The 97626-nt window shown below is 61.3% G+C and carries 88 protein-coding genes, 1 tRNA gene and 2 pseudogenes (1 of these 91 cut by a window edge); 27 read left to right on the plus strand and 64 right to left on the minus strand.

Annotation, left to right across the window (positions count from 1 at the left end; all coding sequences use genetic code 11):
• From QMZ05_RS02005 to QMZ05_RS02025, 5 genes are all read right to left on the minus strand, one after another.
• Positions 1-758, minus strand: the 5' portion of a protein-coding gene (locus tag QMZ05_RS02005; RefSeq protein WP_353699239.1) for an MFS transporter. 577 nt of this gene lie to the left of the window's left edge; 758 of the gene's 1335 nt are visible here — the first part of the coding sequence; the start codon lies at positions 756-758; its stop codon lies beyond the left edge, outside the window.
• 130 nt (positions 759-888) lie between these two features.
• A complete protein-coding gene (locus QMZ05_RS02010; RefSeq protein ID WP_353699240.1) occupies positions 889-1317 on the minus strand; it encodes a CopG family transcriptional regulator in 429 nt (142 codons plus the stop codon).
• 6 nt (positions 1318-1323) lie between these two features.
• Positions 1324-3309: a conjugal transfer protein TraG gene (locus tag QMZ05_RS02015; RefSeq protein WP_353699241.1), complete on the minus strand. Its 1986-nt coding sequence runs from the start codon at positions 3307-3309 to the stop codon at positions 1324-1326.
• A 36-nt stretch (positions 3310-3345) separates the two neighbouring features.
• Positions 3346-5109 carry a DUF3363 domain-containing protein gene (locus QMZ05_RS02020; RefSeq protein ID WP_353699242.1) on the minus strand — a complete coding sequence of 588 codons (1764 nt, stop codon included), beginning with the start codon at positions 5107-5109 and terminating at the stop codon, positions 3346-3348.
• Positions 5110-5656: 547 nt separating this feature from the next.
• Complete coding sequence (locus tag QMZ05_RS02025; protein WP_353699243.1) at positions 5657-6721, minus strand: IS110 family transposase; 1065 nt, start codon at positions 6719-6721, stop codon at positions 5657-5659.
• A gap of 330 nt (positions 6722-7051) precedes the next feature.
• On the opposite strand from QMZ05_RS02025, the gene QMZ05_RS02030 reads away from it, so the two are divergent.
• Positions 7052-7270, plus strand: coding sequence for a hypothetical protein (locus QMZ05_RS02030; RefSeq protein ID WP_353699244.1), 219 nt, complete (start codon positions 7052-7054; stop codon positions 7268-7270).
• A 172-nt stretch (positions 7271-7442) separates the two neighbouring features.
• On the opposite strand, the gene QMZ05_RS02035 is transcribed toward QMZ05_RS02030, so the two are convergent.
• The 7 genes and pseudogenes from QMZ05_RS02035 to QMZ05_RS02065 all read right to left on the minus strand — a co-directional run bounded on the left by QMZ05_RS02035 (position 7443) and on the right by QMZ05_RS02065 (position 12933).
• Complete coding sequence (locus tag QMZ05_RS02035; protein ID WP_353699245.1) at positions 7443-8336, minus strand: lytic transglycosylase domain-containing protein; 894 nt, start codon at positions 8334-8336, stop codon at positions 7443-7445.
• Positions 8333-8845 carry a S26 family signal peptidase gene (locus QMZ05_RS02040; protein WP_353699246.1) on the minus strand — a complete coding sequence of 171 codons (513 nt, stop codon included), beginning with the start codon at positions 8843-8845 and terminating at the stop codon, positions 8333-8335. The genes QMZ05_RS02035 and QMZ05_RS02040 overlap by 4 nt, the downstream gene beginning before the upstream one ends.
• Positions 8842-9306 carry a DUF2840 domain-containing protein gene (locus tag QMZ05_RS02045; RefSeq protein ID WP_353699247.1) on the minus strand — a complete coding sequence of 155 codons (465 nt, stop codon included), beginning with the start codon at positions 9304-9306 and terminating at the stop codon, positions 8842-8844. The genes QMZ05_RS02040 and QMZ05_RS02045 overlap by 4 nt, the downstream gene beginning before the upstream one ends.
• Positions 9303-10451 carry a replication initiator protein A gene (locus QMZ05_RS02050; RefSeq protein ID WP_353699248.1) on the minus strand — a complete coding sequence of 383 codons (1149 nt, stop codon included), beginning with the start codon at positions 10449-10451 and terminating at the stop codon, positions 9303-9305. Before QMZ05_RS02050 ends, QMZ05_RS02045 begins: the two co-directional genes overlap by 4 nt.
• 22 nt (positions 10452-10473) lie before the next feature.
• A complete protein-coding gene (locus QMZ05_RS02055) occupies positions 10474-10755 on the minus strand; it encodes a helix-turn-helix domain-containing protein (RefSeq protein ID WP_007594540.1) in 282 nt (93 codons plus the stop codon).
• A 180-nt stretch (positions 10756-10935) separates the two neighbouring features.
• A pseudogene (locus tag QMZ05_RS02060) lies at positions 10936-11217 on the minus strand (DUF2285 domain-containing protein); the annotation flags it as partial.
• Between the two features lie 567 nt (positions 11218-11784).
• A complete protein-coding gene (locus tag QMZ05_RS02065; protein ID WP_353699249.1) occupies positions 11785-12933 on the minus strand; it encodes a GSU2403 family nucleotidyltransferase fold protein in 1149 nt (382 codons plus the stop codon).
• 484 nt (positions 12934-13417) lie between these two features.
• Between QMZ05_RS02065 and QMZ05_RS02070 the strand changes: the two genes are divergently transcribed.
• The 4 genes from QMZ05_RS02070 (at position 13418) to QMZ05_RS02085 (ending at position 14983) form a co-directional block, all read left to right on the plus strand.
• A complete protein-coding gene (locus QMZ05_RS02070; protein ID WP_353699250.1) occupies positions 13418-13579 on the plus strand; it encodes a hypothetical protein in 162 nt (53 codons plus the stop codon).
• A 188-nt stretch (positions 13580-13767) separates the two neighbouring features.
• Positions 13768-14025 carry a hypothetical protein gene (locus QMZ05_RS02075; protein ID WP_353699251.1) on the plus strand — a complete coding sequence of 86 codons (258 nt, stop codon included), beginning with the start codon at positions 13768-13770 and terminating at the stop codon, positions 14023-14025.
• A 201-nt stretch (positions 14026-14226) separates the two neighbouring features.
• Complete coding sequence (locus QMZ05_RS02080) at positions 14227-14421, plus strand: hypothetical protein (RefSeq protein WP_353699252.1); 195 nt, start codon at positions 14227-14229, stop codon at positions 14419-14421.
• Positions 14422-14500: 79 nt separating this feature from the next.
• Positions 14501-14983 carry a hypothetical protein gene (locus tag QMZ05_RS02085; protein ID WP_353699253.1) on the plus strand — a complete coding sequence of 161 codons (483 nt, stop codon included), beginning with the start codon at positions 14501-14503 and terminating at the stop codon, positions 14981-14983.
• 466 nt (positions 14984-15449) lie between these two features.
• Here the strand turns inward: QMZ05_RS02085 and QMZ05_RS02090 are convergent, their stop codons facing one another.
• Both QMZ05_RS02090 and QMZ05_RS02095 read right to left on the minus strand, forming a co-directional pair.
• Positions 15450-15674, minus strand: coding sequence for a DUF3363 domain-containing protein (locus tag QMZ05_RS02090; RefSeq protein WP_353699254.1), 225 nt, complete (start codon positions 15672-15674; stop codon positions 15450-15452).
• A 127-nt stretch (positions 15675-15801) separates the two neighbouring features.
• Positions 15802-16122 carry a DUF736 domain-containing protein gene (locus QMZ05_RS02095; RefSeq protein ID WP_018454792.1) on the minus strand — a complete coding sequence of 107 codons (321 nt, stop codon included), beginning with the start codon at positions 16120-16122 and terminating at the stop codon, positions 15802-15804.
• A 400-nt stretch (positions 16123-16522) separates the two neighbouring features.
• On the opposite strand from QMZ05_RS02095, the pseudogene QMZ05_RS02100 reads away from it, so the two are divergent.
• Positions 16523-16643: pseudogene (locus QMZ05_RS02100) on the plus strand (DUF736 family protein); the annotation flags it as partial.
• A gap of 36 nt (positions 16644-16679) precedes the next feature.
• Here the strand turns inward: QMZ05_RS02100 and QMZ05_RS02105 are convergent.
• The 18 genes from QMZ05_RS02105 to QMZ05_RS02190 form a co-directional block, all read right to left on the minus strand.
• Complete coding sequence (locus tag QMZ05_RS02105) at positions 16680-17162, minus strand: hypothetical protein (RefSeq protein ID WP_353699255.1); 483 nt, start codon at positions 17160-17162, stop codon at positions 16680-16682.
• A 142-nt stretch (positions 17163-17304) separates the two neighbouring features.
• Positions 17305-18228 (minus strand): DUF2493 domain-containing protein, encoded by a 924-nt coding sequence (locus QMZ05_RS02110; protein WP_353699256.1) that lies wholly within the window; start codon positions 18226-18228, stop codon positions 17305-17307.
• Between the two features lie 341 nt (positions 18229-18569).
• A complete protein-coding gene (locus QMZ05_RS02115) occupies positions 18570-19631 on the minus strand; it encodes a toprim domain-containing protein (RefSeq protein WP_353699257.1) in 1062 nt (353 codons plus the stop codon).
• Positions 19631-23950 (minus strand): strawberry notch-like NTP hydrolase domain-containing protein, encoded by a 4320-nt coding sequence (locus tag QMZ05_RS02120; RefSeq protein WP_353699258.1) that lies wholly within the window; start codon positions 23948-23950, stop codon positions 19631-19633. Before QMZ05_RS02120 ends, QMZ05_RS02115 begins: the two co-directional genes overlap by 1 nt.
• A 184-nt stretch (positions 23951-24134) precedes the next feature.
• Positions 24135-26252, minus strand: a complete 2118-nt coding sequence (locus tag QMZ05_RS02125; protein WP_353699259.1) for a ParB/RepB/Spo0J family partition protein — start codon at positions 26250-26252, stop codon at positions 24135-24137.
• Positions 26253-26361: 109 nt separating this feature from the next.
• Entirely contained in the window at positions 26362-27318 is a 957-nt protein-coding gene (locus QMZ05_RS02130) for a zincin-like metallopeptidase domain-containing protein (protein WP_353699260.1), read from the minus strand.
• 566 nt (positions 27319-27884) lie between these two features.
• On the minus strand, positions 27885-28067 hold the full coding sequence (locus QMZ05_RS02135) for a hypothetical protein (RefSeq protein ID WP_353699261.1): 183 nt from the start codon (positions 28065-28067) through the stop codon (positions 27885-27887).
• 105 nt (positions 28068-28172) lie between these two features.
• Positions 28173-28694, minus strand: a complete 522-nt coding sequence (locus QMZ05_RS02140) for a thermonuclease family protein (protein ID WP_353699262.1) — start codon at positions 28692-28694, stop codon at positions 28173-28175.
• Positions 28695-29145: 451 nt separating this feature from the next.
• Positions 29146-29916, minus strand: coding sequence for a hypothetical protein (locus QMZ05_RS02145; RefSeq protein ID WP_353699263.1), 771 nt, complete (start codon positions 29914-29916; stop codon positions 29146-29148).
• 50 nt (positions 29917-29966) lie between these two features.
• Positions 29967-31100, minus strand: a complete 1134-nt coding sequence (locus tag QMZ05_RS02150; RefSeq protein ID WP_353699264.1) for a DUF2235 domain-containing protein — start codon at positions 31098-31100, stop codon at positions 29967-29969.
• A gap of 7 nt (positions 31101-31107) precedes the next feature.
• Positions 31108-31755 carry a hypothetical protein gene (locus QMZ05_RS02155; protein WP_353699265.1) on the minus strand — a complete coding sequence of 216 codons (648 nt, stop codon included), beginning with the start codon at positions 31753-31755 and terminating at the stop codon, positions 31108-31110.
• Positions 31756-32352: 597 nt separating this feature from the next.
• Positions 32353-32706: a hypothetical protein gene (locus QMZ05_RS02160; protein WP_353699266.1), complete on the minus strand. Its 354-nt coding sequence runs from the start codon at positions 32704-32706 to the stop codon at positions 32353-32355.
• A 1188-nt stretch (positions 32707-33894) separates the two neighbouring features.
• Positions 33895-34170, minus strand: coding sequence for a hypothetical protein (locus QMZ05_RS02165; RefSeq protein ID WP_353699267.1), 276 nt, complete (start codon positions 34168-34170; stop codon positions 33895-33897).
• Between the two features lie 84 nt (positions 34171-34254).
• The gene (locus QMZ05_RS02170) at positions 34255-35451 is read right to left on the minus strand and encodes a Wadjet anti-phage system protein JetD domain-containing protein (RefSeq protein WP_353699268.1); all 1197 of its coding nucleotides are present in this window, start codon (positions 35449-35451) and stop codon (positions 34255-34257) included.
• Between the two features lies 1 nt (position 35452).
• A complete protein-coding gene (locus QMZ05_RS02175) occupies positions 35453-38890 on the minus strand; it encodes an SbcC/MukB-like Walker B domain-containing protein (protein WP_353699321.1) in 3438 nt (1145 codons plus the stop codon).
• The gene (locus QMZ05_RS02180; RefSeq protein ID WP_353699269.1) at positions 38890-39531 is read right to left on the minus strand and encodes a DUF4194 domain-containing protein; all 642 of its coding nucleotides are present in this window, start codon (positions 39529-39531) and stop codon (positions 38890-38892) included. Before QMZ05_RS02180 ends, QMZ05_RS02175 begins: the two co-directional genes overlap by 1 nt.
• Complete coding sequence (locus QMZ05_RS02185) at positions 39521-41038, minus strand: Wadjet anti-phage system protein JetA family protein (protein WP_353699270.1); 1518 nt, start codon at positions 41036-41038, stop codon at positions 39521-39523. Before QMZ05_RS02185 ends, QMZ05_RS02180 begins: the two co-directional genes overlap by 11 nt.
• A 258-nt stretch (positions 41039-41296) precedes the next feature.
• Positions 41297-41521 carry a hypothetical protein gene (locus QMZ05_RS02190; RefSeq protein WP_353699271.1) on the minus strand — a complete coding sequence of 75 codons (225 nt, stop codon included), beginning with the start codon at positions 41519-41521 and terminating at the stop codon, positions 41297-41299.
• A gap of 770 nt (positions 41522-42291) precedes the next feature.
• Between QMZ05_RS02190 and QMZ05_RS02195 the strand changes: the two genes are divergently transcribed.
• The 3 genes from QMZ05_RS02195 to QMZ05_RS02205 all read left to right on the plus strand — a co-directional run bounded on the left by QMZ05_RS02195 (position 42292) and on the right by QMZ05_RS02205 (position 46584).
• Positions 42292-44247 (plus strand): S8 family peptidase, encoded by a 1956-nt coding sequence (locus QMZ05_RS02195; RefSeq protein ID WP_353699272.1) that lies wholly within the window; start codon positions 42292-42294, stop codon positions 44245-44247.
• A gap of 10 nt (positions 44248-44257) precedes the next feature.
• On the plus strand, positions 44258-45349 hold the full coding sequence (locus QMZ05_RS02200) for a hypothetical protein (RefSeq protein ID WP_353699273.1): 1092 nt from the start codon (positions 44258-44260) through the stop codon (positions 45347-45349).
• A gap of 119 nt (positions 45350-45468) precedes the next feature.
• A complete protein-coding gene (locus QMZ05_RS02205) occupies positions 45469-46584 on the plus strand; it encodes a hypothetical protein (protein ID WP_353699274.1) in 1116 nt (371 codons plus the stop codon).
• An 82-nt stretch (positions 46585-46666) separates the two neighbouring features.
• Here the strand turns inward: QMZ05_RS02205 and queC are convergent, their stop codons facing one another.
• The 12 genes from queC to QMZ05_RS02265 all read right to left on the minus strand — a co-directional run bounded on the left by queC (position 46667) and on the right by QMZ05_RS02265 (position 60952).
• On the minus strand, positions 46667-47383 hold the full coding sequence (gene queC, locus QMZ05_RS02210) for a 7-cyano-7-deazaguanine synthase QueC (protein WP_353699275.1): 717 nt from the start codon (positions 47381-47383) through the stop codon (positions 46667-46669).
• Positions 47368-47817, minus strand: coding sequence for a nucleoside 2-deoxyribosyltransferase (locus QMZ05_RS02215; RefSeq protein ID WP_353699276.1), 450 nt, complete (start codon positions 47815-47817; stop codon positions 47368-47370). Before QMZ05_RS02215 ends, queC begins: the two co-directional genes overlap by 16 nt.
• Positions 47814-49490, minus strand: coding sequence for an SIR2 family protein (locus QMZ05_RS02220; RefSeq protein ID WP_353699277.1), 1677 nt, complete (start codon positions 49488-49490; stop codon positions 47814-47816). Before QMZ05_RS02220 ends, QMZ05_RS02215 begins: the two co-directional genes overlap by 4 nt.
• An 8-nt stretch (positions 49491-49498) precedes the next feature.
• On the minus strand, positions 49499-50710 hold the full coding sequence (locus tag QMZ05_RS02225) for a DUF6884 domain-containing protein (RefSeq protein ID WP_353699278.1): 1212 nt from the start codon (positions 50708-50710) through the stop codon (positions 49499-49501).
• Positions 50711-51087: 377 nt separating this feature from the next.
• Complete coding sequence (locus tag QMZ05_RS02230; RefSeq protein ID WP_353699279.1) at positions 51088-52113, minus strand: thiamine-phosphate kinase; 1026 nt, start codon at positions 52111-52113, stop codon at positions 51088-51090.
• Positions 52110-54107 (minus strand): hypothetical protein, encoded by a 1998-nt coding sequence (locus QMZ05_RS02235; RefSeq protein ID WP_353699280.1) that lies wholly within the window; start codon positions 54105-54107, stop codon positions 52110-52112. The genes QMZ05_RS02230 and QMZ05_RS02235 overlap by 4 nt, the downstream gene beginning before the upstream one ends.
• On the minus strand, positions 54104-54634 hold the full coding sequence (dcd, locus tag QMZ05_RS02240) for a dCTP deaminase (RefSeq protein WP_353699281.1): 531 nt from the start codon (positions 54632-54634) through the stop codon (positions 54104-54106). Before dcd (QMZ05_RS02240) ends, QMZ05_RS02235 begins: the two co-directional genes overlap by 4 nt.
• Before the next feature lie 2 nt (positions 54635-54636).
• Positions 54637-55098 (minus strand): hypothetical protein, encoded by a 462-nt coding sequence (locus QMZ05_RS02245; protein WP_353699282.1) that lies wholly within the window; start codon positions 55096-55098, stop codon positions 54637-54639.
• A 69-nt stretch (positions 55099-55167) separates the two neighbouring features.
• Positions 55168-55725 carry a dCTP deaminase gene (gene dcd, locus QMZ05_RS02250; protein WP_353699283.1) on the minus strand — a complete coding sequence of 186 codons (558 nt, stop codon included), beginning with the start codon at positions 55723-55725 and terminating at the stop codon, positions 55168-55170.
• 142 nt (positions 55726-55867) lie between these two features.
• Entirely contained in the window at positions 55868-56278 is a 411-nt protein-coding gene (locus QMZ05_RS02255; protein WP_353699284.1) for a LysR substrate-binding domain-containing protein, read from the minus strand.
• Positions 56279-56398: 120 nt separating this feature from the next.
• Positions 56399-59872, minus strand: a complete 3474-nt coding sequence (locus QMZ05_RS02260; protein WP_353699285.1) for a DEAD/DEAH box helicase family protein — start codon at positions 59870-59872, stop codon at positions 56399-56401.
• A gap of 285 nt (positions 59873-60157) precedes the next feature.
• Complete coding sequence (locus tag QMZ05_RS02265; RefSeq protein ID WP_353699286.1) at positions 60158-60952, minus strand: hypothetical protein; 795 nt, start codon at positions 60950-60952, stop codon at positions 60158-60160.
• A 197-nt stretch (positions 60953-61149) separates the two neighbouring features.
• On the opposite strand from QMZ05_RS02265, the gene QMZ05_RS02270 reads away from it, so the two are divergent.
• A complete protein-coding gene (locus QMZ05_RS02270) occupies positions 61150-62067 on the plus strand; it encodes an alpha/beta hydrolase (protein ID WP_353699287.1) in 918 nt (305 codons plus the stop codon).
• Positions 62064-62771: a LuxR C-terminal-related transcriptional regulator gene (locus QMZ05_RS02275; RefSeq protein WP_353699288.1), complete on the plus strand. Its 708-nt coding sequence runs from the start codon at positions 62064-62066 to the stop codon at positions 62769-62771. The genes QMZ05_RS02270 and QMZ05_RS02275 overlap by 4 nt, the downstream gene beginning before the upstream one ends.
• A gap of 7 nt (positions 62772-62778) precedes the next feature.
• Here QMZ05_RS02275 and QMZ05_RS02280 read toward each other — a convergent pair whose 3' ends face one another.
• From QMZ05_RS02280 to QMZ05_RS02290, 3 genes are read right to left on the minus strand one after another with little or no spacing between them, the layout of a single operon-like run.
• Positions 62779-64059 (minus strand): diaminobutyrate--2-oxoglutarate transaminase, encoded by a 1281-nt coding sequence (locus QMZ05_RS02280; protein WP_353699289.1) that lies wholly within the window; start codon positions 64057-64059, stop codon positions 62779-62781.
• Entirely contained in the window at positions 64047-64283 is a 237-nt protein-coding gene (locus tag QMZ05_RS02285) for a hypothetical protein (protein ID WP_353699290.1), read from the minus strand. Before QMZ05_RS02285 ends, QMZ05_RS02280 begins: the two co-directional genes overlap by 13 nt.
• Positions 64280-64894 carry an acyl-homoserine-lactone synthase gene (locus tag QMZ05_RS02290; RefSeq protein WP_353699291.1) on the minus strand — a complete coding sequence of 205 codons (615 nt, stop codon included), beginning with the start codon at positions 64892-64894 and terminating at the stop codon, positions 64280-64282. Before QMZ05_RS02290 ends, QMZ05_RS02285 begins: the two co-directional genes overlap by 4 nt.
• A 249-nt stretch (positions 64895-65143) precedes the next feature.
• Between QMZ05_RS02290 and QMZ05_RS02295 the strand changes: the two genes are divergently transcribed.
• The gene (locus QMZ05_RS02295; protein ID WP_353699292.1) at positions 65144-67213 is read left to right on the plus strand and encodes an SIR2 family protein; all 2070 of its coding nucleotides are present in this window, start codon (positions 65144-65146) and stop codon (positions 67211-67213) included.
• Between the two features lie 278 nt (positions 67214-67491).
• Here the strand turns inward: QMZ05_RS02295 and QMZ05_RS02300 are convergent, their stop codons facing one another.
• Complete coding sequence (locus QMZ05_RS02300; protein WP_353699293.1) at positions 67492-68895, minus strand: aspartate ammonia-lyase; 1404 nt, start codon at positions 68893-68895, stop codon at positions 67492-67494.
• Positions 68896-69357: 462 nt separating this feature from the next.
• Positions 69358-70587, minus strand: coding sequence for a Fic/DOC family N-terminal domain-containing protein (locus QMZ05_RS02305; protein ID WP_353699294.1), 1230 nt, complete (start codon positions 70585-70587; stop codon positions 69358-69360).
• Positions 70588-70957: 370 nt separating this feature from the next.
• On the opposite strand from QMZ05_RS02305, the gene QMZ05_RS02310 reads away from it, so the two are divergent.
• Positions 70958-71128 (plus strand): hypothetical protein, encoded by a 171-nt coding sequence (locus tag QMZ05_RS02310; RefSeq protein ID WP_353699295.1) that lies wholly within the window; start codon positions 70958-70960, stop codon positions 71126-71128.
• An 8-nt stretch (positions 71129-71136) separates the two neighbouring features.
• Here the strand turns inward: QMZ05_RS02310 and QMZ05_RS02315 are convergent, their stop codons facing one another.
• Positions 71137-71481 carry a hypothetical protein gene (locus QMZ05_RS02315; protein WP_353699296.1) on the minus strand — a complete coding sequence of 115 codons (345 nt, stop codon included), beginning with the start codon at positions 71479-71481 and terminating at the stop codon, positions 71137-71139.
• A gap of 285 nt (positions 71482-71766) precedes the next feature.
• Between QMZ05_RS02315 and QMZ05_RS02320 the strand changes: the two genes are divergently transcribed.
• The gene (locus tag QMZ05_RS02320) at positions 71767-72066 is read left to right on the plus strand and encodes a hypothetical protein (RefSeq protein ID WP_353699297.1); all 300 of its coding nucleotides are present in this window, start codon (positions 71767-71769) and stop codon (positions 72064-72066) included.
• Positions 72005-73636 carry a recombinase family protein gene (locus QMZ05_RS02325; protein ID WP_353699322.1) on the plus strand — a complete coding sequence of 544 codons (1632 nt, stop codon included), beginning with the start codon at positions 72005-72007 and terminating at the stop codon, positions 73634-73636. The genes QMZ05_RS02320 and QMZ05_RS02325 overlap by 62 nt, the downstream gene beginning before the upstream one ends.
• On the opposite strand, the gene QMZ05_RS02330 is transcribed toward QMZ05_RS02325, so the two are convergent.
• From QMZ05_RS02330 to mnmA, 4 genes are all read right to left on the minus strand, one after another.
• Positions 73593-73669: transfer RNA gene (locus QMZ05_RS02330), tRNA-Met, on the minus strand. The genes QMZ05_RS02325 and QMZ05_RS02330 overlap by 44 nt on opposite strands.
• A gap of 116 nt (positions 73670-73785) precedes the next feature.
• A complete protein-coding gene (locus tag QMZ05_RS02335; protein WP_050426307.1) occupies positions 73786-74166 on the minus strand; it encodes a hypothetical protein in 381 nt (126 codons plus the stop codon).
• Positions 74167-74219: 53 nt separating this feature from the next.
• Positions 74220-74858 carry a methyltransferase domain-containing protein gene (locus tag QMZ05_RS02340; protein ID WP_353699298.1) on the minus strand — a complete coding sequence of 213 codons (639 nt, stop codon included), beginning with the start codon at positions 74856-74858 and terminating at the stop codon, positions 74220-74222.
• A gap of 74 nt (positions 74859-74932) precedes the next feature.
• Positions 74933-76129: a tRNA 2-thiouridine(34) synthase MnmA gene (mnmA, locus tag QMZ05_RS02345; protein ID WP_353699299.1), complete on the minus strand. Its 1197-nt coding sequence runs from the start codon at positions 76127-76129 to the stop codon at positions 74933-74935.
• Between the two features lie 358 nt (positions 76130-76487).
• Between mnmA and QMZ05_RS02350 the strand changes: the two genes are divergently transcribed.
• The 3 genes from QMZ05_RS02350 to QMZ05_RS02360 all read left to right on the plus strand — a co-directional run bounded on the left by QMZ05_RS02350 (position 76488) and on the right by QMZ05_RS02360 (position 79379).
• Positions 76488-78083 (plus strand): flagellar hook-length control protein FliK, encoded by a 1596-nt coding sequence (locus tag QMZ05_RS02350; RefSeq protein WP_353699300.1) that lies wholly within the window; start codon positions 76488-76490, stop codon positions 78081-78083.
• Positions 78084-78093: 10 nt separating this feature from the next.
• Positions 78094-78816 (plus strand): flagellar hook capping FlgD N-terminal domain-containing protein, encoded by a 723-nt coding sequence (locus QMZ05_RS02355; protein WP_279708514.1) that lies wholly within the window; start codon positions 78094-78096, stop codon positions 78814-78816.
• Between the two features lie 380 nt (positions 78817-79196).
• Positions 79197-79379 (plus strand): hypothetical protein, encoded by a 183-nt coding sequence (locus QMZ05_RS02360; protein ID WP_353699301.1) that lies wholly within the window; start codon positions 79197-79199, stop codon positions 79377-79379.
• A 252-nt stretch (positions 79380-79631) separates the two neighbouring features.
• Here the strand turns inward: QMZ05_RS02360 and QMZ05_RS02365 are convergent, their stop codons facing one another.
• Positions 79632-80081, minus strand: coding sequence for a hypothetical protein (locus QMZ05_RS02365; RefSeq protein WP_353699302.1), 450 nt, complete (start codon positions 80079-80081; stop codon positions 79632-79634).
• Positions 80082-80182: 101 nt separating this feature from the next.
• Between QMZ05_RS02365 and QMZ05_RS02370 the strand changes: the two genes are divergently transcribed.
• Complete coding sequence (locus QMZ05_RS02370; RefSeq protein ID WP_353699303.1) at positions 80183-81754, plus strand: hypothetical protein; 1572 nt, start codon at positions 80183-80185, stop codon at positions 81752-81754.
• Between the two features lie 196 nt (positions 81755-81950).
• On the opposite strand, the gene QMZ05_RS02375 is transcribed toward QMZ05_RS02370, so the two are convergent.
• Complete coding sequence (locus QMZ05_RS02375) at positions 81951-82730, minus strand: alpha/beta hydrolase (RefSeq protein WP_353699304.1); 780 nt, start codon at positions 82728-82730, stop codon at positions 81951-81953.
• 530 nt (positions 82731-83260) lie between these two features.
• Here QMZ05_RS02375 and QMZ05_RS02380 point away from each other — a divergent pair.
• From QMZ05_RS02380 to QMZ05_RS02405, 6 genes are all read left to right on the plus strand, one after another.
• Positions 83261-83536, plus strand: a complete 276-nt coding sequence (locus QMZ05_RS02380; RefSeq protein ID WP_002714638.1) for a DUF1153 domain-containing protein — start codon at positions 83261-83263, stop codon at positions 83534-83536.
• 174 nt (positions 83537-83710) lie between these two features.
• Positions 83711-85339 carry a flagellar basal-body MS-ring/collar protein FliF gene (gene fliF / locus QMZ05_RS02385; RefSeq protein WP_353699305.1) on the plus strand — a complete coding sequence of 543 codons (1629 nt, stop codon included), beginning with the start codon at positions 83711-83713 and terminating at the stop codon, positions 85337-85339.
• A 1-nt stretch (position 85340) separates the two neighbouring features.
• Positions 85341-86426 (plus strand): flagellar motor switch protein FliG, encoded by a 1086-nt coding sequence (gene fliG / locus QMZ05_RS02390; RefSeq protein ID WP_021077001.1) that lies wholly within the window; start codon positions 85341-85343, stop codon positions 86424-86426.
• Positions 86426-87049, plus strand: a complete 624-nt coding sequence (locus QMZ05_RS02395) for a FliH/SctL family protein (RefSeq protein WP_353699306.1) — start codon at positions 86426-86428, stop codon at positions 87047-87049. The genes fliG and QMZ05_RS02395 overlap by 1 nt, the downstream gene beginning before the upstream one ends.
• A gap of 20 nt (positions 87050-87069) precedes the next feature.
• The gene (fliN, locus tag QMZ05_RS02400) at positions 87070-87420 is read left to right on the plus strand and encodes a flagellar motor switch protein FliN (RefSeq protein WP_050631817.1); all 351 of its coding nucleotides are present in this window, start codon (positions 87070-87072) and stop codon (positions 87418-87420) included.
• Between the two features lie 55 nt (positions 87421-87475).
• Entirely contained in the window at positions 87476-88861 is a 1386-nt protein-coding gene (locus QMZ05_RS02405) for a sigma-54 dependent transcriptional regulator (RefSeq protein WP_353699307.1), read from the plus strand.
• A 42-nt stretch (positions 88862-88903) separates the two neighbouring features.
• Here the strand turns inward: QMZ05_RS02405 and QMZ05_RS02410 are convergent, their stop codons facing one another.
• Positions 88904-89059: a hypothetical protein gene (locus tag QMZ05_RS02410; protein WP_353699308.1), complete on the minus strand. Its 156-nt coding sequence runs from the start codon at positions 89057-89059 to the stop codon at positions 88904-88906.
• A 169-nt stretch (positions 89060-89228) separates the two neighbouring features.
• Here QMZ05_RS02410 and QMZ05_RS02415 point away from each other — a divergent pair, with 169 nt between their 5' ends.
• Positions 89229-89609: a hypothetical protein gene (locus QMZ05_RS02415; RefSeq protein ID WP_074132080.1), complete on the plus strand. Its 381-nt coding sequence runs from the start codon at positions 89229-89231 to the stop codon at positions 89607-89609.
• A gap of 109 nt (positions 89610-89718) precedes the next feature.
• On the opposite strand, the gene QMZ05_RS02420 is transcribed toward QMZ05_RS02415, so the two are convergent.
• The 7 genes from QMZ05_RS02420 to QMZ05_RS02450 form a co-directional block, all read right to left on the minus strand.
• Positions 89719-90318, minus strand: coding sequence for a flavin reductase family protein (locus tag QMZ05_RS02420; protein ID WP_353699309.1), 600 nt, complete (start codon positions 90316-90318; stop codon positions 89719-89721).
• 7 nt (positions 90319-90325) lie between these two features.
• Positions 90326-91165, minus strand: coding sequence for an ATP-binding cassette domain-containing protein (locus QMZ05_RS02425; RefSeq protein WP_353699310.1), 840 nt, complete (start codon positions 91163-91165; stop codon positions 90326-90328).
• A gap of 8 nt (positions 91166-91173) precedes the next feature.
• Entirely contained in the window at positions 91174-91980 is an 807-nt protein-coding gene (locus QMZ05_RS02430) for an ABC transporter permease subunit (protein ID WP_353699311.1), read from the minus strand.
• The gene (ssuD, locus tag QMZ05_RS02435) at positions 91977-93158 is read right to left on the minus strand and encodes an FMNH2-dependent alkanesulfonate monooxygenase (RefSeq protein ID WP_353699312.1); all 1182 of its coding nucleotides are present in this window, start codon (positions 93156-93158) and stop codon (positions 91977-91979) included. Before ssuD ends, QMZ05_RS02430 begins: the two co-directional genes overlap by 4 nt.
• A complete protein-coding gene (locus QMZ05_RS02440) occupies positions 93140-94093 on the minus strand; it encodes a sulfonate ABC transporter substrate-binding protein (protein WP_353699313.1) in 954 nt (317 codons plus the stop codon). Before QMZ05_RS02440 ends, ssuD begins: the two co-directional genes overlap by 19 nt.
• Positions 94094-94133: 40 nt before the next feature.
• Positions 94134-95084: a sulfonate ABC transporter substrate-binding protein gene (locus QMZ05_RS02445; RefSeq protein WP_353699314.1), complete on the minus strand. Its 951-nt coding sequence runs from the start codon at positions 95082-95084 to the stop codon at positions 94134-94136.
• A gap of 217 nt (positions 95085-95301) precedes the next feature.
• Entirely contained in the window at positions 95302-96507 is a 1206-nt protein-coding gene (locus tag QMZ05_RS02450; protein WP_353699315.1) for an LLM class flavin-dependent oxidoreductase, read from the minus strand.
• 221 nt (positions 96508-96728) lie between these two features.
• Here QMZ05_RS02450 and QMZ05_RS02455 point away from each other — a divergent pair.
• The coding region (locus QMZ05_RS02455; RefSeq protein WP_353699316.1) for a DEAD/DEAH box helicase at positions 96729-97626 on the plus strand (898 nt) is incomplete at its 3' end.

Genomic DNA, 97626 nt, shown 5'->3' on the forward strand with positions numbered 1-97626 from the left:
AGCTGTCTGACGAGATTTGCGCGATCGAGCCCCTCTATGTCCGTCAGCCACGGCGATGCCCACAATCCCTGCAGAGACCAGGCCGATCCAATGCAAGTCGCCGACAACGGAGCAATACGCCAGAAACGCCTATCGGCGAAAACGGAGCTAAGGGTGACCGGAATTGACGCTGTCGATGGGACAATGCCTCGTTCAGGAACCACGAAATAAATGAGGATTGCCGTCGCACCGGTAGCGGCCGCCAGGATCTCAAATAGCTGCCGCCAACCCATCCGAGCGAGTAGGTGTTCGACAGGAGCCGTAGCAGTCACCGCTCCTAGCGATCCCAGCATGATCATGTAGCCGTTAAGCAAGGCAACTCGTTCCCTGGGAAACCAAAGAACGATGGACTTCAGCCCTGCTGCGAGCGACGCCGCCACGCCGAGCCCGATCATTGCACGCGCAATCAAAAGTGACAGGAAACCTGTCGATACCGCGAAAAGTCCGGTCCCCACCGCGGCGAGCAAGAGCAGAGCACTCTGGACGCGACGCGGACCAAAGCGGTCCAACAATATGCCGATGGGGATCTGAGCCGCCGCGAAAACGAGGAAATGGACTGACGTAAGCAACCCGAGGTCAGCAGTCCCAAGCCCGGTATCCGAGCTGAGATGGTCGGCGATCAAAGCGTTGATCGTTCGAAACAGGTACGAAAGATAGTATCCAGCAGCAAAAGGGAGAAAAACGCGCGCAGTTCGACGCCATGCTATTGAGATTTGCATGCTGGCCCCCTTTGCTCTCAGCTCATTCGGGCCGATAGCGCGTCCAGCTTTTTGTCGGCTCGGCTAAATTGCTGCGGTCGCAGGCTGGCGTAGAAAAAGGAGGGGGTGGCGCGATAAGGTACCGAGTGCCTCAGTCAGCCTCGCCGACTGGATCCTGACCGACGATCTCTTCTGGAATCTCACGCAGGAAGCTCTGCCCTTTTTGCAAACGGCGGCCGAGCGCCTCGACGAATCCTTCAAAACGCTCCCTGCCCTTAAGCTGCGCGGCCGCTTGCGCGTCGTTGGGTAACGGTGGCGTGACCGTCAACCAAAAGCGAATGAAGAGGGCCAAAGTCTCGGCCGTCAGACCGACGTCACGCTCCAGCCTCTGCATCTGACGTGACAGCCGGTCCAGACGCCGAGTGAACGCTGCCTCCCGCCGGTCCGCGCCGTCCGGCGACAGAAATGAAGCGACAGCCGCTTCCACGATCGCAGACCGGGAAAGGTTCTTGCGGTCCGCCAGATCCGAGATCTGTTTCAGAAGCTCTGGCGGGAAATATACGTTCATCCGGTCGCGCATATTTCCTCAGAGCTCCATACCGTCATTCGGATCCATGGCGACCTGACGCGTGACACCGCGCATCTGTTGGCGTATGAGCCGGGACTGGCGGACCGCATCCTCGTCGTCGTCAAGAACGACGGAAAATTCTTCTGCCGGCGTCGGTTCGGTTTTCTCCTTGACGATCGCGACGTGATCGGGGAGTTCGGGCTCGCGACGGAGACCGCTATTCGCCGTGTCTTCCTCTCCTTGCCCCCTGTCCTCTGGAAGCGGCGTCGGCTTGAGCCTTTCAAGCGTTGACCATCCGTCCGTTCGCGATGATCGCCCGGATGCCGGCGGGTCGGGTGGCGGCAAGACACGCTCAGTAAACCGCCGATCCTCATAGTAGCGAACCTTCTTCGCCCGGATCGGTGGCGTACCCGCCACCATGACGATCTCGTCCATCGGCGGAAGCTGCATGACCTCGCCAGGCGTCAAGAGCGGCCTCGCCGTCTCCTGCCGCGAGACCATGAGGTGCCCCAGCCAGGGGTTCAACCGATGTCCCGCATAGTTTTTCATCGCGCGCATCTCCGTCGCCGTGCCCAGCGCGTCGGATACCCGCTTGGCGGTCCGCTCGTCGTTGGTCGCGAAGCTGACGCGCACGTGGCAGTTGTCGAGGATCGCGTTATTGGGCCCGTAGGCCTTCTCGATCTGATTGAGCGATTGCGCGATCAAAAAGCTCTTGATGCCATACCCCGCCATGAAGGCGAGTGCAGACTCGAAGAAATCAAGCCGCCCCAGCGCTGGGAACTCGTCAAGCATCATCAGGATGCGATGCCGGCGGTCGCGGGCATGCAGGTCCTCGGTCAGGCGACGGCCAATCTGGTTCAGCACCAGGCGGATCAATGGTTTGGTCCGTGAGATATCGGAGGGCGGCACTACGAGGTAAAGCGTTGTGGGGCTGGCATCCGCAATCAGGTCGGCGATTCGCCAGTCGCAACGGCAGGTCACCTGAGCCACGACGGGATCGCGGTAAAGCCCGAGGAACGACATCGCCGTGGACAGGACCCCTGAGCGTTCGTTCTCGGATTTATTGAGGAGTTCACGCGCAGTCGAGGCGACCACGGGGTGAGACCCCTGCTCACCAAGGTGCGGCGTGGTCATCATCGCCTTCAACGTCGCCTCAATCGGCCGCTTCGGGTCGGACAGAAAGGCGGCCACGCCTGCCAAAGTCTTGTCCGCCTCAGCATAGAGGACGTGGAGGATGGCGCCGACCAGCAGCGAATGGCTGGTCTTCTCCCAATGGTTCCGCTTATCGAGGGATCCTTCGGGGTCGACCAGGACGTCGGCGACGTTCTGCACGTCACGAACCTCCCACTCGCCGCGCCGGACCTCGAGCAGCGGATTGTAGGCCGAGGATTTTGGGTTGGTCGGGTCGAACAAGAGGACGCGGCCATGCCGCGAGCGAAAGCCCGCGGTCAGCTGCCAGTTTTCGCCCTTGATGTCGTGGACGATGGCCGAGCCGGGCCAAGCCAGCAACGAGGGAACAACGAGGCCGACACCTTTACCGGACCGGGTGGGCGCAAAACACAACACGTGTTCTGGTCCGTCATGGCGAACGTAGTCGCGGTCGAGCTTGCCCAGCACCACGCCATCCGGACCGAGAAGTCCGGCCGCTCTCACCTCCCGCGCATCGGCCCAGCGCGCCGAACCATAGGTATCGACGTTCTTGGCTTCGCGCGCTCGCCAAACCGACATGCCGATCGCCACGGCAATCGAAACGAAGGTCCCCGACGCTGCGATGAAGGCACCCTCGACAAAGACCTGTGGTGCATAGGCATCATAGACGAACCACCACCAGAAGAAGATGGGCGGGTAATAGACTTTGAAGCGTGATAGCTCGAACCAGGGCCGCCCAAGTTCTGATTGATATGCAAGCCGCCAAGCCGTCCACTCGGTTGCTCCCCAGATTGCGAGCAAAACGATCAGGCCGACAACGATCACCTGCCCCCAAAGGATTTTGGTTCCGGACATCCCGAACGCCTTTCCGCAACTAAAATGCTGAGATAGCTAGAGGCCGAGGTCGCGCTTCCGACCAAAACCCCATTCGATGCCGCCGCCGTCCTTCACGACGCCGGCGACGTCCTTGCCCAGCCTCTTTTCAAGTTCGCGAGACCAGGGCACGAGCTGAAAGCCAAGTCCGTTATCGACCATAGCGAAGCGACCCGAGGCGAGCGTGATGCGTTGGCGATAGACGCCCGCCACATGCTCTCCGGAGGCAGCCTTCATATGAGGCAGGCCGGTGTCGGCCGAGACTTTTGCTGCCAGCTCGTCCAGTTCGCGTCGGCGGAGCGTGTTCAGCAGGTCGCGCTGCAAGATGATGCGCTGGCCCTGCCGCCGTGCCAGCCCCTCCTGAATCAGATGCTCGGTACGGGCTTCCATGGCGTCGCGGATCTCGCGGCCGAAACCACCCATGGCGAGCGGCATGGGCTCGCGTTCGACCAGGCGGTGGTCAAGCCAGGTCGCGCCTTTCGCGGCGACCTGCTCAGCAAGATCGAGATCGGAACGGGTCGCGAGGACCAAGGTGGGGCGCGGATCGCCGGCAGGACCGAAGCGCCGGACTTCGACGATACCACCGGTCGGTGGTGCATATTCGAAGGCCTCGATTCCACGGAAGCGGACGTGGTGCACACGTCCATCCGTTCCGTCGATCAGGACGAAGGCCTCGCCAGTCAGTTCGTCATGCAATCCCCGATCGACCAGCCGTCCGATGATCTGGGACGTCGGCTGTCCACTTTCGATGACGAAGTCGGCAACACCGCGCGGTTCCCCACGCTCGGTAAAGGCGCGGTGCATGGTCTTGATGATGTCGCCGCGTATGCCGAGGTCGCGCAGACTACGCTCAGCCTCAAGCCCGATCGTCCATTCCCCTGGTGCCGCGGGTGCAGCGAGGCCGGTCTTCTCCAGATGCTGAAGGCGGCCGACCATCAGGCGGCGGATCTCGGGATCGGACCTGCTGGGATTCTCAGGACGCAGATCGATATAGCCGGTTTCGTCGGCTGCCAGCCGGATCTCCTGATCGAGCCGCGTCCATCGCTCTGCCGTGACTTCCCTCTCCAGCGAAATGCGGATTTCATGCTCCGGTTTCGGACCTAGTTCAATGGCGGCAAGTTCCTCGGCGCGTGAGCGCAGACCCCGGCTGATGTAGTCGCGGGAGATCACGAGATCGGCTCCCTCCTCATCTACGCCCCGAACGAGAAGATGGACGTGAGGGTTGTCCGTATTCCAATGATCGACGGCCACCCAATCGAGCCGCGTGCCGAGATCGGTCTCCATCTGCCCGGCAAGATCGCGGGTGAAGTCCTTGAGATCGGTCATATCACCAGCGTCTTCGGGCGAGACAATGAACCGGAAATGGTGGCGGTCGTCCTTGCAACGCTCCGCGAACGCGGCGCCGTCAGCACGGTCGCTGCGGGCATCGAACATCTCGGCCCTCCCGCCGCTTCGAGTCACGCCGTCACGCTTCAGGTATGAGAGATGGGCCGTCAGTGGCGCTGAGCGGAAGGCCCGCCCTTTGTGGCGAACGACGCGCGCTTTCACCACGACGCGCCTTGTCGGGCTGAACAACCGGCAGCGACTAAAGGCGAGCCGGCCGCGGCCGAATGTCGAGCGCCCATAGGCCACAGAACGCCTACCAGCCGCGGCCTGTCCCGAGGTGTGTCCGGCTTTCTTTGCGGCGCGCAACACCTGGTTGATGAAGCTCTTTTGCTTCGGCGCGCGCGTACTGCGGATGCGCCCGGGCCGAACACGCAGATCGCTGTCGCCTGCGGTCATGACCGGACCTCCCAGCAATCAAGAGCGCACGCCGTGCCGAAAAAGCCTTTGATTGCATTCGTCAAAATGCAAGGCGCGGCACGCGCCCCGACCGACCGGCACGCCGAAACCCAAGCCATGCCAATGGCTTGCGGTTCGACCGGCGAGCCCCTTTTATCTCGCCTTCCTAATCGGGCGTTCAAAGTCAACTCATTCCTACGCTTTTCTTCGACTCCTCGCAGAATAAGCATCGCTGCTTCCCTCCATCTACGACGCACAAACGTCACCACACCGCGTTGCAGTGGCATTCACCAGGCGGGGTCCATGCGTTCCTTCGCGTTCAGCACTTCGGCCGTCGCATGCTCTTCACCAGGTTCGTAAACAGGGCTGTCCAAGCAGTTTTGCGCTCTCGTCCCCGAAGGGCGGCAGCAGGCAAGAGATAGCGGACATTCCCCGTTTCGCGGCCCCGCCAGGGGACGCTCACCGCGCGCGCGGATCTCTAGTTTCGTTCCTCCTCAACAATGCTGGGGCGTGTCCCCAGCGCCTTCCTGGCTCGCCGGCGCGGAGGCTATTGCGCAGGCTTTAAGCGCAGCCGTTGCGTGATCTTGGCACCGAATCCGACGTGGAAATCGGTCTCGCTGACCCACATCCGATGCAGAATGCATGCGAGTTTCCGCGCCACCGCGGCAATCGCGCACAGCATGCTCGACCGCCTGGCGATCCGCAGGCCCCATGCCCGCAGTGCCGACCATTTTCTGACCCGGAGCAGCAGGCTGGCAGCCGCCTCACAGAGCGCTTCTCGCACGGAGATATCGCCTTGTTTGCTGATATGGCCGTCAAAATCGATCGATGTTCCAGATTGGTGGCGCTTCGGCGTCAGGCCAAAATGGGCGCCCACCGTGCGTGATCGAGCAAAGCGATGAGGGTCATCAACGCCAACTTTGAAGGACAAGGCGACGACCGGACCGACGCCCGGAACGGTCATCAGACGGCGGCAAACGGGATCATGCTGGACCACCTGCAGCAGCACGCGATGCAGCCGTTCGTAGCCCTCGAGAAGCGCGCGGCGCACGTCCAGCATGACCTCGATGGACATCGCAAAGACCGGGTCGCAGTGCTCGATCAGCTCGCGGATCCGAGCTTCGTAAGACCCCCGGGCGACCGCTCCGACGAGCAATCCATAGGCCCGCAGCGCCCCGCGAACATGGTTCTCGAGGTCGACCAATTTGCGCTTGAGCAGCTTCCGGTTGGTCAACAACGTGCGCATTTTTTGCATGTCGATATTCTTGACATGGACGGCGCGGTACCAGCCCAGCCGCATCATCTGCGCGATGCCGCGCGCATCATTTCGGTCAGTTTTGTTGCGCATCGTCGATAGCGAAACGCGCATATGGCGCGCTTCCACGACAATGATTGGAAGGCCGGCTGCCTGTAGTTCGCGATACAGCCAGATACCTAGCGATGACGCCTCAACCCCCACCCTATCGAGACGATCCGCGTAGCCCTCCAACGCGGAGCGGATCGCCTCTGGCTCGGTGTTGACCTTCACTTCGCGAACCGTGAGACCCTCGCTATCGACGATGCAGACGCTGGTTTCTTCAAGGCCGACGTCCAGTCCAACATAGAGTTTCATCGGAGCTCTCCCTTGTGGCAACGACGCTCCAAGTCGTCGCACCAGGCTCCGGATTCGGCCACGATCGCGTTATCGCCGTGCACCGGTATCTCGACGCCCGATTTGAAGAGCCGTCGACCTGTCGTGCTCGCTCTCCGCCTTTCCAGCGGCCCGTAAGCCGAATTGACGAACTGCTGCCGTGGAATTGAATATGCGCAGAACCTGGGGCGGCAGCCGCCTGAGCAGAGGTTTGCGAAGCACTCGAGATCAGACCCGGCGCAATAGCGACGGTGATCTATTGTAACGAAACTGCCTGACGGTCCACAATCGCGATGTGATGGAGATACGGAGGTGACGCAATCTTCCCGAAACGGAGCGGATGCCAAACTGCTCTCCGAAGCCCTTGCCGCGCTTCGTGAGTTGGTCGCACGAGCGCGGGAAGCTTCCGATGAGTCCTTCGATGACGGCCATTCGGTCGATACGTGGAAGAGCGCAGAGTTCAGTGCCGCGATCGAACGTGCCGAAGCAGTGATCGCGAAAGCTCGCAAAGGTGTTCCCCGTACGGAATAGGAGCTCGTGCGGTAGGCGCATTGCCAGCATATACCCAGTGCGAGAGCATTAGGCTCGTCGAGATCCGACCTCATGTGAAGGCCTCGGATACATACGTCGTGTTTGCGCACTGGTCTTGCCGTTTCGCCGATCGTTCCTTGAAGCTCGCCACCGCTTACCGACCTGCGCCTGATCATCGCGATGCTCCCGAACCTGATCGGGCGACAAACACCCCAGTGGACTTGGGGCCCATCTGCAAAATATCTCGCGACGAGAATGCAGTCGTTGTGTCGCTCGAAGGTACGAACGCTGGCCGATCGCCCCTACGCATGACATCAGATCGTGCAATGAATAACATTGCCGCTGCCGACGGCTGCCGGTCGGCGATCCACGTCGGAGGTAGTTCGATGCGCAAGCGGCTTGCAAGCTTGATCACGTAGGCTCGCGTTTCATCAGGCAGGGAATGGCCCGTGAGAAACTCTTCGTAGCGAGTTGGTCCCGCGTTGTACGCGGCAAAGACGCCAGGCGAGCCATAGCGACTGAGCAATTCACGCAGATATGCCGTGCCTGCCAGAATGTTGTCGCGCGGATCGAACGGATCGTTGCCCAGGTCATAGCGCAGGCGCAGTTCTGCCCAAGTCGCGGGCATGACTTGCATAAGGCCCATCGCACCTCTGGGCGATCTGGCGTGCACTTGCCCAGAACTTTCGCTGTCCAGCACAAACCTGATCCAGTCCACGGGGATTGCAAAGCGTCGTGACGCTTCTTCCATAAAAGCGGCGAACGGGCTTCCCGCTTGATGGACCGCTCGAGCCGCCGGTCCGTTCTCGGCCAAAGCACCACTATGCGACGCGGTCAAAATAAGCAGCAGTGGCACGACAGCCCAAAGACGCACGTCCGACCGAGTTGAGCATGCTGTCGTGCTCACGCCTGTCCAGGGTAAAGCTGCTTCGCGCCGGCCATTCGGCCGCCCCGGACCGCCGCTGCGCGCGCCAGCCTTGCAAACATTGGCTGGTACGGAGGAATGGTCTCGCAATCGATCGAACAGAAGAATGGCGGGGTAGACAACTGGAACACGCACGATCATTCCTCCCATGTCCACACCGGGAGAGCACGACCGATCACGGCCGATGCCGGAAGAAATCCAAAATACCGCCCGTCAAGGGAGTCGTCCGACTGCCAGTTCATGAGAAAGAGCTCGCCGTCGCCGACGACGTGGCAGCCCTGCCATTTCGGCAGTGGCCGGCCGCGTCCGTCGCGATCCCGTGCCTCGCCAACCGCAATTTCATCGACCGAAATCGTGAGCTCACTTCTGCAAACGCTCTGCCCTGGCAGCGCCAGCACGCGCTTGAGCATGGGGATTCCAATGGGCAGATATCCGTTCAGATCGAGGAATGTTGCGAGCGGCTCCGGCGGCCGAACGGCGACCAACTCGGTGATATGGAAGCCCCTCACTGGTCGTAAGCGATAGAGACCGATTGGCACGCTCGTCGATGCATTCCAAACGTAGAGCGGAAGTGGCTTCAGGGTGATTGTCGCGACGAGCGCAGCAGCAGCCCCAAACGTTGTGGTCAGCGTCTTCAAACGGCCTGTCATCGCATCACCCTCTGACGACGCAGCCATGCCTGATGGCGCGCGTTCGTGTAGGAACGCGGGTTTTCGTTGACGGACAGACGATTATGAACGTGATGCCAATGATCAGGAGCAACGTCCGAGGGATTGATGCCGATCGCCTCAATGGCATCGATCATCTGCAACACTCGTTCGACTCTTGGCCAGCCAGAGAGTCGCAACAAAATCTCTCCGCCGGGCTTCACATACGGCACGGTCGAGCAGCGCTGCCCCGGTGCAACTGCGCGCAAGATGTCGATTCGCGAAATGATCGTGCCAAAGTCGTTGGAGGTCCAACGGACAAAGCCAAAGATGCTACCCGGTGCAAATGACAGGACGCGCCGGTGACGATCAATCTTCCGTTCCTCGACGATGCGACCGAACCGAATGCGGTTTTCGATACGCTTCTCGAGCCACAGGACTTCCACCTCGGTAAGGTCGCTCATGCCGCCGCTCCCTGACGCTGGGACTGGGAGCCGTGAGCTTGGAGTTCGAAGAGCGTGTGTGGCTTCTGAGGGTAAGCAGGACCGGCGGCCTGCCGTTGGCAGTCACCTCCAATGCGGCTTGTGATCTGGTCCGTTAGAAGAAATCCGAAGGATTTCTGGTTAGTAAAGTTGCGGTGGCAGGCAAACGCCGAGAAGCAACCGCTTAGGCCCGATTTCGGTCCCCGATAGCACGAGGATCGGGTCCCCGATAGCACGAGCTGATTCACAGATCGTCCTCCGAATGCGGAATGAGACCGCGCCCACGCAGGTGTGCCGTTAAAGGGATCAAGAGGCGTTGGTGCGAAGTTCAGGCGCTCGGTGCCGTTCGGATCGCGCGTGAGCCCCAGCTGATAGCCGGGCAATGTCTGGCGCTGGTCGATTTGCCGTACGTCGTATGCAAAATGCTTGAGCGGCGAGAGGATGCCGGACTTGGCATGAAGGTGCACAAGGTCAAAACTCCAGCCGGAGTGCTGCCGACCGCCATGCGTGGGAACAAGACGATAAAGCCAGCGCTCGACTCCGTCCGTCGGATGGGAATAAGCGCAAAAAATCGTCAGAACGAGTGCGTCATCAATGACGCCGGCATAGAACCAATCAGTCAGGATCAGCTCAAGCCCGAATAGACGCCCCTTTGCATCGGCCATCTCCTTCCACTTGTTCATCCAGGAGAAGCGATGCCACCGTCCCTCTGTCGGTTGGCGGATCGAGGTCTGCACGGTCGTTGACTGCGGTCTGTCGAGACCCGCCTCCAGACGGTCATAGTTCCTCGCGCTGGTGCCGCGGCGGACAAACGTTAGTATCTCGTAAGACGTCGCAGCCAGCCGGCGCGACGTCTTCAATCCAGCTTCACGGGCTTCGACGATCTGGGACGCCGGCCAGATCCGAAGGTTTGCATCCCAGATGGTAGCCATGCCGTATTCCGGCACCGCTTCAACATGTATTGAGATCGCACCGGCACTGAAATCGATTGGCACAATCCGCTTCGTCTTTGCGAACGAAAAGAACGGATGAGCCATCAGATCCTGCGCGTCGCGGGGTGTGAGATCGCCGGGGAACGCTCGAAAGAGGTCAAGCTGGCCGCGCTCGGAATTGTGCTTGCACCGCATTGTTACTGCTCTCATGCGTCGATCAACGACGTTCCTGGCCTGCATAGGGACGCAGGACCGGATGCTTCTTGGCCGGCAGCACAGTGCCCTTGCCGGGATCCGACGTGGACGTCTTGGCGCCGAGGTCGGCCCACGCTTTCAGATCATCTACGGCGTAGACGACACGTCCGCCGATCTTCCGATACGTCGGCCCGGTACCGTACGTCCGGTGCTTCTCAAGCGTGCGACCCGAGAGACCAAGATAACGCGCGGCCTCCGGTGTACGCAGGAAGCGCGGGGGTAGACCAGCCATTGGATCGGGCATTTGAGAACTCCAAGGTGACAGCGCATCACGCATGACGGCGCAGGCGTGTGTGCGGTCATCATGGAGAAGCATGTTCTCGGAGGGGGATGCTGAATATCGAGAAGCCGATTTTCGACACCCCTCAGGGATGCCGCTCCTCGTCTTTACGCTTGGGCCGCAGAAGTTTGTGCCTCCGCGCGCCAACGCGCGGCCGCTTTGTATCAGACGGATGGTTCGGCTGCGAAAATGCGTTTTCCCGGCACGAGCCGGTATACCCTTTTCGCCGAAAAGGGTCTCCGCGATGCTGCGATAGGTCGCTGCGGTGAAATACGCGGCGACCGAGCGAAGGGCCGAGCATAATCGTTCGCGCCGCTGCGTAGACAGACGATGAACGGCAGGTCTGGCGCGTCCACGCGAACCGCCAGATGAGAACGACGAACGCGCTATGCCTTCAATCGAAATAAAAAGTAGCGCTTGCAGCAAGCGCGGGGTTGATCAAGGCCGATCAGACGTGGTGATTGAAGATCGAGGTAGGCCAGCGTCGTCGAGCGCTTCAACTGAGCGTGAGCAGTTGGCGCAAATGGACGCCCCGTTGCGGGGTCGCCACGTAAAGCAGCACAACTGGTCGCTCAACAACCACAGAGCAATCATGCGGGTCGGCATATAAGGAGCGGCCAACGCGCTTTCGCATGACATCGCCTCTTCTACTTGTACTCAGGCCGTGAAGTTAAGACCGGAAATCACCGACCGGTGTCGTGTCTTCGCGCTACTCGCAACCTTCGAAGCGCGATGACGACGTATCGATCTGGCCGATGGTCATGAGTAAAACGTCATGCTGACGCGTTAGTGACCGTAATCGTGGCGACGGCGTCATCGGCATGCCGACGTCGGCATGATCGGCGCCGCCGGCACGGCTGATGCTTGGCACGGTCGTGGCGACACCTTGTGCTGCCGCTGCTACTGCTGGTCATGAGGCTCGCCGACGACACGCTCCCCTGGATCGCTGATACTGGCGCCGGCGGCTCCGGGCATCGGCCCGCAACTCGCCAGTCATTTTGGGCGTGGCTGAGTGGCTTCCGCTTCGGCGAGCTTGTCTGAAAGATCGTAGTCGGCGGGGTCGGAGCCGAGTTCGGTTACCCCCTTAGCTAATTCGGTTCGGAGCGAGCTCTGGAAGTCATCGTCATAGGTCGCGATGCTTGTGCGGATCGCCGCTCTCCACTGGTCGCCGCGATCCCATGGTTCCGTAAAGGCAGAAGCAAGATCAGCATGCTGGCGGTTCGCGATCATCGCTTCGATGATCGATCTGGCTTGCAGCCGATCCTTCGCGCTCTTTGCGGTCGCATCGCGATCCTCCTTCCGGCGGGATCCAACGATGAGCTTGTGGATGGCGTATCGTTCCGGCGACGGGACAAGGACCGCCACGCCAGCCCCATGCAGCAGCACCGCGCGGATGGGCTGATAGATCAGGTAGTCGAGGAAGCGGAGCGGAGACGCCGCCGCCCCGCCCAGCGCCGGCATCGGGACCGGCTTTCCTGCCTGGTCGTCGGACCACTGGTTCGGGGTCAGGAACTCGACGTTGAAGTTGCTCCTCGATACGAATCGGGTGGAGACCCTGCCGTCGGCCTGGCTCGGAACCTCGCGAAACGTCGGGTCGACTTGGCGGAGGACGTCCAGTACGGGTGGCATGGAGTCCTTGATAGCCACCGAGATTTCGTGGAATTGCGCAAAGTCGACGTCGCCGGTCTGCATGGCGGCTGCGTCAAGGCGTCGACCAAGCACTGCGGCATAGCACTGGTACGCAACGGTGCCGACTAGCACTCCCCGCAAGCGGAAAAAGCCAGCCTTCGCTAGCCCTTCCACGACCTGGCCCGTGATCGGCAGAGGGCGCGGCAGATAGGCTTCACGGATCAACGTGGAGACGAGACGGCGACGTCCTTTCAGGTCGGCCTTCAGATCCTTGAACGCCTCGACCCTCTTGGTGATCTCGGGATCATCCACGGGACCGACGTAGCGGCGATCTTGGCCGCTGCCCTCAGGTTTGGGCGTGTCGAAATACCAGTATCTTCTGCCCTTGACCTCGACAGCCACGAACCGTCCGTTCGAAGAGAACTCGGAGGTGAAGCTCTCATCGAGGCTGCGCTGGACCAGTTCGGAATAAAGCGTCTGGTAGGTGACATCGAGGCCGTGGTTCGTGGGCATATCGGAACCTCGTTATACTATTTTTGCGAGAATAGTATAACTCACGGAACTTCGGTGCAAGTCCGCTATACTATTCTCGCTAAAACAGTATAACTAGCTTTAATTTCAGTATCTTACTCAGAGCGTCGTCCGAAAATGACCATGTCCCCGAACTCGGCGCCACTAGCGCCCAATCCCGCGCTTCATGCCGATCGACCAGGATGATGCCCGACGCTACCGATGACCACATTCCGTTTTAGAGCGGGGCGCTTCCTGCGATGGCGCAGGAAACAGCCAAAACCCTGAGCCGCCGTCTCCCTAATCCGATACCACGTCAAGGATTGGTTAATAGACGCCTAATTTAGCGCCGCATATGCGCAAAAAATGTGTATCAAACTTGACGCCGAGATGTCGCATCCGTAACCTCTGACACGGCGATATCGAACAACCCACGATTCGCCAGTACTTGGGTAGTTGGGTTCCTGCGACCATGTTGGAGGATGCAATGCATCTGATCGAACAGAAGCCGGAGGAAAAACAGGAAGTAGCGAATGCCTTTGAGGGGATAAAGGAAGTTCCCCGCTGGCATTGGTGGATGGAAGTCGCCATTCGCGTGGCTGCACTTCTGACCATTGCAGACTTTTTATATCGGCTCCTGCCGATGTGAGAGAGGGCTCTTAGCTATCTTCGTGTTATCCTCCTAGTTAACTTGCCCCCTTAACTGGGGGCATTTTTGTAATATTTATTGTCAAATAATATGTTTACAATGCGTTGCATTCGCGTATTATCCGCGTACTGATTTCGTCCAACAGAGCATCATTGGACTTCCCGACACCGCCATGGAGGGCTTCGTGCATGAGCAACAAAAAACGGCTCAATTTAGTGATTCCAGACCGAGCGCTGGAACGTATGGATTGGCTCCAGAAGAAAACCGACGCCGCGTCCCATACTGAAGTAATTCGGCAGGCTCTTTTCGTCTACGAACAGCTAGTTTCTCGTTTGTCAGAAGGATCGAGCTTGATGGAAAAGACCGCCAAGGGCGATCTGTTTCCTCTACCGATTTCTATCGATGTAAGGGCTAACCCCAAGCCTGAATTGAAGGTTGCAAGTTAGTCCATCCAACAGCAGGGCAACTCCCAAGTACCCCAAAGCCCAGCTTGATTAGCTGGGCTTTTTTCTTTCGCGATTTACGAATTGCCTTCTTCGTTATCCGATGCTGAGGCGGACTTTTCACGACAACATTCACGGCTCGAAAGAAACGCTCCATCGCGTCCGGATGAAACTCAATGTCCGACCGCCTTTTTGGATTCGACCATGCCCAATCCGTTTAGCCGTATTATTCCAGATGCAGAAATCTACTTAGACCCAAATGTCCTCGACGATAAGCCAGAAATGGCCGCCGCGGTTGCCAGGATTTTTGCCGTTTGGGCATCCATTGAACACCGTTTGCGATTCCTCTTAATCGAGGTAGTAGGCAGCGGCGCGCGTTCAGCTATCGCCATCTTATGAAACGCTCACATCTCAACAATTGCAACTCAAGGCCTTGGATAACGCCGCTAAGGCTGTCCTGTCGTTGGAGAGCTACTCGGTGCTCGTCACTGCAATGTCGTTGGCGGAAAGTAGTTCGACGCCGCGCAACCATTTAGCCCATTGGATGTGGGGCGGCTGCAAGCAGAGGCCAGACCTTCTGGCTTTGGCTGATCCCGATTTGATGAAGGAACTCGATCTTAGACTTCACGTTTTCAGCGAAGCGAACGGAATGGTTGATTGCGACGGTTGGGACCCTGAATATCTCGATCCAGATTTTGTACTAGCCTATAGCCTTGGCGATCTAAACCGCGCCCATCGAGACTTAATTGCAGCCAATGAGGCATTGAACCTTGTTGGGTCTTATCTCTTTGCTGATGGGGTCAATCCTCGACGCCAGAAAGACCCGGACGGCAAAATTCACATGCTCGCTCGATTAAACGAATCACCATCGTTTCGCACGGCGAAGGCCCGGACAGACGCGGCTCTGCAAAAACATCCGCCAGACCCTTACGCACCGCTGCGCTCAAGATGGAGTCGGTAACCAAGTATTCCGGTTCTGGCGCGCCAGCCCCAAAAGGGGGGCATGGCTGGAACTGGGATCTGAGGACTGCTTTGTCAAGGTTGTGATCATCATCGTTACTTCCCAACCCCCGGATCATCTGGACGGACTGAGCTTCCGGAAACAATGCCTGTGAATCGGAGCGCAAGAAATCGCCTCTTTGTACCCGGAGTCATCCGGTGCCAGATGACATAATACCTTGGCCCGCTCCATGCACTTTCATTGGAGCCAGGATTTTGCCACGTCCTTCCTGGGGCCGGACCAACGCCGCATCGCATGCATTTCAAGCGAGCGGCGTTGTTGTTTAAGCACGAGCGAAAATGACCAATCCCGACTGTCCTAATTTGGAGAGCAAGTGTCCTAACGAGGGTAGCACCCGAGAGACGTGCGATCTCAACGTAATGCGTCCACCCGTCGACGCCATCGAGCACGACATAACGGCGCTCTCTCAGTTCATCCGAAAACCTTCACCGACGACGCGCCCCACCAGGCGCTGGCCGGCCTGTTCCAGATCGAAGATGGTATCTGCCGAGCCCCGCGATATTCCGGCGATGGCGAGGTCGCGACGCATGGTCTTGATGATGTCGCCGCGCTCGCCCATGCGCTTGAGCTTTGTCTCATGCTCGGCGCTGAGCTGCGAATGGCCGGGACCGGCCTCTTCCGCCAGCCCCATGCACTCGAGCGTTCGTAGCCGTCCCGTTTGGGTGGCCCGCCAAGCCGGGTCCCTTGCCGGCTGCGCATTGAGTTCGAGAGGACCATTACCCCGCCCGATCTTCGGGCGGGGCTTTGGTGGAGCGATCTTACTCGCCGTTCTTGCGGGGCCGTGACCAGAGGAGAGTGTAGCCCTCGCCGCCTTCGTCGTCGAACAGGTTCGCGTAGATCGGTGCGTTGAACGAGGGGTCATCGAGCTTGAGCGAGAGGTAATCACGCCCCTCTTCGGAGCGCTTCGACCAGGCTGCGCCGATCTCGGCCCGGCCCACGTAGATGCGGTGGCTGGGAGCGTTGTCGTTGGAGCGGTTGGTCTCGGCGACGATGCGTACGCCCTTGGCTTGCAGGCTCAGGGTGACAATCTCGCCCTGGAAATCGTTGCCCACCTTCTTGAAAGAACCGATGTTAGCCATGTCACTTCTCCTGTTGTGTTTCGAGCCCGCGACCACCGCGGCCTCGATGGCGATCTAAAGGCCGAGGACGATCGGCGACGCACCCGCTTGCGGGCCGGAGCGCAGCGGAGGACGCCGTTGTGGCGACTTTCTTGCCTCGCGAGGAATGGGCGCAAGCCCAGGGGAAGAAAGTCACCTCAACGGCGTTGCGGCTCAGACGATCGAGGCGAAGCCGGTCTTCGGCCAGATCAAGCCATCAAAGAGGCCACGTGCGTCCGCGTGCTGAACCGCAATCTCGGGAAAAGACTTGGCGAATCTCGGTTGAGCTGCACAAGAGGTCGGAACGATTAGGCGTAGAAACGGAAACAATCTGCCGCAAGGGACGGTATCGTCCGCGAAAGAACGATCGAGGCGGACCGGAGCCCCGCGCCACCGCAGCTATGTGGGCCGAACCGAAATGGGCGCAACTTGGTCGAAGCGCGCCGAAGAGGGCCGCGATTACCTCGTTCAAGCTCGACGCCCCCTCGTTGAACGCACCGATCTAGGAGAGCCTGTTTGACGAGGAAGGCGACGAAGGATCATCCCTCGCGCGTGGCGGTCGTGAGAATGGGTTGAGACGGTTGCTCCATCAGCCTAGCCGGCTCGAACGAGCGGGTCTCCGCAAACACGGTCAAGCGCGCCCACGTCGTGCCGCCAACACAAACCGCGCCCAGGCAAGCGAAGAACTCACGCCAAGCCAGCGACGGCGCCCCGAACTGCGAAAGCGCAAGCACCACATTGTATCCGGCGACGGCGGCTGGAACAGCGAATGCGGCTACGATCGCGATGCGCAAGGCCACGGATCGAGTAACAGCGAGGGCGGTCTGACCAAAGGCAAGTGTCAGTGCGCCGGCGGCAATTCCGATGAGCAGCGCGCCGACGACGCCGGCGCCGCCATGAAACGCCATCATTCCGATGTTCAGTGCGACGAAAAACGGCAAGGCATATACCGCCAGCGCAAAGACCAGCCAGCAGAACAAGCCGATGCCAACGGTGTTGAGGACAAGCCCAAGGGCAAGCATGATGGTGGCTCCATGTGCAAAGGTGTAACGGTCGCGCCTTCCACCACCACCACGGCGCAACAGTTGATATGTTGTCGAAACGAGGCGGAGTTGCGGCGCCTGCAACTCCGTCTCGGTTGCGTTCGAGCGAGCAAGACGGCGCTCACGCGCCGCCGAACTTCCAAACGGGGATACCGAGGCGCTTCGCCTTGTCGGCGAGGTTGTCCTGGATTCCCGTGCCTGGGAAGTGAATGACGCCGATCGGCAGGAGTTCGAGCATGACGTCATTGCGCTTGAATGGCGCCGCCTTGGCGTGCTTGGTCCAGTCCGGCTTGAAGGCAATCTGTGGCACCTTCCGAGTGGTCGCCCATTTGGAGGCGATCAGTTCGGCGCCCTTGGGCGAGCCGCCATGGAGCAGGACCATGTCTGGATGCTTGGCATGAACCTTGTCGAGACGATCCCAGATGAGGTGGTGGTCATTGAAGTCGAGCCCACCGGTTAGTGCGATCTTCGGCCCTGGCGGCAACATGACCTCGGTCTCGGAACGACGCTTGGCCGCGATGAAGTCGCGGGAGTCGATCATCGCTGCGGTGAGCGTGCGGTGGTTGACCAGTGATCCAGATCGCGGTCGCCATGACGAGCCGGTGTGGGCCTCAAATCGTTCGATCGCCTGGTCGCGGAAGAGTTCCAAGCAATTGCGGCGCTCCATGAACGTGATGCCTTCGGCCGTCAGACGCTCGAGTTCGACCGATCGCACCTCGGAGCCATTCTGCTCGCGTTGGCTCTTTTGCTGCATCTGTTCGTTGTCGTCGAGCTGGCGTTCGATGCGATCGACGGCACGGTGAAACAGGTTAACGGTCGACCAAAGCAGCTCGTTGAGATCCGGCTCAATCCGCGTGTCGCTCAAGGTCGCAACCAAGGCGTCGAAGATATCGGCAACCGCGCCGGTGATCATCTTGCCCTCGGGAAGCGGTCTTGGATCAGGCTGGTCGTCGAAGGGGCGATAGCCGAAGAGCTGCAATTCGCTCAGGACGTGGTCGGTTGGAGACGAGGCGTGTGGCGGCTCGATGTTGTCATAGTCAGTCATGGAAGAGGTCCTTTGCCGGATCGGCCGCGCCCATCGCGGCCTTCGTGGCGATCACTCAGGCGGCAGGCGGAACGGGCCAGAACCCGGAGTGAAACGGAGGGCCGAAGCGGCAGCGTAGGATGGCGGAGGCCGGCTATTTTGCTTCGCGATGCAAAGCGCGCCGTTCAGATGGTGATGTGTGTCCGCATCGCTCGGCGCGCGGCGGAAAATAGCCGGCCGCAGCCATTGCCGGCCCGGGCCGCATGCCGTCCGATCGCCCTCTAGAAGGCCGAGGTCGCGTCCTCTTCCGGCATTGGCCTCGTCTATGACAGACCTATCACGATCGAGCGAATGACGGTGGCTTATTCCGCCGCCACCGTTGACGCATGCAGGAAACGGGCGACATCCTCCGGTACGAGCTGAATGCCCAAGGCCGCTCGTAGGGCCTCGATACCGAAGACGTGCAGATCTTCGTTGAAATCTCCAAGCCGGGGCGATAGCGCGATCGCTTCAATGCCGGCGTCTGCTGCGCGCTGGGTCAGAACGGCGTGCACCACATCTCCGGCAGCATCGGCATCGCGTGCGATGTAGAGCCGGCGCAGGCCAGATGGGAGTAACATTGCTGACAGGTGATTCGCCGAAAGCGCAGCAGCCATCGGCATGGTCGGTAGCGCACAGCGTAACGACAGCATGGTCTCGATACCCTCGCCAGCCGCGAGCACGTCGTCCACCATGCCGAAGCGAACGGCGTTGCCGAGGAGGTCGCCCATTGCCCGTCGCGGCGTATCGATCGGAGCCTTTCCGAGACGAATCCGATCGAAGCCGTCTGGATCGAGCCAGGTGCGGTGCACGCCGGTGATCCGTCCATCGAGATCGGTGACGCAGGCGATCATCGCCGGCCAGGTCTCGGTCGGCAAGTGCTCGTCCGGTCGATAGTAGCAGCGTGGGTGAAAGCGCAGGCTGCCGCCATGGTGCACATAGGCTATCCCGCGACGATGCAGATATGTCTCAACCACCGTCCCCTGGATCAGGCTGGATATCGCAAAGAGCCGGCGGGCGGCCGCTTGCGATCCGGCTGGCACCGTTGGACGATCAGACTTCGAGACGAATTCCGGCTCGGTACGAGGCAGTCCCAGAAAGCGCCTCGCCTCCTTGGCCACCTCGCGGAAGTCGCGCAGACCAAGGCTTTCGCGGATGATGTCGAGGAGATCGCCATGCTCGCCAGTTGCGGCGTCGGTCCACTTGCCGGCGGGTCCCTTCCGCGATTCCTGGAGCCGCACGAACATCGAGCGGCCCGGTGCGTTGTGGACGTCGCCGACCAGCCAGTAGCGGCCCTCCCGCTTGCCATTGGAGAGATAGTGTCGGCATACCGCCTCGGCCTCGCGCGCGAGGCGGCATGCCAGTTCGCAAGGCTCGCGGGACATCACGCGGCCTCCCGCCCGCTGATGCGCGCAACCGGATAGTGCTCAAGCACCTTTGACAGGATCTCGACGCCGCATGCGTCCGTGGGCACGAACATGCGCAGCTTCCAAGAGATGATCTCCCCGAAGAGGCCGTAGGCGCGCAGTCGATCGCGCATCGTGTCGTTGAATCCCGACAGCTCGATGCGGTATGCGCCCATCACCCGGACACGCCGAAGCTGGAGCCCTTCCGCGAGATCGAGGACGGTGCGTCCTTCCATCAGCGCGGCAAAGGCGGCGCCCGGCGTCAGCGCCGGCGCGTCCGCCGCAAGGACGTTTGCGACCCAGGCGGCGGAGACCTTGCGGCCTATGATGCGTTCGCCAGCGTCGGTCTGGAGCCGATAAACCCGGGTCGACTCATTCGGGAGCCTTTTCCAGATAGGTAGCAGCAAGCCCGCCGCGACGTTGATCGTACTCTCCGTGAACTCGGGTACCTCGGCAAGCTCCGCCCGCCAGGCGGCGGCAAAGCGTTCGCGGTCGGCTTCGACCCAATGGCTTTCCGCCATCATGTTGAGGCAGACGCTGTGCTGCTCCATCGGCCGTATCAGGCGGACGCGCCGCTCGACCTCGCCGTCGTCGAGCATGAAGCTCGCCGCCGGTACCTGCACGGCGGATCGTCCCGAGCGCTCATTGATCAGCAAGAGGGCATGACGATCGGAAAGGCGAGCGAGCGCATTATCTAGACCCACAGGCTGGTTGCGCTGGCGCTGGGCGATTGTGAGCAGCCGGGTCTCGGCGCCTGTGCCCGGATGCGCATAAATCGTCCGCCGGTCGGTGACGACAAAGCTCTCGGCACGGAGCGTTTCCAGTCCGACGTCATAGGTGCTAGAGGCGACCGCACCCTCGATCCGAGCCGTCATTAGCTTCTCGAACGCGGTGAACAGGATATTCTGTAGCTCGATGGTGAGCGCCAATAACCTGTTCAAGAAGGTCGTGATCGGCGGCAGGTCGTCCCTGAGCCCGTTGGTATCGGTCAGCTTCAGGCCGGTCGCATCCTCGAATCTCTCGAGCGAGCAGCCATCGACCTTGCCTCGCGCCAGCAGCATGTAGAGTTGACGCAATGCGTCACGGCCGTACTGGCTTTCGAGGTTGTCCTCGGGCCGGAACAGTCCCTGCCCTCCGGTCTGGCGCTGGCCGCGCGTGATGGCGCCCAACGTGTCGAGCCGGCGGGCGATTGTGCTCAAGAAGCGCTTTTCGGCCTTCACATCGGTCGCGATGGGGCGAAACAGCGGCGGCTGCGCCTGGTTGGTCCGGTTCGTGCGGCCGAGACCCTGGATCGCGGCGTCGGCCTTCCAGCCGGGCTCGAGCAGATAATGGACCCGCAAGCGACGATTTCGCGCGGACAGCTCGGCATGGTAGCTCCTCCCCGTGCCGCCCGCGTCGGAGAACACGAGGATCCGCTTGAGGTCGTCCATGAAGGCAGAGGTCTCCGCGAGGTTGGCCGAACCGGCCCGGTTTTCGACCACCAGCCGATCGCCCTTGCGAACGATGCGGCGCGAGCGGCCGGTCACTTCGGCGACCATGTCGGTGCCGAAGCGCTGGACGACCTGATCCAGCGCACCAAGGACCGGCGGGAGCGAGGCGAGCTTCTCGATCAAGCGGTCGCGGCGGGCGACCGCCTCCCGGCTCTCGACCGGCTGGCCGTCACGATGGACAGGCCGGGAGCAGAGATTACCTTCCTGGTCGGTGAAGGGCTCGTAGAGCTGGACCGGAAAGGAATGAGCGAGATAGTCGAGCACATACTCGCGCGGCGTGATGTCGACCCGGACGTCGCCCCACTCCTCGGTCGGGATCTCGGCCAGCCGGCGCTCCATCAGCGCTTCACCGGTCGAAACGATCTGGATGACGGCGGCGTGGCCGGCGTCGAGATCGCTTTCGATCGAGCGGATCAGCGACGGGGTCTTCATCGAAGTCAGGAGATGGCCGAAGAAGCGCTGCTTGGCGCCTTCAAAAGCGGATCGTGCCGCGGATTTGGCTTGGCCGTTCAGCGCGCCGGTTTCGCCGGTGATGTTGGCGGCCCGCATCGCCGCGTCAAGGTTGTTATGGATGATGCCGAACGCATCGGCGTAGGCGTCGTAGATGCGAACCTGCTCCGGCGAAAGTTGGTGCTCAACGAGCTCGTACTCGACGCCTTCGTAGGAGAGTGAACGGGCTGCGTAGAGACCGAGTGCCTTGAGATCGCGCGCCAGCACCTCCATGGCTGCGACCCCACCCTCCTCAATCGCCTCGACGAACTCGGCACGGGTGGCGAACGGGAAGTCAGCGCCGCCCCACAGGCCGAGGCGTTGGGCATAAGCGAGGTTGTGGACCGTGGTGGCCCCGGTCGCTGATACATAAACCACGCGAGCATTCGGCAAGGCGTGCTGGAGCCTAAGGCCCGCACGTCCCTGCTGAGAGGCGGCCTGGTCACCGCGTTCGCCCTTGCCCCCGACCGCATTCTGCATGGCGTGGCTCTCGTCGAAGACAATTACTCCGTCGAAGTCGGAGCCCAACCATTCGACGATCTGCCGCACGCGCGAAAGCTTTTCGCCGCGCTCATCGCTCCGCAGCGTAGCATAGGTGGTAAATAGGACACCTTCCGAAAGCTGGATCGGGGTGCCCTGGCGGAAGCGCGACAGCGGTGTCACCAGCAGCCGCTCCATGCCGAGCGCGGACCAGTCGCGCTGGGCATCTTCGATCAGCTTGTCGGACTTGCTGATCCAGACTGCCCGGCGACGCTCCTTGAGCCAGTTGTCGATCAGGATCGCGGCGACCTGCCGTCCCTTGCCTGCGCCGGTGCCATCGCCCAAAAACCAGCCGCGGCGAAACCGGACAGCCTTCTCTGCGTCGTCGCGCGCGCCGGCCACGACATCAAAGGTCGCATCGACCGTCCAGGAGCCCGCGAGAAACTCGGACTGCGCTTCACCGGCGTAGATGACGCTCTCAAGCTGGGCGTCCGACAGGGTGCCATCCGCTACGAGATTGGCTGGCAGGTGGGGCCGATAGGAAGGTCTTGGCGGCGCGACGGACGCCATTGCGGCGGACTGCACGAGTTTGGTTGGATGCGCGTGCGCGCCCGGAATGCGGATCGACTGCAATCCGTATTCCTCATAAAGCGCATCTGTGAGCCGGGCGCCCTCCGGCGGCGACCATTCGACTGTCTCGTATGGGAATTCTACACCTTCTGACGCGGCGCCACCCGAAGTAGAGAATGGGCGTGATGCAGAGGCGAGGGATCGTGACATCGCAGGGCGCCTGGCGACGTCGATCACGACGGGGGCGGCAACAGCCAGCCTCGGAGGCACATGCTGGGTCACCCAGCCGAGCAAGGTAGCGACATCGCCCGCGATGCCGAGCGAGGCCGGGAAGACGTTCGGGTCTGTCGCGGGCTGCTTGTCGATGACAACCAGCCTTGTGTCGGTTTGTGTTCCGTGTTTCGCGTAAACGGCTCCGTCGACCGCGGCAGAGAAAACAACTCGCCCGCGTTCCTGAAGGCGAACGAAGGCATCTCGCCATGCCGGATTGTCCGGCCCGAAGCTTGCACCGGTGATGGCGACCAGACGCCCACCGTCGCAAAGACGCGCCAAGGCCGAAGCGATGTGCCGGAGCGCGGCATCCGCCATTCGTCGGTCAACGTTCGCCAGCGCCGAGAACGGAGGGTTCATCAAGACGACACTCGGCAGGACGCCTGCTTCGAGATGATCATCGATCTGGGCGGCGTCGATGCGCGTGGTCTTAACGTTGGCGAACAGATGATCGAGCAGCGATGCGCGGGACTCGGCTAACTCGTTCAGCACCAGAGCGCCACCGGCGAGCTCGGCAAAGATGGCGAGCAAGCCAGTCCCGGCGGAGGGCTCCAGAACGCGGTCGGCCGGCGTAATGGCGGCTGCGGTACATGCGGCCAGCCCCAGCGGGATCGGCGTCGAGAATTGTTGAAGCGCCTGGCTGTCCTCGGAACGCCGCGTATGGGTCGGCAGACAGCTCGCGATTTTCGCGAGCATCGGCAGCATCGCGGCCGTCGAACCAGCCTTGGTTCGCATGCTCGGACCGAACTTACGAAGGAAGAGAACGGTGGCCGCCTCGCAGGCGTCATAGGCGGTCTTCCAGTTCCAGGCACCGTCCGCGTCGGAGGCGCCGAACGCCGCCTCCATGACGCTGCGCAGGACGGCAGCATCGATACGGCGGCCGCGTTCGAGATCGGTCAAGAGCTGTCGCGCAGCCCTGACCACAGCGGAGGTGAGAGTTGCAGCGGCATGCATCGAGAGCGGCGCAGCGGCAGGGCCGCCGGCGAGGGATTCGGTCATGGGGATTTCTTTCGGAGAGCAGGAACGGGTCGAACCGCCCGGCGCTCTCCTTAAGACCACGGCGATTCAAACCCTTCCCGGCCCCACTCTCCCTCTCGACCGTTCCCAATAAAAATGGGGACCGGTGCTGCACACCGGTCCCCACGCAACTGCCGGACGGCCGGAGCCACCCCGCGCCACGACGTTATTCAGCTGCGTCGAGCTGTTGCGGATCATCGTTGCGGGCGCTCTGCGGATCCTCCTGGTCGGCCAGGAATTCTGGCAGTGGGCCCGCTTCACCTTCCGGCTCCACCGACGCCGCACTGGAGTCGACGAGACGCAGCGGTTCCGGCAACCAGCCCGAGCCATCCAGGAGACGCTCGGCCTCCTTGGCCATGTCGGCCTTCTTCAGGTGGTCGATCAGTTGCGCGGAAGACTCGCCTCTTGCTTCTCGCACCGCCTCCAGAATGCGAGGCTTGGTGACCCGGCCGAGATAGTTGTCGGCAGTCGGTCTCCAGCCAGCCTCCACCATGTCGAGCCCGACGGCGCGCGCCACGACGTCGGCCTGATCGAGCCGCGTGCGAACGCCGTGGGCTGAGACACGACCCTGATTGTAACGATTGGCCGGCTCATAGACAGCGTTGGCCGCAAAGGACGCACAGTGGGCGAACAGCGATGCCTGTGCACCACCATCGAGAGCCGTCAGCGCATCCCAGAGATCGTTCTCGCTCTTCGGCAATCGTGCCTTCCAGGCCTCATGCCGCACCTCGACAGCCTTAGCCGAGACGCTTTCCCTCAGCCCCGGAGCTTGAGCGGGAAAGGTTGGCGTGCGCAGCCCGATCTCAAGGCAGCTCCCGGACGACGCGAACCGGTAAAAGGCCGTCAGCACGAAGTTGTGCAGCACCGCCTGGAACGCGATCGCAGGATTTTCCGCCAGCGCATCCCGCAACGCCAGTGTACGGTGCGCCGTCAGTTCGATGATGAGCCGATCCGGCAACGGCCTTGCCGGGTCCTCATCATCCTCGTCCGGTTCGGTCGATCCGCCGGCGACCGAGATCGCTGTGCGAGTTGCGGAAGCACCAGGCTCCTGCCCCTCAGTCAACGACGCATCGGTGCCCCGCGCGACATCGAAATCGGCCGCAGGCGCCTCATCCTCAGGCCGAACATAGCCCCGATCGACGGAAAGCTGTCCTTCGGAATCGATGCTGACGAAGACGCCGGCTTGGGCAATCCCGGCCGGATCGTAAGTTTCCGGCCGGTCTTCGAAGGCCAGCAGTGCCGCCTCGATTTCGCCGAGACGCTGGTCGACCTCTTCGGGCAGCTCATCCGCATCCTGATACTCGGTTTCGAGCTTTGCCTGCTCGGCGTTGAGAGCGTCGATGGTGGCCTGCTCGTCGGCCGTAAGGTCGGCGGGCTTGCCGTCGAGTTCGCGCAAGCCGTTGGTGTGGCCATAGGGGAAATCGACCGCCACCAAGATCCATTTCCATCCTTCGGCGGCGATCGCCTCGGCTTCGCCCTTGAGTTTTTCCGTCACGAGGCGATCGAGCAAAGCGATGTCTTGAAGCCAGCCGCCATCATCGTGCTCGAACAAGTCCCGCAAAACGCCGCCGCCTGCCTGCTCGTAAGCATTGAGCCCAATGAACTGCACGCGGCGATCGGACGCCCGCACGGTATTTTCGGTCAGCATTCGGCGGATCTGATAGGGCTCGTCATAGCCGGATCGGCTGACGTTCTCCCAGACCTGTTCCTGCCGCGTGTGATCCGCCGTGACCGAGAAGGCCATGAGCTGCTCGAGGGTCATGCCGTCTTCGGCATAGACCTCGTGCAGCTTTGACGACACGGAGGCTAGCCGGAGTCGCTGCTTCACGACGGCCGGCGTCACGAAGTGCCGAGCCGCGATATCCTCCTCGGATATGCCGGCGCCACTCAAGGTCTGGAAGGCTCGGAACTGATCGAGTGGATGAAGGCCTACCCGCTCGTCGTTCTCCGCAAGCGAATCGTCTTCTGCGATGCCGCCCTCGCGCACGACACACGGAACGGCCTGCGTCTTCGCCATGCGCTTCTGCTTGACGAGAAGTTCCAGTGCGCGATAGCGCCGGCCGCCCGCCGGCACCTCGAACATGCCGGTCTCGTTGCCTTCCGTGTCCACAACCGCTCGCACGTTGAGACTTTGCAGGAGCGTACGCTGCGCGATACTTTCGGCGAGCTGCTCGATCGAAATGCCTGCCTTGACGCGCCGCACGTTCGACTGGCTGAGCACCAGCTTGTTGAAGGGGATGTCGCGCGAGGGTGACAGAGTAATCTTTTGGATAGCCTTCGTCATGTCGATTCTCCACGACGGGCGGCCGGGAGCCTCTCTCTCGGCCTCCAACCCGTCGCGAAAAACCACAACGTCCCTCTCACTCTCTTTTTCGACCCGGCTGGCGAGAGCTTCACGCAGCCTCCTGGTCCGCTCTCTCGGTCGTCATGTCGACAGCACGTTCCGGCAAGAATCCAAGGAGATAGTCGGCGACCTTGCTGGCTTGTGAAGCAGCTCGCACGATCGCGCGATTGTCCTCGCGCAGCACCTCGAGCCAGGATCCGATATAGTCGGCATGTCGCACCGTCGGCACAATACCGAGCGAAGCGCAGCTGAACGCAGCCGATATCTCCGCGATCAACTCTTCAAAAGCATACTTCTTGGTACCGTAACCGCCTGACAAGTCGCGGTTGAGACGTGACTGATGGCCGCTGGCATGCGCCAGCTCATGCAAGGCCGTTCGATGCCAGTTGATCGGCTCAAAATAGGCCTGCGGTGGCGGCACCTGCACATAGTCGTCTGCCGGCACATAGAATGCGCGGTTGCCGCCAATGCGAAAATCGATCCCAGTCGCCTTTATAAGAGATTCGACCTGCGGCTCGATCAGGCCTGGCGGCGGGGGCGGCGCCGTCGTTGCGATCTCCGAAGGCAGGTCGTCGCATTGATCAGTATTAAAGACCGTGAACCGCTTGAGGAATGGGATAGCCTGCGCTTCGTCGCCCGTTTCGCTCGCGCGCCGCTTTTCATCGACCGGTACAAACCGATCGGCATAGACCACGGTCGTCCCGCGCTCGCCCTTGCGGACGTGACCACCGAGCGACAGAGCCTGGCGGAAGGTAAGCCAGCTCTGGCCTGTGAATGCGCGTTCGGTGGCAGAACCCCAGAGGATCAGAACGTTGATGCCGCCGTATTGACGGCCGGTCGCGGCGCTCTTCGGCATGGCCAAAGACGCCTTCGCCGCCGCGGCGCCCCAAGGCTGGACCCACGGCACTCGGCCGGCCTCAAGTTCACCGATGATCTTGTTGGTGATTTCGTCATAAAGGGTTGCCCGGTCCTCACCGGTGCGTGCTCGAGGATAGTGTCTGGACATCGCGGATCTCCGCGACGGGCGCCGCGAGCCTCTCTCGCAGCCTGTAACCCGTCACGGCAAAACCCGGGCAGCACTCTTACTCTCAGCCTCCTACGCGAGGAAACGACGGCGTGTGACTTGCGAGAGCCCGGCTTGGCCCTCGCCGCAGGCACACACGTGAGAGAATGCGAAATCTGCGAGGCGACCCGCATTCCGTCCCATTTCTTCATGAGACCTAGCGTTGAGATGCCTAGGGCCGCAGGCCGGATCAGGCGTGCGCCGATGGCGCATCGCCTCAACGGAGAATGGCACCCGGAGAGCGTGAGCATAGCGACCCGAAGGGGCACGCGGGTCCGAGTGCAGCGACGAGACCGGTTAAGAGGGCACCCGGGAACGGGGCAGTGATAGCGACGCCGGCATACTTCATGACGGCGGGACCCTTTCCCGAGTGCCCCCGGCGAGGAGCTCCGCAGTGTTGCGCGAGGGATCGACGCCGGATGGCCGAGACGCAAAGCGGCTCGGTCCACGAGAGCCCGATGCGGCGGAAGCCGCACGCGCGCAAGCGAAAGAATCCACCAGTCGGAAATCTAGATTTCCTCGCGCGCATTCGTCTGCGCGTCATAGATCCTGATGTGAAGTATAGGGAAACGCCTCTTCAACTCTTCTCCACCTGCCCTGGCGCCATCCCGGGTTGCGAATTCGGCCTTCAGTCGGCCATCCACTTCGAGCGCGTAACCAGAAGATGGCAGTTCACGGGTGGCTGCAACCATGTCGTCCCTGTCATGCAGTGAGGCAATCGATGACGATTAGTTAGCGTGAGTCGCCCCAAAGCAGGCCAGCGCCACCTGCAAGACCCGGCTCGCCGTCTCAGCCGATCACGGATGGGAGTTTGCATCATCGGAGCAGGCGGCCGGCTTGCCGCTCGCGCGGATGCAGGCGCGGTAGAGCCACGGTTCGACATAACTGCCCTTCCAGATTCCCCGGCCAGCGCGCTCGGCATTGTGCTGAGCCCCGCCATATCTGCCTTTCGAGTATTGAGGCCAATCCAGCGCCAGGCCGTTAATCACAAGCCATTCGCCGAGGTCCGCGCCACCGACCGAACAGGTCGCGACTGTGCGGCCATATTGGTCGAGGTTGAGCGGGACACAGTTGACGGGACGCCGGGCAATGAAGGCGTCGAGGTCGTTCGCGGCCTGCGCACCGCAGTGATATTGCAAGCTGTCTTCGCCGCGGCACAGCTGACTGCTCTCCGGTGCATCGACACCCAAAAGCCGGATGCGCGTTCCATGTATTTCCAGGGTGTCGCCGTCTATAACGCTGGCTTGCCCGACAAACTGATCGGCCAAGGTCATGCTCGACAGAAGGGCGAGCATCAATGCAATGGGGATTCGACGCATGCCAATGACCTTGCAGCTGCCGCAAGTCTCGCGGCTTCGATTTTTGGCCAGTTCTGAAGCGGCTTTAGCGATGGCAAGTTTTCTGGGCGCTCGGGATAGGGCACGTTCCCCAGGACCTGGCAAGACGATGAATCCTTGCTCGATATGCTAGGCGGCTTTCTCATGTGGCAGCGTGCCCGCAAGGAAGTGCAGCGGGTCAGCGCACGGTCAATCCGCCTCATGGATCCGTCTATCGATCGCCTGGACATCCGACACCCAGATCGCACCAATCATCGAGGTCGTCCTCAAGATGCGCCGCTACGAGCCTTACGTCTCATATCACTTGGATGAGATGGATGCGATCTTGCGCTCCGAAAATGCTACTCAAATCCTGCCTCGCGGAACTTGAGGCAAGTCAGATCGCATTATGCTCGGCATTTACAGCGACAACGGATGGGCGTTTGGCAGAAATTCAACCGTCCCGCAGCCCCGGGGTTTCGACGAAAAACGGATATCTGAGATCGTCGATGTCCGGAGCGTCCTTCACCTGCGCTACCAGCGTCACCGTCAGTTCATCGCCGACGTACCGTTTGAAGATCGCGGCCGCGAATCCGAACGTGAATTCCGAGAGATCGTTCGCGACCGGCGCCATCTCACTGAGAAGCTGCCTGTGCGCCTCGTTGACGTCGGCTTCGGACAGCGCGTTGGCCATGCCGTGGACAAGCACGAAATCGGAAACGAAGAAGAACGTGTTCAACAACGCCTTGTTGAAGTAGATCGCCCAGTCCGCCTCTTCGCTTCCCTCCTCGGCCGCAGCCTTCTCGAAGGCCGCGTCGACCTCGTCGATCTGCGGATGATGGAAAGCGTAGTTGTTGCGGATCACGGCGAGCCTATTGAGCTTGCCAAATCTCTTCTTGAGGCGTTCCAAAGCTTCCGCAGCAGGTGCATCAAGCAACGGCAGATATTCACGACCCAATGGTCTCTTTAGAAAACGCCCCTCGATTAGCCTCCAGGCCTCTTGCATCGTGCCGATGGTGAGCCTGACGAATATCTGCGTCTGGGCGCCCTCCAGCCTCTGTTTCACAGGATCGGTTTCATCGCCGTTGACGAGAACGATCACCAGCTTCCAGAACGCGTTCACCTGGTTCGACGCGTGGCCGAGCGTGAGGAAAAGGCACCGCTCCTCCTTCGTCATTTTGCGAAGAAGTTCCTTGGTGATGTCCATCCTGAGGATGTCGAGCACTAGTCCTTCCTTCGGATCGACGCTTGGCAACTCCGGGAGCGAACCGTTCGTTACGGCACGCCTACCTTGGGATCGGTAGCCCGGACGGCACCCAGCAGCGCGGTGGGATCGACACCCCTTCCCTTCGCCCACTCGGCCAGGTTCGAGGGTCGATAGGTGGTGTCGGCCCGCCAACGATCGAACACTGAGCCATCGATGGTCTCGTTGATCCGCGCGGTTGTGGCTTGAGTCCCGACGTCCGGCGCCAGACCAACGGGCCGATAGAAGGGTCGTGAGACGAAGCGGTAAAGCCCGTATGCGAACTCGCGATAAGAGTCGGTGACTGGCGGTGCGATCTGCGAGCTATCGATTGCGACTTGGTTGCGGAAAACCAGGCCGAGCCCGGCGGCCTTCTCCATAAGCCACTTCAGCGGACGTTGGGCCAATGCATCGCTCGCGTATCCGCCACCGACATTCGCATGCGCACCGACGAACCAGCGCTGCTCCACGTGTTCGATCGAGCGATCCGGAGCGCCGGTCTGCCCCGCCTTCACGGTCTTGGTCCAGAAGGTTGGTTCGAAGTCCTTCCGATGCTCGTCCAGCGCCAACGCGTGGAAGGCGTACTCGTTGTCGAGGCGCAGATGCGTGTCGAGAAACCGGTACTTGTGGACCTTGGCCGCCATGCTCCACACCGGAAGCCCGAGGGAGCCGACGGTGTCCCAGACGCCGACGAACTTGACCTTCGTCGGGCGCGAATACTTCGTCAGCCACTGCTCTTCGAGCGACGCGCCCTCCGGCAAGGCCTTGCCCAGAAGCGACCTGATCGTCGGCGCATCGTAGATTCGATACCGAGCGTAAAGCTGCTCGATCGACAGCGGCGCGCCCAGCTTGAGGACGCCGCACTTGCAGATAAGCCCCGAGAGGCTGCGGGCCGTGTAGGCGCCGCGGCTAAAGCCGAAGATGAATATCTCGTCGCCGTCGTCAAGGTTCTGGATGAGCCAAGTGTAAGCTTCGATGATTTCGTCGTCGATGCCCCAGCCGGTGACGCCACCGCGTGCGGACTCGCCGCGCTTCGTCCCCACGCCCTGGGAGTAGTAGACGCACTGGTCGGCCGTCTCCGCCGTCAGGGACTTCAGCCGCCACACGTTCGTGTTGTTGTTGAGCGTGTTCCAGGTACCGTCGAGAAATATCGCGAGCCGCTTCATTGGACTATCATTCCGTCGCCAATCCTGCCGTACGATCGAAACTGTCGGTCGGGGGCAAACGGCTCGGGAAAAACCAGCCGAAATGCTTGTTCATCGGCGCGCCCCTACCCGTCTTCTTTCGTAGGTAGGCGTTCCAAAGTGGCCATTCCGGATCGTCCTCCTTGATATAGACCCGCTCTCTTGGTGGAAGATCGACAACTGGATGGCCCATAGCCACGCGGAATTCGCCTCTATCCATTCCGAGTGCCGCGAAGCAATCCTCCAGGGTTTCACAGTCATCCACAGCGCGGTCCATGTCGAACCCCGTTACACCAGCCCGCTTCACCCTCCGAAGGAGTTCGAGCACCACTTCGTCATTGTCACCACAAAAGTACTTCTTCCTCATCCTTCCGCGCACAAAGTAACACTGGCGCATGCCCGGCTCGCTCGCCTCAGCTTGCTCCACCGCGGCATATTTGGGAACGTCGCGAATATTGGGCGCACGCCGTTCGCCGTCATCGGAATAGCCGGCGACGCCGACCGACTGGATCGCATCGGTCACCAGAGGAAGCGTGTATCTCTGAATCCAATCCAGAAACGCGGCATCCCAAACCTGGGGGAGCCGTTCACCTGTCTTGTGTTCCCACGTTTCCCGCAGCCACCGTGCTGCGCTCATAGATCCGTCCGCGGAAACCATTGTGGCGCCTGTGGATAATCTGTTCGAATCGGGCATCCATGATAGCCCCCCTTGACTCGTAACGCCCAGTTTCTACGCAGATAATCCCACTAAAAAAATTCGGTTGAAGCTGCGCCTCTCTATCTTGCGCGCCCCTCTGGGGAAAGTGGGGAAATGATTCGGAGGGCACCTCCGACGACGCGTTGAACGCTATTGCAAACTAGCCTTGCTCCCTCAGCACGGCGGTCTGCATTCAGTCACGCATTGCTCTCGGTCAAGCCTATCTGCTCCGGGGAAGAACAATGTCCCTGATCGATGTCCCCAAAGGCAATGCACTGATCGCGATTGCGGCGCTCGGTGCGAGAACTGCCCATAGTCGCGCGCAGTCTCGCCGAGGCCGCCGGGCATCGCGACGAGCGCGTCATTCTCGCCGCAGCGGTCGAGAAATTCGTCCGCTGCCCGACGGCATTTGCTGCTGATCCCGTATCTGGGTCGAAATCTATCTCAGCTCACTCGCGCGCCGTCAGCAGGCGACAAGCGAGCTCGCGGTCACCCCAGCGCGTGGAGAAGGTTTCCGATACCTCGAACCAGCTTCCGTCATTGCCGGCGCCATGGTTGGCGCCCATGCACGAACACTGGCATTCGTGACCGAGCGCTTCCTGACAAGCCCGCGCAGACTTCCTGCCGGCGATAGGGCTGGACGATATAGATCTTGCCATAGCGGAGCAGTGCTCGATCGACGAAGTCGTTGAACCAGGATTTCGGAAGCTCCCAATAGGCTGCGGTCCCGCCGATCCATTCGGGAGCCGTTCGTCGCCCATTCTGAAGCCAGCCTCCGTTGTCATCAGCAAACGGCAAGCGTACCCGAAGCCGCTCGCCAAGCCCCGCACGACGCAGGACAACAGAAATTCCCTTCTGCTTCCAGACGCAGCTAAGGGTGAGCCGGTCCATGGACACCTACCGCGGTCCGCACCGATCTTCCGATGAAGAATCGCCCTGCAAGGGCAGAGTGTACTCATACTACCGGGGCGCGTACGTCTAGCATAGCGACGGCATCCACAGTGCCGCCGATCGCGTTTGTCCAGAATGAATAGTCGCTGGTTGCTCGCGATCCCGAGAAAGCGCTTCTGCCGGGCTTACAAGCGAGCTCAACTCAACTTGTCTGCGATTCCCCTTTGGGACGCGGGATAATTGCAGGAAGCCGCCCAAGGCGACCCAGCAGTTTCCGACAGATTACCGCAACAAAAGATGCTAGGTTTCGACCGGAACGCCGCGCCGCCGATCGACCGGCTTGCGCACTCCGGCGGATCGCCATCGCTCGATCCGTGTCACCGGCCGCAATCGCTCTTGCTAGGCTGCTGTCAAAGGCCCCGGCAATCCGCGTCATCCCCAGCAACAAACGTCGACCAACTGAGAGCAAATATCAGGAGCGTAGAGATCGTCCTTAACGAGCAGGAATTCGCTGCTCTTGAGCTGATCAGCTAGCGCGTAGATCCGGTCCACACTGTCCGAACGGTCCTCAAAAACCGCGGGTCTACGATACCGAAATGAACCACTGCCGAGAACCAGAAGCAGACTCGGAGCTATGCCATGTCAATGTCCGCCGTGGCCAAGGATCGCTGCGAAGGCAGCTACATCAAGACCGCGCACTCGACTTATGTCTTCGGCCAGGAAACTCGCGCTTGTTGGTGAAGGATCCGTTGTAGCACACGCCCAAGCTGTGCAAGTTGGCTATTCCCACCTTGCCACGAAGCATTCGGCCCGGCCCGTGCGCCGAGTTCTGGAAGGACCGTCGAAGTTTCTCTTCTAAGTCCTCTGTCTGCTCTGTTGTTAGATAGGCCATCGACCGAAGGTGACCTTGAAAGGAGACGCTTCACATGGGCCAAAACAATGAAAAGGGGTGCTTATGGGCCTTGGTAGGCTTTCTGGCAATAGTCGGTCTGGCTTGGCTTTTTGCTCCAAAGACCGAACAAGAATTGATGAATCACGCTCGGAGGACGTGTGAGCGGCGCGGCGGAATTTTCCATGACAAGGATTTAGGAAATGGCGTCCATCAACTCTGCCATGACGTTCGATGAGGTTCGGTCTTTTTGGCCGTACCGCTCGCATCCGCGACAGAGGCGGGAGTAAGCACGCTCGTTAGCTCGTGACAGGCTTGGCGTCGTAGCGGTCCAGAATGGCGCGCAAATCGTCCAGCTCCAAGACAAGCTCACAAATCTTTTTGGCGGGCGTCTCGTCGAAATCAGCCGCCATGACGTCAACAGCTACGACTCGCGAGGCTTTTTCCACCGTCCCCACTTCTTCGTGGAAGCGAAGCCAGCGTCCAGAGACGTAGCAGGACACTGAATTCTTACCCCGACGGTTCTTGATTCGCTGACCGCCGTTCACTGGGAAACGGATAACATCGGTGCTCATAAGGAACCTCTGAGTTTGCTTCGCAAGAGACAGGCGAATCTTGACAAAAAGCAGTCCGATCAAGCTCCGCCGCATCAATCCCCGCTATTCACTATGGCCCGGACGTTGCGCCGCATTCGCAGTTGGGAGCCTGGGATCAAGCTCCTCCTGCTCCAACCACTTAGCGTCGTCTCGCCTAAGGTAGGCAACGAGGTCGGCGATGGCAAACGGCATGGCGCCGGACGGCAGCCTGGCACGTTCAGTCGGCGGCTTGCCCAGCCTGTCGGCCAAAGCTGCCGACATCAGGTGAGGCTTCAATTCCCCCACTATCGAGCTCTCTATGGTGCGGAAGATCCAAGTCCCGTCCGGATCAATGTCTGACCAATGAAAGAATGGAACGTCAGCAGGCAGTGCTGTCGCAATCTTTTTCAACGCATCCTGGGTCGCAAGCGACGGATATCCGCCTACATAGATGGTGACGCCGGTACGCTGAGGGTCCGCCTCCATGATGTGGCGACTGAAGCTCGCGAAATTCTCGATAGTCAGCACGTATTCCGGCCGCGCTCGAAACTTCAGACGCCCAGCCTCGCCCGGTGGTATGCCGAAATACATCGGCGCCGCAGCTGACAACTCGGCTAGGTCGAAATCGAACCGCCCCGACAGCAGCATCGGGGGCGCAAACTTCTCGAGCCCCAGCGTCCGGAGCGCATCCCGCGGACGGGCGGTGGGCGGGACCTCGACCAGCCCGCTCAAGAGCCGAACAACCGGTCCTTCGAGCCGCTCGAGAGCTTTGCTGTCACCCGCAAAGCGTCGCGAGAAGGTTCGGTAGTCCAGACCCACGTGCCGATGCTCAAAGATCGCCTTCGCCATGACAAAAGCTGGCTTGAGGCGATCCACGTCGTCGAGCGAGAAACCCTGCCACTCCCGGCCGCGGGACCAAGCCGACCGAAGGGTCTCCAACGAAGCTTCGAATTGAACTGGCAGTTCGAGCCCGTCCAGCAGACGGCCTGTCGCCACCTCCATGAGCTCTCCAACCGGCCTGCGTCCGAGCAGTTCGTATACCAATGGGGCGCTCTCTAGCCTGGCATGCTTAATCTGCTCGCTCTTCAGCCCCCGTCCTCTGGTTATTCGAATTCCCCCACGTCCCTCCGCGTAGCAGAGTTCCCTGACAAACTTGTCCATCTGAGCGACATCAGTAAACCCGTCGTAATCCGGATAGGCGATGGGGCTTTCGGCCCCGCCTTCATAACGATCCAGAAGATCCGACATCAGCAAGCGTGCGTCGGTGAACTGCCTTGGCATCCTATTCCGCGGCCATCTTTTTGAGCTCATCATCCGACATGCGATCGGGATCCATCGCTTGGAGTTCCCTGCGGGCGCGCTCCTTCAGTTCGGCCACCGTGACCCGAGCGCTCTCACCAATTCGATCCACTTCGACCACCGTATCGATATGCTCGAGAACGGCGACCCTCTTCTCATTCGGCGCCGCAATGATGATCTGGAGTCCGAGCTTCTTGTAGAAGCTCATCATCTGTCGTTGATTTTTTCCGTCCATCTTGGAGAACGCTTCGTCGAAGATCGCGACCGACATGCCCGAAAGACGACCCGTTCCGGACTTGCCGCTGCCGTAGACAGAGGCGAGCGATGCTCCAATTGCAACGTAGATCGGTACCTGTTGCTCAGCACCGGATCCCGTTCCCCGCCGCGTCTCCCATCGCGTCGGCCGGCCGGTGACGATGTCAGTCATATGGATTTCGAACGTGAAGAAGTTGCGGTAGTCCTCGAAGAGACTGAAATCCTTGTCGGGGTCTTCAAGCAGCGCCTCAATCTCCCGTAAGGTGTCCCGATGGGGAAAGTCCTCTGGGACCTCGTCCCCCTTGAACAGCATGTCGAGCGCCTCTGGCGAAGTCTTACTTATCTCGACGATCTTCAAAATCGGCTGAAATTCGACCAATCGCGTATGATGGAATGAATACCGTTCATTGTGGAACGGGTGATCGGCCAGGCCAAGATTCATTGCCGAGAGCTCGCGCTCCATTTTGCTGATGCGAGACGTCAAGGCATTGATGAATTCGCCTCGCAACAGCGTCTTCGCCTTATCGGCCGCTTCCCTTGCCTGTCGCTCGTACCGCCGTAGCTCGTTCTCTTCCATCTCCTGGATTAGAGTTTCGGTCCAGGGCCGTACTTCCTGCAGGGGCTCGCTCTCCGTGCCCACCTGCGACACAACACCAAATCGATCGAAATAGTCTCCGAGCGCCTGCCGAACGCGCCGCTCTATCTTGATCCGGTCATCATCCGCCCCGGCTGCCGCTTTTGATGCCTCCGAGGCGATCATCTTGTGCCGATCTAGGACCGCTCGCGTTGAAAGATCGTTGAAACGAGACCGATAAGCCGTTCGTCCGGAAATCCGATCGTAGAGTTTTCGGTACTGCCCGTACGAAGACCAAGCCACCTTTACGCCGAGCCTTGAGCCCGACGTGCCCTCTCCCGATTCGATCGTGTGCATCGCAATGTCCGCTGCTCTTGTATGCCTGCGGTGGGCCTCTTCTTGCGGGGTCCTCTGTCCGGCGCGATGGCGCTTCAGGTCCAATTGGGCTTGCCGCTTTTGCTTCAAGCCGCCGTCACCGGCGCCGTCTAGCGCCGCGATACGTTGCTCGAGCTCCTGCCGTTCCAAGACTGATTTTTCATATTCTCCAATGATGCTCTTAAAGGATGGCAATTTGTCATCAAAGAATCTGCCGAGCTGCACGTATGCCGCGTCAGCGTGCTTAGCGGCGCCCTCGGATTTCGCATGTGTTTCGGAGAGCTGTTCGGCCTGATCTTTCAGGTCACGAAAGGCTTGCATCTGCGCCGCTCTGCCGATCTTGAAGTCCGACAGCTCGGCCGCGCGATGCGTTCGCACCAAGCCGTCGTCGTAGAGGCCGTCCTTCATGATCGCCCGACCCGGCTCGTTGAACTGAGCGAGCGTATCCGCCAGTCGCACCGTCCCATGCCTTCGAATAATGAATGCAATGGCATCCCGGTCGTCTGATTTGAAAAGCGTAGGAAACATTCCTGCGCGGGGCCCAGGACCATTGGGATCGAGCTTGTTCAAGCTCACCAATGAAGCACGACGGAACTCTCGACGACCTTCCTTGAAGACGGCCGTGGCGCGCACGATATCGGATCGATCGACGAAGACCGCTTCCCGGTCTCGGCCCAAAAGGCCTTCGGCTGCCGCCGTCCAAGAGACGTCCGAAAGTTCCACCAAATTGCAGAGCACGCGCGGCGACATTCCCTCTTGCTGTAATTTGAGACACAAGCGCTCCGTGTCCGGGCTCAAATGGATCGAGGCTCCGCCAGCTGTGTGGCGACGAAGTCGATCATCGAGCAGCCGGGCCCGCTCCCTCTCGTCTTCAGCCTTCCGGATCAGATCTCGCCGCGCCTGATCTACCTTCAGAACCAGAGTCCGATCGGAGGCAAGCAGCCGCGTCTCCGCATCCAGCAAGCCGCCGGTAGGCCGCTCTATGGACGCATTCACCGCCGCCCGCGTCAGCCCAGAAATCAACGGGATGAACTCGTCGAAGCCGAAATCCCTCATTGCACTCAGCGCTTGCAGAGAGCGGACAGACTCCAATCTCCGCTCGAATTCAACGATTGCACGTTGACCCGCCTGCAAGGCCGAGGACAGCGACTGGGCGAGCGTACTCCGTCCGCTCTTCGCATCATGCTCGGAGATTGCGATATCAAGTCTTCTGATTTCGGTCTCGATTGCCTTCAAGTCGCCATCGATGAAGTCAATCTCAGTCTTGGCCGCGTCGCGCTTCGCCGCCTCTTGAGTGAATTTCGCGACTTCCGCCAGGTAGGCCGTACGTGCGCCAAGCCAATTGGCCCGTTTTGATATCCATTGCTCACGAGCCTTACGCTCATGGGATTCCGCAAGCTCTACCAGAATGCCTCGCAGCGCGATTAGCCTCTCGAGCTTCTCCCGCATCGTGCGGATTGTATCGTTGATATTACGATAGGTTCGGATCGACTCCCGAAGCTCCCCCACCTTCATGTTATTTTTTTCGAGAATGTAGTTTCTCACGAACTCGGTGGCCGTCTGATCGTGATCCAGGGTCATCGCATTCACGACGGCCTTTTGGAGCGAATTCGCGTTCTGCTCGCCCACAATCGAGGCATGCGGCACCAGCTTACGCATATACTCTCGAACGTAGTCGATCGCCTTGTCCCGGTGATTGACGAAGTTCTCTTGTCCGACGGCCGAGACGACCCGGTTGCGAACATCGTCCCATTCTGCCGCAAATCGCTTGCCGTCTCGCATCTCGATGAAGTCTGCGGCCTTCAATATCCTGCCGGTGACCACGAATCGGCCGAGCACGGTTTCGTTGGTCTCCGACCGCCTGGCCTCGATCGCCATTCCAATCGACACCGGTGGCCGCTTGCCCTCGGTGTCGACGAAACCGAGACAAATATAGGTGCGCGCATGCTCTCGCTTGCGTTCATCCTCACCCAAAGCGCCGAGGCAATAGTCGACGATAGTTCGCTTGGAAGCACTACGACTTTTTCCCTTGTCGCCAGCGACCGCGTTGAGGCGTTGAACATTCTTGTTCCCACCGGTCAACACCACTTGAGCCATGTCGAGAATGGTCGACTTGCCGGATCTGTTCTCGCCGAACACCCCGACATGTCCCGCCAGATCGAAATCCTCGACGTCGAAGAGGTGCCAGTTGACCATGGACACATGACGCAGCTCCATCACGACTCGCCTCCATCAGTCGTCTGGGGCCCGCTCACTTCAAGAGATCGGACATAACGTTCGATCCGCTGCAGGGGGTCCGAGCCGCTGATCAGCTTTATCATCGGACGTATCGCTACCTCGAAGTCCTGCGCCTCGCTGTCGAAGTCACCGACGTCGACGAGACTCCTTTGAGAGGCCTCCTTCAATATCTCCCGGAAACGCCCCAGTGAGATTGCGCTTGAACCGTTTGGCTGAACCATGTCCTTGTAGCGGTCGAACAGATTATTCACCGTCGTGACGACCATGGCGCGGTCTTCGACCGCGCCGACGTTAACCTCGTCTTGCCAGTGGGCGGCCAACACCAGGATAACGATGGTCTCGTCGAGCTTCATTCGAGGCAACGGCACGTCTTCACCGATAGCGGTGATGCCGGCCCACTGAGCTTCAGTGTCCCGATGCACGCGGTATCCGCAACTGTCGAAGAACTCGTCGATCACCGATCGAAAGCGGCCGTCCATGATCAAGTTGTAGACCGTACCGGTTCGCGGATCGCCGGCGAAGATGAACTGCCGCCTCAACAGAAAATGCACCGCCTTCCTGAGGTCGGCGGCCTTTTCGGCACCCAAGCTGCGCTCGATGGCTTCGAACTCACTCAACATGGCGGCGCCTCGCGGCGGTATGGCGCCTGACTATGAAATTGGAGCACCGCAACCACTCGCTATCATGTGGCGGAGAATCCGGAGCAAACTCGAGCTCGAAGTGAAGCCCCACCTCTGGGGGAATTTCATTGGTTAAGGCGAATCTGCGAGCGGCGTCGAACGCCAGGAAGTCGTCAACGGTTTTGAGCGCCATAAATCGAGCTTCCCGTGTACCCGCGACAGGCACCTCTCTCTCGAGAAAACGCTGAACTTCCTCGGGACCGGGCGCAATTCTCTCGATGTATCGCCGACGCAGTTCCTTACGGAGCTCGTACAGGGGATCGTCTGGCCAGTCACCTAAGGGCTTCAGTTCAATAGGTTTGCGCGGCTCACGGCTCGGCGCATGGTGAAATTCCGACCAAGGGGACCGAAGCGGTTCGAGGCTCCATTCGACGGTAGCGTTCGCGTGGCGCCCACGCGCGATGAGCGCGTCTAGACGACGCACCAGATCCCCAGCCCGGCCCACCAGCCCCTGGGTCCCGCGTTCGGCGTACTTGATGGTGTTCCGAACACGCGCCTCCAATTGACGGCGGAAAGCCTCGATCCGTTCGAACATTTCGCCGATATGGCCGAACGTGCTTTCGATCGCGAGAAGATCTCCCTCGACATCAAGGATCGCCTCCGACATGGACGGCGACACGCCCGCAGTTACATACTCCTCCGAAAGCACCTGCATCGTTGCAGGCGTATGGGCAATCCGCCTCGCGAGATCGACGATAGTATCTCTGAACCGGTATGGATGGTTGAACGTCAGGATCGACTCGAAATCCCGCAACAGGAGTTGCTCTACGAATTCCTCGAAGAACGCCTCGAGCCGATCACCGACAGTCTTTGATTCCATGACTGTGCGGCGGATCCGCTTCAGGTCCGACAGGATAGCCCGCAGGCTCTTCGTGAACTGGTCTACCTGGTTACGTGCCTCCCGCAGTGCTAGGGCGACTTCCCGCTGCTTCCTTTCGACGACCGTTGGGTTGAGTTTCTCCACTGCCTCGAGATTTACGCGGACGGTAACGATGAGACCACCGAACCTCTGTGAGACATCCTTGTTCAGGCTGGCCAGGCGTTGGATCACCAAGAGCGGTCCCATCGACATTTCGACGGTCACGCGTAGGCCGTATTCCTCTTCCTCGAGCCAGCCCCAAGCGATCAGGCGTTGGTAGAGTTGCCGCGCAATGAGAAGTGCTCGGTCCGCCGTTTCAGTCTTGGTCGTCGCAGCGCGCTTAATCCGCCTTCGTCCAGCGGACACAACCTCGGGCAGTGGCTCGCCGAAATCGTCGCTCTCGTTCCAAAGCGATGAGTTGGCCCGCATCACGTCGTAGATTGCGTGCGTGACCTCCTGCGGGGTCGGGAAGGCCGGAGCGCCAGTGAAGAAGCGGTCGTACAAATCCAACAAAATGAGGGAGTAAAGATGCTTGTGCTCTCGCGAAAACGCCAGAAATGCATCGTCATTTAGGTATCGGAACAGCAAAATACTTCCCCCGCCCGGTAGCCGCCCTAACCGGCAGGACGCCCCGACATCGTTCCCTTTCCGTTCATGGTAATTGGACAAGCTACGGTTGTCCATCCGTCGAAGGGCTACGATGTGCTTCAGTGTGCGACGCGGGAGCGCCCTCTCCTCCCATCGCCGTCAAGGGACGGTCAGGTCAGGGAATCAGCTCTGGTTGCCCTGACCTGAGGCCCCGGATTGCCTACCGCCTTCCGAGACGACGGGCATCTCGCGCGACCTTTATCGAGGGAATGCTTCGCTGAACGCGCTGGCTTCGGTGTCGTTGACGTGAATTCCGGCCGCTCCCTGGTCGGCGACGTCCGCCATGACGGTTGGTTGGGATGCTGCCAGTTCTTCGGTGGCTTCACCGATACAAAGCAGGTTCGGGGGCGGAATGCCGTGACCACCGCGGACGAGTAGTTCTTCACGGATCCGTGGTGCGGCAGCCCAAACGTCGTGACGCAATCTTCCTGCTCCTTGTACTGGGCAAGCAGGTCTAATCGCCGAAAGCGAACCTATATACGGCCGCGAGCGCCTTGCTGCTGGACTTGTCGCAGACCAACTGATTGCGGATAGCAGGATTGCTGATGGTCGTCCGAAACGAACCCATGGCCAGACCAACAGACGTTCGGCCTCGCGTTCGAAGTTGGTAACTCGCGCCTCGTCGCAGGGACGTACATACGGGTACGCATTCCGTCCGGACCGCGCCTCCGCAGCGCTAACTCGGCGGAGAATTGATAACGCTGCGGCTTTTCTCCGAAAAGCTGCCAGATGATGTGACGTTTCGGTCGGAACCGGTAGAAAAGCGCGACGTCTCGCGATCTCGCACGAGCGAAGGACGGCCTTTCTGCTGGCCGAGAGTCCGCCGGCCTTGGCGGATGATATCATGATGGCCACTGGCCACCTCGAGAAAGCAGAGTTCGAGCCAAACGAGCCGAGTGCCGAGAAAGCAACGAGCCTTGATGTCGTCCACCGAAACGATCTGATCTTCCCGAGACCTGACACGCCGCATTCGGGCAGATTCCACCGAGCGACCCCGAACTGCATTCAAAGGTCTTGCGGGACCGATTTTTACCGAAGGGTCGGTGCGACAGAGCTTCGCGGCATGCACAATCGAGCCGGCGCGCTTTCCAGAGGGTGATCCGAAACATGGTCAGCCCCGGGAACCTCCTAGGTGACGCGAAGCGTCGCCGTTGAAAGGTTATCCGTTCAAGCCGCGGAAAAAGCGACCGTATATGAGTGAGATTCGCAATTGGGTGGAGACGATCCTCTACGGTGGCGGTTCGCATCGCCGGTTCACCCAGGACGGTCCGGTGCTCCCTGACGTCTGGACGAGATACCTTGAAGAAGCTCTCAAGGACGATCCGGACGATCGCGTCGCCGTACTGCTCGAACCTCATCTCGACAGCACTCCGGCCATCGTGTCCAAGCGCATGAGTGATCGGCTGAAGGATCGGTTCGAGTTCACTCAGACCGTCTACAACCGGACCGTCGTCTCTTCCTGGCTTTCTCTTGCCGATCTCGTGTTAGGCGTGGTCCCGCTCACGAGATGGTATTGCGACATTGCCGAAGGACGCGATTCCGCTGCGGCCAGCAAACCGGCCTTCGATGGTCTACTCCCCCGGAAGGGCCAGATGTGGGACGACCAGCTTCGGCCGGAGCGAGAGGGATATCCGTTTCCCAAGTTGTTGGCGTTCATCCGCGTCGCCGGGGTGATCGCCCGATGTGCCGGCGACCGTGCTGGAAAAGCGGACGTCAGGGCAGCCATCCATAGCGCCGTGGACGAGATCCGCTCGTCGAGCGATGAGGATCGATCGCAGCGTGGCGGCGAGAAGATCGCGGAAATGGCGCTGGAGGGATGGACATCGTTATTGGGCGGCCGCCTTCCCGATCCGCCTGCGAAACCCCGAAAGAAGGACGACGGAAGCCCCTGCCCAATATATGCCGTGAACCGCAATCGTGAGGTTCGCTTCGCTCTAACCCACTCGGTGAAGACCGTTAAGGCAGACGCCGCGAAGCGGCTGTTCGAGATCGATTGCAAGCCGGTGACTTGGGCGATCATCGACAGCGGCATCGACGCGACCCACCCGGCCTTCGTGGACCAGGTTGCGCTCGATGCCAAGGGATTGGCAGCGAAGAAGCGGTCGGAGGACGTCGATCGGCTCGGAGAGCTCAATCGATTGAAGAGTTCTCGGGTCGTGGAGACATATGATTTCGGCTACATCGAGGAATTGTTGCTGGGCAAGATCGAGGCTCTGCCGCAGCGCTACAGGCTGAAGGACAGCAAATTCGAAACGACCTCGCTGAACGAGATCGCGACGCGCATCAAGCGATCACGGGCCATCGATTGGGAGGTCCTCAAGCCGTTTCTCCGGATCGAGCATGACGCAACCTACCTCGACGCCAAGCCGACGGACGGTCATGGAACGCACGTGGCCGGCATACTCGGAGCCGATTGGGCTCGGCCTGGTGGCGAACGACTGCAGGGAATGTGTCCGCAGATCAGACTGATCGACGTCCGGATCACGGGCTTCAAGGGCAGGAGCAGCGAATTTATCATCATGTCGGCGCTGCAGTTCCTGCGATATCTGAACGCCAACGCGGACCGTCAGAGAGTCCACGGCGCCAACCTTAGTCTTTCGTTACTGCACGAAGCCGCCACCTACGCATGCGGCCAGACCCCGATCTGCGAGGAAGCAGAAAACACCGTGGCTTCGGGCATCGTGGTGGTCGCGGCCGCCGGAAATCTCGGATACAGGCGTTTCTCGGCTCCAAACAGCGAGCCGTTCGATCAATACTGTCCTGTGAGCATCACCGACCCCGGTAACGCCGAAAGCGTGATAACGGTCGGGTCGACGCATCGGATCGAGCCGTACAATTACGGCGTCAGCTACTTTTCCAGTCGCGGCCCGACCGGAGACGGCCGGATAAAGCCGGATCTCGTGGCTCCGGGCGAGAAGATCTTCGCGCCCACGCTGGATGACTCCGCCATGCGCCTGGACGGCACAAGTATGGCCGCGCCCCATGTCAGTGGCGCGGCTGCCATGCTGATAGCGCGCAACGTGGAGCTGATGGGCAACCCGGCCCGCATCAAGCGCATTTTGTGCGAAACGGCAAGCGACCTGGGCCGAGAGCGGTATTTCCAGGGTCACGGGCTTCTGGACGTTCTTCGCGCACTGCAATCGATTTGAGGGGAAGTCGATGTTCAAACTCGAAGCCTTGAAAGCCAAACACGGCGATTGCCTCATCCTTCAATGGGGCGAAAGCGACGAGCCGAAGGACAGGAAGGTGGCCCTGATCGACGGTGGCCCGGATACCGTGTACCCGAAGTGGCTTAAACCCAGGCTCACGGCGCTGGCCGAAGAGTTGGGACAAGCGCCGCTGAAGCTAGATCTCACGATGGTCAGCCACATCGATGACGATCATATTCAGGGAATCCTGGACTTCGCGGACGACGTCGAGAACGGCGACGCGCCGGCGGATATCGGCATTCTTTGGCACAACAGTCTGGAAGGACTGCTTGACCACGAAATCGAAGACGATCCGGCTGTCCAGGGCGTAACAGCGTCGCTGACGTCGCCCACTGCGAAGACCGATGATCGATGGTACGGAAAGGTCCTGTCCTCGGTCCCCCAAGGCCAGATGCTCCATGCCTTCGCCAAGCGGCACGGCATCGATCACCGTTGCAACGCGCCGTATCAGCCGTTGGTGTTGCTGCGGGACGGAATGGACGATGCCCCTTTCGGCGGTCTTCAGCTTCAGGTCGTCGGTCCAAACGCTGAAGAGCTCGAGAAGCTCCGAAAGCAATGGAAGCGGAAGCGCCGCCAGAGCATCACCGCCGCATATTCGGATCGGTCGCCCTACAATCTGTCCAGCATCATCGTCATGGCCTGCTTCGGCCGTAGACGCGCTCTTCTGACCGGCGATGCCAGGGGCGACAAGATCATCGAAGGTCTTGCGCGGCGGCGTATGCTCGACGCCGACGGCAGATTGCACGTACAGCTCCTGAAGCTGATGCATCACGGCAGCCAGAACAACGTGGACGCCGAGTTCTTCTCGACGGTGACGGCGGACGCCTACGTCGTTTCAGGCGACCACGTGAAGTTTCCAAATCCTCACGAGAAGGCAATGAAATGGCTCGCAGAGGCGCGGGGCGATGACGACTATACGATCTATTGTACGTACGATCTTCCCTATATGCGCAAGATCTTCGGAGACAGGCTGGTCGTGCCGGAAGACGAGGATGGATCGGTCGTTGTCGACATTGAAGCGCTGCCCGTCGCGGACGAGTGATCTGCCGCGATCACCGCTGACACAGGGCCACGACGGCATCGCTCGCGTCGATGAGGATCTGCTCAGGGCTGGCCGCCGCACCGGTCCGTTCATCGGCATCGTGCGGCAGGAATGTTGAAATGGCCAAATCCTCCAAAATTCGGGTGATGCTCTCAAGCCGCTGCAACGACCAGTTTCCGCTGACTTCGAAGGACGGGGTCAGACTGAGCGATCTGCGGCTGAAGATGAAGAAGGAAATCGAGAACGCCGTCGTCCTCGGGAGAAAACCCTACGAGGTCTGGATTAACGAGGACGCGGCCGAGACGGCCGAACTGGACTCGTGGGACGAGTGCATGCGGCAGGCACGCGACTGCGACATTCTCGTCGCGCTTTACAATGGCAATGCTGGCTGGACTGGACGGGGCGAATATGCCTCGGTCGGGATATGCCACGCGGAGTTCATGACTGCGTACTCTGTCGCACCCGGAAAGGTGTCGATCGTCGATATCTTCGAACGCGATGCCACCAGTAGGCCATCGAAGGCTCCGGATCGCGCGTTCCAGACGAGGATGGAGGTCGAGAACCGCTTTCAACCGTCGGCGAAGACCCCAGCCGCACTGGAGGAAGCGATCAGACGCACGATCTCCGCCATGACGGTGAAGCTCGTGCAACGAGGCGTATCGGAGGCCGGCCGTGGCAGAAGATATCTCGGTCCGGCTCTGGATTGGAATCGCCTGAACTATGCGGAGCGCAGCGGCCGCATGATCGATGCGATCCGGGCCGCTCTCGGCGCGAAGACCTCGTCGGACCGGAGCGCTTGCGTCGCCAACGTCGAGAACAAGAAGGTCTTGTTCCGCATCGGCGCCGTTCCCGACGCGATGTCCGTAGCCGCGGCACGCGAAATGGTAGGGCAGCCGCATCTGCGGGATGATGAGCTTTCCGCCATGCTCGCGGGCGTGGACGGAGGACCTGTCCATCTCGTCGCTTGTCACAAGGGCGCGACGGAAACTCAGGCGCAGCGCATGCTCGGCTTTCCCAATGCGACGGTCGTCTCCGCGCCCTTCGGCGTCTACGTCGTCGATCCGGTCCAGGCCGTCCAGATCGTGCTGATCGCCAATTGCGCGGATGAAGCTTCGACGCGCCTGGGCGTCCAGCGGCTTCTCGAATGGCTGCCTCAATCGCAGCAGGGAACCATGCTCGTTCGCTCGGCAGCTAAAAGAAAAAGGATCGTCGCTATTCTTGCGACGAAACCCTAATAGGCTGGCTCGCAAAGCCAATATCCTTGTCCGCGATGCACAGATCGAAAAATGCTTTCCCGCCGATCCGATGAAGAAACTCTTATCCGAGAGCGCCGCCGGCCGTAAATTCCCTATGACCCTTCGAACGGAGACGGCAGGCATTGCAGTCGCCGCATCCAAAACCCCATGCGTGTTCGATGTTCCTTTGGCCTGCGTAGCAGGTGTGCGTGTCCCTTACGATAAGGTCGACGAACGTGCCTCCGCCGAGCTCTTGGGCGAGCCGCCAGACGTCAGCTTTGGTCTTGTCCATCAGCGGCGCATGAACGCGAATCTTCCGGCCGGTGTTCGCCGAGACCGCCGCCTCCATCGCGCTGACCGCCGTCTCGGTGCAGTCGGGATAACCCGAATATTCGGCCTCGCTGACGCCGCAAACCAAGTCGGAGATGCCTGTCCGGAACGCCACGATCGCCGCCATCGTCACGAAGAGCAGGTTACGGGCCGGGATGTATCTCTTTCCCGTCTCGAATTCGCCGACCGTCTCGGGGCCATTGTCGAATCGTTCGCGCCCTAATTCTCGGATGAGCTCGAGCTGCACCACATGGTCGAATGCCAGCCTGCGCTTCCATTCCGGATACTCGGCAGCGATGCGGTCAAATATGACCTTGCGTGCCTCAAGTTCGACCGCGTGCCGTTGTCCGTAACCGAAGCCGATGGTGGCGACCATGTCGAACCGCGACAGTGCCCAGGCCAGACAGGTCGTGGAATCCTGCCCGCCGGAAAACAGGACCAGCGCGGCGCTTCCTAGGACGGCTTCCATGCGACCCCCGAAAGCCATTCGGCGAGATCCTCGACCTGGCGGAATATGCGGCGCACGGCGCACTCGATCATCGGGTTGTCGCCGATCGGGAGCAGCGATCGGACGTCGGTCTTCAGCCCGACGCAGACCTTTCCTGACGCGTAAGCGTAGCCGAGCTCGAAGGAAGCCCCCTCGTCGATCGAACGGCCATCCATCACGATGACCAACACGTCGCAGCGGGTAATCGCCGCCACGTCAGCCTGGAATATCCTGCGCTTGGCCTCTTCGATCTGCATGCCCTGCTCGACGAGATCGACGAGAAGCAGACCGTCGTCCTGCGGCACGAAGACGTCCGCGGCGCCGGAAAGACGCCTTGCTATGTCGCGATTGGATGCGCGCTCGCCGTCCGAAAAGAGCGGAGCAGCGAGGTACACGCATGGTCTGTTCGAAATCATATGTTTCCGCGCGCCGCGATGACCTGCTTCAGGCGCTTGTTGAAGTCGAAGGGATCATATTTGCCGAGCAGGATAAATCTGGCGACCGTTCGGGCGACGGACGAACTGTCGTCGTGCGTCGTATCGAAGACGGAATGCTTGTGGGGACGATAGATCTCCTTCAAATGCGCCGACTGCTTGACCAGGCTGGTGGCATCGTACGAGATTCGGCCAAGGCGGCCCTTCGGTCTGCCTCGCTTGGCCATACGCTGGCTGAGCTCGTTCTTTTCTGCATCGAGGAAGATGATGTGACCGTCGGCGAAGCCGCCGCTGCTCGGTCCAGTGATCCGTCGCCTGAGTTCCTTGGCCTTGCGAAGGACTTCCTTCGGATTGTCTTGCGAAAATGCAAACAGGTCGAAGTATGCGCGATCCATCACATGCACGCCCGGACCGGCGCTCGACATCCTACTGTTCTTGCCGGCAAGTTGAGGAAATAGAAAATCGTCTACATCCTGCTGTTGATCCGGGGAAAGCAGGCTTTCCTTCTGATACATGACGGCGGGAGGTCTTCCAGACCATTCCTCGTGGGTACTGAAGCAGCGGAGCGAAGCCAAGGTCGACGATTTGCCGCCGGCGACCGGGCCTACGAGGTAATATCGACGCGAAATCTTATCGCCAGATATTCCCGCGATTTCGTCCGCGAAGCGGACCGGGTCCGTGATGTTGAGTATCCTGATCATGCTCTTCAGCTCTTCGGTGTCGAGGAAGATCGAGATCAGATTGTAGACGTTCAGGTTCACGGCCGAGATGTCGTCACGCTGTCTTTTCGTCCTGGGTTTCTTCGTCGGATCTTCCCAATAGACAATGTAGTGATGGTTCGCGGCATTGCGGTTGGCTCCGCCTCGCAACATGTTCTTCAGAGAACCGTCCGAAAGCGACGATCCGAGGATGAGAAACGTGTTGGTGGCGAATTTGGCGTTGATGAATTCGGATGCGATGGCGTTTGTCGAAAGCATGACGTCGGCGAAAGCGTCTTCCGAGAGCGTGACCGTTTCGCTCCGGCGTCGGATTTCCTCACGGGGGATATATCCGTTGATATGGTAGACCGCCGGAACCGAGCGACGGGTTTCCGGCCGCGGCTCCATCAGAATTTCCGGGCTCGGCTTGCCGGTTTCCTTCGCGTACAGGTAGGTCGCTTCGTCGACGACGTCGTCGAAATTGAAATTCACCGTGAACGACGTCTTGTAGACGAGTTCGCCGAGGTCGGAAAGATACGAGTGGCGTGCCAACAAATCGTCGAACTTCGCGGTTTGGACGTCCGCATAGAGGCACTTGTGAATCTTCGCGTACCAAGCCGAAGAGATCTGGAATTTTAGGATTCTGCGGTCCATCGACCGCTGGCGCGACTTTTCCTTCGCGGAGTGGTTCTGAAAGAGCATCTCCGTCAGGTAAGATTCCTGCAGACCGTCCTCGCGGTGGAGCTTGATCTCGTCGGCTTCGACGCCTTCCTCGGCGGCAAGTCTGTCCACGAGGGCCTTCCACCCGGGACAGCCCGCGTCCATCGACACGCCGGCGCCGAGCAACAGCGAGAGTTGACGGTGCTCATGCTGCCGTTGCCACATGTGCGTGAGCCACACCGGAAGAGATTCCTGTTTCTTCGCGGCCTTCTTCAGCGAATCGGAAATACGCGGCATCGCACTCTCTAGGTCTTTGCAGCGGGCACGGATTTGTCCATGAGCCGCCCGAGCATCTCGACGATCTTGAGGTCGGCTCGCTCGCCGACGCTACGGACGTTCCAAAGTCCGGACGTCGCGATCTCCGGCCGACTGGACCAGCGACCGAGCCAATCCTCGGAAGTCTTTTCTAGAAAAGCCCGGTCCTCGGTCATCAGCGCGATGAGGTGATGCTCCATCACGGCCCGCATGCTCGATTTTCCGGCGTTATCTTCGATCGGAATGTAGAGGACCAGCAGTCGCGACAGATAGGCCGACACTTCCCGCTCCATTCGCTCCTCGCGCTCGGTGATCGATTTCACGGCACTCTGACCCTTGCCCCAATCGGGAAACTCGTCTTGTCTGCCGTGTCGTGCGATCAATGACTGTCCGACGTGCAGCCTGAACACGGAGGCGCGATGGTTGCCGCCACCTTCGCGGGTTCCGAAGTGCGTTCGCAATCGATTGCGCAACGTCGCCTTCGAGCCCAGCGAGACGGCATGCGTGCCTATGCGCACGAGTCTGGGCAGCTTTTTCGAGAAGGACGTCGGCTCCGCGGGATCGAAGAAGAAATACACGCCTTTCGGAGGTAAGCCTCCCGCGACGATCTCGGGCAGGGTTCGACGTCCGAGGGAGCCCGACAGCCGCTCCAGTAGACCGTAAAAATCCGCGATGAACTTCTGCCTGTTGCAGATCCGGTAGGCGTTATCGAGGACGCTCAGCCGCAACCCAAGCGAGAGGCCGTCGAGCGGAAGTTCGACGCGCCGGGCGAAACGGGGCAGGTTTTCCCGCAGCGGCTCGACATAGTCGCTGCCGGCAAGCAGAAGCAGGCGCTTGCCGACGGCGAACGCGTCGTCGATCTGCCTAGCGGTGCGTTTGCCCCATTGATCGCGAAACTGCCTGTCGGCCCCCTTGAGCGTGACGTCGTAAGGGTCGATCGGCTCGTCGGGCGCTACCAGGCCGTGCTTGGCCGACAGGATGCTGAACGGCACCTGATAGGCGTCCGCCAATCGGCGCGATTTTATGAACAGCGCCGACGTGTACAGCTCGCCGGCGGGCGCCCGATGCGTCCCCTTGGTCTTGCTGCAGGAAATCAGAAGGTGGGTCTTCTTGGGATCCAGGCGTTCCAGTCGTCGGACGAGGTCCAATGCTAGAGTCGATGGCGAACTTCCATTGGACCGGGCGTCGCGTTTCGCACTCATCCGCATTTCCCTCGACACATCAGCCCCGACCGTACAGTCTGCGCTGCCCGCCCGCATGGAATCTGGCCGTAGTCAGCGGGTTTTCGACAGAAATCGCAAGATCGATTCGGCCCCACCGACCTGCCTGCAACCGCTTACATGATGCCGCCTCCCCAACTCAGCCGCCGTTTTAGCCTCTCGATGCAGCTATTCGACCTAGGGAAATCCCGGGCCTATCGGCTGGCCGAGGCAGCTTTCGCTCCCATCACCTACTGAGCCCTAGAAAATGCGTTTTCGCCTTATCTTCGGCCTTAACGCCGAAGTAGGCGGGACGACAAGACGAACCCCAACCGATCGCATCGGGTCGAAACTTTCGACTACGCCCAAAGGCAATTGGACTAACCGGAAGAGAAGTATTCCCACCCGCGCGGCGAAAACGGCTCATCCGTGCCATCGCGACTTAAATGCACTCCCTGTCCTTCGGCGACCGAGCCGACCGGCACGATCCGGGGGTGCAACGTTCGCGCGCGCTCCTGGTCCCATTTCCCGGCCAGGGTGCCTATAAGCCCGAAGTCGGCCCCCGGCCCCAGCGCCAGCGCGATCGGGTCCTCGTCGCTTTTCTCCGCGGAGCGGACAACCAAAGGGTCCAAAGGCAGTTCGTCAACGCGCACCACGAACGCGCTTCTCGATTCCGCCGCGAGTTCAGAGAGGCTCTGCCCCACGCCGTCGGTATTGTCCATACAGGACGTGCAATGGCCGGACGCCGCCAATGTACGCCCGATTTCGAACTCCGGTTCGAGGCACGAAAACTGATTTCGCAACCTGTCGACTTCCTGGAGCGACAACCAGTCGAAATCGGACGGCGACTTGCAGTATCGTAGTCCGACCGTGGTCAGTCCCGGCGGCCGGGTTACGAATATCGTGTCGTCTGGCGACGCACCGCGCCGCGGCAACCTCAATTCTTTCTCGACATAGCCGAAAGCCGTCGCCGAGAGGCTGATCTCCACGCTCGAACTCAGATCTCCGCCGGCGACGATCGCGCCGAATTGAGCGGTTAGGTCTCTCATACCGGTCGCGATATCGACAAGCGCGTGCAAGGAAAAGTTCGCCGGAAGGGCGCAGTTGAACAGCAGAGCGAGGGGGAGACCGCCGCAGGCAGCGATATCGCTCAAATTCAACAGCGCAAGGTATCGCCCCAATCCTCGGGCATCGAGCAATCCGGCCTTGTAGGCCATCAGATCGGCTGGAACCCGGTCGGTCGATAGCAGCGCCAGAGCTCCCTCGGGAACGCTCAAGGCTGCGCAGTCGTCACCTATTATTTCGTCCCCGTCCGGCGGAGCGAACAGCGGACGTAACACCGTTTCGATCAGCTTCTTTTCCCCGATCTGAGCGATAGACCAAGTTGGATCGAAGGAGATCTTCATGGCTTCTTGTGCTTTTCGATCGCCTGCAGGACGCCGACGACGGTGTTTCGAAACGCTTCCGTGGAAGCTCCTCTCAGATTGGTTTCCATGAACGGCATTTTCGAGTCACTGGTGAGCAATCCCCAAGGGAAATCGTCCTTCAAGTCCACGAACGAATCCAGCCCCATCGGTACGACCGGGACCAGCTCCCTTCTGGAGATCATCCGCGACACTTCCCCGAAGATAGGTCCCTCCACTATCGTCCGCCATTTCTTCTTATAGCCGGTCGACGCCAGCAGGATTACGGCTTCGGCCTCGTCGACAGCTTGCTCGCTATTCTTGACGGTGCTCTGCCCGTAGCCGGAGAAGTTGTTGAGAAGAACGAAATAGCGGCGCTTGAGATCGAGCAGAATGGATGCGAGGCGCGAAACGTATTCTCGGTCTTCCCATGCGAACGCGAGGAAGATCGCAGGGCCGGTGCAATCCGGGTGCTCTCTCGTATCCGGTTCGAAATCAATGCCCCCGAGCGGATCGTTCAGTTCCAACTGCGTGGTGAGTTGAGCCGAACCTTTTGCGTCGAAGAGACTCCGCCATGGGTCTTGCTTGGCGTCCGCGTTGCTCGGAACGAACCATACCATATGCTCCGGCATGGGCAGCGCGGGCCACGTGTCGGCGACGTTCGCGGCTGTATCGCCGAATCCCAACAGCTTCGAGAACGGACCGATGCAGTGCTCGAGATAAACGCCTTCGTCGAGGAGGGAGTATCTCGGACCGACTATCCGGATGCTTTCGGGAGTGTAAAGGGTGTGAGTTCGTTGGCGGTAGTCGGCGTAGGTGTCCCAATAGAAGTTCGCGGGTGTGCTGATCGGCGTCGCGAGCGGGCGGTCTTCGTTCGAGAATGCCACCCACTTGTATTCGTACCCGGTGCCTCCATCCTCGAGAATTTCCAGAGCATTGGCGTCGGCCAGGTCGAGACCCTTTTCGCGGGCGTCGTTCACGAGCGCGTCGATGAAGGGGTCGTCGACCGCCAAGAAGTTCTCGGGCGTCATTTCGTTCGGAAGCCACTTCTTCAGCAGAGTCTGGACGTGCTTTCCCTTGGGATCGAGCAACTCCTTGAGCGCCCTCCTTAACAAGATCACACGAAAGCGGTTTTCGGGCGAAAGATAGACGTTCGACCAAAGCATCGCCCTTGTCACAATGAACTCGGTTATTGGCCGGACGTGCCACAGGGCTGGGCCGCTCTGATCGTATTCCACGATTGAATCGATCAGCGCGTCGGGCGTGTGATGGACGCCTATCGTATGAAACGCATCGCGATAGACATAGTCGAGGCGGTCGGCGTCGATCGTGTTGCCGTCCAGCATCTGCCTCAAGGCGCCTAGCTCCGCGTCCGCGGTACGGCCTTTCGGAACGAGGCCCGAAATAAGGTAAGTGAGCAGATTCTTGTTGAGGCCTTCGAAATACTCTTGCGCGTATTCTTCGATCCAGATGAACGAAAGCGTGAAGGCGTCCTTGTCGGACATCTGATGAAGATCGACGTTCGCGTCTCTGAGAGCACGACGGATTCTTTCTCCGGGAGAGAATATCTTCGCCGTAGCCTTCTCGTACGGCAATTCGCCCACATCCTGAATGGCGGCGCAAATGATGAGATGCTGCTTCAGCCTCGCAGCGCCCGAATTCTTCCTGGACTTGGCGAATTGTTCGTCGCGCGTCATCGCATAAGCGCTCGGAAGCGCGCGGTCGAACAAGTCCGTCTTCTCTAGCTGCCGGATGAGTTTCCGCATGATGTGCACGGTGCCCAGCGCGTGCGAATAGCGGTTATGCGTGGCCGAAAGGAAATTTTGCGACACAAAGCCGAGCTGCTTGATGCGCCGGAGACGCTGCAGAAAGGGCGCCGAGATTATTCGGCGAACCTGGTCGCCGTTCTTGCTGTCGAAATCCGAAAGGTCGATATTGCCGTGCAGGGCATCGAACACGGCGTCGACGCCCTGGTTGGCCAATTCCGTTATCTTCATGGATCGTCACCCTCGATGTCCCTGTGGATCAACGATTCCACCGGACTGCTTTGGCCTGCGTATTTTCCTGAATATAGGACCGGCTCGCCCTTCACGCACCAGAAGGTGACCTGGCCGATCCTCATGCCCGGATAGACCTTCACCGGCAGCACGGGCGCGAGCTGAAGCGTCCATTGGTTGATCGACCCGAGATCGATGAGATCGGCGGTGACATCGATGAAGAGCCCGAGACGGCCGACGGAAGAACGTCCCCTGATGATCGGGACGTAACGGGTGCTACCCATCCGCTCCAGCGTGTTGACCAGATAGAGACGACCGGGAGCGAGAGTCATGCCGTCGGCAGGCAGCTCGAAGGCGTCGACTTCGTTGACACGTGCGGTATCGAGTACCTGGTCTCGGTATACTTTGCAGCGATTGCCCAACCTAAAATCGTAGGAATTGGGGCTCAATTGAGAGGGGTCGAAGGGATCGATCACTATCTCGCCGGAGGCGACGGCGTCCCTTATCGCTGGTCCCGAAAGAATCAATATCAGGCTCTGTGTTGCGCTTCGATCAGCTCACCATCTTTGCACCGTTCGGGTTCCGTATCACCTAGGTAACTCCCTTGGTACGGGACGCTGGGCCCCACCGACTCCCAAAAGGCGACCTGACCGAACTTCATGTAGGGATAGACGACCACGGGCTGGACGACCGAGATTTCCAGAGTCCAGCGCGAGGCGGATCCAACGTGACCCAGATCCGCGGTGGCGTTCAGAAAAATGCCGAGCCTGCCGACCGAGGAACGTCCGAGCAAGGTAATTGCGTATCGGCAGCTTGCGATGAATTCGTGTGTCGCGCCCAAATAGAGGTGTTTCGGCATCAAAAGCAGTCCGCCTTCCGGGATGCGCGTCTCCTCGGATTCGCCATCGGAACGCAATATCTTGATAGTGTCGGCCAGACGATAGTTGTAGCTGTTGGGATTCAGCTCTTCGGAGGAGAAGGGATCGATCACTATGTCGCCTAGCGACTGCGCGTGAGCTATCTCCGGGCCCGAGAGGATCATGGCATGGCGGTTCGTTGCTTAGGCGCGTTCGAACGACCGCACGACCGGAGGCGTGACCATTACCTGACCCCGATATTGAGGATTTGCCGGCTGCTGCACATTGTTCGTCAGATAGGAGAAGATGAGCATGCCGATGGCGTCGCCGGCCCGGAGCCTCACATCGTAGGGGCCGAGATTTGCGATCTCTAAGGTGATCGCCCTTGCTTCCTCATGCACGTTGTCGATCACGCTGGAGCCGCAGTGTATCATCACCCCGATTCTCGCCATCGTGCTCCGTCCATCGAGTTGAGCCAAGATATTCGGGCTCGTCTGGACTGTCTCGACCGTGGACGCCAGGATAAACTCGCGCTTTTTCAGGACATAGCCTTCGCGCGGCAATTCGAACAACTTGAAGTCGGTGCATTCGGGTGCGGCGAAGTCGACCACCTTGGCGTCGGAGGAAATGGGCATCGCGATGGTGTCCGCGAGATGGAGACGAATGCCAGCAGGCCGGATATCTTCGGCCTTTACCGCGGGGCTTATCTGGATTTCTCCGGCCTCGATCGCGTGACCAATGTCGACGTCTGCCAGATACATGAAGTCTCCTGAAGGCTGGAGGCTAGAGGAGCGGCTGACGGGTCGACCCGTCCGAATCATCTTACCACCCTAGCGGCATATCGCCACCCGCCCTCAGTCCAATTGGCCGCTTTTTCCCCGCTTTTGGCGACATCTCGTATCTTTACCTGAGCGCAACAGCGACGTTCTTGGCGCAGCGCCGCGCGGCAATCCGAAGCGTTACGGGCCCTTCAGCAGCGTCCGGCCGGGACGTGGCAAAACCCGGATTTCTATCCCGGCTCACCTTCACTCTGTAGCGAGCAAAATCCCGACGCGACGAAGGCCTGCCTCGAACCGAGTCGAATAACCGCGCCTGCATCAGGAGCCAGTCTCTGAATTGCGAAAGGAGCATCCCCAGCCTGCCTGCGTTCGTGGGATAGACGAAATAACACCCGGCATCGGTATCCATGGCCGCGTCGAAAGCGACGGCAATCCCGTCGCGATCGATGTGGGATCTGACCAGGAATTCGGGCAGCAACGTGACGCCGAGACCGGAAGCAACCGCGCTCATCAGGGCTGTGACCAGTGGTACCACGCTCCGACCATGGCGGCCGCGTCGTCAATCCCGAACTGCTCGAACCGATTGGGCCAGACGTTTGGTCGAGTCATGCTGTGCAGCGAGAGATATTTCAACAACTCGCGGGCATCGCCTAGGTCATGCTTTCTTTTGAGACCGTGGGCTTTTCCTGCGCTTCTTTGGGGCGGAAACCGTGACGTCGGCGCCGTCGTGGCAGAATATGCGCAGACGCGCGTTGCCTCGGCCGCAAGCGGTGGCGAGACCGTCGAGATACATGAGAAGCTGCCAATTCCGATTGGTCATGCCTCCCCTCACGCTTTCGGCAAGGTAATCGAGGTCCATCAGACGAGAGGCGACGATCCAGATTTCCCGCGACCAGGACCGATTGGTTACGGCTTCCTGAATGGCGGTTTCGATCTGCTTGATGTCGAGCCCTGCCGAGTTCTTGAAGACGCGTTTCAAGCCGTTCAATTTCACCTGGTTGGCCTGGACTTCGCTTTCCCAACGTTTTTCGCCGATCTTGGGAGGTAGTGACGTCGTCGAGCAGAACGCGAGCGAGGCCAGGGCCTGCCGTCCGACGACCTCGATCGCCGTGACGCTCTCCTTGTGAAGGTCGCTCGATGCCTTGGCGTGGATGATGGCCGCCGTTCTGTTCGACGTGTCGACGGCGAGAAAGTCGCCAACCTCCTGCCCATCGTCGTCGCAGACGATGAGATCGAAACGCGTAGTCGCTCTGCCGAGGTCTCCCCATTCGGGCGGCAACGGACGGCCCGCTCCGTGATCGGCCATCGCCTTGAAGAGACCGAACAACGAATCGGTCTTCCAGGAGGACCGGTCCTTGTCGTAGAGGTCTTCCCCCTTTTCGGTCAGGATGTTGGCCAGCACGGGGACGGCTACCGCGTTCTGCAATTGCATGATGGTGCCGTCCGGACGCGGCCGAAAGCCTTGCGGCTCGTAGAAATTACCGTTGGCATAGACGATGCCGCTCTTCTCCGGGATGATCCGAAACGACTGAGTTCGATTGAGAAGTTGCGTGAAGGTCGACGCCGAGCGTCGTCCGCCGGGCGTCTGCGCGAGAAACCGTGAGTCGAGATCTGGACTTCTTATGCGGTAACGCGCCGTCCGCTCGACAAACTCGACTTTGCACTGAAAGGGTTCGCCGGCGATCCGGATCTGGAAGCTGCCGTCGTCGACGTCCGCGCATAGATCGTCATGATCTGCATCAACGAGCGAGGCGCGCAAGCCCACGTCGTCAATTTCATGCAGGAAATCCGAGAAGCTGTCTCCGAGGTCCAGAAGGATGTTCTTCGCTTCCGCTTCGTCGCCGGACGGTACGGCGGCGACCCGCGCGTACCGCTCGAAGACCGGGTTCCTGACGCGCGTACCGTCCCGGAACTGGTCGGCGACGTTTCCCGCCCATTCGATGTACCGGGCAAGCTCCAGCGGTTCCGGCAAGGCGTCGCGGATCCGCGCCCGCGTAAGTCCGAGGTATCTTCCGAACCGTCCGAGAAACGCGTAAGCCGATGTGGGGACCATCGCAGGGTCGAGAAGATCGGTGAACGTGTTCTCGAATGATCGGGTGCGCGTGGCCTGGGAGCGGATCGCCCGCTCCGACATATCGAGCGAAGCCGACGATATGCGAGCGATGCGGACCGGCTTTCCGCTCGATGCCGCCGGAATCCCCCGGGCAAACTCGGTCTGGTCCATCCGTCCGAGCCCAAGCTTGCCGGCATCGAATACGATGCCGCCCGTGTCGTGGGCCAGAACGAGGTTGCCCGACCGGACCACGACGCAGACCCCCAGCTTCCACTCGGGAAAGAACTGCCTGGCAAGGAGCGGTGAGGTCTGCCACCCGTAGTAGGCCACCGCGATCGCTTCGTCGGGAAGTCCCGAGATCTCGATCGGCTTGAAGCGATCCTCGTTCAAGATCGCTTCCACGATTTCCGAACGCACGACGCCCTTGTCGAAGCCGCCTCCCAGCCGAAAAACCGCCGCACTGGCGGGAAGACGGATGTCGTCGATTTCGAGCTTTCCCTCGATCATGAACCGCGGTCTGAATTGCCCTTCGATGTATTGAATGTCGGGCATCGTCGCCAGCAGCCGGTCCGGCAACGCCGCTTCGTTGGTCACCAGATAGCGGGTGTTTCGCGCGCAATATCTCTCGAAATCAAGGTAATGGTTCCAGGACGTCTCGATCCGCGACACCATCTCGGGCGACGCCAGAACGACCGCCTCCTGCCTCGTCTTGCGGCGTTCGTCGGACGAGCGCAGCACGCGGCCGATCTGCTGGACCAGTTGGCGAGCGTTCCCGAACACGTCATATACGGCCACCGCGACGAAGGAGAAGTCGTCGACTCCTTCCAGCAGTTTCGTCTGGTGCAACCAGTAACGGACCTTCGCGTTCTCAGGAACCGACTGCGCGGCCTTCACGCTGTTGAAACGCCGCTTCAAGGGATCGTTGCGCTCGATCGCATGATGGATGGTCAACGCCGGCTCGCCGCCGACGCGCTCGATCTCGTCATGGAGCATCTCGAGCTTGGCGCGCTCGTCGGCGCGCACAATGATCTTCGGATAATCGACCCCGGGAGGAGCGACGATGGATTTCGCGGCGAGGACCAATGCTCTCGCGAATTTCGCGGCGTCCGCGCGGTGGCGCGAATTCAACTGGGCATCAGAGTTCGTGTCGTCGGTGAATTCGGAGAGCGGCGACGCCGAAGTCGTCGACGGCAGCCGCGAGAAGCCGGAGAGTGCTCCGAAGCGCGGTCTGCGGATGATGCGTTCGTGAATCGCATCGTCTATCGGCTGATTGAACACGAACCTTCCGCGAACCCGGAAGGATTTGTAGTCGTTGCGATACGGGGTCGCGCTGAAAAGCACGGTCGGAAGATCGGCATCCCGGATCGCCCTGCTCCAGGAGATCGCCGGTTCGTAGTGCCCCTCGTCCACTATGACCAGGTCAAAGGTTGCGATCAGGCGCAGGAGATCCGCAGCGCGCAGGCTTTCCGAAGTCGGCGACGGGTCGAGCGCCTTCTGCGCGTCCCGTCTGATCATGTCCATGGCCTGGAGCGTGCCGACCAGAACGAGGCGATCCTGGCTTGCGGCGGCATCGAGGATCGATCTCACCGCACTCGGCAGAAGCTTCGCGACATATGCCTGCGGGACGGGGTTGCCGGTCGCGGCGCCCTTCTCGTCGGAATAGATGGACTGATGGTCGACGGTGCAGTCCATCCGGGCCCAGAAGCCGCGCCGGACATAGCGGTATAGCTGATCGGTGAGCGCTTCTCGCGGCGTCAGAACAAGGACACGCTTGATGGCAGGCAGACAGCGGCACAGGACCGTTATGACGGCCGACTTGCCCGTACCCGTCGGCATTTTCACCAAGGCCGCTTCGTTCGCTATTCTCTCGACGGGCAGGCGTCGATCCGCGCTGAGATAGGCGGCAACCATCCCAAGGGCCGCCTCCTGTGGCTCCCAAAGCTTGCGGCGTCGGATCTTATTCGACCGCCAAAACGTGAAACCGCTCAAATGGCGAATCAGTCTGCCGTATCCGTCCGCGTCGATGCCCGATTGGTCGGTAAAAGAGGTGCCACCCCTCGCGATCAGCTCGCTCAACTTCATGTTTTCCGCCGTCGACGAAGTCAGTAAGGCCAATGGTCCAATACATGATGGCCGGGGAAGCTCTTAGCGCGGAATCGATTGCCGGCTGGCTAGGGAATACCCGAGGCTCCCCAGGTATTTCGGTAAAACCACGAGCTGCCGTCACTGGACAGGTGTAGGTTCACTGCGGTTCCCGGCGCTTCGGAAGCCTGAGGGTCGGCCATATCGAGGCCTGTTTGACCGGGACCTTGTCGGCGGTTCGTCCTGTGAAGACGATTTCGAGCGGCAATATCTTCTGCCTCAAATCCTGTTCCGAAAAGAATGGGCGCACCTTGTCGAGGTCGGGCTCACGCGGGTCCCATTGACGGTAGATTTGTTGCGCGGTCGTACCGCCCCCTCGGACCTCATGTCTTCTCCCTCGGCTATGCCGAAATAGATCACCATGTCGGCGTGACGGTGAAGCGAGTCGGTGTCGACGGCGACGGAAGGCGGTGTGCCCGAGACCTTCGCGGATTGGAGGAATGCCCAAAGTGGCAGATCGTCTTCCTGTCGGATGTGATGATGCTCGGAGCGGCCGAGCTTGCGCGCCACCGCGAGCGCTTCGCGCAGCGCCCGCGGATTCAGCCACGCGGCGAAGATCTGAGAGATGACCCTGTCGCGCTCGGGCGTGTTCCACGACAGGACATCGGCCATCAGCACCAGACACGCGCCAGCACGGTCGCGATCGCCGGATCGCCAACGCTCGACGGCAGATGCCCGTAAATACCTCGCGCGCCCGCCGGGATTTAGGCTCGAATTCGATGGCGCCGTTAGCGGCAAAAAACAGCAGCTAATCGAACCAGTATCCTTGCGTCCCTCTTCCGAACCGGGAAAGGCCCTTAGCACGTCGACGAACAGGCGTAGGGCGCTTCGGGGCATATCGCGCCGTCTGTAGCCTTCGAGAAGGTTCCCCCATCCCACCACGACGTCCTTCCGATCCGGATCGGACTTCGCCGCATCGATGACGAACTCGACGACTTCGGGCGTGACGTATGCGAGTTGCGAAAGGAGTGTCGAGGGTTCCTGCTGGCCGGCAGCGCCGCTCTCCGCGATCAACCGCTCGGCGACGAGGAATTCCTGAAAGGAAGATGACCGAAGTAGATCGTGCCGGAAGTGCCCTTCTCCACGAGACAGCCGGCGGTCAATTCACGTCGCAAGCCGGTCTCGTCGTAGTCGAACGTGTCCCGGCCCAATGCCGAGAGCCGAAGACGAATCCAACTTCGAAGGGCTCCGACTAGGGACATCCCTAGCGGATGATCGGCGCCTTTCGACGAAGAATGCTGCGAGGTGAACCGATTCGGGAAAGCGATGGCGTGAACGGCAGCGGGACGCGTTCTTGGGTCGAACGGCACCTCTCGATCGGAGGCGATAGGCTGGCCTACATCCGAACGGGTGGTGAGCGCGGTTCCGTGCTGCTCGTTCACGGCAATTCGTCCTGCAAAGAGATTTTCGAGCATCAAGTTTCCTACCTTGCCGATCTCGGTTACGACGTCGTCGCGCCCGATCTTCCGGGCCACGGCAACTCCGACGATGCTTGCGATCCGGCCCGTACCTACAGCTTCCCCGGATATGCGGACATCTTGTCGAACCTCATGGAGCAACTCGGAGTAGGTACCTACCACGTCGTCGGTTGGTCCCTCGGAGGCCATATCGGGATAGAGATGTGGGCTACGCGCGAAGCGGTCCGCTCCCTGCTCATCACGGGGACCCCTCCGGTCAGATTGAGTCCCGCCGGCGCGGCCGAAGGCTTTCTTCCATCGCCCACGATGGATCTTGCCGGCAAGGCCTGCTTCTCCGAAGCCGACGTTCAGGCTTACGGGAGCGCCATGTTGGGAACGAGCATCGACCCGGCGTCTCGTTTGGCATGGTGCATCGCGCGGACCCATGGGGAAGCCAGGCGGCTGATGCTGGAGAACGGCCTCGCAGGCTTGGGACAGGACGAGGTCGCCGCCGTAGCGAATTGCCCGAAGCCGTTGGCGATCGTGCAGGGGAAAAACGATCCTTTCGTGTACGTTCCGTACCTTCATCGCTTGACGTACAATAACTTATGGTTGAACAATCCTATAATTGTGAACGCTGGCCATGCTCCGCATTGGGTGCAGGCATCAGAGTTCAATCATTACTTGGGAGAATTCATTGAATTGACCTCTGGCAGCGGGGGAGCTGCATGATTGCATTTATAGAAGATTTCATTTCATCGTCCGGCTCGGTCACTTCCGCAGAAGCACTTCGCGATCTTTATCTCGACGCCGTCGAGAGCGAAGGATATCAGAACGCCGTTTTCGCCAGGACCCGGGACCGTCGGGTGGTCGATATTCCTTGGATGAGGTTTCCGAACGGTTATGCCGATCGATACGTCACCAGCGGCTGGGATCAGATCGATCCGGTAGTCCAGTTCGTGCATTCCGCGCGACGGCCGTTCGCGTGGAGCGACGCCTGCGGCAAGACGAAGCTGTCTCAACGCCAGAAGGCTTTTCTAGCGGATTGCCGCGACATGGGCGTGCATTCCGGCATCACGATCCCTCTGCACGGACCCGGCACTGACGTCGATCTCATCAGCATCAGCTTGAGGGACGAAAGGGGCGCGCCTCCCAACCGACTCGCGATGATCTACGGGCTGACCTTCCAGTACCGACTTCGATTGAGCGAGCTGAACAACGAGAAACTCTCGTCCGGCCAGGATCTGACTGCCAAGGAAATCGAATGTCTGAAGTGGTGCAAGGAAGGCAAGACCAATTGGGAGATCGGAGAGATCCTTTCGATTTCCGAGAAGACGGTCGAATTCCACCTCTCGAACACGATCCGGAAGCTGGGGGTCAGCAACCGCATCACAGCCGTGGTTAAGGGGATTCAGACCGGCATCATATCGATCTAGCAGGCTCTTACGCCGCCTTCATTCCGATCCTTGGCGCGCAGACGGTCTCGATCGTGGCATGAAGACGCCGGAGGCCGTCTGCGAATTGAACCACGTCGATGTTCAGCGGCGCGAAGACCTTGATCACCTGATCGTCAGGCCCGCAGGTCTCGATGAGAAGCCGACGCTCACGAGCGCCGGCCGCAACCGCGGCGGCACATGTCGGATCCTTGAACTCGAGGCCTGCCATCATCCCAATTCCCTTGTGTCGGTCTATCGCTTGCGGAAAGGCTGAGACCATTTCGAGCAGCCAGCGATCGAGGATGGCGGACCGAATGGAGATTCCCGAAACGAAATCCGGGTCGGTGAAATGACCGACGGCCTTGGTCGCGGCCACGAAGGCCAGGCTGTTGCCGCGAAAAGTGCCGCTGTGCTCGCCGGGAATCCACGTATCGAACTTGGGCGCCACGAGCAACAACGCCATGGGCAATCCCATCCCACTGATCGACTTGGAGAGGCATACGAGATCAGGGACGATGCCGCTGCGTTCAAAGCTGAAGAACCGGCCCGTGCGTGCGCAACCGGCCTGCACGTCGTCGACGATCAACAACGCTCCGAGGTCGGTCGCGATCCGTCTCAACCTCTGCAGCCAGGCGTCAGAGGCGACGTTCAGCCCTCCTTCCCCTTGCACCGCTTCAACGATGATCGCCGCAATCGGATCGATGCCTCCCGACGGATCGGAAGCCATTGCGGCGAATCGCTCCAGCTCTCCGATGCCCGCCTCCCGATACCCTTCAAAAGGCAGTCTCACGATACCATCCAAATGCCCTTCGAGACCGCGCCGCGCCTTCCGCGACCCCGTCGCAGAAAGTGCCCCCATCGACATGCCGTGAAATGCATTGGTGAAAGCGACGATCGTACGCCTACCTGTATGCTTCCTCGAAAGCTTGATCGCGGCTTCGACGCAGTTTGCGCCGGTCGGGCCGGTGAACTGCATCAGATGAGGAAGCTTTCTCGGCGCGAGGACATGGTCGTGGAAGCACTGGATGAACTTGCATTTGGCGGCCGTATGGAAATCGAGCGCGTTTCCGATGCCGTCCGCCTCCAGATAGCGGATCAGCGCGGCCTTGATGCCGGGAGGATTGTGGCCGAGGTTCAGGGAGCCGCACCCTGACAGGAAATCCGTAAACTCGTTTCCTTGGGCGTCCCAGACGCTGGCCCCTCTCGCCGTTACGAACATGTTCGGCGTTTGCCGGCAATAGTATCGTACCTGGGATTCCAGGTCGTCGAAGTTGCTCATTTGGTCCATAGGCGGGCTCCTCGTGCTCTGCGGACGACGCCTATCTCCGGGCTGCGTACCGTCGAGGCCGAAGCGGCTTCCTCTTGAAGCTTGTTCCGGACGGAGAGCAGGTCCTTCGATATCGCGGCCAACCCGGCCTTGCTCGCGACGGAGCTTAGATAGAGGATCGCATCCGCCATTCTCGCGGCCACCACCGCCGGCGTATCCTCTTCCTCCGAAAGATCCGCGCTCATGCGGCTCTCTCGACGAATTCTCCGGTCCGCAGCTGGACCCGACCTATGCCGTACTTTGCGCAGTGATGATCCGGTCGCAAGCACTGGCTGGGCACGAAGAATGCCCGCTCGACCTCACCCTCGACCACCGCCGGATCGCCCAGCCACTCGATGCCTCGTCTGACGAAATGGCTGAGCAGATGCGCTCTCGTCACTCCGATAACGCCCTTCGCTCGCGAGTTCTGCAGGTGATCCGAAACCGCGCAAAGCAGCTCGGGCATGATCGAGCGGCGCTCCGCGGGAGCGACTGACTTATCCACGCAGACCCTCGTCATCTCCCAAACATCGGTGCCTGCCGGAAGGGTACCACGGACGAGCTCCGGCCAGTAGTTCTGCAGCATATAGGGGCGGTCGGTTCTGAGAAGTCGGATCAGGCCCCGTACGACGCGTTCGTGATCGCGCCGGACGAAATACATCGCAGCGGGAGTATCGAATTCGTCGAACTCCAAATCGTCGTGGTGCGTATGCGGCAGTCCCCGCTGCTCGACGAACACCCGATATCGCAGCCGCGCTTGGGACGCCATCGCATCCTGAAAAAGATGAGCGGTCGCAAGGGAGAACGCTTCGATCATCCGGACCTCCGCAGCGCTGCGTGATCCTACAAAGCAGTTCGGAACGATTCGACGTACTGGGAATGTCCCTAGGAAGGACCGATCACGGCAGCTCCCTGCAGTCGGCGAAGCTGGCCAACTCCATTTCAGTCCATTGCCGTGTTAACGTCTGTTTATTCGCTCGACGTTTCTTGGGACAAAAGCCGTACGTATACCGCCAACCGAACTTTAAGCCTGTGCCCGAGGCCAATATCGATTGAGGAAATCGCGATGGATGAGAACCCGTTCCGGGACCACCAAGTTGAAGCGCTCAAGCGCTTGACCGAAGTGAGAGGACAGTTGCTGCCCGTCATCGGAGCCGGTCTGTCCGTGCCACTGGGAGCGCCGGACTGGCAGGGCCTTAAAACGAAGGTGATCGAACGGATTTTTACGAAAGCCGAGCACGGCCTATACCAGTCCAAAGAGCCGCAAATCGTCTTTGCCGACGCACTACGGCAGGATCCTACGCAATATCGGTCATTGCTCCGCCAAGAACTCGCAGGCTTGGAAGGATGCACGAGCCTTGCGCTTCAATCAGTCGTGCGGCTTCCCGTGACGACTTTTGCAACCACAAATCTCGATCATCATGTAGAGGCTTCGTTTTCCTACACGGCAAAGCTTCTTCTCCCAAGCCGGATCGGCACGAGCGTCGACATCCCTCGTCTGCGAGCCGCCAAAAGAAGCTCTCAAAAACCAATCCTGGTGAAATTGCATGGGACCCTCGACATTCCACAAACATGGGTCATGACCGAAGAGGAGTACTTCGAAAAGTATAAAGCCGGATCGGACATTCACTCCTTCTTGTCCTCTGGCCAATATACTCCACTCTTCATTGGCTTTTCCGTCAACGACTATGAAGTACGGAAAGCTATGTTCAATTTCGCGAAGACCGGTTCGGAGTCCTTCGCATTCTTTCGGGTGGACCAGGCTGCCTCCCTCGAGATCATCACCAAAGACATGAGCCGACTAGGCATCCGTGTCGTTCCCATACGACGCTACGATGAAATCGCTGAACTGCTCGAACTTCTGTTTCCACAGCCTCCGGAGCAGGTATTCGAGGCGAAATCCCACCAACAATCGTCCCGTTTTGTCACGTTGAAGGTTGGGGCCGCTTCGGCGACAGCCGACGACCAACTGGGAGATCCGGATCTTGGGATCGTAAAAAGCGCGCTCGTCAACGCACTGGATTATTCACCCAATCGCGACCTGAACGGTAAAACGTACAGAACCAGCGATCCACGAGATGCCTACTTGTTCGGACTTTCGAGCCTGCTGGCGAAGCTGAAGGATCATGAGGTTCGTGCGGCTCTCGGCCTGTTCGTGGGCGTAGTCGCTCACTATCCGGACTTCGCGATTCAAAGGTTCGTGCCGGACCTGATCGATCATCTGAAAGGTGGTAATAGCGATCTCGTTTGGCAAGCGCTCGCATCCGTCACCGATACCTACGATGGTCTCTCCAATCGTCAGCAGATCCCGGATTCAGCAGCCAACACCATCCGCGAACTACTCGTAAAGCAGATAGTCCGGCTTTTGCCCCCTCGCGAATTCAGCCGTTACGGGTATCGGACCAGGCGCGCGCTGCTGCGCTTTCTGGGCAAGTCAGGGGCCCACCCGAGCTGTCGTCTGCCTCCGGAAGTAGCACCGGTTCGCATGGAGTCAGGCGACTGGTCCGTGATGAAGCACCATCTTTGTCGATTTCAGATGGGAATGCTCTATGAAGCAATTCGATCGCAGACTTCGGCCAACGATCTGGAGACGCGGAACCCACTCCGCCCATACACAATCAGCTCCTTTTCGCAGATCCAATCCATCATCACGGCCCTCAGAAAAATCGATCCGGGCCATCAATACACTCTGCTTACGAGCGCGGAATGGCAGCGGTTGTCGACGAACGGAGGTGAGACGCGTTGGCCCTGGGGAGACGACATGCCGGAACAAGGGAGGCACGCGGCATTGAGGTTCGATAAGAAGCGCTTCTTGAGGGACGACAAGGGAAACCTTGTCGAAGGATCGACCGAGCTCGGACTGTTTCCTGGCGGCGTCAATCGTGACGGAATTCACGATCTTATAGGGAACGTTTACGACGTCGTTTTCACGAGCGAGGGAGCCCGAAATGATTACGAGGAGTCGCTCGTCACGGGTAAACCTGTTCGTATCGAGGACGAGCTCCTGTTTTCCATTTGCGGGGGCGCCTGGTACTTCACGCCTTCGCGGGCGCGGGACTACCGAGTAAAATCACCATATTACAACCCGAGATTCGGCAAGAACATCGGAATTCGGTTGGCTTACCGCAGTACGTGATTGCCAAAAGACGTTCGCATTGGCCCTCCAAAGGCGCCGGCGCCCAGCAAGACCCATCCATGTCGCCGACAAGTGCAGCGGCGTCGCCGCGATCGCAACAGCGATACCGATAGTCGCCGAGTTCAAAGCCGTCGCAAACTGTCCGCCGCAGGCGCTAAATCCGGCACGAAGGTGGAACCGTCGCAGTGGGACATCTTCAAACCGCATCCTCGAAGCCACATTGACCTCAACCATCGCTCCCTCCAGAAATTTTTGATTTGTCCTTCAGTAAATTTTGTTCATCCCGACGGGCCTGGCGGTCCAACGGCAGCGCGACGCATGGCCGAACGCACGTCTTCCTGACGCAACAGCCCACGTTCGACGGCGACATCGAGAAATGATCGATGCTCAGCGAGTGCCGCGCGTACGATGGTGGCGACGGGCGCGTAGCCGAGCTCGGGCACCAGTGCGGTCGCCAGCGCACTCGAAGCCAGCAGGTTCTGCCAGCATCGCTCCTCGTTTACCGCCAGCGCGCGCACGCACCGTTCGAGGAAGATCGTAGCCGAACGCTGGAGGAGAGTGATCGAATCGATCAGGCGATCGCAGATCAGCAGTTCGTAATGATTGATCTCGAGCATCCCCTGCTGGCACGCCATTGCGATCGCCGCATCATTCCCGCAGATGGCAAATGCAGCCTGGCACACCGCCATGGGAATAACGGGATTGACCTTGCCGGGCATGATCGAGGACCCCGCCTGAACGGCCGGCAACGTGATTTCTCCGATACCGCCGCCTGGACCCGACGAGAGCACAATGAGGTCGTTGGCGATCTTCCAGAGAGAATTTGCGGAATTTCGCAGCTCGGCTGACAGACTGGCGCACGTGTCGAGGTTCTGCATTCCGTCGAACGCATCGGGCGTCGGTTTGACCTCATGGCCGACCAGAACCGACAGGTGACGGAAGACCGCCTGTTTGTAGCCCTGTCTCGAATTCAGGCCTGTTCCAACCGCGGTTCCGCCGAGCGGGACTGTCAACAGTTGACGGCGGAGATCCTCCAAATGTTTGGCATGACGTTCTATGACCGCCTGATACCCCCCGAAGGTCTGACCGAGCAGCATTGGCACCGCATCCTGCAAACAGGTGCGCCCAAGCCGAAGTGTTTCGGAGTACTCCTTCTTCTTTTCCGAGAAGCCGCTGGCCAATTGCGTCAAGGCAAGTGAAGCCCCCTCCAGCGCCCGAAAGACAGCAAGCTTCATTGCCGTCGGGACCACGTCATTGGTCGATTGACCGAGATTGACGTGCTCATTCGGATGGACGAACGCGTAGTCACCAGCCGGCTTGCCGGCCAGCCGCGCAGCCAAATTTGCGACCACCTCGTTGACGTTCATGTTGCATGAGGTGCCACCCGATCCTTCGAGAACGTCAACAACAAGATGAGCATCGTGCTTTCCGGCAAGAATCTCCTGACAAGCCTTGATGATGGCTCCTGCTCGCTCCGCCGAGAGCGCGCCGATCTCCCGATTGGCCCGCGCCGCCGCTTCCTTGACCATCGCCATTGCCGCAGCAAATCCGGGCAGCGTCGCGATCGTGCGGCCGGTTAGTGGAAAGTTCTCCAAAGCCCGAACGGTATTGATGCCGTAAAGCGCGTCAACAGGCAGTTCTCGTTCGCCGAGACTGTCTCTCTCGATCCGTATCTCACTCATGACGAAGCAGCTTTCGATTTGCCGTTGGTGGTTTGCGAGAACTCAGTTCGCATTTCAGAATAAGCGGACGAAGGAGAAATTAATCGATTCATCGATAAACTAGCGAGATTCGAGCGGTGTATGCATGATCGTGCCTGACCAACGCTGCACCCCCTCATCCGCCGGTCTAAGCATTCGACGTTCCCTCGCTTCCGTGCTGTTCTGCTCTCCGGCTGTCTTGCAGAAAATTAAGAGGGATAAACGTCGGCGACGGACGTCCCGACGGGCTCGCTTCGTCCTCAATGAATCGTTCGAAAGTCACGTCGGATCCGAAGGACCGCCGGCAAGGCTTCTTTCCGATGAAGCGAGCTTCGGGTAATACTGCAAGAACGTCGACACCGGTTGACATGACGACGACCAGATCTCGCGCGCTCATGCGATAATGCATAGACCCCAGCCGCGCCCCCGACGAATTTAGTGCGATCACAGTCCCTTGGTGCCAACCGGTACTTCGTCCGGATCAATCTGTTCAGGGAGAAGGGGTTCCTCGCCGAAAGGACGATTGATGATGCTCAGCGCTTCAGAGGCGGCATACACGCGGTTGCGCGAGTAACCCGTACGCTCTTTTAGAATGCCCGCCTCCTCCAGTTGAGCGATAGCCTGATGGACTTGCGGAGGACTGATCTCGAGAAGTTCACCGAGCCGTTTGGCCGTCACGACCGGATAGTTATGAAGTTCGTCAAGCGCTCGTGCGGCCGCCGATCCCTTGCGGAATTTCCGGCGCTCCCGCCAGACATTGGACAATTCGGACAGCGCCTCACGGGTCCGGATGAGTTCGTCGACCGTGCCGGTGACGGCGTCGGCCATGAAGGTGATGATCGGCTGCCAATTCAGCCGCTGTTGAGCATCCTTGAGTGAAGCGTAGTACGGGCCCTTTTTGCTCTCGATATAAGGCGATAGGTACAAGGGGACATGCTTCTCGGCCGCCATCATGAGTGGCAGAAGGAGACGACCGACACGGCCGTTACCATCGCGGAAGGGATGCACCGCCTCGAAATGAGCGTGCGCGATTGCCATGCGCGTGATGAACCCTTGGGTCATCTGCTGCATGCCCTCGTTCCGTAGAAAGTCGACCGTTTGAGCGAGGCAGCCGGGGACGTCCGCAGGAGGCGGAGGGTTCAAACTCGAATACGAGATGTCTCCATTTCCGCCGATCCATACGACGCGCGTGCGGAGGTCACCGGGAACGTCCTGGTAGTCCGGATCATCCTTCATCACGGCGCGATGGAGATTCTGGATTAAGTCCATGGTGAAGACGCCGTACCCGCCCTCCGCCGCCAGCGGAATGAATCCATCCAGTGCAACGGCATAGTTGCGCACCTGGCGCGCTTCATCCCTGGCGCCGTCGTCGCCTGTCTCCTCGACGGACAGCAGTTCGTCGAGGGTGCTCTGGGTACCTTCGATCGACGATGAACTCACCGCCTCGCGTCTGGTCAGCACACGACTGACGATATATGGGTCCTTCATCTGGGCGGCGATGGCATCGACCTTGCCGAAGGCCGCTTGGGCGGCATCCAGGGCTTTTGTCGCCCCTATTACCGAAACGCCCTCCTCGGGCGGTGCCGGCGGGACGATCCCGTAGTGGGAATCGTACGGCGGCGGCAGCCGCTTCAGGGTCCCCTGGATGATGTGGCTGAGATCGCTGCGTTTCATGAAAAGCCAAAATTAGGCATCGAATTTCCTATCTATAATTAGGGTTATAGAAAAAAGCCATATTATACCGTGATCTCGGATCCGTAAAATGAGGGTTCCAATCCCATCTCTCTCCCCACTCGACCCTTTATTTTCTTGTTATGTTCTGGTTCTCCCATCGAATTGCTGAAACCACCGGCGGGGACATTCTTGATCAAGGTCAACAGAGCCCTGCGTGCGATCAGGCGATCGCGATGTGCGACCGTGAAACGTGATTCCGCCCCTTTCGCGGAAGGCCTTGCCGTAGACCGGCACGATTGGCGACTATCACATACCAATCAGCCGATCTGACATAGTTTGGCCTTGGCGCACTCAAGGGGGCTAGTGTGCAATGCCAAAGAACATCGTCATCTTCTCCGACGGTACTGGCCAGGCCGGCGGCATCAAATTTGATGAGGCACGAACCAACGTCTACAGGGAGTTGGACGCAATGACCGGATCGCAAAAGGCAGCTGCGGTCGCGGCACTCGGGGCTCGTCGACTGGCTTCGACGACGAAGTAAAAGAGTTCTCAAGCCACTGCGCTTACATCCGCACGATGTTCACATTGACCGTCCGGATCTGGCGACTCGACAGATGATGAACGCGGGATGATGTGAAGGATCTCACCATCCTTCTTCTCGATATCGGTCAGGGTCTCGCTGAATACGTCGTTCTTCCAGCTTGCGGGATTACCGCTCCGGCAGACAACGGCAAGAACTTCACGATCGAGTATTTCGTCGATCGATGCGGCGTCGCGTCTCTTCGTCCAGCCAAGCCGCGCTGCGATGGACTGCTCGAGCCCGACGGCGGCGACACCTGGCGCTTCACCAGGACTCGAACCTGGAGCCCACTGATTAAGAGATAACAGGGCCAAGCTCGGTATCTGGCGTACGATTTCCCTTTTCCTAAGCACCAGAAATGTCCGGATCAAAAGGCAACGAACGCGACCAAACACGAGCGAAAGCGTAGCAAGATCAACGAAGCTGACCGACGTCTGCCGCTCATAACGGTTTGGTGGCGGGGGCCTGTGTACAGTGACGCAATGAATTCCTGAACCTGATCTCCGCGAGAGCAACAATCCGCCTGATCTCTCCCCTCCCGCGAGTCTGTCCGTTCTGCCTTCAATCCTATCCAATTTTGCGATCGATGCGAAAACGACATGCTCCTCTTAGACAGCATGCAGCATCCTGCCGTTATGAAGCATGCGAAGACCGGGAAAATTTTTCACCGTGCATCACGTTGTGTAAATCAACGTGAGATAGATCCTGCCTTGGTCAGATTTGTTGAAGCCCTTGCAATCGCCGATGCGAGGCGCGATCATCTCTTCGAGAATGAGCGGCTGATGAAAACTCATATTGACGCCGCCAGCGAGAAACGCATCAGCGGTGGTGTTCAAGATGAAGCCCGCAGCAGTTTATGCTCGGTTCTCGACCGAGCTTCAAAACGAAAAGTCGACTGAAGATCAGATTGCTCTGTGTAGGGCCTATGCGGCCCGTCATCAGCTCAACATCGTTGCGACTTTCGAGGACAAGGCTCGTTCTGGGGCCTCTGTATTTGGCCGCGATGGCTTGATGCAGCTTATGGATGCTGCGCGCCAACGGCGTTTCACCGTTGTCATTGTGGAAGCGTTGGATCGGCTTTCTCGTGACATGGAAGACTTGGCCGGCATCCACAAAAGGTTATCTTTCCAGGGAATCGAAATCCAAGCTGTTCATGACGGCACCGCGGACTCGATCTTGATTGGAATTCGCGGCCTCGTTGGACAGATGCAGCGCGAAGATGGAGCGAAGAAGGTCCGTCGCGGCATGGCTGGTGTCATACGCGACGGTCGACACGCGGGGGGACGCGCGTACGGATATCGAGCTGTTCCCGGCAAAGCCGGTGAACTCGAAATCGTCGAAGACGAAGCTACGATCGTCCGGTGCATTTTCACGGCATACGCCGCGGGACGAACGCCCCGGGACATCGCACACGATCTCAACCGAGAAAACGTTCGTCCTCCGCGAGGCCGGCAATGGAACGCGTCGACGATCAATGGCAACGCCCAACGTGGTGCTGGGCTCATCTTCAACGAACTCTATGCCGGTCGGATTGTCTGGAACAAAGTCCGGATGGTTAAGGATCCTGATACCGGCAAACGACTATCTCGCCCGAACCCTCGTGATGAGTGGCAGACCATCGAGGCGCCTCAGCTACGGATCGTCGAACAGCTCGTTTGGGACCAAGCTCACGCTCTGAAAACCGAAAAGAGCCACTTGACCAGCCACGTGAAGCGACGGGCGCCGCATCTGCTCTCCGGTCTCCTTCGCTGCGGTTGCTGCGGATCGGGAATGTCGGTTCATGACCGTGACAAGACTGGAAAGACCAGGATTCGCTGTTCGGTGGTCCGTGAGAGCGGGAGTTGTTCGAATCGAAGGATCATCTATCTGCGCGACATCGAAAGACTTGTGCTCAGCGGTATGGCGGAAGAACTGAAAGACCCGCAACTGATCGAGACATATGTACGCAAGTACAACAGCGAACGAGAGCGACTTGCGGGGAACGCTGTCGCAGCGCGCGAGCGACTGGAAGCGAAACGTGACCGGATCGAAGGCGAGCGGCAACGCAACATTGATCTCGTGATCAAGTACGTAATTTCCGAGGAGGACGCCAAGCAACGGATCGCGGAGCTGAAGGAAGAGCGATTGCGCGTCGAGGCCGAATTGGCCGCAATCGAAGAAGCTCCAGTCCCCGTCGTGCTCCACCCGGCGAGCCTGGACCGCTACATAAGCACTGTGAACGCACTTGCGGAGACAATGGCCGGCCACACCGAGGCCAAGGACGACCGCGGTTCCCTGATCGAGAACTTTCGGTCACTCGTGCACAGCGTGACGGTCCACCCGAAGGGACCACGGGAAGGGTTCGAGATTGAGGTGAAAGGTAAGCTCGCCGCGCTAATCGGCGGGGACGCCTTTCCGCAGGCCCACTGCGATAGTGGGTCATGCATGGTAGCGGGAGAGGGACTCGAACCCCCGACCCCAGGATTATGATTCCCGTGCTCTAACCAGCTGAGCTACCCCGCCATGGGCTCGCGATCGGCGGCATAGAAGCCGCTGCTGCGAACGCGCGGGATATAAAGAGTGCCACACGCACCTGTCAAGCAAAGGCGGACGGAGCCGCAAACTATTGCAGCCAGAGGCTATTTCGGCCTGATTGATTGGTCGCCGCCGGGGCTGCCGGGCGGCGGAATCACCGGCGTGTTGCCGCCCTGCGGGGTCGGCGCACGCATTTCGGGGTCAACGCCGGCCGGCGGACACAGCACACCGTCGGATTTGGCGAGCTTGTCGCCCAGCGACGAGGTCCCCTGCCCGGTCGTGGTTCCCTCCGGCGCCGCAACACCCGGATGCGAAGGCTGCTGCGGCGCGCAATTCGCGGCGGCGCGCTGCGGCGCCGGCGGCGCGGTCTGTGCCGGCGGCGTGGCGGGCGTCGGCGGCGCCTGCGCCTCGGCAACGATGGGTGCCAGCATCAGCACACAGGACAATGCGAGCGTGCGATTGGCGCGTGTTCGATTGATCCTCATGACAAGAAAACCGGGACGACGCGCCGATGTTCCTGGTCAAAATGGCCGCAGCCTCACGATTTGCGGAAGCGGATCAGCGAGAAATGCCCCATCGGCGGCATCGGCCGGCGTTCCGCGAGGCTGACACCGCCATGCTTCGCCGCCCAATTGGTCAGCCGCTCCCATGGAAACTCCGGACGCCAGCCGAGCCGCCGCGCCAGCGGCGCGAAGGCGAGCTCGAAGATGCGGCGCGGGCCGCTCTCGGCGCCGATGTGATTGACCAGGATCAGTTCGCCGCCTGGCTTCAGCACGCGGATGAAATCGTCGAGCGTCGCCTCGGGATCCGGCACCGCGGTGATGACGTATTGCGCGACCACCGCGTCGAAGAACGCATCCGGGAACGCGAGGTTCTTGGCGTCCATCACTGCCAGCGTCTCGACATTGCTGAGGCCCAGCGCGTGCACGCGCTTCAGTGCCCGCCGCAGCATCGGCTCGGAAATGTCCACGCCGCAGAGTTTTGTGGTGCGCGCATAGTCCGACAGCGACAGTCCGGTACCGACGCCGACATCGAGCACGCGCCCGCCGATCCGATCGGCTTCCGCGATCGTCGACTGACGGCCCTGATCGAACACCTTGCCGAACACCAGATCGTAGATCGGCGCCCAGCGGCCATACGCCTTTTCGACCCCGTCGCGGTCGATGTCCCCAGCCATTCCCTGCCCCGAATTCAGCTTTGTTTGCGCATGATCGCTTCGGAAAACCGGTTCCCACTTTTCCGGATCATGCGCTATCCGCGAACCGCTTCCGCGAGCGGCGCCATCGCATCCTGCGTCGCAGCCCGCGCCACGCGGCTCGCGCTAGCGCTCTTGATGAACCCGCCGCCGAGCACACGCGCCTGCCCGGACGGCGCATCGTAGAACACGCAGGCCTGGCCGGGCGACACGCCCTCCTCGCCGGCGACGAGCTCGACCTCATAGCCGCCATCAGTGGCGCGCAGCCATGCCGGCTGCGGCGCGCGCGTCGAACGCACGCGAACATAGATCTCGATGCCCTCGCCGATCACGCGATCCAGCGCGCCATTGCCGATCCAGTTGACGTCGCGCAGCGCAATGCGATCCATGCGCAGCGCCTCGCGCGGCCCGACCACGACCCGACGCGTCGCCGCATCGAGCTTGACCACATAGAGCGGGTGGCCGGAGGCGATACCAAGGCCCTTGCGCTGGCCGACGGTGAAATGAACGATGCCCTGGTGCTGGCCGATGACATTGCCGGCGAGATCGACGATGTCGCCCGGCGCGATCGCATTCGGCTTCAGCCGTCCGATGATGTCGGTGTAGCGGCCGGTCGGCACGAAGCAGATGTCCTGGCTGTCCTGCTTGTCGGCGACCTCGAGATCGAAGCGCCGCGCCAGCTCGCGGGTCTGCGGCTTGCTCATGTCACCAAGCGGGAAGCGCAGGAAGTCGAGCTGCTCGCGCGTGGTGGCGAACAGGAAATAGCTCTGGTCGCGATCGGCATCCGCCGCACAGACCAGCGAGCGCGATCCGTCGGCAAGCCGGCGCGAGGCGACATAATGCCCGGTGGCCAGCGCCTGCGCGCCGAGCTCGCGGGCGGTTGCGAGCAGGTCGCGAAACTTGACCGAACGGTTGCACTCGATGCACGGCACCGGCGTCTCGCCGAGCGCGTAGCTGTCGGCGAAATTGTCGATCACCGATTGCTTGAAGCGGCTTTCGTAGTCGAGCACGTAATGCGGGATGCCGATCCGCTCGGCGACATTGCGCGCATCGTGGATGTCGCGGCCGGCGCAGCAGGCGCCCTTGCGATGGGTCGCGGCGCCGTGGTCGTAGAGCTGCAGCGTGATCCCGACCACGTCATAACCCTGCGACTTCAACAGCGCGGCCGTCACTGACGAGTCGACGCCGCCGGACATGGCAACGACGATCCGTGTGTCTTCAGGGCGGCCTTCAAGATCCAGACTGTTGAGCATCTCTAAGCGGTCATTGGTCCCTGTCGCGGCGAGCCTATGCGCTCCGCGACGAAATTGGAAAAAGCCTTTGTCCAGAAAGCCTTAGAACGCACCCAAAGCCGGTCGGTCGGTTCGGGACGCGTCGGAGGCCACCTTTAATATAGGCCGTATTCCGGCGAGGCAATCCAGCGCAAGTGATGCCTTGCCGCGCGCGGACGGCAAATCTTGCCGCCGGGCAAAAACGGGGCCTGCCGGGAACCAGTTCCACGCCGCCAGCGCCATCCATAATCTACTGAAATAACTCGATATTTTCCGCGCCCGCCCGTTGGCCCGCTCCTTGCTGACAAAACGCCGGAAGTCTCATTTGCGAGGGTTGGCAGTGGTCAGCGTCACGTCGGAAGCATTGGCAGGCCGGTCTTTTCAGGGCGCGACGGCTCGGTCGGCGCGGCCCGATCCCGCCGCGCAGGCGGGGAACGACGGTTTTGCCGCGCTGGTCGACAGCAACACGACGTCCACGAACGACAACAGCCGTTACGACTCCCAACCGGCGCCCGCGCGCCGATCCGACGATTCGTCTTCGACGACCGACGGACGCTCCCGCGACAACAGCACCGCTCCGGACCGGACGTCGCGAGACCCCGGCAGTTCGCGCGACGACACCAAGGTCGATAACGACAGCGATAGCGACGCGCCGCGCAAGACCAAGTCGAAATCGAAATCGGACGACTCGAAGTCGAGCACCGATACGCAATCCACCGGCGACAAGGCCACGACGCAAGCGGTGCCGCAGGCGGATCCATCCACCGCGGCAACGGCCAACGCCGTGGTTGCCGTTCCCGTTGCCGCAGCAACGGCGACCGACCCGGCTGTGACGGCGACCGCGCCTTCCGGCCAGCCCGCCGCGCCTCTCGCGATCGCGGCTGCGGCCATCGCAGCAAGCTCGGCGATCGCCGGTACCGCTGCCGCCGCCGGCACCGGCGCGCCGGCCAGCGCCGAAGCTGCAACCGCGGCGACCACCGCCGCGAATGCCGACAAGGTCGCCAAGGCGGCCGGCGTCAAGAGCGAGGGACAGGTCACCGCCTCCGATACGGCAACGGCTGCGGGCGCAGCGACAGCGACCGGCGATGCGACACTCGCCGCCACCGTCGCCGCGGGAACGCCCGCCACCAAGACGACGCCGCAAGCCAAGGCACAGCTGACCACCAAGGACGCGGTTGCGACCGCGCCTGCCGGCCAGGACAGCACAGCCCAGGGCAGCAACGCCACCGCACAGGCCGCGCCGACCAACATCGTTCCCGCCGTTGCGCAGCCGGCTGCGGTTGCCGGCAAGGCGAAGGCCGACGCAGACGGCGCAGCCGATGCGATCAAGGCCGATGCGAGCGGCGACGGCAAGGCCGCGCCGGCGGCCGGCGCCCAGGCCGCTGCGCAGTCCCAGGTCACGGCGCCCGATCCCAGCGCGCAGGCGGCGAATGCACTCCAGCCACAACTCGCCACCCAGACGACGTCGTCGGCAACCGCGCAATTGACCGTGACCAACGCCGCGCAAAGCGCCGCCGTGCCGCTCAGCGGGCTTGCGATGCAGATCGCCGCCTCCGCCAAGAGCGGCAAGAGCCGGTTCGAGATCCGGCTCGACCCCGCCGAGCTCGGCCGCATCGATGTCCGCATCGATGTCGATCGCAACGGCCAGGTGACCTCGCATCTCACGGTCGAGCGCCCGGAAACTCTATCGATGCTGCGCCAGGACGCCAACCAGCTGCAGCGCGCGCTCGACAATGCCGGCCTGTCGACCGGCAATGGTGGATTGCAGTTCAGCCTGCGCGACCAGTCGCAGTCGGGTCAGAACAACAACAGCCAACCCAATCCGAACGCCCATCGTTTGATTGTCGCTGAGGAGGACAGCGTTCCCGCCGCCGCGGCAGGCCGCTCCTACGGCCGCGCAAGCAGCGCCCTCGGCGGCGTCGATATCAGAGTGTAAGGAGTTCACCATGGCAGTCGATGCAACCATGCCAACGCCGGTCGTTTCGGCACCGGGCACCAGCAACGGAACGAGCTCCGGCAGCAGCAGCACCGGCACCGGCATGACGACCTCGTCACAAGGCATCGCCGACAATTTCCAGACCTTCCTGACGCTGCTGACGACGCAGTTGCAGCACCAGAACCCGCTCGATCCGCTCGACACCAACCAGTTCACCCAGCAGCTCGTGCAGTTCGCGGGTGTCGAACAGCAGCTGAAGTCCAACGATCAACTCAAGCAGCTGATCGCGATCGAGAAGAGCGCACAGTCGACGCAGGCGCTGGTCTATGTCGGCAACACGGTCGCGGTCGACGGCAGCAAGACCCAGTTCAACAAATCCGCGACCTGGAATCTGGTGTCCCCGCAAGCCACCAGCGCCACCATCACGATCACGAGCGCGACCGGCCAGACCGCCTATTCCGGCAATTTCAACCTGAAGCAGGGCAATGCCAGCTTCGTCTGGGACGGCAAGGGCAATGACGGCACGCAGTGGCCGGCCGGCACCTACACGCTGACCGCGACCGGCAAGGATTCCAAGGGCAACGACCTTGCGATCTCGACCGAGATCCAGGGCGTGGTCGACTCCGTCGACCTGACCGCCTCTCCGCCGCTGCTTTCGATCGGCGGCCAGACCTACACCACCGACAAGATCAAGCGCGTGGTGCGCGGCGCGACCGGCGGCAGCAGCAGTTAAGCTAAAGGTCTCCGCTGCACACAGACCTGTCGTCCCTGCGAAAGCAGGGACCCATACACCGCGGCGGATGTCGTGAAAGGGACTCGTCGTTCCGACACCGCAAGACAACGACCATTCGTGGTTATGGGTCCCTGCTTTCGCAGGGACGACAGCGAGTATGGGCCACAGCGCTACATTCTCGCGACATGATCTGTCCGAGCTTTGCTCGCCCCGGCATTGCCGGAGCGGCGCCTCAGACACAATCAGCAATAAATTGTTCCGCGTAAGCTGCCTGTAAGCTAGCGGGCGCTATCTTCATTTGCGCGCTTGAGCGCCGATTCTGCCCTGAAACTTCGCAGCAGCACAGGCTGGTCGCCTCGACCACCGGCAAGAGTTAGCTCGTGAACACGACACGCCCCACACCGCCAGAACTCGCCCAGAACGCCCGCCAGCATGCGGCAGCGACACCTCCGCAGCTCGCCGAGACGATAGCCGAGAATGCTCGCCTCAAGACGATCGCCATCACCGTCATGCTCGAGATTGCAGCGCTCCGGGAACGGTTGCCGCCGGCAGCCGGCGAGTAAGCGCGCGCCGGGATATCAGACTGGAGGCAGCCACTTCGCGCCTCGTCCTTTATGCGATCTGGTTCGCCACCCTTATGCTGTTCGTGGGAAAGGCCGGCGAGTTTCGGGCGATCCACTTGTTCTGGGTCGTCCTGCCATGGCGCTTGATCGTGATCCTGCACATGTGGTCGTCGTCGAGCGTTATCTGACTCTGCCGGATTCGCCCGATGCCGGCCGCGCAACGGGCGCGGCCCGCTTCATGCCCTCGCCGCCTCAATAGATACGGACGTGGTTGGCCTCGAACGTGACCGGAAAATTGTTGCTGTTCTTCAGGGTCAGGATCAGCACGACGCCGACACCGCCGCGGTAGTCCCAGTACACGGCCCGGTCCGTTTCGTGCAGAGGCTCCATCGGGGTTAGGTTCTTCTCGAAACGCGGTGCGATCGACACGTCGAAAAACTCGTTGGGCGCCTTCGAATCCTTTCCCCACCAGAACGTGAAAGGCTGGGTCGCATTGGCGGCAATCGTGTAGGTGCCTTGCTTATGGTCGATGTTGGCCATGATGTCGGGTCCTTTGTTTTCCATTCGTCGCTCCGATGCGACGCCCCAACCATGACGTGCCGCGCGCGCACACGCCGTGAGCTGCATCACGCTCCTTTGCAACCCGTGCAATTCAGTCGCCAACGCACCGCTCTTGATGAAAATTTGAATCGTGCGCGACATCGACCATTTGCCATGTTCAGGCGCGCACGCATTCGCGACGCAACCATTCCGCTCAAGCTTCGGTTTTTGCTCCGGTTAGACGCAACACGGAGGCAAACCACATGAGCGACCCGAATGCGTATGCTGATCAGTATCAGGCCATGGGACAGGGCACTGCTCCCGGAGGCGATTCTGGATCAAGCAGCTCCGGATCATCAGGACAATCGGCGGGTGGTGGCGGCGCGGATGCCGGAAGCGGCGGCTCTTCGTCGGGCGGCATGACGGGATCATCGGGTTCCGGCGCGTCGGATAGCGGCACGGGCAGCTCCGGCGGCGGCAGCTCCGCTGGTGGCGTGGGTGGTGGCACTACGGGAGGCGGTAGCTCGGGCGGCGGCACCGCTTCGGGTGGAGGTACGTCCACCGGCGGAGGCTCCGGAAGCGGTGGATCGCCAGGCCTCGGCAACGGCCTCGTGCTCGCCGGACAGGACGGGTTACTCCAGCCTGTGCTGAATCCGGTCAATGCGGCCACGGCCAACGCCGGCGGTCTTCTCACCTCGATCGGGCAGCAGGCCGGACTGGACAGCACGGTCCACGACGTCACCAGCCTCGCCGGCACGGTCGGGCTCGGGCAGCTCGGCGCCGCGCCGGCTGCCGACGGGCACTCCAATCTCCTGACCGACGTGCTCAACGCGCCAGGCGAAGTCCTGGCAGGTCACACGTCCGACGCCGTGTCCAATCTCGGCACCGATCTCTCCGCTACCGTGAATGCGATCGGCGCTATCCCGGCCGGTCTCGGCCAGAACAGCGGCCTCGCGCTCGCCGGACAGAACGGACTGCTGCAACCCGTGCTGAACGCGGTCAACGGCGCGGCGTCCGACGCGAGCGGTCTGCTCACCACGATCGGGCATGAGGCCGGACTGGTCAATGCGGTTCACGCCGTCACCAATCTCGCCGGCACCGTCGGCCTGGGCCAGCTCGGCACAGCGCCTGCGGCCGACGGGCACTCCAATCTCCTGACCGACGTGCTCAACACATCAGGCGAAGTCCTGGCAGGTCACACGTCCGACGCCGTGACGCATCTCGGCGCCGATCTCACCGACACCGCGCATGCGGTCGACGCCGTGCCGGCCGCTCTGCTCACCGGTGTGGTCAATGGAAAGGACGACCCGACCAATCCGGTCGACAATCTGATCCACGATCTCGGCCACGACCTGCAAAGCCTGCCGCTGGTGACCGCGAATGGCGGCAACAATGCCGGCGATGGCGGACTGCTGGGCGGCATCGTCGGCAGCCTCAGCAACCCGAACAGCGGCCATCTTGTTACGGTCGACGTCGGTCCGACGCAGGCGAACGGGACACCGATCGATATCCTGGCTGCGCCGACCTCGGGCGATCATCATACCGTCGAGGTCAATGCCGTCGATGTCGGGCCGAACGGACCGCACCTACTCGATCTCGGCGCACTGACCGGCAGCAATAGCCCGCTCGGCATTCCATCGCTCGGCGGCACCGGAACGGATGGGCTGGTCGGCAACCTGCTCGGCGGCCTCAACCTCAGCCATGCGCTGGCCGGCAACATCGCCTCAGGCAATACGGCGAGCGCGCCTGTCGATGTCGATACTGCGGTCCATGATCTGATCCCGATCACTGGCGATCACGGCATCCTCAACAGTCACGGCGCGCACATTCTGTAAGCGCGCTGAGATCGGCGATGGCGCTCTACTCCCTCTCCCCGTCCTTACGGGGAGAGGGTTGGGGTGGGGGCTGTCGCCGCACATACGGTGACAATTTCGATCGCGGGGACTCCCCCTCACCCGGAACGCATCTGACGATGCGTTCCGACCTCTCCCCGCACGCGGGGCGAGGTGAAGCGGGGTCCGCTGCCAACACTCACTCCGGCCGTCCTGCGGCGTCGAGGATCAGCCGCGCGATCGGATCGGGCTGCGAGATCAGCGCCAGATGGCTGGCCTTCAGCTCGATCGTGGTGGCGCCCATCCGCTTTGCCATGAAGCGTTCGAGATCGGGATTGATGGTGCGGTCCTCGGTGGAGACGGCGTAATAGCTCGGCTTGCTGCGCCAGGCGGCATGGCTGGTCTTGCCCGCGAGCAGTTGCTTGTGGAACGGCTGCTGCACGGCATAGAGCACCTTCGCCTTTGCCTCCGGCAGGTCGCCGGCGAAATCGCGCAGGAACGCGGCTTCGCTCAGCCGGCCCTCGTCGCCGTCGAACACGATGCCGGCGCTTGCCGGCGGCGTCGGATAGGTTTTTGCCAATGCGGTGTAGTCCTCGTCCGCATCGGGTGCGCGCGCGGCGACATAGACCAGCGCCGAAACATTCGGATGCACGCCGGCCTCGGTGACGATCATGCCGGAGAAGGAATGGCCGACCAGAACGGTCGGGCCATCCTGGCGATCGAGCACGCGCTGCGCCGAGGCGACCGCTTCCGGCAACGTGGTCAACGGATTTTGCACCGATGTCACATTGAGCCCCGCGGTCTGCAATCGCGGAATGACCTCGGACCAGCAGGAGCCGTCGGCGAACAGGCCGTGCACCAGCACGACGTTGCGCGCCCTTACCGGCGGCGTGGTTGTGGCCATGCCGCGCGAGGACACCAGTGAAGCTGCCGCACCGGCAAGCAGGGCGGTCGAGAAAGTGCGTCTGTTCATCATCATGATAAGGGCTCGGATGGAAGGATTGGCGAAGCGCGCCCACCTGCGGCGAGCGGACAACCTCTCCTACGCACGCAACCGCGCGTGGTTACGCGCGGCGCCGATGTGACGATCAAGGATCGGTGAACTGAATGCGGACACCACGCTCGAGGCGCACCGTGGCGTGCAGCCGAGATTGCAGGAGCAAGGCCTCGAATTGATCATCTCGCCCGGGGCTTACCCCTCTCCCCACCCTCCCCCACAAGGGGGGAGGGAGCCCGACTAGTGTGCTCACCTCACTCTAGTCATTATACATAAGAGACGTGCGGGACGCACCGGCGGGCCGGTTCCCTCCCCCCTTGCGGGGGAGGGTTAGGGAGAGGGGTACCGCTTGCTCCGCTGCAAGCTGGGTGCGCTGGAGGGCACAAGCCGGCGCCTTGTTCCCGGCCGTTCCAACGAGATTCGTATTGAACGCTTGGGCTTAGGCAAATTTTAAACCGGGAGGCGTAGCTTATCCCTTGCGAGTTCAGTGGTTGAGAGTTTGTGAGTACGCCATGACAGAACCCCATCGCCCGAGGGTGAAATACGTCATCGGGCCTGACGGCAGCCCGTTAACGATTGCGGATTTGCCGGCCCCCGGTACCAAACGGTGGGTCATCCGCCGCAAGGCCGAAGTCGTCGCTGCGGTTCGCGGCGGCCTGCTCTCCCTCGAGGAGGCCTGCAGCCGCTACACATTGACCGTCGATGAATTCCTTTCCTGGCAGTTCTCGATCGACCAGCATGGTCTGGCCGGACTGCGCACCACCCGGATCCAGCAGTACCGGCAGTAAATCCCGTCAATACAAGTGGCATTTGACGAAAACCGGCTTTGCCCTGCGAAGCCGGTTTTTTTCATGTCCGCGATTTTGCCGCGGTCCTTAACCTTCGTTAACCATATGGAAACCATACCCTAGGCAATATTTGCCCAGTCGGACCCGCGTGGGCCGAATCCCTGGGGGCCGTTGGTGCAAAGTCTGGTTGCTTTCCTGAGAGGTCTTGGTGCGGCCCGCCTCGCGGCCATGGTTGCGGTCACCGCGGCCCTGATCGGCTTCTTCGCCTTCGTCATCATGCGTGTCACCACGCCGCAGATGACCACCCTCTTCACCGACCTGTCGACCGAGGATTCCTCAGCCATTATCAAGGAGCTGGAGCGCCAGGCGATCCCGTTCGAGCTGCGCAATGACGGCGCGGCGATCATGGTGCCGAAGGACAAGGTGACGCGGCTCCGAATGAAGCTCGCCGAGGGCGGCATGCCCAAGGGCGGCGGCGTCGGCTACGAGATCTTCGACAAGTCGGACGCGCTGGGCACCACGAGCTTCGTCCAGAACATCAATCATTTGCGGGCGCTGGAGGGCGAGCTCGCCCGCACCATCCGCGCCATCGACCGCGTCCAGGCCGCGCGCGTCCACCTCGTGCTGCCGGAAAAGCCGCTGTTCTCGCGCGAGACCCCGGAGCCGTCGGCCTCGATCGTGTTGCGGGTCCGCGGGTCGCTGGAGCCGCAGCAGATCCGGGCGATCCGCCATGTGGTCGCCTCCGCCGTCAACGGGCTGAAGCCGCAGCGGGTCTCGATCGTCGACGAGGCCGGCCAGCTGCTCGCCGATGGCGCCCAATCCGACGCCGATGCCGCTGTCGGCGACGAGCGCCGCGCCGCCTTCGAGAAGCGGATGCGCAAGCAGGTCGAGGACATCGTCTCCTCGGTGGTCGGCGCCGGCCGCGCCCGCGTCCAGCTCTCCGCCGACTTCGACTACAACAAGATCACCCAGACCTCGGACAAGTTCGACCCCGAGGGCCGCGTGCTGCGCTCGACCCAGACCCGCGAGGAATCGAGCCTCACCGCCGACAATTCCGGCCAGGTCACAGTCGCCAACGAGCTGCCGGGCAGCCAGAATCAGGACAACGCCGCCCGCGCCCGCGACCAGAGCAAGAAGAGCGAGGAAACCAACAATTACGAGATTTCCCGCACCACCAAGACCGAGGTGACCGAGGCCGGCCGCGTCAACCGCATCTCGGTCGCGGTGCTGGTCGACGGCGCCTACTCCAAGAACGAAAAAGGCGAGATGGTCTACCAGGACCGCTCCAAGGAGCAACTCGACCGCATCGCCGCCCTGGTCCGTTCCGCGATCGGCTTCGACCAGAAGCGCGGCGACCAGGTCGAGGTCGTCAACCTGCGCTTCGCCGAGCCGCCTGCCTCGCAGCCGATCACCGAGCCGACCGGCCTGCTCGGCATGCTCCAATTCACCAAGGATGACGTGATGTACGTCATCGAGCTCGGCGTCATGATGATGCTCGGCCTGGTCGTGCTGTTCATGGTGGTCCGCCCGCTGGTCAAGCGCATCGTCGCGGCCGACGTCATCCCGGCGCTGGCAGGTGGCGGCGTGCCGGCGCTGGCCGAAGCCCATGCCGAGAGCGCTGGGGCAACCGGCCAGGCGCTGATTCCGGCCGGCAGCGGCGCGGCGCAATTGATCGACGTCGCCCAGATCCAGGGCCAGGTCCACGCCCAGGCCGTGCATCGGGTCGGCGAACTCGCCGAGCGCAATCCGAACGAGACCGTCTCCATCGTCCGTCAATGGCTGAGCGAGCCGGTAGAGAACTGACATGGCCGCCGTACCCCAGACCACCAACGCCAACGACATCGCCACCGTCCTCTCGACGCTGGCGAACCGGCAGAGCGCCCGGCCCAAGGGCAAGCCGCTGCCCGGCCCCAAGCGCGCCGCGATCCTGATGCTCGCGCTCGGCGAGCAATATGGCGGCAAGATCTGGTCGATGCTCGACGATGAGGAGGTTCGCGAGCTGTCGGTGCACATGTCGACGCTCGGCACCGTCGAGGCCGACGTGGTCGAGGATTTGATGCTGGAATTCGTCTCGCGGATGTCGGCCTCGGGCGCGCTGATGGGCAATTTCGACGCCACCGAACGGCTGCTGCAGCAATATCTGCCGGCCGAGCGCGTCACCGGCATCATGGACGAGATCCGCGGTCCGGCCGGCCGCAACATGTGGGAGAAGCTCTCCAACGTGCAGGAAGAGGTGCTCGCCAACTACCTCAAGAACGAGTACCCGCAGACCATCGCCGTGGTGCTGTCGAAGCTGAAGCCGGAGCACGCCGCGCGCGTGCTCGCGATCCTGCCCGAGGACATCGCGCTCGACGTGGTCGGCCGCATGCTGCGCATGGAGGCGGTGCAGAAGGAAGTCATCGAGCGCGTCGAGCAGACGCTGCGCACCGAGTTCATGTCGAACCTGTCGCAGACCCGCCGCCGCGACGCCCATGAGGTGATGGCCGAGATCTTCAACAATTTCGACCGCCAGACCGAGACCCGCTTCATCACATCGCTGGAAGAAGAGAACCGCGAATCCGCCGAGCGTATCAAGGCGCTGATGTTCACCTTCGACGATCTGATCAAGCTCGATTCCGCCTCGGCCCAGACGCTGATGCGCAACATCGACAAGGACAAGCTCGGCGTCGCGCTGAAGAGCGCCAACGAGGAGGTGCGCAGCTTCTTCCTCGGCAATATGTCCTCGCGCGCCGGCAAGATGCTGATGGACGACATGGCCGCGATGGGCCCGGTGCGGTTGCGCGACGTCGACGAGGCGCAGGCGCTGCTCGTCAACCTCGCCAAGGACCTCGCCGCCCGCGGCGAGATCACCCTGACCAAGAACCGCGCCGACGACGAGCTGGTGTATTGATGGCCGCACCCGCAAAATTCCTGTTCGACACCGACTTCTCGGCCCCGGACCGCTCGCGCGAGCGCGCGCCGACGCCCGCCGAGGTCGCCCAGAAGGTCGCCGACGCCGAAGCGCGTGCCTATCGCGCCGGCTATGAAGCCGCGCTGCGCGAGGCCAAGGTCGAGAGCGACCGTCGCATGGCGCAGGCGCTGGAGGAAATCGGCACCGCGATCAAGGGCATCGCGGCGCGCTTTGCCGGCATCGAGACGCGGATGGAGACCGAAGCCGTCGATGTTGCGGTCGCGGTCGCCCGCAAGCTCTGCGCCGAACTGATCGCGCGCGAGCCGCTCGGCGAGATCACCGCGCTGGTCTCCGACTGCTTCTCGCATCTGGTGGCAACGCCGCATCTCGTGGTCCGGATCAACGACGCGCTCTACGAGGCGGCGCATCACAACATCGAGCAGATGGCGGCGCATTCCGGCTTCCAGGGCCGATTGGTGATCCTGGCCGAGCCGACCATTGCGACCGGCGACTGCCGGATCGAATGGGCCGATGGCGGCGTCGTGCTGGAGCGCGCCGCGATCGAAGGCAAGATCAACGAACTCGTCGGGCGCTATCTGGCGTCCCGCGGCGAGGCAGGCTGAAGGCGATTGAGGGCTGAACCATGAGCGACACCGACACCCAAGTCCCGCTTCCCGATCTTAACGCCGCCGACGCGCCCGGGATCGACGACATCGGCTACAACGAGGACGAAAATGCCGCGCGCATCGCGGCCGACCTCGAGGCCGTGTTCGACGTGCCGGTGCAGGTCTCGGCGGTGCTCGGCCGCTCCAAGATGGACGTCGGCGACCTCCTGAAGCTCGGACCGGGCACCGTGCTCGAACTCGACCGCCGGGTCGGCGAGGCGATCGACATCTACGTCAACAACCGCCTGGTGGCGCGTGGCGAAGTGGTGCTGGTGGAAGACAAGCTCGGCGTGACCATGACCGAAATCATCAAGGCAGAACGCTCTTAAACGAATGCAACGGTAGCGCGCGAAACCTGCGCGACCAGACGAACAGGAGATCATCATGCGGCTTCTCATCGTTGGCACCCTGAAGGGCCAGCTCACGACCGCGACCAAGATCGCGATGGACAACGGCGCTTCGGTGACCCACGCCGAAGCTGCCGAGCAGGCGATGAACGTGCTGCGCGGCGGCAAGGGCGCCGACCTCCTGCTGGTCGATGTCGGCCTCGACATCCGCGACCTCGTGATGCGGCTCGAGGCCGAGCACATCCACGTGCCGATCGTCGCCTGCGGCATCTCCAACGATGCCCGCGCCGCGGTCGCCGCGATCCACGCCGGCGCCAAGGAATACATCCCGCTGCCGCCCGACCCCGAGCTGATCGCAGCCGTGCTCGCCGCGGTCGCCAATGATGCGCGCGACCTGATCTATCGCGACGAGGCGATGGGCCGGGTGATCAAGCTGGCGCAGCAGATCGCCGGCTCCGACGCGTCCGTCATGATCACCGGCGAGTCCGGCACCGGCAAGGAGGTGCTGGCGCGCTATGTCCACTCCCGCTCGGCCCGCGCCAAGCGGCCGTTCATCTCGATCAACTGCGCGGCGATCCCCGAGCACCTCTTGGAATCCGAACTGTTCGGCCATGAGAAAGGCGCCTTCACCGGCGCGGTGGCCCGCCGCATCGGCAAGTTCGAGGAAGCGACCGGCGGCACGCTGCTGCTCGACGAAATCTCCGAAATGGACGTCCGCCTTCAATCGAAACTCTTGCGCGCGATCCAGGAGCGCGTGATCGATCGCGTCGGCGGCACCAAGCCCGTGCCCGTCGACATCCGCATCATTGCGACCTCGAACCGCAATCTGTCGGAGGCGGTGCGCGAAGGCACCTTCCGCGAGGACCTGCTGTTCCGCCTCAACGTCGTCAACCTGAAGATCCCGCCGCTGCGTGATCGTCCGGCCGACATCCTCGAACTGGCGCAGCATTTCGCCAGGAAATACGCCGAGGCCAACGGCCTTCCCGTCCGCCCGATCTCGACCGAGGCCCGCCGCGTCCTGACCGCGAACCGCTGGCAGGGCAACGTCCGCGAGCTCGAGAACACCATCCATCGCTCGGTCCTGATGGCGCAGGGCGACGAGATCGGTCCCGACGCGATCCTGACCCCTGATGGCGACCGCCTCGACCTTGCCAAGACCGCGCCCGCGGTGGCGCACGCGACGCTCGCCGCCGAGCAGGTCACCCGCGCGCTGGTCGGCCGCACCGTCGCCGACGTCGAACGCGACCTGATCCTGGAAACGCTGAAGCACTGCCTCGGCAACCGCACCCATGCGGCCAACATCCTCGGCATCTCGATCCGCACGCTGCGCAACAAGCTGAACGAATATGCCGACGGCGGCATTCCCATCACCCCGGCCGGCAATGGCGCGCCCGACTATCAGCGCATGGCGAACGCCGGTTAAGAAAAAGAGAGGCGGCGGAGCAATCCCGCCGCCTGCCCCGCCTCACGAATAGCTGGGCGCGTCGGGCTTGCGAAAGATCCGAATCGGATCGCCCGGCGTGATCTCGCGGCCGGTGAACGCCGCATACGCATAGAGCGCCAGATAGGCGACGGCGATTGCGCCGACGAAATAGAACAGCCAGGCTCCCAGGCGCTTCATCGAACCGTCACGTCTCCGAAACATCCGCGGCTTTTAGTGCGCTTGCCGGGAAAGCGCCACGGCCAACATGCCGCGCCGGCTGCCTTGCCGTTGATCCCTTGAATCTTGCAGCCAGTTGCCGTATTCAATCTCCTATTGCGCTTTTATATTTCGACAACTGGAGAGTGATATGGCCCTTTACGTGCAGACCGCCGGCACCCTGTCCACCAACTCCGCAACTCTCACGCCGATGCAAGGCCTCAGCCTGACGATCCCGGAGGGCGTCGGCACCACCGCGATCATCACCCTCAACGTTCCCAATCCCTATGCCATGGGCAACGATATTCCAGGCGGCGTGTTCGGCGTCACCGTCAATGGCACAGCCTCGCCGGTCGTCGCGAGCTTTACCTACAATGAAGGGACCCCGTCGAGCTTCGGCCGCGTCCCGACCACGCTGGTCGTCGGCATTCCGCTGAGCAATACGGCTCAGACCATCCAGGCCGTATGGGCTGGCGTTCGCGGCAGCAATGTGATCATCGACAGCCCGGCGTCCCTGAGCGCAGTCTACTGAAGGCCGATCAGGACCGGCAACGCTGCGCTAAAGCATGACCCGGAAAAGTGCGAAGCGGTTCTCCGGATCCTGCTGGAGCAAGAATCTCAAGCGCGATGACGATTCAATCTCATCGCGCTTTAAGCACGCCCGGAGCATGGACGTGACGCGACGGCAGGCTGACCTCGGCCAGCCGCGCGGCGTCTTCGTCATGGTCGATCGCGACGTATTCGCCGTGCCAATAAGCCAGCGCGGCGTTGCGTTGCGATGCGATCACGTCGAGCACGCGGCCGATGACGATCGCGTGCGAGTGCCGCTCGATGATCTCCTCGACCTCGCAGTCGACGGCGGCGAGCGCGCCGACCAGCAGCGGGACACCTGAGGCGCGCGTGGTCCACTCGGCGCCGGAGAACCGCTCCGCGCCTTTCAGGCCGCCCTTGCCGGTGAAGCGCTCGGCGATGTCGAGCTGATCCGCGGTCAGGATGTTGACGCCGAACACGCCATGGCGCGCGATCAGCTGATACGACGAGGCGGCGCGATTGATGCTGACGATCAGCGACGGCGGCTCGACCGACAGCGACGACACCGAGGTCACCGTCATCCCCGAGATGTCTTTGCCGCGCCCGGCCGTGATGACGCTGACACCGCCGGTGAGGTGGCGCATCGCGCCGCGGAAGTCGGCGGCGGTGACCGCGGGCTCGATCGAAACATTGCGGACGACGGTGTTCATGGCGACCTCACAGAGTGTCTTCGCTGCCTTCGAGCAGATGCTTCAGGATCTCGCCTTCCAGCGCGGCGAGCTCGGCCGAGCCGCGCCGGCGCGGCCGCGGCAGATCAATCGTGACATCCTCCGCGATCCGGCCATCCTCGATGACCAGCATGCGGTCCGCGAGCGCAACCGCCTCGGCGACGTCATGCGTCACCAGGATCGCGGTGAAGCCCTGGTCGCGCCAGACCCGCTCCAGCAATTGCTGCATCGAGATTCGCGTCAGCGCGTCGAGCGCGCCGAGCGGTTCGTCGAACGCCAGCACACGGGGCTGGCTGACCAGCGCCCGCGCCAGCGCGACGCGCTGCTTCTGGCCGCCCGAGAGCACCGACGGCCACTGGGTGCGCTTGTCGCCGAGGCCGACCTCGACCAGCGCGCGCTCGGCACGCGCCTGCGCATCGACCGAGGAGCGCTCACGCCCCAGACCCACCTCGACATTGGACAGCACCCGCGCCCAGGGCAGCAGGCGTGGCTCCTGGAACATGACGCGGACGTCCTGCGCCCGCGGCTCCTCGCCGAAGGCAATGCTGCCCGCGGTCGGCGCGTCGAGGCCCGCGATCAGGCGCAGCAGCGTGCTCTTGCCGCAACCGCTGCGGCCGACGATCGCAACGAATTGGCCCGAGGGGATGTGCAGGTCGATGCCGCGCAGCACCTCATTGTCGCCGAACGCCTTGCGCAAGCCGCGGATGGTCAGCGACAGGCCGCGGGCCGCATTATCGGTCACCCGCCGCAGGTGCCGCGACTTCACGACGATGTCGGCGTGGTCGACCGGCTCGGCGTCGACGGGCTGGAAACGAAGCGCTTCTTGCATTCTCACTCTCACTTCTTCTGGAAGGCGGGGTGCCACGACAGGGTGAGCCGCTCCAGCGCCCGCGAGGCGCTGTCGGCGAGCTTGCCGAGCAAGGCGTAGATCAGGATCGAGAGCACGACGACGTCGATCAGCATGAACTCACGCGCCTGCATCGCCATGTAGCCGAGGCCCGACGAGGCCGCGATGGTCTCGGCGACGATCAAGGTCAGCCACATGATGCCGAGCGCAAAGCGCAGGCCGACGAAAATCGACGGCAGCGCGCCCGGGAAGATCACCCGGCGGAACAGCTCGCCGTCGGTCATGCCGTAGATGCGGCCCATCTCGATCAACTGCGGATCGACGGTGCGGATGCCGTGCAGCGTGTTGAGATAGATCGGGAAGAACACGCCGAGCGCGACCAGGAACAGTTTTGCCGACTCGTCGATGCCGAACCACAGGATGACCAGCGGGATCAGCGCCAGATGCGGGATGTTGCGCACCATTTGCAGCGTGGTGTCGGTAAGTTTCGCCGACAGCTGCGACAACCCGTTGGCGAGGCCGAAGGCGAAGCCGATGCCGCCGCCGATCACAAAGCCGATCGAGGCGCGCCAGAAGCTGACCCAGATGTTGCGGACCAATTCACCAGACAGTAGCAGCTTCCATCCCGCCAGCGCGACATCGGTCGGCGCCGGCAGCACGCGCGAGGGGACAAAACCGGTGACGCAGGCAAGCTGCCAGACCAGCACGATCGCGAGCGGCACGACCCACGGGATCAGGCCGTCGACCTTCGGAAGCTTCGGTGCGCCGACGCGCGGTAAACTGTCGATCAAGCTCATGATTGCGATGCCTGCTTTTGCGGACGGTAGTCATTGCCGATGGTCTCGCCGAACGGCCCGGTGTTGACGCGGATCGGCCTCACATTGCCCGGCTGCGCCAGCGACAGCAGCGGGAAGACCAGCTCGGCGAAGCGATAGGCTTCCTCGAGATGCGGGTAACCCGACATGATGAAGGTATCGACGCCGACGTCCTGATACTCCTTGATCCGCGCCGCAACGGTTTGGGGATCGCCGACCAGCGCGGTGCCGGCGCCGCCGCGCACCAGGCCGACGCCGGCCCACAGGTTCGGGCTGATCTCGAGCTGATCGCGTCGCCCGCCATGCAGCTGCGCCATGCGCTGCTGGCCGACCGAGTCCATCCGTGAAAATATCTTTTGCGCGGCAGCGATGGTGTCGTCGGTGACGTGCTGGATCAGCTCGTCGGCGGCGCGCCACGCCTCTGCATTGGTCTCGCGCACGATCACATGCAGACGGATGCCGAACGACAGCTTGCGGCCGCGTTGCGCGGCAACCGCCTTCACTCTGGCGATCTTCTCGGCGACCTGTGCCGGCGGCTCGCCCCAGGTGAGGTACTTGTCGACGGTATCGACCGCGACGTCGATGCCGGCGTCTGACGAGCCGCCGAAATACAGCGGCGGGCGCGGCGATTGCACCGGATTGAACAGCAGGCGGCCATCCTCGATCCGGATGTGCTTGCCTTCGACATTGACAGTCTTGCCGGCGAGCAGATCGCTGTAGACGTTGAGGAATTCACGCGTCACCGCGTAGCGCTCGTCGTGATCGAGGAAGATGCCGTCGCCCTTGTTCTCGATCGGATCGCCGCCGGTGACGACGTTGATCAACAGACGCCCGTTCGACAGCCGGTCCAAGGTCGCGGTCATGCGCGCGGCGACGCTCGGCGACTGCAGGCCAGGCCTGACCGCAACGAGATAGCGCAGCCGCTCGGTCCAGGGCGCGACGGCCGAGGCCACCACCCAGGAATCCTCGCAGCTTCGCCCGGTCGGCAGCAACACGCCGTAGTATCCGAGCTGGTCGGCGGCCTGCGCGATCTGGCGCAGATAGTTGAAGTTCACCTCGCGGCCGCCGATCGACGTGCCGAGATAACGGCTGTCGCCGTGGGTCGGCAGGAACCAGAGGATGTTGGCGTTGGTTGGGGTGCTCACGTGCCCGGCCTCCATGCGACGTCGGAAATCTTGATTTGTTTCGGGATCAGGCCGAGCGCGAAGAACGTGTCGGCGACCTGCTGCTGGTCCGCGATCACGGCGTCGGTGACCGGCTTGATGCCGTAGGCCTGCCGCTTCAAAGCGACCTCCACGACAGGCACCGACAGGCCGATGCTCGGCGCCAGTTGCTCGGCAACGGCGTGGATATCGCCCTTGGCCCAGTCATCGACTTCGCTGAGCTGCGCCAGCACGAGCTCGACGATCTTCGGATCGGCCTGCAAGAACTTCTTCGAAGAGAAGTAGAACTGATAATTCGCGACGACGCCGGTGCCGTCGGCGATGGTGCGCGCGCCGGTCGCAGCCTCGGCCGCGGCCTGGAACGGATCCCAGATCACCCAGGCATCGACCGCACCACGCTCGAACGCCGCGCGCGCATCGGCCGGCGCCAGGAACACCGGCTCGATCTCGGAATATTTGACGCCGGCTTTCTCCAGCGCCTTCACCAGCAGATAGTGGACATTTGAGCCCTTGTTCAGCGCGATCTTCTTGCCCTTGAGATCGGCGACCGATTTGATCGGGCTGTCCTTCGGCACCAGGATCGCCTCGCCTTTCGGCGCCGGTGGCTCATAGGCGACATACTGGATCGGCGCGCCGGCGGCCTGCGCGAAGATCGGCGGCGCCTCGCCGGTGTTGCCGAAGTCGATCGCGCCGACATTGAGCGCTTCGAGCAGCGGCGGCCCGGACGGAAACTCGGTCCACACCACCTTGGTGCCGACCAAATTCAGCTTCTCCTCGAGCGAGCCCTTGCTCTTGAGCAGCACCAGCTTGCCGTATTTCTGATAGCCGATGCGGACCACCTTCTCCTGACCGTAGGAGGCGCTGACGGTCGCAGCCACAATGCTGACCGACAGTACCGCGCGGGCAATCCAGCGCCGGAAGAAACGCGTCATGGGAATATCCTCTGCATTGAAATAACCAAACGCGCGCCGATCAGGTCTGGGGATTGCGCCAGACGATGTCGCGGATCGCGATCTGCTTCGGAATCAGGCCGAGCTTGAAGAAGCGGTCGGCGACACCCTGCTGGGTCGCGATGATGTCATCAGTGATGGGGCCGACCGAGAAGCCCGCCCGCTTCGCCGCGATGGTCTGGATATCGAGCGGCACGCCGGTGACGGCAGCCAGCGATTTCGCGACCTCGTCGGGATGCGCCTCTGCCCATTTCGCGCTCGACGTCGTGACATCGACGATCTGCTGCAACAGTACGCCGTGCCGGTTCGCGAAGTCGCGGTTGGCGATGTAGAACGAATTGGTCTTGGTGATGTCGCGGGTCTTCACCAGAATGCGACCGTTCTGCCTGGTCTCGGCGATCGCGAAATACGGATCCCAGATCGCCCAGGCGTCGATGCCGCCATTGGCGAAGGCCGGACCGGCGTCCGGCGGCGTCAGATAGACCGGGGTGATGTCGTCATAGGTCAGCCCGGCCTTCTCCAGCGTCTGGATCACGACGTTATGCGCGCTGGATCCCTTGGTGAAGCCGACGCGCTTGCCCTTGAGGTCGGCGATGTCTTTGATTGCCGAATTCTGCGGCACCAGGATGCCTGACCCGTTGATGATCGGCTGCGCCGCGGCATAGACGATCGCCGCGCCCGCGGCCTGCGCAAAGATCGGCGGTGAATCGCCGACCGCGCCGTAGTCGACGCTGCCGACATTCATCGCTTCCATCATCGGCGGGCCCGAGGAGAACTCGACCCATTTCACACTGACGCCCTGCGGCTTGAAATGTTTTTCCAAGGCCTCGCGCTGGCGCGTGATGACCAGCACGCCGTTCTTCTGGTAGCCGATACGAATTTCCTTCGCGTCGGCCTGTGCGTGCACACCGCGCGACAGCGCAGCCGCGGCAGCTATGACCAGCGACAGTTGAAGGAACTCACGACGCTTCATTCCAAGACTCTCCTGACGATCAAGCGCGCACGCGCGCCGCATGATCATGCGATGCCAGGATGATGGAGCGCGCGAATGAAGCTGTCGAGCACCGCACAAAAATAGCGATGCCTGCACTTCGGTGCAGGCATCGCGCGTGCGGTTTCTTTTAAAGCGCAGATCGCGTGTAGCGAATTATTTTCCTCACGGAAACGCGAGGTCGCTGCACAACAATCGATCAGCCAGCAGCGGCGGCTTTCGATCCGACATTGACCGCGAGTTTACCGTAGCGGTCCGAGTACGCCTGGGTGTCGATCTCCTCGAGCTGGATCGAGCCATCGAGCACGCCCTGCTTCCAGGCATCGTGCTCGGGATCGTGCTGGAACTCCGGCATCACTTCCTTGCCGAACAGCTCGAGCGACTCGCAGATATGCTCATGCGTGTTCTTGCCGGCCTGGTTGAGCAGGATCACCTGGTCGATATGCGAGGCACGGAAGCGGCGCAGCTTCTTGCGCAAGGTCTCCGGTGAGCCGATCAGGCCGCCGCGCAGCGCGGCCTCCTGCGCCTCAGGATTCTCGCGCTTCCACTTGTTGTACTCATCCCACATGTTGACGGTGCCGGGTGCCGGCCGCTGCCGATTCTGCGACTGGCCGTAATAGCGCAGCGCGAACTGGAAGAAGGTCGCGCCGTCGGCGCGCCGGCGTGCTTCCTCATCCGTTTTCGCGCACATGAAGAACGAGACCAGCGCCATGTTGGGATTGATCTCGTAGTCGGCGAGCTTCTTCAGCCGCTTGGTGATGGCGTTGTAATAGGCGTGCACCCAGGCATGCGCCGCTTCGGCGCTGACGAACTGGAAGCCGAGCGCGCCAAATCCGTTCTGCCCGGCGCGTTCGATCGTGGGCAGCTGCGAGCAGGCCATCCAGAGCGGCGGATGCGGCTTCTGCACCGGCTTCGGCACCACGTTGCGCAACGGGATGTCGAAATACTTGCCGCGATGCTCGGTGCCGATTTTGGTGAACATCGGGAAGATCGCTTGGACCGCCTCCTCGAACACCTCGCGCTTGGTCTCCATGTCGCGGCCGAACGGCGTCAGCTCGGTGATCGAGGCGCTCTCGCCCATGCCGAACTCGCAGCGGCCGTTTGAGAGCAGATCGAGCACCGCGACCCGCTCCGCGACGCGCGCGGGATGATTGGTAGTGAGCTGGAAGATGCCATGGCCGAGCCGGATATTTTTCGTGCGCTGGCTGGCTGCGGCGAGGAAGGATTCCGGCGCCGGCGAGTGCGAATATTCCTCGAGGAAATGATGCTCCACCACCCAGGCGTAGTCGTAAGCCAGCCGGTCGGCGGTCTCCAATTGTGTCAGCGCATTCTGGTAGAGCCTGAGCTCGTCGCCGTCGTTCCAGGGGCGCGGCAGTTGCAGCTCGTAAAAGATGCCGAATTTCATGGCGTCATCACTCCCAAGGTCGCGTTCCCGACCACTTGTCGTGGTCCCGACCGCTTGTTGTTTTGGATCAGTCTAGTGGCGGGGAAGGCCAAGTCCAGCCTCGGGGGTGAAACTCCAATTCCGTGCAGCGGGAGGCGGCTTGCCTGGCACGCATGAATGTTTAGCTTGTATTGGTGTGAGTCGCGGCGCTATCGGTCGCGCGCTCCTTCCTCCGAAAGCTCATGACCACCTTTACGCCGCATCAGGAATCCGCGCTGAAAGCCGTCGCCGACTGGCTGAAAGCCAAGCCCGGCCAAAACGGCACGCCGCCGGTGTTCCGCCTGTTCGGCTATGCCGGAACCGGCAAGACCACGCTCGCCCAGCACATCGCCGAGGGTGTCGACGGCGAGGTGAAGTTCGCCGCCTTCACGGGCAAGGCGGCGCTCGTGATGCGCAACAAGGGCTGCGACAGCGCCTCCACGATTCATTCCCTAATCTATCGCGCCCGGGAATCCGGCGTCGAGCAGCCGAGCTTTGAGCTCTGGGACGACGCGCCGGCCTCGAAGGCCAAGCTGATCGTGATCGACGAATGCTCGATGGTCGACGCCGAGCTCGGCCGCGATCTGATGTCGTTCGACTGCCCGCTGCTCGTGCTCGGCGATCCCGCGCAATTGCCGCCGATACAGGGCGGCGGCTTCTTCACCGACGCCGAGCCGGACGCGATGCTGACCGAGGTGCACCGCCAGGCGCAGGACGATCCGATCGTGCGGATGTCGATGGACATCCGCGAGGGCCGCGAGCTCGAGATCGGCCGTCATGGCGAGAGCGAGGTGGTGTCACGCAAGGAGCTCGATCCGGACCGCGTGATGAGCGCCGACCAGGTGCTGGTCGGCCGCAACAACACCCGCCGCGCCTACAACATGCGGGTACGGCAGCGGCTGAACATCGAGGATCCGCTGCCGGTCGCCGGCGACAAGCTGGTCTGCCTGCGCAACAACCGCAAGAAGGGCCTGTTCAACGGAGGGCTGTGGCGGGTCAAGGCGCGCGCGCAGTCGAAATCCAAGATCATCACCATGCGCGTGATGCCCGACGAGGATTTCGGCTACAAGGTCACCAAGGTCTCGGTGCGCGGCGAATGCT

The organism is Bradyrhizobium sp. INPA03-11B (assembly GCF_040446015.1).
Lineage (GTDB): Bacteria > Pseudomonadota > Alphaproteobacteria > Rhizobiales > Xanthobacteraceae > Bradyrhizobium > Bradyrhizobium macuxiense_A.

Bases quoted from the DNA above. Each gene is read 5' to 3' on its own strand.
- QMZ05_RS02275 (WP_353699288.1), top strand. From the start codon at position 62,064: ATGATTGCATTTATAGAAGATTTCATTTCATCGTCCGGCTCGGTCACT.
- QMZ05_RS02410 (WP_353699308.1), bottom strand. From the start codon at position 89,059: ATGAAGCGCCTGGGAGCCTGGCTGTTCTATTTCGTCGGCGCAATCGCC.
- QMZ05_RS02285 (WP_353699290.1), bottom strand. From the start codon at position 64,283: ATGAGCGCGGATCTTTCGGAGGAAGAGGATACGCCGGCGGTGGTGGCC.
- QMZ05_RS02440 (WP_353699313.1), bottom strand. From the start codon at position 94,093: ATGACGCGTTTCTTCCGGCGCTGGATTGCCCGCGCGGTACTGTCGGTC.
- fliN (WP_050631817.1), top strand. From the start codon at position 87,070: ATGAGCGACACCGACACCCAAGTCCCGCTTCCCGATCTTAACGCCGCC.
- QMZ05_RS02205 (WP_353699274.1), top strand. From the start codon at position 45,469: ATGGCCAAATCCTCCAAAATTCGGGTGATGCTCTCAAGCCGCTGCAAC.
- QMZ05_RS02070 (WP_353699250.1), top strand. From the start codon at position 13,418: ATGCATCTGATCGAACAGAAGCCGGAGGAAAAACAGGAAGTAGCGAAT.
- QMZ05_RS02370 (WP_353699303.1), top strand. From the start codon at position 80,183: ATGAGCGACCCGAATGCGTATGCTGATCAGTATCAGGCCATGGGACAG.
- QMZ05_RS02375 (WP_353699304.1), bottom strand. From the start codon at position 82,730: ATGATGATGAACAGACGCACTTTCTCGACCGCCCTGCTTGCCGGTGCG.
- QMZ05_RS02175 (WP_353699321.1), bottom strand. From the start codon at position 38,890: ATGGAGCTGCGTCATGTGTCCATGGTCAACTGGCACCTCTTCGACGTC.
- QMZ05_RS02125 (WP_353699259.1), bottom strand. From the start codon at position 26,252: ATGACGAAGGCTATCCAAAAGATTACTCTGTCACCCTCGCGCGACATC.
- mnmA (WP_353699299.1), bottom strand. From the start codon at position 76,129: ATGCTCAACAGTCTGGATCTTGAAGGCCGCCCTGAAGACACACGGATC.
- QMZ05_RS02120 (WP_353699258.1), bottom strand. From the start codon at position 23,950: ATGACCGAATCCCTCGCCGGCGGCCCTGCCGCTGCGCCGCTCTCGATG.
- QMZ05_RS02020 (WP_353699242.1), bottom strand. From the start codon at position 5,109: ATGACCGCAGGCGACAGCGATCTGCGTGTTCGGCCCGGGCGCATCCGC.
- QMZ05_RS02130 (WP_353699260.1), bottom strand. From the start codon at position 27,318: ATGTCCAGACACTATCCTCGAGCACGCACCGGTGAGGACCGGGCAACC.
- QMZ05_RS02235 (WP_353699280.1), bottom strand. From the start codon at position 54,107: ATGAAGATAACGGAATTGGCCAACCAGGGCGTCGACGCCGTGTTCGAT.
- QMZ05_RS02075 (WP_353699251.1), top strand. From the start codon at position 13,768: ATGAGCAACAAAAAACGGCTCAATTTAGTGATTCCAGACCGAGCGCTG.
- QMZ05_RS02305 (WP_353699294.1), bottom strand. From the start codon at position 70,587: ATGAAACGCAGCGATCTCAGCCACATCATCCAGGGGACCCTGAAGCGG.
- QMZ05_RS02110 (WP_353699256.1), bottom strand. From the start codon at position 18,228: ATGACTGACTATGACAACATCGAGCCGCCACACGCCTCGTCTCCAACC.
- QMZ05_RS02225 (WP_353699278.1), bottom strand. From the start codon at position 50,710: ATGAGTGCGAAACGCGACGCCCGGTCCAATGGAAGTTCGCCATCGACT.
- QMZ05_RS02280 (WP_353699289.1), bottom strand. From the start codon at position 64,059: ATGGACCAAATGAGCAACTTCGACGACCTGGAATCCCAGGTACGATAC.
- QMZ05_RS02445 (WP_353699314.1), bottom strand. From the start codon at position 95,084: ATGAAGCGTCGTGAGTTCCTTCAACTGTCGCTGGTCATAGCTGCCGCG.
- ssuD (WP_353699312.1), bottom strand. From the start codon at position 93,158: ATGGAGGCCGGGCACGTGAGCACCCCAACCAACGCCAACATCCTCTGG.
- QMZ05_RS02415 (WP_074132080.1), top strand. From the start codon at position 89,229: ATGGCCCTTTACGTGCAGACCGCCGGCACCCTGTCCACCAACTCCGCA.
- QMZ05_RS02025 (WP_353699243.1), bottom strand. From the start codon at position 6,721: ATGAAACTCTATGTTGGACTGGACGTCGGCCTTGAAGAAACCAGCGTC.
- QMZ05_RS02080 (WP_353699252.1), top strand. From the start codon at position 14,227: ATGCCCAATCCGTTTAGCCGTATTATTCCAGATGCAGAAATCTACTTA.
- QMZ05_RS02450 (WP_353699315.1), bottom strand. From the start codon at position 96,507: ATGAAATTCGGCATCTTTTACGAGCTGCAACTGCCGCGCCCCTGGAAC.
- QMZ05_RS02140 (WP_353699262.1), bottom strand. From the start codon at position 28,694: ATGCGTCGAATCCCCATTGCATTGATGCTCGCCCTTCTGTCGAGCATG.
- QMZ05_RS02010 (WP_353699240.1), bottom strand. From the start codon at position 1,317: ATGCGCGACCGGATGAACGTATATTTCCCGCCAGAGCTTCTGAAACAG.
- QMZ05_RS02055 (WP_007594540.1), bottom strand. From the start codon at position 10,755: ATGCCCGATCCAATGGCTGGTCTACCCCCGCGCTTCCTGCGTACACCG.
- QMZ05_RS02380 (WP_002714638.1), top strand. From the start codon at position 83,261: ATGACAGAACCCCATCGCCCGAGGGTGAAATACGTCATCGGGCCTGAC.
- QMZ05_RS02320 (WP_353699297.1), top strand. From the start codon at position 71,767: ATGCTCCTCTTAGACAGCATGCAGCATCCTGCCGTTATGAAGCATGCG.
- QMZ05_RS02150 (WP_353699264.1), bottom strand. From the start codon at position 31,100: ATGAAGCGGCTCGCGATATTTCTCGACGGTACCTGGAACACGCTCAAC.
- QMZ05_RS02270 (WP_353699287.1), top strand. From the start codon at position 61,150: ATGATCGGCGCCTTTCGACGAAGAATGCTGCGAGGTGAACCGATTCGG.
- fliG (WP_021077001.1), top strand. From the start codon at position 85,341: ATGGCCGCCGTACCCCAGACCACCAACGCCAACGACATCGCCACCGTC.
- QMZ05_RS02340 (WP_353699298.1), bottom strand. From the start codon at position 74,858: ATGGCTGGGGACATCGACCGCGACGGGGTCGAAAAGGCGTATGGCCGC.
- QMZ05_RS02420 (WP_353699309.1), bottom strand. From the start codon at position 90,318: ATGAACACCGTCGTCCGCAATGTTTCGATCGAGCCCGCGGTCACCGCC.
- QMZ05_RS02395 (WP_353699306.1), top strand. From the start codon at position 86,426: ATGGCCGCACCCGCAAAATTCCTGTTCGACACCGACTTCTCGGCCCCG.
- QMZ05_RS02200 (WP_353699273.1), top strand. From the start codon at position 44,258: ATGTTCAAACTCGAAGCCTTGAAAGCCAAACACGGCGATTGCCTCATC.
- QMZ05_RS02405 (WP_353699307.1), top strand. From the start codon at position 87,476: ATGCGGCTTCTCATCGTTGGCACCCTGAAGGGCCAGCTCACGACCGCG.
- QMZ05_RS02195 (WP_353699272.1), top strand. From the start codon at position 42,292: ATGAGTGAGATTCGCAATTGGGTGGAGACGATCCTCTACGGTGGCGGT.
- QMZ05_RS02365 (WP_353699302.1), bottom strand. From the start codon at position 80,081: ATGTCGCGCACGATTCAAATTTTCATCAAGAGCGGTGCGTTGGCGACT.
- QMZ05_RS02155 (WP_353699265.1), bottom strand. From the start codon at position 31,755: ATGAGCGCAGCACGGTGGCTGCGGGAAACGTGGGAACACAAGACAGGT.
- QMZ05_RS02355 (WP_279708514.1), top strand. From the start codon at position 78,094: ATGGCAGTCGATGCAACCATGCCAACGCCGGTCGTTTCGGCACCGGGC.
- QMZ05_RS02325 (WP_353699322.1), top strand. From the start codon at position 72,005: ATGAAGCCCGCAGCAGTTTATGCTCGGTTCTCGACCGAGCTTCAAAAC.
- QMZ05_RS02170 (WP_353699268.1), bottom strand. From the start codon at position 35,451: ATGCCAAGGCAGTTCACCGACGCACGCTTGCTGATGTCGGATCTTCTG.
- QMZ05_RS02295 (WP_353699292.1), top strand. From the start codon at position 65,144: ATGGATGAGAACCCGTTCCGGGACCACCAAGTTGAAGCGCTCAAGCGC.
- QMZ05_RS02300 (WP_353699293.1), bottom strand. From the start codon at position 68,895: ATGAGTGAGATACGGATCGAGAGAGACAGTCTCGGCGAACGAGAACTG.
- QMZ05_RS02430 (WP_353699311.1), bottom strand. From the start codon at position 91,980: ATGAGCTTGATCGACAGTTTACCGCGCGTCGGCGCACCGAAGCTTCCG.
- QMZ05_RS02290 (WP_353699291.1), bottom strand. From the start codon at position 64,894: ATGATCGAAGCGTTCTCCCTTGCGACCGCTCATCTTTTTCAGGATGCG.
- queC (WP_353699275.1), bottom strand. From the start codon at position 47,383: ATGGAAGCCGTCCTAGGAAGCGCCGCGCTGGTCCTGTTTTCCGGCGGG.
- dcd (WP_353699283.1), bottom strand. From the start codon at position 55,725: ATGTATCTGGCAGACGTCGACATTGGTCACGCGATCGAGGCCGGAGAA.
- QMZ05_RS02040 (WP_353699246.1), bottom strand. From the start codon at position 8,845: ATGACAGGCCGTTTGAAGACGCTGACCACAACGTTTGGGGCTGCTGCT.
- QMZ05_RS02215 (WP_353699276.1), bottom strand. From the start codon at position 47,817: ATGATTTCGAACAGACCATGCGTGTACCTCGCTGCTCCGCTCTTTTCG.
- QMZ05_RS02095 (WP_018454792.1), bottom strand. From the start codon at position 16,122: ATGGCTAACATCGGTTCTTTCAAGAAGGTGGGCAACGATTTCCAGGGC.
- QMZ05_RS02045 (WP_353699247.1), bottom strand. From the start codon at position 9,306: ATGAGCGACCTTACCGAGGTGGAAGTCCTGTGGCTCGAGAAGCGTATC.
- QMZ05_RS02165 (WP_353699267.1), bottom strand. From the start codon at position 34,170: ATGAGCACCGATGTTATCCGTTTCCCAGTGAACGGCGGTCAGCGAATC.
- QMZ05_RS02180 (WP_353699269.1), bottom strand. From the start codon at position 39,531: ATGTTGAGTGAGTTCGAAGCCATCGAGCGCAGCTTGGGTGCCGAAAAG.
- QMZ05_RS02115 (WP_353699257.1), bottom strand. From the start codon at position 19,631: ATGTCCCGCGAGCCTTGCGAACTGGCATGCCGCCTCGCGCGCGAGGCC.
- QMZ05_RS02050 (WP_353699248.1), bottom strand. From the start codon at position 10,451: ATGCGGTGCAAGCACAATTCCGAGCGCGGCCAGCTTGACCTCTTTCGA.
- QMZ05_RS02105 (WP_353699255.1), bottom strand. From the start codon at position 17,162: ATGCTTGCCCTTGGGCTTGTCCTCAACACCGTTGGCATCGGCTTGTTC.
- QMZ05_RS02035 (WP_353699245.1), bottom strand. From the start codon at position 8,336: ATGATCGTGCGTGTTCCAGTTGTCTACCCCGCCATTCTTCTGTTCGAT.
- QMZ05_RS02090 (WP_353699254.1), bottom strand. From the start codon at position 15,674: ATGGGGCTGGCGGAAGAGGCCGGTCCCGGCCATTCGCAGCTCAGCGCC.
- QMZ05_RS02220 (WP_353699277.1), bottom strand. From the start codon at position 49,490: ATGCCGCGTATTTCCGATTCGCTGAAGAAGGCCGCGAAGAAACAGGAA.
- QMZ05_RS02135 (WP_353699261.1), bottom strand. From the start codon at position 28,067: ATGGTTGCAGCCACCCGTGAACTGCCATCTTCTGGTTACGCGCTCGAA.
- QMZ05_RS02425 (WP_353699310.1), bottom strand. From the start codon at position 91,165: ATGCAAGAAGCGCTTCGTTTCCAGCCCGTCGACGCCGAGCCGGTCGAC.
- QMZ05_RS02310 (WP_353699295.1), top strand. From the start codon at position 70,958: ATGCCAAAGAACATCGTCATCTTCTCCGACGGTACTGGCCAGGCCGGC.
- QMZ05_RS02160 (WP_353699266.1), bottom strand. From the start codon at position 32,706: ATGGACCGGCTCACCCTTAGCTGCGTCTGGAAGCAGAAGGGAATTTCT.
- QMZ05_RS02015 (WP_353699241.1), bottom strand. From the start codon at position 3,309: ATGTCCGGAACCAAAATCCTTTGGGGGCAGGTGATCGTTGTCGGCCTG.
- QMZ05_RS02230 (WP_353699279.1), bottom strand. From the start codon at position 52,113: ATGAAGATCTCCTTCGATCCAACTTGGTCTATCGCTCAGATCGGGGAA.
- QMZ05_RS02335 (WP_050426307.1), bottom strand. From the start codon at position 74,166: ATGAGGATCAATCGAACACGCGCCAATCGCACGCTCGCATTGTCCTGT.
- QMZ05_RS02065 (WP_353699249.1), bottom strand. From the start codon at position 12,933: ATGCCCACGAACCACGGCCTCGATGTCACCTACCAGACGCTTTATTCC.